Here is a 106865-nt window from a genome sequence, read left to right on the forward strand (position 1 = left end):
CGTGCGAGGTGATCGACGACAGGACGTGGCCCTTCAGGGCCGAGCCCTCGTCGAACACGTAGTCCAGGCGGCCCGTCGTGCCGAACACCTCCGAATTGCCGCCGCCGATGCGATCATCGGCGCGGATGAAGTGGTTGTTCTTGTCGATGGTGATCCCGCGCAGGGTGGTGGTCGCGGGGAAGCCAGGCTCGCCCTGATAGTAGAGGCCCGGCGTCAGCTCGGTGATGGCGCTGGCGCAGCAGCTGGAGACGTTGTGGTTGAACCGTGGCGCGAGACTCAGGGTCAGGTTCTCGGTCGGGGTCCACTCGATCTTGGCCGTGGCGGTCAGGCCCGAGCTGCCGTTGACGTTCTTGCCGGTGGTCAGGTTCTTCAGATTGCCGTCGTAGTCGCTCTTGGACACCGTCAAGCGCACGCGGACGTCGTCGTTGACCGGGCCCGTGACCGTGAAGCCCGCGCGCTTCTCGCCGTCGTCGGTGGTCAGCAGCATGGCCTTGCCCCCGAAGGTATCGGACGGGGCGGCGGTGGCGATGTTCAGCACGCCGGCGATGGCGCTCTTGCCGAACAGGGTCGACTGCGGGCCGCGCAGCACCTCCACCCGCTCCACGTCGATCAGGTCCTTGAAGGCGGCGGCCTGGAAGCCGATCGGCACGTCGTCGATGACCACCGCGACGTCGGACTCCACGGCGATGCCGTTGGAGAAGGTGCCGATGCCGCGCATCTTGATGCTGAAATTGCCCGGCTGGCTGCCGTAGTCGATCGAGATGGCCGGCGACAGCTTCACCACATCGCCCAGTTCGCGGACGTTGTTGCGGTCGATCACGTCCTGGGTCAGGGCGGTCACCGACACCGGCACGTCCTGCAGGCGCTCGGCCCGCTTGGTGGAGGTGACGATGATCTCTTCCAGCTGGACCGACGGATCGCCGCCGGCCGTCTGGGCCTGGGTCACGCCTGACAGGGCCGCGACGGCGATCATGGCCGTGGACGCCAGCAGGACACGCTGAATCGCTTGCATGCTTCTCTCCCCTTCGTTTCCTCGCGCGGCGCTGGCCGGTTATTTGGTCAATTATCAGCGCCAGTTTTGGTAAGGCCAAAATTGGCCATTGGTCACTTAAATTGTCAAGCCAGTTATGACAACGTTGCCATTACGTGATAAATAATTGAAAACACTGAACTCCATCGATGTCACAGCTCGGAACCCCTTCGCCGGCTTTGCCAAATCGAACGATCCATGGTCATTTAGCTTTGCGGATGCGCGGCAAATTGGTAATGCCAAATTGGTCACACAAATGGGGGAGCGCATGATCCGCGACGCACAGACCGGCAGGGCCTCGCCGCCCAGCGCGCAGCGGGCGCGATGACCGGGTCCGACGGCATGAACTTCCGGTCCACCACGGATCGCGACGGCCTGCGCCGGATGAGCGCGGCGGACGTGCGCGACACCTTTGTGATCGGCGACCTGTTCCGCCCGGGCCAGGTCTCGGCGACCTATGTCGAGGTCGATCGCGCCGTCGTCGGCTCGGCCGCGCCGCTGGACCAGCCCCTGCCCCTGCCCACCGACCGCCGCCTGGCCTCGGCCTATTTCTGCGAGCGCCGCGAGATAGGCGTGATCAACATCGGCGGTCCGGGCCGGATCGAGCTGGACGGCGACGGCCACGACCTCGACACCCTCGACAGCCTGTATGTCGGCCGCGGCGTGCGGTCGGTGATCTTCGCCAGCGCGTCGGCCGAAACCCCCGCCAAGTTCTACTTCGTCAGCTATCCGGCCCACGCCGCCCATCCCAGCCGCCTGGTGCGCAAGGCCGAGGCGCGCGTGATCCAGGCCGGCGACCAGAAGACCGCCAACCGCCGCGTCATCCGCCAGAGCATCCGGCCGGGCGTCGTCGAGACCTGCCAGCTGGTCATGGGCTTCACCGAGCTCGAGCCCGGCAACGTCTGGAACACCATGCCGCCCCACACCCACGGCCGGCGCAGCGAGATCTACATGTATTTCGACATCGCCCCGGCCGCCCGGGTGATGCACATCATGGGCGAACCCTCCGAGCCCCGGACGGTGTTCATGGACGCCGGCGAGGCGGTGTTCTCGCCCAGCTGGTCGATGCACAGCGGCGTGGGCACGGCCGACTACCGCTTCGTCTGGTCGATGGGCGGCGAGAACCTGGACTTCGACGACATGGACCACCTGACCCTGGCCGACCTGCGCTAGGCGCGGACGGTCCGACAACGACAAGAACGACCGCCAAGAAGTAGATTGGGGAGACGAGACGATGCCGCGACGCCTGACGGGAGCCCTCCTGGCCACCGCCGCCCTGCTGGGCGCCCTGCCCGCCTGCGCCGCGACGCCCGCCAAGCCGGCCGCCAGCGCCACACGCCCCGACGCCGCCGTCCTGGCCGCCGGCGCCCACGTGGCCGACTGGCAGCTGGCCCACATGGGAAGCTTCGACTACATCCCCGCCTCGTCGTTCCGCCGCGACACCGAGGCCCCGCGCGACTGGATCCAGGCGGCGTTCTATATCGGCCTCTCCGCCTATGCTGACGCCTCGGGCCAGGCCAAATACGCCGACGCTATCGTCGCCCACGGCCAGGCCGAGGGCTGGGGCTTCGACAAGCGCCCGCGCCACGCCGACGCGGACGCCACGAGCGCCGTCTGGATCTGGGCCGCCAATCGCACCCACGACCCAGCGAAGCTCGCCCCCACCCGCGCCCGCTTCGACGCCGTCCTGGCCGCGCCCTCCACCGTTGACCTGGGCTTCGACGCCAAGCCCCCCGAGGGCGGCGATCCCTACTGCCAGGCGCGCTGGTGCTGGAGCGACGCCATCTTCATGGCCCCGCCCGCCTGGGTCGCCCTGACTAAGTCGACCCAGGACCCGCGCTACCTGGCCCATGCCGACAGCGAGTTCTGGGCCACCACCGACCTGCTCTACGACAAGGACGAGCACCTCTATTTCCGCGACAGCCGCTTCATCGCGCGGCGCAGCGACGCCGGCGCCAAGATCTTCTGGGGTCGGGGCAATGGCTGGGCGTTCGCGGGCCTCGCCCGCATCCTGCAGGACCTGCCCAAGGACCATCCCAGCCGGCCACGCTACGAGGCGATCTTCAAGCAGATGGCCGCCAGGATCGTCACCCTGCAGGGCGAGCAGGGCTACTGGCCGGTCTCGCTGCTGGAGCCGCAGAAGACGCCGGAGACCAGCGGCACGGGCTTCTTCGTCTACGGCCTGGCCTGGGGCGTAAACCACGGCCTGCTGCCCGCCGCCGAGTATCGGCCGGCCATCGACAAGGGCTGGAAGGCCCTGACGGCGGCGGTCGAGCCCGACGGCAAGCTGGGCTGGGTGCAGCGCGTGGGCGTGGCCCCCGACCAGGTGGGGGCGGACGACACCCAGCTCTACGGCGTCGGCGCCTTCCTGCTGTCGGCCAGCGAGGTCTCGCGGCTCCCTCCGGCCAAGCGGTGAAGCATTGCTCCGCCCCTTCGCCCCGTTAGGATGATTGGCATGACCACCGGCGCGCCAGACACCCAGAAGCTCTACCAGCAGATCGCCCGCGCGATCGCCACGGCCATCAACGACGGCCGCTACGCGCCGGGCGACAGGCTGCCGTCCGAACGCGAGCTTGCCGACGACTTCGGCGTCAGTCGTCCCACCATCCGCGACGCCATGATCGCCCTGGAGTTCCAGGGCCTGGTCGAGGCGCGCCAGGGCTCGGGCGTCTATGTCAACGCCGTCGCCGCGCCGGGGACCGAGGATCCGTCCGAGATGGAGGTCGGCGCTCTGGAGCTGACCGAGGCGCGGCGATTGTTCGAGGGCGAGGCCTGCGCCCTGTCGGCGGCCACGGTCACCGACGAGCAACTGGCCCAGCTGGACCAGATCGTCGGCCAGATGGCCCGCGGCTTCGCGCCCGACGAGGTCGAGCGGCTGGAGCAGGAGTTCCACCTGGCCATCGCCCGCGCCACCGGCAACGCCGCCATCGAGGCGGGGGTCGAGGACCTGTGGGCCCTGCGCCAGCAGTCGCCGACCTGCGGGACCCTGCTGCGGCGGGCTCGGGCCCACGGCGGCGGCGACTTCGTCGAGGAGCACCGCGCGATCGTCGCGGCCCTGCGCGATCACGATCCCAAGGCCGCCCGCCAGGCGATCCACGCCCACCTGGCCCAGGTGATCGACGACCTGCTGGCCGTGGCCGAACTCGACGCCCTCCAGCAGACCCGCCAGAAGATGGCCGAGCAGCGCCGCGAGCTGGCTCGGCGCACCGAGATCTAGAGCGAGCGCCCATGTCCAAGCTGATCCTGTCCCTCGCGGCCGCCGCGTGCCTCTCCGCTCCTGTCCTGGCCAACGCCCAGGCAGCCCTGCCGCCCCTGGTCGAGCCGGTGCTAGCCAAGCCCGACGCCGAGGGCCAGAAGCCCCGCGCCATCGTCGCCTATGCGCCCTATCGCTACGACGACATCCTCTGGGAGAACGACCGCACCGCCCACCGCATCTACGGCCCGGCCCTGCAGGCCGCCGAGCCGCCCTCGACCTCGGGGATCGACGCCTGGGGCAAGCTGGTGCGCTGGCCGTTCATGGAGCGCCAGCTGAAGACCGGCAAGCAGCACGACTTCCACGGCGAGGGGATGGACTTCTACGACGTCAACACCTTCCGCGGCGCCGGCGGCCTGGGCGTCTGGCAGGACAACAAGCTGTGGACCTCGCGCAACTGGAAGTCCTACGAGATCCTCAAGACCGGCGGCGACGTCGCCCAGTTCAAGGTCACCTACGCCCCCTGGCCGGTCGACGTGGACCGCAAGGTCTGGGAGACGCGCACCTTCACCCTGCCCCTGGGCACGAACTTCACGCGGATGGTCTCGACCATCAGCTCCGACAAGCCCGGTCCGCTAGTGGTCGGTATCGGCATCAGCAAGCGCAAGGCCACCCATCAGGGCGCCGGCGGGGTGTTCACCAAGGCGGATCTGGGCGCGGGTCGGGTTTCGTACTGGGAGCCCACCGATCCGGTGAAGGGCACCATGGGCATAGCGTTGATGGTCGATCCCAAGGCCCTGGTCGAGGTGCGCCAGGACGCCGACAACTACATCGTCCTGGTCAAGGTCGAGCCGGGCAAGCCGTTCGTCTACTACATGGGCGCGGCCTGGGACAAAGGCCTGGACTTCCACGACCGGGCGGGCTGGGAGGCCTACGTGAAGGCCCAGGCGCCGGACTTCGACCCGACGCACTGAGGCGCGCGGAACTACCCCCAATATCGCAAGCACCCATCTGTGAACGGATTTGCGGACTCGGTGATCGCCAATTTGGAGATTTCCCTCTGTCGGATCGGCTCACTCCCCTTTGTCATAGCTACGCCTTGCGCGAGATCGATCGTCATGTGATCCAAAAACAAGTTTGGAGGGAGTGAACGATGGGCAAAGCGCCGAAAACGAGTGATACCGCGACCGCCCCCGCTGCACGAGACATGTCATGGCTGGAAGCGACGCAACGGGTGTTGGCGCAGGCAGATAGCGCGCTCTCGCCGTCAGAAATATCAGATCGTATCCTAAATGCTGGCCTTCGAAAGAATGGGGGCGCAACACCTGCTCAGACTGTAGCAGCAACGCTAAGCACTTCCCTTCGAGACGATGAAACCCCCTTCGTAAAGGTCTCTAGAGGCCTCTTTACAGTTAAAATAAAAGTTGAAAGCAAAACGCAATCGGAAGATTCCAAAAACTCCAACGCAGCTGAACAAACAGAAACCGGAGCCCTAAGAGCTTTTGGAATGTATTGGAAGCGTGATGACGTTGTTTGGAGCGGAACACCTCGCCTGATAGGCCGACAAGGCACGGGCGCATCCGACGTGAATTTTTCAGATCAAGTCGGCGTATATCTACTACATGATAGAGATCGTGTAATTTATGTTGGGCGCGCTACAGATAATCTCTACATTAGATTGAAAGCCCACACTTCCGATCGATTGTCCGGCAGATGGGATAGATTTTCCTGGTTTGGGCTTCGCGGGGTCAGCGACACCGGGATACTTATTGAAGAAAATGTCCCCTGGACTCACGATGTAGTAATAGAGACTATGGAGGCCCTACTAATTGAAAGCCTTGAACCTCCATTAAATCGAAAGCGAGGCGACAATTTTTCTGCCGTAGAATTCGTTCAGGTAACGGATCCTCAAATTGAAAAAAGAAAAAAGCAGGCGCTTCTCGAAGAAATTCGCAGAAATATGGGTTTGGACTGAAATGAACAGCACCCGGCCGAGGCAGTTCGCTTCCGTCGATGGAGGAAGGAGTTGGTGCGGGCGGTCGGGGTCGAACCGACACTCCTTTCGGAACCGGATTTTGAGTCCGGCGCGTCTACCAGTTTCACCACGCCCGCGCTTCGATCCGACCTGGGTCGGCGAAGGGAGGCTTGTCTAGCAAAGGCATGGCGGAAGTTCCAGTCGTCGCGATGTCTTTCCTTTGGTGCTTTTCTGTCGACGCCTTCCGGCCGATGCTCGCGCCGCGCGCAGGAGAGTCGCCTTGTCCCAGCCCCGCCCCGGCCCTCGCAACCTGATCACCGACGTGCCCGGCCTGACCGTGGGCCACGCGACGGACGAGGCTGTGCGCAGCGGCGTGACGGTGCTGCTCTGCCCCGAGGGCTGGGTCGCCGCTGTGGACGTGCGCGGCGGCGGTCCGGGAGTCCGCGAGAGCGACGTGCTGCGGCCCGAGAACAATTTCAGCCGCGCCCATGCCGTGACCCTGTCGGGCGGTTCGGTGTTCGGCCTGGGGGCGGCCGACGGGGTGGCGGCGGCGCTGTCGGCGGCGGGCCACGGCATCAAGCGCCTGCCCGACGTGCCGGCCATCCCCATCGTACCGGGCGCGGTGCTGCACGACCTGGGCAACGGCGGCGACAAGGCCTGGGGCCTGGAGCCGCCCTATCGGAGCCTGGGCCTGGCGGCGGTGACGGACGCCGGCCAGGACTTCCCGCTGGGCTCGGTCGGGGCCGGACGCGGCGCGGTGGCCGGGGTCCACAAGGGCGGGATCGGCTCGGCCTCGCTGGACCTGGGCGAAGGCCTGATCGTGGGCGCCCTGGCGGCGGTCAATCCGGTGGGCTCGGTCTACATGGCCGACGGCGGGACCTTCTGGGCCTGGCCCTTCGAGATCGACGGCGAGTTCGGTGGGCGCAGGCCCGGCGCCCTGGCGGCGGCGGTCGAGCCCGTGCCGGACGACACCAAGCTGGCGGCCCTCAACCGCTTCAACGCCGGCGCCAACACCACCCTGGCCGTGGTGGCGACCACCGCGGCTCTGACCACCGCCGAGGCGACGCGCGTGGCGATGATGGCCCAGGACGGCCTGGCGCGCGCCATCCGCCCGGTCCACACGCCCTTCGACGGCGACGTGGTGTTCGCCCTCTCTTCAGGCGCGGTCGAGATCGAGAACGACGCTAGGCGCGCCCTGACGATCGCCAGGCTGGGCTCGGCGGCCGCCGACGCCCTGGCCCGGGCCATCGCGCGCGGGGTGTTCGAGGCGCGCTAGCCGCCCGGCGCGGTATCGGCCCCATAAAGCGTGCCGGCGGCGATCTCCAGCCGGCCCAGCAGGCGCTTCAGCGTCGCCACCTCGCCCGGGGCCAGGCCGGCCAGCAGGGCGGCCTCGTAGGCTCGCGCCAGGGGCACGATCTCGGCGAACAGGCGACGGCCGGCGGCGGTGAGCTCCAGGCTGTGCGAGCGGCGGTCGACGCGGTTGCTGAGACGCACGGCCAGGCGGCGCTCGACCAGATCCTGGGCCGCGCGGCTGACGCGCACCTTGTCCATGGCCGTGCGCACGACGGCGGCCTGCTGGGTCAGCGGGCCTTCGGCCAGCACCGACATCAGCCGCCATTGCGGGATGCTGAGGCCGAAACGGTCTTCATAGGCGCGAGCGATCAGGCGGCTGACGGCGGTGGACGCCGTGGCCAACTGATAAGGCAGATAGTCGGCCAGCGAGACGTGCTCGGGCGCGCCTTCGGGGGGTGTCTGAGTCATCGGTGAGACCGTCGCGGCCATGCCCTGTTTCCTTCCGTCCTCCAGACGCCCGCGACTCTGGCGGTCGCTCGCGTCGACGAGGCCCGATCTGGCGCGGGGCGCGGGCGCGGCTCAATCATGGCCAAGCCCGGGGACAGGAAAGCCGGCGTTTCGCTTGGCGGTTGTGCATTCGACCGCCTGGACGCCCAGCGAAGGGGCGCCCCCTCGAAATGGATCAGTGACCGTGGTCGCCCTTGCCGCCGTGCCTGTCGAACGCATCGGTCTTGGTCAGGGCCTTCTGGCAGCGTTGAAGTTCGTTCAGGCAATCGCCACGGCTCCAGAAATCGGAAAATTCCACAACGGCCATACGGAGTTGGCGCTGATATTCCTTGCGGTCAAGCACCGGCGGGCATTCGCACTCTTCTTCCTTGTGGTCGCCGTGTCCGCCATGGCCCGGCTCCGGGGCCGGACGATGGCCGGTCAGCACCAGGGTCTGGCCGCCCAGGATGGTGACGTTGGCCGCCGCCAGCTCCAGCTCGGCCTCGGTCTTGTGGCCGTGGCCGTCATTGGGGGCGTCGTGGCCGTGGCCGCCGTGGCCACCTCCGTGCTTGTCGTCCTTCTTGCCGTGAGCGCCCTTGTCCTTGGCCTTGTCCTTCTCCTTGGACTTGTCCTCGGGCGGCTCGCCCTTGAAGGCCTCGGTGATTCCCTTCAGCGCCTTGGCGCAGGGACCGCCGAACGCCAGAATCGGACCCAGGCGCTTCTGCACCTCCTCGACCAGTTCCTCGGCCTTGCGCTCCAGTTCGGAGGACGGGGCGCTGGTGGCGGCCACGCACTTGGCCTTGATGGCGTCGTGGATGGTCTTGGGCACGTCGCGCCAACGGTCGTCGCGCCCTTTCCCGCCGACATATTTGCCGATGTAGAAGGTCAGGATGGCGACCGCCGCCACGACCAGGGCGATGCCGACCAGCAGGGTGGGATCGAAGATCGGAACCGGCGTATCGACGGGAAACTCAGACTGGTACACCGGACCCCCTCCAGCAGCAGGCATCAAGAGTCCTATGGTTAACGCAAGCCGGCGCAGCTTGCACGACCAAGGTTATGCGATCCGGGGGCTTTTCACCTGACAGGAGAATATCCGCCGCGAACGGAGGCGTCCGTCACCCCTGCCGGGCGATGACGCCCCTGGCGCGGGCGCCCTGGTCGTAGCGGCTGGGACCGCCGTAGACGGCCACTTCGCACAGAATGTCGCCGCCCGGCTGGTCGGCCCACAGATAGTTCCGCTCGACCTCGACATTGCGGCCGGCCGGCGAAATGCCCTCGAAGGTGTCGCCCCAGGGGATCACCTTGTTCAGGTCGCGCCAGCTCAGGGTCATGGCGCGCGACAGCTCGTCCTGGGCCATCGATTCGAGGTCGGGATCGCTCATGGCGCCTTTCCGTTGTCTGATCGTCGCCTCGACAAGGCGCGCGGCGCGGGCTAGGCCCGCCGACGACAGCCAAGGAGACGACGATGGGCGCCCCGAAAGGCAAACGCGACTTCCGCGACGAGGATCGCCTGGATCCCCGCGAACGCCATCAGCTCGAATACTGGATGAAACGCTGGGGCGTCACCAAGGATCAGCTGGTCGCCGCCCACCGCAAGGTCGGCAATTCGATCAAGGACATCGGCGCCGAGCTGGGGAAGAAGCGCTAGCGCCCTTCCCTATCGCTTGTCGCGCCGGAACTTCGCCGCCTCGGCCGCCAGGGACGAACCCGAGACGTCCTTTTCGTCCGGCTCGGGCTCGAAAGGCAGGTGACCGGCCACGCCGCGCAGGGCCAGCCACAGCGGGTGGCTGAAATGGCCCAGGATCCGTAAGGGCCGGCGCTTGTCGTCCATCACGTCCCAGCCCTCCAGCTCGAACTGGTCGGCCTGGTCGCGCATCGACTTGACGTCGATGCCGTCCCAGCCCGGCGGATCGGGGATCGCGGCGGCCTCGTCGGCGGTGAGGCCGAAGGTGTCGCGCGCCAGCTGGTCGATCTCTGGAAACTGGGCCCGCGCCTCGGGCTCGGCGAACGACGGCTTCATCAGCGCCCGGGTCTCCAGGTCGGCGAAGCCGGGCAGGTCGATCAGGCGGCGCGGGGCCATGGCCTTACGCCTCTTCGGCGTTGTCGTTGCGCCAGTACGGCTCGACCTTGCCCTGCAGCTTGATGGTCATCGGGTTGCCCTTGCGGTCGACGGCCTTGCCGGCGGTGACGCGGATCCAGCCCTCGCTGACGCAGTATTCGTCGACATTGGTCTTCTCGGCGCCGTTGAAGACGATGCCCACGCCGCGTTCCAGCACGTCGGCGTCGTAATAGGGGCTCGAGGGATTGGAGGCCAGGCGGTCGGGAAGCGTGTCGCTCATGGGATGGTCTTTCGAAGAATTCTGGGCGGCTAACGCCGTCGAACGGGCGTGATAGCCACGTGAGGCCGCAATTCCAATAGGATTGCGCCAGATCGCGCGAACCGTCGCGACAAGATCACGCCCCGCTGCTAGCTACGGCGCATTCTCTATTCGGAGCTCGCATGCTGCGTCGCCTCTACGACTGGGTCATGAGCCTGGCCGCCTCCCGTCACGCCCCCGCCAGCCTGTTCGCGATCTCGTTCGCGGAAAGCTCGATCTTCCCCGTGCCGCCCGACGTGATGCTGGCGCCGATGGTGCTGGCCAAGCCGGAGAAGGCCTGGCGCTACGCGGCGCTGTGCACCCTGGCCTCGGTGCTGGGCGGCATCGTGGGCTATGGCATCGGCTTCTTCTTCCACGACGCGGCCCAGAAGCTGCTGGCGGTGCTGGGCAAGCCCAACGCCCTGGCCGACGCCGAATGCTGGTACCGCCAGTGGGGCTCGTGGGTGATCATCGCCAAGGGCTTCACCCCCATTCCGTTCAAGCTGGTGACCATCACCTCGGGCCTGCTGCAGTTCAGCTTCCCGATCTTCATCGCCGCCTGCGTGGCGACGCGGGGGGCGCGCTTCTTCCTGGTGGCCTGGGTGGTCAAGAAATTCGGCCCGGCCATGATGCCGGTGATCGAAAAGCGCCTGGCCCTGTTCGCCGGCATCCTCATCGCCCTGCTTGTCATCGGCCTCACGGCGAGCCACTTCTTGGGTGGAAGCAGTGGCGGAGCGTGCGGGTGACGATCGAGAACGTCGGGGAAGTCGAGCCAGTCGGAGACGTCGAGCCCCGGATCACCGAGGTCCGCGCCACGGGTCCGGCCCATGTCGCACCGGCCCTCGCCTCGACTCGCGGCGCGCTCGATCTGGCCGCCGAGCATTGGCCCGCCCTGGCCCTGGCCGCCTGCGCCTTCATGCTGGGCACGGCCCACGCCTTCGAGACCTTCGGCAAGCTGGCCCCGTGCCTGCTGTGCCTCAAGCAGCGCGAAGTCTATTGGGTGACCGGGACCGTGGCCCTGATCGGCGTTGTGCTGTCGCGCACGCCGTTGGCCGACCGCGTGCGCAAGCCGCTGATCCTGCTGCTGGGCGTCGGCTTCCTGTACGGCGCGGGCCTGGCGGCCTATCACGCCGGCGCGGAGTGGAAGTGGTGGCCCGGTCCCGCCGCCTGCGCGGGCGGCGGCGCGGCCAAGGCCAGCGACCTGGTGGCCATGCTGAAGGGCGCCACGATCAAGGCCCCCTCGTGCGACAAGGCCGTCTGGGTGTTTCTGGGCCTGTCGATGGCCGGCTGGAACGCCGTGATCTCGCTAGGCCTGGCTGTCGCCTCGGCCTATGCAGGCCTGCGCAAGAAGGCCGCGTGAGCATGAGCCAGCCCGTCCCTCCCCGCCCCGGATTCGGCGCCCAGAAGGCGCGGCTGGCCGAGATCCTGCGGGTCGACCAGGCCGGCGAACTGGCCGCCGTCCACATCTATCGCGGCCAGCAGGCGGTGATGCGCCAGGCGCCCGGCCGCGAGCGGATCGCCGACCAGCTGCAAGAGATGGAGGGCCACGAGCAGGTCCACCTGAGCCGCTTCAACGAACTGCTGGGCGAGCGCGGCGTGCGCCCCACCCTGATGTCGCCGGTCTGGCGCGCGGCCGCCTTCGCCCTGGGCGCCGGCACCGCCCTCTTGGGCGAGAAAGCCGCTCACGCCTGCACCGAGGCCGTCGAGACGGTGATCGAACAGCACTATGCCGGCCAGATCGCCGAGCTGGAGGCCCGCGACCCGGCCCTGGCCGCCGAGCTCAGCCAGTTCCGCGACGACGAGCTGCACCACAAAGAGATCGCCATCGAGGAAGGCGCGCTGGAGGCCCCGGCCTATCCGCTGCTGTCGGCGGTGATCAAGGCCGGCTGTCGCGCGGCCATCAAGATCAGCGAGAAGATCTGACCGGCGTTCGCCGAAAGCCGGGCACGCTATCCCTGAAACTTCCCGCTTGGCGACATGCGCGGCCGAGCTTACCCATGTGGCCGAAAAATGCGTCGCGAGGGGAGTTTCGCTTTGCCTGTTCCGTTTCATCGCCAGTTCCGACGGGCCGCCGCCCTCTGCGCCGTTTCGCTTCTGGCCCTGACGGGCGTCGCGCACGCCCAGGCGGCCGACGCGTCCAAGCCCGCCAAGGCGACCACCGCCCTGACCCTGGGCACCGGCGGCCAGATCCCCGCTGAAGAAGCGGCGCTGACCATCGAGCACGTCGATCTGAAGCTGAAGATCATCCCCGACCGCAAGGCCATCGAGGGCGACGCCACCCTGACGCTGAAGACCAAGAGCGCCCTGCCGCGCATCGTTCTGGACTTCGACCGCGACTTCGCGATCAGCGCCCTGATCGTCGACGGCAAGACCCTGCCCGCCTCGGCCTGGACCAATCCCGAGGGCCGTCTGACCATCACCCCGCCCAAGCCGATCAAGGCCGGGGCCAAGACGGTCGTTCAGATCCGCTACGCCGGAACCCCGCACGAAGCCGAGAAGGCCCCGTGGGACGGCGGCTTCGTCTGGAAGACCACCCCCACCGGCGAGCCGTGGGTGGCCAGCGCCGTCCAGGGCGACGGCTGCGACCTGTTCTGGCCCTGCATCGACTTCCCGACCGGCGAGCCCCTGCTGGTCGACTTCTACGTCACCGTGCCCGCCCCGCTGTCGGCCCCGGCCGGCGGCGTGCTGATCGACGTGAAGGAAAAGGACGGCTGGCGGACGTTCCACTGGCGCCAGAAGCAGCCCGACACCTACGCCATCGCGGTCAATGTCGGCCCCTACGACAAGCTCTCGGACACCTACAAGAGCCGGTTCGGCGACAGCTTCCCGATCGAATACTGGTACCTGAAGAGCGATGATCCGGCCAAGGCCAAGGCTCTGTTCGCCGAGTTCCCCGTCACGCTCGACTTCTTCGAGCAGATGATCGGCCCCTACCCATTCCGTTCCGAGAAGCTGGGCGTCGTGGAGACCCCGCACCTGGGCATGGAACACCAGACCATGAACGCCTACGGCAACGAGTACCGCAAGGACGTCTTCGGCTACGACTGGCTATTCCAGCACGAGCTGTCGCACGAGTGGTTCGGCAACCAGGTGACTAATGTCGACTGGGACGACATGTGGATTCACGAAGGCCTGGGCAGCTACATGCAGCCGCTGTTCTCGCAATGGCTGCACGGCGACATGGAATACATGACCCGCCTGAACGCCCAGCGCGTCCAGACGGTCAACAAGTTCCCGATCGTCGCCGACCGCGTGATGACCGAGGACGAGGTCTACAAGCCCGTGGGCGGCCCGGCGAACGACATCTACGCCAAGGGCTCCAACATCATGCACACCCTGCGGGCGACCATCGGCGACGAGGCGTTCTTCAAGTCGGTGCGCACCCTGGTCTACGGCCGCCCCGATCCCAAGCCCGGCAACTTCGCGCCGCGCTACGCCACGACCAAGGACTTCATCAAGATCGTCAACGACACCACCGGCAAGGACTACCAGTGGTTCTTCGACGCCTATTTCTACCAGGCCAAGCTGCCGGAACTTGTGCAGACCCGCGAGGGCGACGCGCTGGTGCTGAGCTGGAAGACTCCGTCGGGCAAGGCCTTCCCGATGCCGGTCGAGGTCCAGGTGGGCGACAAGGTCGTCACCGCGCCGATGGCCGACGGAACGGGCCGGATCACGGTGGGCGACACCGTGCCGGTGATCGTCGACCCCGCCTCCAAGGTCCTGCGCCGCCAGCCCTATCTGGAGGACTACCAGGCCTGGAAGAAGGAGACGGACGAAGCGGCCAAGAAGGCCGCCGACGCCAAGGCCGCGGCCGCCAAGCCGTAGCGATCCGCACCGTCGCCGTCGTCCCTGGGCCTGGCTCCAGGGACGACGGCGTTCGGCCGGTCATCTTCCGTTGACCCTGTTCCTTCACGGCTTATGAGCCAAGGCGCTGTAAGGCTTTGGGCTCATCCGGAGCCGAGAAGCCGATGCTGACGCCTAACCATGTCGTGACCGCCGCCCGCGTCGTTCTGGTGGGCGGAGCCCTGACCGCCGCGACGTTGATGCTGGGTCCGTGGCCGGGCCTGGAGCAGGTGTTCGGCCTCAGCGACAAGGCCGCCCACGCCATCGCCTTCGGCGGCCTGCTGGCCGTTTCGTTCCTGGCCTTCCCCCGCATGCGCCGCAACGACCTGGCCATCGCCGCCGTCATGCTGGGCGCCAGCGTCGAGGTGGCCCAACTGTTCACCAGCGACCGCAGCGCTTCGTTCGGCGACCTCTTCGCCGACTCGGTGGGCGTGGGTGTGATCTATCTGGCCAGCCATATCGAGGCCGTCCGCTCGCAGGCCCGCGAGCGCGGAGCCATGACCTTCGGCGAGATCGCCGCCCAGAACCGCCGCCGCCGGGCCCGCCGTTCGGCGCCGGTCATGCCGGTCGCCGATCCGGCCGTCGCCGGCGAGCGACCGACCCGCTTCGCCGAGCGGGCCGCCCGCCGTTATCCGCGCGGCGCCTAGAACCTTTTAGCCTCACATGGAAACATGTGAGGCGTCTAAAAAGGCTCTAAATCAAACATTTAGAGCGTGGCAGGCGCCGAAACCGCTCACACTTTCGGCTGCCACGCTCTAGGTAATACGCTTGACGCTGACCGGGTCGCTGCCCGGGAAGCTCTCTTCCAGGCCTTCGTCCAGCAGGGCTTCCTGACGGCTCTCCGAGCATTCGACCTTCTCGGCCAGCTGATCGTGCTTTTCGCCCTCCTCCAGAGGCTTCTCGGCCTCGCGGGAATGGGGCGCGTCGAAGTGCTTGTCCTCGTGCCGGACCTTGCCTTCCGACGCCATGTCGGCGGTCGAGGCGCTGGTGCCGTGGGTGAAGTGGCGGCCTTGCTCTTCTTTTTTCTGGCCAAACATCATGGGGGTCTCTCCCGATCTGTCGCCGCTGGGGCGTCGGAAGATAAAACCCTCGAGCCGGGTCCGAGGTTGCGCCGCTAGAGCAGCACCACCGACCAAACGGCCAAGTTCGCCAGCGTCAGGGCGGCCAGCAGCCATCGCAAGCGGCGCCGGACGCTCAGTTGCCGGCCATGTTCGTGAAGCGTCGGCCCCACATGCATCGAACCCTCCCATGGAAAGCCCCCGTGCCCTTGGGGTCGATCCACCGGCGAGTCGATGCAAGCGGAGCCGGAAGGTATTGTTTCCTCGACATTTTCGCGACTCGGCTCATCGGAGCCGCGTCGCGGTCTAGGCCTCCAGCTCGATGTCCCAGTAGAGGTAGTCCAGCCAGCTGGCGTGCAGATGGCCCGGCGGGAACCGGCGGCCGCGATCCTGCAGCTCGTGCATGCTGGGCCGGCGCGCGGTGTGGAACGGCTGCATCCCCGCCTCGCGCGGCGTGCGGCCGCCCTTGCTGAGATTGCAGGGCGCGCAGGCGGTGACGATGTTCTCCCACGTCGTGCGTCCGCCGCGGGAACGCGGGATCACGTGGTCGAAGGTCAGCTCGTCGGGCGAACCGCAATACTGGCAGGAGAACCCGTCGCGCAGGAAGAGGTTGAAGCGGGTGAAGGCCGGCGGGCGATCCTGCGGCACGTACTGCTTCAGCGACACCACGCTGGGCAGCTTCATCTCGAACGAGGGCGAATGCACCACGTGGTCGTAGGTCGACACCACGTCCACACGATCGAGGAACACCGCCTTGATCACCTCCTGCCAGGGCCAGAGGGACAGCGGATAGTAGCTGAGGGGCCGATAGTCGGCGTTGAGGACGAGCGCCGGCATGCCGGACGGTGGACGGGACAGCACCTGCATCAGGCCCTCCCTCTCGGGTCGAACAGACCCCTATGAAGCGGATACGCGATCGGACTGAAGACGGGCCTCCTTCCTGCGCGTTCTCGGGAATCGCCATTCATTCCCGAACGCACAGAAAGGATGAGCCAAGTCCGCGACAGAACCAAGACATGGTTGCGCTGGCCGCGTGACGAATTCAGGCCTGGCTGATCTCGACGATCTCGACCTCTCCGCCGGCCACCATGGCGGTGTCGCCGACACCCTTGCCCAACAGGGCGCGGGCCACCGGCGAGACGTAGGAGACCGAGCCCTGGGCGGGATCGGCCTCGTCCTCGCCGACGATGCGGAACGTCTGGCGACGCCCGTCGTCGCGGTCGAAGGTGACGGTTCCGCCGAACTGCAGCACGTCCAGGCTCGGATCGACCTCGCGCAGCTGGGCGCTGGCGCGGCGGGCCGACCAGTAGCGCAGATCGCGGGTGGCGCGGGCCATGGCGGTACGGTCCTGGGCCACGTCGCCCTCGGCCTGGGCGGCGCTGTAGGCCGCGCGGGCGGCGGCCAGCTCGGCCTCGATCCGGGCCAGGCCAGACGGCGTCACCAGGTTCGGGTGCGACGAGATCGGGCGGTCCAGCAGGTCGGCGGCGAAGGCCTCGCTGTCGCCTTCCTTGGTGAAGGCCACGCTCATCGGAGGTGTTCTGGACGGAAAGGGGTCATGTCTGGGAAATCCGGTCCGTGACGGGACGTTCCGCGCCAGGAGCATCGGACGTAGTCGCCTCGCGAAGCCGGATCAAGACATGCAAAAGCCGCCGGCGGGCAAGCGCGGGCGGCTTCGGACGACTGGGTGCTGATCGTGTCGGCGGGATCGCGTGGGGATCCGCGATGTCCCGTCGGCCACGAACGCTGTCTGGAGACTAGATCGCAACGCCGATCAGGGCGGCGGCCACACCGACGGCGGCGGCGAGGAAGAAGCCCACGGCCATGCGGTCGAGAGCGGTTTCGAAGGCGAAGAAGGTATTGGTCATCACACACATCCTTTGAGTTGGTTTGCCGGGGCGTGGTGATCGAGAGCCCGCCCCGGATCCGGATCGAGCCCGATCTGGACATTGCTTAGATAGCGCATATCTAAACGCCGTCAAGATAATCTTGACGGCGTTAGGATGGATTTTTGAACAGGAACGGTTACAGTGTCGGAGATGACACAGCCTGCTGCCTCCGAAGCCCGTCCGTATCACCATGGCGACCTCAGCCGCGCCTTGGTCGAGGCCGCCCGCCGCATCCTCGAAACCGACGGTCCGGCCGCCCTTTCGCTGCGCGCCGTGGCCCGCGAGGCCGGGGTCAGCCCGGCGGCGCCGTATCACCACTTCAAGGACAAGGGCGAGCTGCTGGAGGCCGTGGCCCACGAGGGGTGGGTGGCCCTGGACGCCGCCCTCAGCGAGGCCCGCGCCAAGGCCGCCGACAGCAAGGAGCGGATGACCGGTCTGGGCGTGGCCTATGTCTGCTTCGCCCGCGACAACCCCGCCCTCTATCGCGTGATGTACGACTGCTCGCGCGACAAGGACGCCCTGCCCGACCAGATGAAGGAAGAAGGCGCCTACTGCCAGGTGCGCAACACCATCGACGAGCGCAGCGGCGGCACGGTCGCGCCGCTGGACCTGGAGCTGGCCACCATCGCCGCCTGGTGCGCCGGCCACGGCCTGGCCGAGATGGCCGGCTTCAAGCAGTTCGATCACCTGAAGGAAGCCCTGGGCGGCGAGGAGGCGTTCCTGCGCGCCGTGTTCGACCACCTGGGCATGTTCGCCAAGCTCGACCAGGCGTGATCTCCTCACCCGTGAAACGGGGGAGGTGGCGCGATGCGGATACGCATCGTGACGGAGGGGGCGTCGCCCACCGCTGGACGCCCCCTCCGTCTCGCCGCTGCGCGTCGAGCCACCTCCCCCGTTTCACGGGTGAGGAGAAGTCCTGATGTTCGCCACCCGCTTCGCCCCTTCGCCCACCGGCTATCTGCATCGCGGCCACGCCTTCTCGGCCCTGACCGCCTTCAAGGCCGCGCGCAATGAGGGCGGGCGGTTCGTGCTGCGGATCGAGGACATCGACGCCACCCGCTGCCGTCCTGAATACGACGCGGCGATCCTTGAGGACCTGGCCTGGCTGGGCCTTGAGTGGGAGCAGCCGGTCCGCCGCCAGTCCGAACACCTGGCCGAGTATCACCGCGCCATCGAGGCCTTGCGCGACCGGGGCCTGGTCTATCGCTGCTTCCGCACCCGCAAGGAGCTGGACATCGGCCGCGCCCCGCACGAACCGGCCGTTCCCTTCATCGGCGCGCCCCTGCCCCCGGACGAGGAAGCCGCGCGGCTGGAGCGGGGCGAGGCCTTCGCCTGGCGGCTGTCGCTGGACGCGGCCCGCCGCGCCCTGGGCGGGTTCGAGGGCCTGGCCTTCGTCGAGGAAGGCGCGGGTCCCGACGGCGAGACCGGCCTGATCGCGGCGCGGCCCGAGCTGGCCGGCGACATCGTCCTGGCCCGCAAGGACGTCGGGGTGGCCTATCATCTGGCCGTGGTGATGGACGACGCCCTGCAGGGGATCACCCACGTGATCCGGGGCCAGGACCTGTTCGAGGCCGCCCACATCCAGCGCCTGCTGCAAGCCCTGCTGGACCTGCCCGTTCCGACCTATCGCCACCACCGCCTGCTGACCGGCCCGGATGGCCGGCGCTACGCCAAGCGCGACAAGGCCCAGACCCTGCGCGAACTGCGGGCGGCGGGCGTGACCCCGGAGCAGCTGCGCGCCGAGATGGGCCTCTAGCCGCCGCCGGCCTGCTCGACCAGCTGGCCCATGGCCTTCAGATAAGCCCCGAAGGCCACGCGGCCAGTCTCGGTCAGGCGAACCCGGGTCAGGGGCTTGCGCCCCACGAAGCTCTTGTCGATGGCCACGTAGCCGGCGTCCTCCAGCTTGCGCAGATGGACCGACAGATTGCCCTGGGTCACCTCCAGCAGGTCCTTCAGCTCGGTGAAGTCGGCCACCTCGGCGCTGGCCAGATAGGCGACGATCCCCAGCCGCACCCGGCCGTGGATGACGTCGTCCAATCCGCTGATGTCGAACTTGCCGCTCACGACGATCTCAGGCCGCCGCCTGGCGCAGGGCCTGGCGCATCATCCCGAAGCCGGTGACGCCCATCAGCAGGAACAGGCTGAGGGTCGCGATCAGCAGATAGAGGTCGGCGCGCCAGATCAGCATGCCCAGCGCCACCCCAGAGATCACCCATCCGGCCGCGACGACCGCCATCCACCAGCGCCTGCGCAGCATGAAGATCACGTACCAGACCGCGCCCTGCAGCACGAAGACCACGGCCGGATGGAACAGCCAGAAGTGGAAGTCACGGGTGCGGGCCGCGGCGCTGGCGAAGACGATCACCAGGGCCAGGTTGGCGATGCCCGCCCCGGCGAAGGCCGAATTGACCGCCCGGCTAGTCACGCCCACCGCCGGCTTCTTGCGATCCATGACGATCACGATGGTCATCAGCACCAGGAAGATCGCCGTCGGCGCCCACGCCATGGTCAGGCTGCCCAGGGGCGCCATGCGGAACACCCCGATCTCCTGGAGATAGTAGCTCAGGGTCTGGATCCCGTAGAGCACCCCGGCCGAGCCGTAGAGCGCGCTGCCGGCCACGCCCATCCCGCCGTTCCCGCCGCGCTCGGCGATGGTGCGCAGGAAGGCCAGGTCGTCCTGGGCCGACTTCATCTTGTCGTTCATGCGCGGAGTTCCCTTCAGCGTCGCATCATGCCGGTTCACAGGATTCGGCCCAACAGCGGCAGACGGCGCAGCGCCATGGTCAGGAGCCAGCTCAGGATCACCGCCCCGCCGAACGCCACCGCGCCCTTGGCCAGACCGCCCCAGGCCTGGGGCAGCAGCAACCAGCCCAGCCAGGCGGTGAAGACGTAGTGGGTCAGGTACATGCCGTAGGCGTTGGCCTGAAGACTGCGTCCCAACGCCCCGGTCCTGCGCACGAAGCGCAGAAAGATCGACAGCGCCGCGAACGACAGGGTCGCGCAGGCCAGGACGAAGGCGAGGCCCCCGACCACGTCCAGCAACGGCTTGGGCGGCGGGTTGGGCGAGAAGGCGACGATGAACACCGCCACCGCCGCGATCACCGCCGGAGCCGGCGCGATCTGCCAGGCCCACCAGCGCCGGGCCAGCGCCCCTTGCGGATCGGTCAGCCCCTGCCCTACCCCGGCCGCGCCGAACGCCAGGCCCGCCAGGAAGTAGACGAGATAGTGGCCCGCCCGTCCGGTCTGGATCAGGAACGGCCCCTCCATCGTCCAGTGGCCGAAGGGCAGCGCCATGTTCAGCGGCACATAGGCCAGGGCGCTGAGGGCGACCAGCGCCAGGAACGCCCGGCCGGGCCGGCGCGCCGCCCCTTGCGTCCAGCGGCCCAGGGCCGGGATCAGCCGGGGGAACACCGCGTCCAGGGTCGCGGCGATCGCGGCGAAGGCCAGCAGCACCCACAGGAACCAGGCCGGCCCGCTGGGCCAGAACTTCAGGCTGGTCCAGGCCTGGGCATAGGCCGACAGCGAGGGCTCGCCGCCCGACTGCAGCCAGGCCGGATAATAGGCCAGCGGGGCCAGCAGCCCCGCCCCGATCACGAACGGCACGCCCAGACGCAACGCCCGCCCCTTGAGGAACCCGCCCGGCCCCTTGGCCTGCAGGCTGGCGGCCACGAACAGGCCCGAGACCAGGAACATCAGCGACATGAAGAACATGTCGTTGACCAGGGTCAGCAGGCCGAACGGCGCGAACCTCTGCGGATCCACCACCGGGAAGGCCGTCCACAGGATCGGCTCGGCCGTGAACGCCTTCGGGGGTGGCGCGTACGGGTGATAGGTCAGCACCGCATGGTGGGCGATGACCAGCAGGGTCAGGAAGGCGCGCAAAGCGCCCACCGGCGCATTGCGGACAGACGGGTCCGCGACGGCGGAGGTTTCGAGGGATTTGAGAGGCGCGTGCATGGCCCGGCTCCGGTTTCGATGATCGCACCATGGATCAACTAGTTTGTTTTGTAAACTTGTTGACACGAGATGGCGCCGGCGATGCCACCCCCCGCGACCCTGCGGTCGTTGCTGGAGGTCGGGCGATCGCCTAGGTTTCGACGGGAAACCTGCGCGGGGGACGGTTTGGGAGAGATACTCAGGGAGCCGGACACCCCTTGGGTCGCCTTCCTCAAGGGCGCGGCCTGGATGGCCGTCGGGATCGGCTCCCCCGTCGTCGTCGGCATCCTGTTCCTGCACAAGGACGGGGACTACGAACTGTGGAACCGACTTGGCTTGGCCGGCGCGCTGGTCGGGCTCGCCAGCCTCGCGGCCGGCGTGTTTCGCGCGATCTGGGCGCTGGTCCAGCGCTGGGCCTACGACCGCGTGACCGGCGATCCGTTCCACTAGGGCGCCCCGCGGCGCTCTTGCCCCCTCCCCGTCGTCGTGCTCACTGCGGGGCTTCAGCACCGTGGGATTCACATGCGCAAGAAGATCTGGGGCGCGGCCCTTTCCGGCGTTTTCGGCGCCCTGGCCCTGGCGAGCAGCGCCCATGCCGCCGAGCCGAAGTTCACGCCCGGTCCCTGCGCCGGCGACTATTCGGGCGTGGCCGGCAAGATCGAATGCGGGACCCTGAGCGTCGACGAGACGCGGGGCGGACCGAGCACGCGCCGCGTCGCCCTGCCGGTGACCACCGTCAAGGCCAGCGCGCCCAAGCCGGGCGCGGTCCCGGTGGTCTATCTGCACGGCGGCCCCGGCGGCGGCGTGGTCCAGAACGTGGCCCGACTGCTGCGCGGCCCGACGGGCCAGCTGGTGGGCGTGGACCAGGACTGGATCTTCTTCGACCAGCGCGGCGGCGGGGTGGCCTCGCCGATGCTCGACTGCGGCGAGGTGGCCCTGAACGACGCCGGCCCGCTGAACGACACCGCCGCCCAACAGGCCATCGCCTGCGCCCAGCGGCTGAAGGCCTCGGGCGTGGACCTGTCGCGCTACAACGCAGAAGAGGTGGTCAAGGACATCCAGGACCTGCGCAAGACCCTGGGCCTCAAGCAGGTCGACCTGATGGGCGTCTCCTACGGCACCCGCATCGCCCTGGCCGTGGTCAAGCACGACCCCGCCGGCGTGCGCGCCGTGGTGCTCGACTCGCCCTGGACGCCGGAGGCCAAGTGGGCCGAGGGCGGACCCGAGATGGTGTCGGACGCCGTGGCCGAAATCTTCAAGCGCTGCGCGGCCGACGCCGCCTGCAACACCAAATATCCGCATCCGGCCGCCGACCTGAACGCCTTCGCCCAGAAGCTGCTGGCCGGACCGCAGACGATCGGCGGCACGACCTACGCCGCCGACGACCTGGGCGGCTTCCTGATGGACGCGGCCTACAGCGGTCCCGACGCCCGCGCCCTGCCCGCCACCGTCGCCCGCTTCGCGGCCGGCGACCTCTCGCGCCTGGACGAGCAGATGGCCGGTCGCAGCGGCTACAGCGAGGCCCAGCACCTGACCCACCTCTGCAAGGAGGAGTTCCCGTTCGAGAGCGAGGCGGCCATGCGCAAGGGCGCCCAGCGCGACCCGGTCACGCGCCTGCTGGAAAATTCGTTCGGCCGCTACTTCGCCGTCTGCAAGGCCTATGACGTGGGCAAGCCCGACCCGGTCGAGGCCCAGCCGGTCTCCAGCGCCCTGCCCACCCTGTTCCTGTCGGCCGAGATCGATCCCGGCTGCCCGCCCGCCGTGGCCAAGGCCGCCGTCGGCCGGTTCTCCAAGGGCCAGTCGGTGATCATCCCCAACACCACCCACGGCGTCTATCGAGGCAGCGCCTGCGCCCGCAAGATGATCCGCGCCTTCCTGGCCGACCCGACGGCCAAGGTGGACGACAGCTGCCTGCACCCGGAGCACGACAAGTTCGTCTTTGATCTCGACTGACAGGACGGTCTCCTTCGGCGAACACTTGCCCCCTTCGGGCCTTCAGCCCTCCTTCCCCCGGAGGGGGAAGAGGACGCGGTTGTGATGGCGGAGCGCGCGTCCTCCGCCCCCTACGGGGGCGGACAGACCGCGAAGCCGCCAGGTGTGGGCAAGTGGGTGTGATCTCACGCCAGCGGCTGTGAGTTGGAGGAAAGGGACGCGGAGCGCCGGACAACGTCCGGAGTGTGTGTTTGTGTGTACCGTTTCGACGAAGCCAGACCGCTCCGCGCAACCGTTATCCGCCAGCTTCCGGTAGGCAGCCCTGTTGAGGCTTAGCCGGACCCGGTTCCGCCGTTTCCGACGGTCCCGGACGCCGGGGGCGCGGGCCTATGGGCAAAACACGCGCTTTATCCCCGTTCGACGCCGACGGCGGGCGGGCTTCCCAACGATGGAAGTCCCCGGACACGCCGGAGTAACCCCCTCCAGCCCAGTCCCGCTCGATCACTCCCCGCCGCCGCATCGGTCGCTGGCCATGCGCCCTTTCCATGCGGCGAGGTGAGCACAGGATACGGCGGGTCTGAGTCGGTGCGGGGAATAAAGATTTAGCGCAGTGATTTCAGAGGCCTGCCGCGCCATGAGCCGGGGACATGCACTTGTGCGTGTCCCCACCTTCGCCCACGGCGTCTGATCTGAATGCCCAGCGGATGAGGTTGGGGACACGAACAAGTGCATGTCCCCGGCCGTGGAACGGCTCAGCGCCTGCATCTCCCCAGTTCCGTCCGGCCGCGAAGTCGGGCATCAAGCCTTGCCACCCAGGAGACGCCCGCCCATGACTCTCGCCCGACGCACCCTGATCGGCGCCGCCGGCCTGCTGGCGGCCGCGCCCGTGTCGGCCTTCGCCGCCGGGGGCAAGCCTCGGGTGATCATCCAGACCGACCACGGCGCCATCGTCGTGGAGTTGGAAGACAAGAAGGCCCCCGTCACCAGCGCCAACTTCCTGCGCTATGTGGACGCCCACAAGTACGACGGCGGGACCTTCTATCGCGCCTCCAAGACCAAGGGCGTCAAGGGCGCGGGCTCGATCCAGGGTGGGCCGCTCGCCCGGGTCCGCCGCTTCGCCCCCATCGCCCACGAGAGCACGCGGCAGACCGGGATCAAGCACCGGGCCGGCACGATCTCGATGGCGCGCAACGGCCCGGGCTCGGCCACCTGCGACTTCTTCATCTGCGCCAGCCCGATGCCCTATCTAGACGCCCATCCGGGCGCCCCCGGCGACAATCTCGGCTTCGCGGCCTTCGGCCAGGTGGTGCAGGGGCTGGACGTGGTGAAGAAGATCCTGGCCCTGCCGGCCAACGGTCCCGCCCCCTATCCGGTAATGAAGGGCCAGATGCTGGACCCGCAGGTGAAGATCGCCAGCATGAAGCGCGCGGTCTGAGGCCGCCGGGCATGGCGGAGCCATCCTCCCCCAAGCCCGATCTCGCCGCGCGCGACGCGGCGACGCTGGACTTCTATGCCGCTGAGGCGCCGACCTACACGGCCAGCGGCTCGGGCGGCGCCAGCCGTCACCTGGAGGCCTTTCTCCAGCGCCTGCCGCCCGGCGTCCGCATTCTGGAACTGGGCTGCGGCGGCGGACGCGACAGCGAAACGATGCTGGCCCGGGGCTTCGACCTCGACCCCACCGACGGCGTCGCCGAGATCGCCCGCCAGGCGCAGGCGCGGATCGGCCGGCCGGTGCGGGTGATGCGCTTCGACGAGCTGGACGCCGTCGAGGCCTACGACGCCGTCTGGGCCCAGGCCTGCCTGCTGCACGTGCCCCGGTCCGCCCTGCCGGACGTGCTGGCCCTGATCCTGCGCGCCCTGAAGCCGGGCGGCCTGCACTTCGCCAGCTTCAAGGGCGGCGGCCGGGAGGGACGCGACGTGCTGGGGCGCTATTTCAACTACCTGACGGCCGACGAGGTCCGCGCCGCCTACGCCGGCTGGGACATCCTGTCCGTCGTCGAATACCAGGGCGGCGGCTACGAAGGCGGCCAGGGTCCGTGGGTGGCGATCACGGCGCGCAAGCCGGCCGGCTACTCCGCCGCCCAGTAGCGATAGCCGTAGGCCGGGGTGAACCCCAGGCCGCTGTAAAGCGCGATGGCCGGGGCGTTGTCGGCCTCGACCTGCAGATAGGCCCGGCGCGCGCCCAGGGCGTGGGCCTGCGCCAGCAAGGCGGCCAGGATCCGGCGCGCCAGACCCTTGCGGCGATGGCTGGGCAGGGTTCGCATGCCGAAGATCCCCACCCAGTCGTCGTCGACCGCACAAGCGCCCAGGGCCGCGACCTCTCCATTCAGGTCCAGCCGGGCGAAGCGGGCCGGCGCGGGGATGCGGGCCAGGGCGTCCAGGCGCTCGCGGGCGTCGGCGGCGTTGCCGGCGGCGCTGGCGGTCAGCACCGCCTCGAAGGCCGGGTCCGGCGCGTCGGACAGGACCACCGACCGGTCGCTCGGACCGTCGCCGACCTCGCCCACCATCACCAGCGTGCCGTGGGCGGGCCGGTAGCCCCTCGCCCGCAGATGCTCGGACAGGGTGGTCGGGACCACCGCCCCGTCGGCCAGCTTGAAACAGGGCGGCAGGCCGCGCGCGGCGTAGAAGGCCTCGGTCGCGGCGATGGCCTCGTCGATGGGCAGGCCGGGCTCGCCCAGCGGCCAGCAGGCGTTGATGCGGCGCGACCAGCCGTCCGACGCATTCAGCCGCCAGCCGCCCACCGCCCCGCTCTCCCGCGCGGGCCAGGCGCGGTCGGCGACGGTTTCCAGGAGACGAGGATCGAGGGTCATCGAATCCTCAATAGCAGACAGGCGCCGGTTCGTCGGAACCGGCGCCTGTCGAAAACTCGCGTTTCGGAGGATTTCGCCCGAAACCTAGAGCGCCTTGAGGTTGGTCGCCGCGACCTTGCCGCGCTCCTCGGCCGTATCGAACTCGACCTTCTGGCCTTCGTCGAGGCCGCGCAGGTTCGCGCGCTGGACGGCGCTGATGTGCACGAACACATCCTTGCCGCCGTCATCGGGCTGGATGAAGCCGAAGCCCTTGGTGCCGTTGAACCATTTCACCACGCCGGTCGCCATCTCGCGTCTCTCCTGGCCCGAGGCCGTTCCAATGCCCGGACAGTCGGGCGGGTAACAATCTCGGTCGTCCGGTCAGGCCCAAATCCAGGATTGCACGACCTAGTGGACACGCCCCCGTTGAGAGGGTCAATTCAAAAAACGGCGTTATGCTTAAGCGCGAACCCGGCGTCAGGGCTCGCGGAGCAGCGCCTCGACCAGGCCCCGGGCCTCCTTGCTGGACCAGTCGGCGTCGCCGGCCAGGCGGGCCCGCTCGCGACCCTGCTTGTCGTAGATCACCGTGGTGGGATAGCCGGCGGCGCGCGGCTCCAGCTCGAACGACATCTTGTAGCCGGGGTCGCGATACGATTGCAGCGGCGGGTTGGCGGCCATCTCGGCCTGGATCAGGTTCACGTCGCTGTCGCGGTCGACGCTGATCGGCAGCACCTTGACCGGCTGGGTGGCGTAAGCGGCGGCCAGCTTGGCCAGGGTCGGCATCTCGCGCTTGCACGGCGCGCACCAGGTGGCCCACAGGTTCATGACCACCACCTGGCCCTTGAAGTCGGCCAGGGTGTGGGGCTTGCCGTCCATGTCGGTAAAGACGGTAGCCGGCGCCGCGCGCGGTTCGGGCGGGACTTCCAGCTTCTCTAGGGACGCTTTCTTGAATTCCTTGAGGTCGAGCACACCTGCGGGTTTGAACGAAGCCTGAGCGATGACGTATAGAACCGCCGCGACGCCGACGATCAAAGCGGCGGCGATCAACCACTTCAGCGGGCCGAGCTTGCGCGCGGCTTCTTCCCTCTCCGACTGGAACTCGCTCATATGTCCGACAACGCCTCCGATAAGCCCCAGACCGCGACGGGCGGACAGGGCCAAGCCATGTGGGGCGGCAGGTTCTCGGCCAAGCCGGCGGAGCTGATGCAGGCGATCAATGTCAGCATCGGCTTCGACAAGCGCCTGTGGGCGCAGGACCTGGCGGGCTCCCGCGCCCATGCGCGGATGTTGATCAGCCAAGGCGTGATTGCAAGCGAAGACGGCGAGGAAATCCTCAAGGGCCTGGACGCCATCGAGGGCGAGATCACGGCCGGGGCCTTCCCGTTCCGAGACGAGTACGAAGACATCCACATGAACATCGAGGCGCGGCTGCGCGAGCTGATCGGCCCTACGGCCGGCCGGCTGCACACCGCCCGCTCGCGCAACGACCAGGTGGCCGTCGACTTCCGCCTGTGGGTGCGTGAGGCCTGCGAGCGTTCGGCGGGTCAGCTGGAGGCGCTGCAACGCGCCCTGATCGCCCAGGCCGAAGCCTATGCCGACGCCCTGATGCCGGGCTTCACCCACCTGCAGCCGGCCCAGCCGGTGACCTTCGGCCACCACCTGATGGCCTATGTCGAGATGTTCGGCCGCGACGCCAGCCGCTTCAAGGACGCCCGCGCCCGGATGAACGAGTGCCCGCTGGGCGCCGCGGCCCTGGCCGGCTCGCCCTTCCCCATCGACCGCCACGCCACGGCCGCGACCCTGGGCTTCGACCGCCCCACCGCCAATTCGCTGGACAGCGTCTCGGCCCGCGACTTCGCGCTGGAAGCCCTGTCGGCCGCCTCGATCACCGCCACGCACCTGTCGCGCCTGGCCGAGGAGATCGTGCTGTGGACGACGCCGATGTTCGGCTTCATCAAGCTGACCGACGCCTTCACGACCGGCAGCTCGATCATGCCGCAGAAGAAGAACCCCGACGCGGCCGAGCTGATCCGCGCCAAGGTCGGCCGCATCCTGGGCTCGCTGACCACCCTGACCGTGGTGATGAAGGGCCTGCCGCTGGCCTATTCCAAGGACATGCAGGAGGACAAGGTCCCCACCTTCGAGGCCTTCGACGCCCTGGAGCTCAGCCTACTGGCCATGGCCGGCATGGTCTCGGACCTGACGCCCAACACCGAGAAGATGGCCGCCGCCGCCGGCGCGGGCTTCTCCACCGCCACCGACTTGGCCGATTGGCTGGTCCGCGAACTGAACATGCCTTTCCGCGACGCCCACCACGTGACAGGCTCCGCCGTGAAGGCGGCCGAGACGCGGGGCCTCGATCTGGCGGACCTCTCGCTGGCCGATTTCCAGGCCATCGAGCCCCGGATCACCGACGCGGTCTACGCCGTGCTCACCCCGGCCGCCTCGGCGGCCAGCCGCATCAGCTACGGCGGGACCGCTCCCGCCCAGGTCCGCGCCCAGATCGCGCGTTGGAAGGAACTGCTCGGATGATCCGTCCCGTAACTGTCCTCACCGTCGCCGCCCTGGCCCTGACGGCCGCCGCCTGTGGCAAGCAGGCGGCGCTGGAGCGCCCCGCCCCGCTGTGGAACGCCCAGAAGAAGGCCGCCTACGAGGCCGAGCGCCGCGCCGCCTCCAGCCAGGTCAACAAGCCGGCCCGCGCCAACGGCGCTCAGGAGAACATCGACCCGGCCTCCAGCAACCGCACCACCCGCGCCGCGCCGCTGGGCGGCACCCCGTCCGACCCCTTCGGCGGCCCCTCGGGCGCCGGCTTCCCCAGCGCCCAGCCCAACTAGGCTTCTCGTGAATCATTTCGAATACGGCCCCGAGGGGCTGGCCTGTGAAGGCGTCCCGCTGGCCCGCATCGCGGCCGAGGTCGGGACGCCGGTCTATGTCTATTCCCGCGCCACACTGGAGCGGCACTTCACGGTGTTCCGCGACGCCCTGGCCGCCGCCGGCGTGGTCGATCCGCTGATCGCCTATGCGGTGAAGGCCAATTCCAACGTCGCGGTGCTGAAGGTGCTGGGCAATTTGGGCGCCGGGGCCGACACGGTCTCCGAGGGCGAGGTGCGCCGCGCCCTGGCCGCCGGCATCCCGGGCGAGCGCATCGTGTTCTCGGGCGTGGGCAAGAAGCGCGGCGAGATCGCCTTCGCGCTCCAGGCGGGCGTGGCCGAGATCAATGTCGAGTCCGAGCCCGAACTGAACCTGATCGCCCAGGTCGCCGCCGAGCTGGGTGTGAAGGCCAAGGTCGCCTTCCGGGTCAATCCGGACGTCGCGGCCGGCGGCCACGCCAAGATCGCCACCGGCAAGTCGGAGAACAAGTTCGGGGTCTCGTTCGCCGAGGCCGCCCGCCTCTACGCCAACGCCAGCAACAACCGAAACCTGGAGCCCATCGGCGTGGCCTGCCACATCGGCAGCCAGATCACCGACCTGGCCCCCATGCGCGCGGCCTTCACCAAGATGCGGGGCCTGGTCGAGCAGCTTCTGGGCGAGGGCCTGCACGTCGAGCGCCTGGACCTGGGTGGCGGCCTGGGCGTGCCCTATTTCGACATGCCCGAACCGCCCTCGCCGGCCGAGTTCGCGGCGATGGTGGGCGAGGTCACCAAGGGCCTGCCGGTCAAGCTGGCCTTCGAACCGGGCCGGGTGATCGCCGCCAACGCCGGGGTGCTGGTCAGCGAGGTGATCCACGTCCACGAGCGGCCCGAGGGCAAGCGCTTCCTGGTCATCGACGCGGCCATGAACGACCTGATCCGCCCGGCCATGTACGACGCCTTCCACGACATCCGCCCGCTGGTGAAGCGCGCCGGGGAGACCACCTATGATGTGGTGGGGCCGATCTGCGAGACCGGCGACACGTTTACCCGCGACCGCGCTTTGCCGCCGCTGGCGACAGGCGACCTGGTGGCCTTCATGTCGGCCGGCGCCTACGGCGCGGCCATGGCCAGCGAGTACAACACCCGCCCGCTAGTGCCCGAGGTGCTGGTGGACGGCGACCGGTTCGCTGTGATCCGCGCGCGGCCGTCGTACGAGGAGATACTGGCGCGGGATGTGCCGCCGGAGTGGGTCTGAGCCTCCCCGCTCCCCTTGTGGGAGAGGGTGGCCCCACGAAGTGGGGTCGGGTGAGGGGTTGAAGAACAGAAAAGCCGCGACAAGCCGAAAGGCCGGTCGCGGCTTTTGCTTTTGAGAGACCCCTCATCCGTCGGCTACGCCGACACCTTCTCCCGCAAGGGGAGAAGGAAAGAGGATCAGTCCAGCGCGCCGATATACGGCAGGCCACGGCTCTTGCCCTCGTCGTCCAGGCCGTAACCCACCAGGTACCGCGCCGGGGCTTCCCAGGCCACGAAGTCGGGTTCGATGCGGGGCTTGTCCCAGGGCTTGCGGGCGAAGACGGCGGTCAGGACTTCGCTGGCGCCGGCGTCCTTGACCAGGCGGGCGGCCTCGCCCAGCGACAGGCCGGTGTCGAGCACGTCGTCCACCACCAGGGCGCGGCGGCCGATCAGCGGGCGCTGCAGGTCGGCGCGGACCTCGCAGCGACCCGAGCTCTTGCGCTCGTCGTGATACGAGGCCAGCCACAGGGCGTCGAAGCGCACGTCGCGGCCGGCGCGCCACAGGGCCCGGGTCAGGTCGGCGGCGAACCACAGGCCGCCGGTCAGCAGGCACACAGCGACCGTGTCGTCGTCGATGCGCGGCGCGATGGCTTTTGCCAGGGCCTCGACCCGCTCTGCGATTTCTTCCTGGGAAATCAGGACTTCGGGGGCGGAGCGGTCGGTCATTTCAGGATTTCTTGGTCAGTGATGGTCGGCCGGGGCCGGGTCGACCGCTCCGGTCTCATGACCGGGGGGTTCGTGTCCAGCCCCTTGCGTCTCGTCGAGCGCCGGTTCGCCGCCTTCTCCGTGATCGGACGGCTGGTCCTGGGCGCCGCGCAGGTCGGGCGCGCCGTGGTCGGAAACCTTCTGCAGATGAGCAGCCGGGCCGGCGGCCTTGGCCGCGCCGGGCTCCAGGGCGAAGCCGATCTCCAGGGTGTTGGCGCTGCGCGGCGGGTCCAGCAGGGTCACGGAGAAGTGCCGGGTCTGGCTGGACGGGATCAGCGGCTCGGCGGCGGCGGCCAGCTTGCCCGACACTCGCTTGCCGTGCTCGTTCAGCAGGGCCACGCGCAGCGGCGGGGCCTCGACCGGACGGTCGGTGATGTTGCGCAGCACGCCGGTGATGACGATGGCCGCATGGCCGTCCTGCATGGTCGGCTCGGCCTTCAGGTCCTCGACCACCAGGCCGACATTGTTCACCGGCATGCGGGCGAAGGCGTAGGCCCCGGCCGTGCTGGGCCACAGGTGGGCGACATTCATGCGGAAGACGCCGGCGGCGACCAGCATAACCACCATCACCGCGACCATGCCGCCCCAGATGATGCCGGTGGTCTTGGCTTCCTTCAGGCGGCGCTCGGCGTCGGCGCGGGCCCGGAACACCTTGGGCAGTTCCTCGCCCGGAAGTTCGTTGACAGGGGTGGCGGGATCGTCGGCGGGGTTGGTCGCGCCGTCCAGCGAGGTCAGCGCCGCCTCGCCGGCCAGCTCGGCGGCGGACGGCTCGTCGAACAGGTCCAGGGCGTCATCGTTGCGGGCCGTCCAGCTGTTGCCGCACGCCGCGCAACGCACGACTCGACCCGCCGCGCCAACCTTGGAGTCATCGACGAAATAGCGGCTGGCGCACTCTGGACAGGTCAGTATCATGGCCGCGAATCGGACGCTCCCCGCTCCTACACACGAGGTCGCCGATTTTGCCAGCCATGTCCACACGACCCAGCGACACACCCTTGCGCATCGACTTGGATCAGGACGATGACACCGTCCCCGTCGTCCGCTTCGAGGGCGTCTCGATGCGGTACGGACGAGGGCCGGAAACCCTGAGCGACCTCAGATTCAGTCTATATCCAGGGTCTTTCCATTTCCTCACCGGCCCGTCGGGGGCCGGCAAGAGCTCGCTGCTGAAGCTGATCTACCTGGCCCACCGTGCGTCACGAGGCCGCGTGGAGTTGTTCGGCCGCGACATCAGCCTGACCCGTCCCGAGGACCTGCCGTTCGTGCGTCGGCGCATCGGGGTGGTGTTCCAGGACTTCCGCCTGCTGGACCACCTGTCGGTGTTCGACAACGCCGCCCTGCCGCTGCGCATCGCCGGCCGCAAGCCCGCCACCTATCGCGACGACGTGGCCGAACTGCTGCAATGGGTGGGGCTGGGCGACCGCATGCACGCCCTGCCGGCCACCCTGTCGGGCGGCGAGAAGCAGCGCCTGGCCATCGCCCGCGCCGTGGTCGACCGGCCCGACGTGCTGCTGGCCGACGAGCCGACGGGCAATGTCGATCCGGCCATGTCGCTGCGCCTGCTGCGGCTGTTCGTCGAGCTGAACCGGCTGGGCACCACCGTGCTGATCGCCACCCACGACGAGGACCTGGTCGCCCGCGCCAACCGCCCCACCCTGCACCTGGAGAACGGCCGCCTGGTCGATCTGGGTCGCGACGACGATGACGACGACTACGAGGAGGACGCGTGAGCGAGACCTTCTCCATCGACCGCTGGAAGCCCGGCAAGCTCTTGCCGCCGCGCGACGCCCGCGACGGCTCGCTGCTATTCGTGGTGGCGGTGCTCTGTTTCCTGGCCTGCCTGACCGCCCTGGCGGCCATCGCCTCGACCCGGGCGGCCACCGGCTGGACCGCCCAACTGACCGGCTCGGCCACCGTGGTGGTGCGTCCGCGCGGCGGCGAGAGCCCCGACAGCGCCGCGGCCCGCGCCGCCGAGACCCTGTCGGGCGTGCGCGGCGTCGCCGAGGCCCGCGCCCTGCCAAAGGACAAGGCCGAGGCCCTGCTCGAACCCTGGATCGGCCGCGAGGCCCTGATCGCCGACCTGCCGGTGCCGCGCCTGGTGACGCTGGATCTGGATCCCAAGGCCCCCGCCACCGCCGACGCCCTGACCAAGGCGCTCAAGGAGGCCAATGTCGACGCCGTGGTCGACGACCACAGCCGCTGGATCGCCGATATCGAGCGCGCCGCGCGCCTGGCCGGCTGGGCGGCCATCGGGGTGTTCGGCCTGATCGCCACGGCGACCGGGGCGGTGATCATCTTCGCCACCCGCGCGGCCCTGACCGCCCGCCACGACGTAGTCGAGGTTCTGCACCTGTCCGGCGCCGAGGACGGCTTCATCGCCAACCTGTTCCAGAACCGTTTCGCGGGCATGGCCTTCTGGGCCGGCTTGCTGGGCGGCGCGGGTGCGGCCATGATCGGGGCGGCGGCGCGGCTCGTGGGGGGCGGCCAGGGACTGACGCCGGTCCTGCCGCTGGCCTGGATCGATCTTCTGGCGCCCCTGCCCTGCCCGTTGGTGGCGGCGCTGGTGGCCGGGATCGCGGCCCGCGCCGCCTCCCTGCGCCTGTTGAGAGGCATGCCGTGAAGAGCATCGCAGCCCTGCTGATCGTGGTGATGGTCTGGTTCGTGGGCCTTTTGGCCTTCACCAGCCGCGTGGACCAGTCGACGCCCGCCGCCGAACCGCCCGTGTCGGACGGGGTAGTGGTGCTGACCGGCGCCTCCAACATCCGTCTGGAGGCGGCCACCAAGCTCCTGGAGGCCGGCAAGGGCAAGCGCCTGCTGATCTCGGGCGTCAATCGCGAGGCCTCCCGCGAAGATGTCCTAGGCGTGACCAAGGCCGTGCGGCCGATCTACGAATGCTGCGTCGACCTGGGCTACACGGCCGCCGACACCATCGGCAACGCCAGCGAGACGGCCGAATGGGCCAAGGCCAAGGACTATCACAGCCTGATCGTGGTCACCGCCGACTACCACATGCCGCGCTCGATGCTGGAGCTTCACGCGGCCATGCCCGACGTGACCCTGCATCCCTATCCGGTGATCACCGAGAGCCTGAACGCCCACCGGTGGTGGAAGGGCGGCATGAGCGCGCGGCGCATGACCGTGGAATACTGCAAATACCTGGCGATCCTGGGCCGCGAGGCGTTCCTGAAGCTGGGTCCCAAGGAAAAAGCCGCGCAACAGCCGGCGAAGGAAGCCTCTTGATCTATTTGCGTTCGTTCCTGTTCCAGCTGTTCTTCTGGCTGTGGTCGGTGGTCTGGGCCATCGGCATGGTCGTGACCTTTCCCTTGCCGCGCCGCTTCAACACCTGGTCGCTGACGACCTGGGCCAAGGGCCTGATCCTGGCCCTGCGCTGGCTGGCCGGCGTCAAGGTCGAGGTGCGCGGCGAGCAGTACCGGCCGACCGGGCCGGCCCTGGTGGCCGCCAAGCACCAGTCGATGTTCGACGTCTTCAGTCAGTTCGCCCTGCTGCCCGACGCCTGCTTCGTGATGAAGAAGGAGCTCTTGATGGTGCCGCTGTTCGGCTGGCACGGGCAGAAGGCCGGCATGATCGTCGTCGACCGCGAAGGCCATTCCACCGCCCTGAAGAAGCTGGTGCGCGACGCGGTCGAGCGCATGAAGGAAACCCGCCAGGTGGTGATCTTCCCGGAAGGCACGCGCGGCGAGGTCGGCGTCGCCGGCGACTACAAGCCCGGCATCGCGGCCCTCTATCGCGAACTGGACATGCCGGTCACGCCCCTGGCCCTGAACTGCGGCGTCCACTGGCCCAAGGGCTTCCTGCGCCCACCGGGCACCATCGTCTTCGAATACCTGCCGCCCATCCCCGCCGGCCTCAAGCGCGGCGAGTTCATGCGCGAACTGCAGACGCGGATCGACACCGCGACCAAGGCTCTGGAGGACGAGGGGCTCTAAGCCTCGGCTCGCGCGGCCTCGAAGAACCCCATCAGCCAGTCGTTGGCGATCAGGTCGAGCACCAGGTGCACGCGGTCGGTCGGCCCGCGATTGGCCACCGCGTGCGGGTCGCCCAGGCGCAGGTACCAGGCCTGGCCCTCGCCCATCTCGACCCGGCGGCGATTGAGCAGGAACTCCACGTCCGGGTGGGTGGTCACCGGGATGTGGATGCGCGCCGTGCCGCTCTCCACGCCCAGATCCAGATCGGTGTGCTCCTTGATGACCGAGCCCGGGGTCAGTCGCATCAGCCGCACGCTGCGCACCTCGCAGGCGAAGGCGGCGATCACCGACTGGAAATAGGCGCAGGACCTCAGGAACGGCGTGTCGATATAGTCCGTGGCCGTCGGGTCCGAATAGATCATCCGGACCGGATGGGTCTCGCCCGCCACGCAACGCAGGGGAATCACGCTCCAATCGCCCTCGTAGTTCTGCCGCACGAAGTGGGCGGTCCAGGGCGTGGCCGACAGGATCTCCAGGTCGCGGCGCAACAGGACCGGATCGAAGCTCAGCGGCAGTTGCAATCTATCGGGGTAGACCATCCCGTGACGCTATGGGGCGGCGAGCTTCGCCGCAAGCCGGAGACGCGATGAGCACGGGCTTGGAAGCGCTGCGCGACCTGATCGTCGACGATCCCGCCGTGGCCGAAGCCCTCGATGTCGACGACGTCGAGACCTTCGCCGCGCGGGCGGTCGAGCGGTTGCCCGGCCTCGACCCCGATCAGGTCCGCGCCGTCTCGGTCCCGCCCGCCGAGCGCGCCGAGGCCCCGCCCGGGTGGCTGCCGGTCGAGGTCCTGGACGGATCGACGGTCCGTTGGCGCTGGTTCGGTCGGCGGCGGCTGGTCGAGCCGTTCTATGCCGACGCCGCGACGACGGTTGGCTATCGGCCGCTCAATCGTTTCACGGCCCTGCAAACGCCCCTGCCCGACCGGCCGGGCCCCGCGCCCGACGGCCTGATCTTCCACATGTCGCGCTGCGGCTCGACCCTGGCGGCCCAGATGTTGGCGGCCTCTCCCGCCAATATCGTGATCTCCGAGGCTCCGCCGCTGGAGGCGATCCTGCGCCTGCCGCTGGACGACGCGGCCAAGGCCGACGCCCTGCGCGCCATGGCCGCCGCCCTGGGCCGGCCCCGCGACGGCGAGACCCGGCTGTTCCTCAAGCTCGACTGCTGGCACGTGCGCGATCTGCCGCTGTTCCGGCGGGCCTTTCCGGACACGCCCTGGGTCTTCCTCTATCGCGAGCCGACCGAGGTGCTGGTCTCGCACCTGCGCCGGCGGGGCGTGCAGATGATTCCGGAACTCGTGCCCTCCGCCCGCCTGGGGCTGACCGATCCCGGCGTTCCCGACGCCGACTACTGCGCCCGCGTCCTGGCCGCGATCTGCCAGGCCGCCGCCGACCATCACGACGCGGCGGGCCTACTGGTGAACTATCGCGACCTGCCGGGCGCCCTGACGGACCAGATACTGCCCCACTTCGGCGTGACACCCTCGCCGGACGAACTGGCCCTGATCCGCGCCGCCGCCGTCCGCGACGCCAAGGCGCCGGATCGCGTCTTCACCCCCGATGGCGAGGCCAAGCGACAGGAGGCCGACGAGGACCTGCGGGCGATCTGCGAGCGCCGAGTGGGCGAGGCCTACCGACGGCTGGAGGCGATGCGCTCCTAGGCCGCGGCCTCGCGCGCCTCGACCATCTTCAGCAGGGTCTCCATGGCGTGGTCGCGCACCCCGTCCTCGCGCAGGTGCATGACCAGGTCGCGCAGGTAGTCGATGTTGCGGCCCGACAGACCCGTGGCGCCGGCGATCAGCTCGGCCTGCTGGTCCAGGGTCAGGGCCCCGGCCCACTGGCTGTGCTTCATGTCCGACAGGAAGACCAGAGACGAGACCTTCCCATTCCCGTCGATCTTCAGGTCGGACCAGGCCTCGAAATAGGTCTCGGTTGGCTGCTCGCGTTCGCGCAGGTAGGCGTAGACCTCGGGCCAGGCCTCGCCCGCCACGCGGTAGGCCACGCCGCGCACGGCCCCGCCCGGCGCCAGGCCCAGCACCAGGCCCGGCCGCTCGTAGGTGCCGCGATGATGGACCGAATAGATGCAGAAGGCGCGCCGCCGGCCATGGAGCACGGCCGTTCTTCGCTCTATGAACGGGAACCCGGGCCGCCACATCAGCGATCCATATCCGAACACCCAGCGGTCTTCGCTGCCCACAACGCTCATCACTGTTCCCGACCGGAGCCGCCCTTTCCATGACCCATAGCGCCACCGTCCCGTCCCGCAAGCCCCGGCGTCGCGGTCTGTGGGGACCTTTCGTGCTTGTGGCCATCGTCGCCGTCGGATGGAGCATCGGCTGGCTGTGGTTGCGCGGCCAGACCGAGCAGCGGATGGACGCCACGGCCCTGTCGCTGAAGGCGCGCGGCTACGACATGTCGTGGGAGAGCCGCACGTTCAGCGGCTATCCGTTCCGCATGGACGTCAAGCTGGTCAACGCCCGGGTCGCCGAGCCCTCGGGCTGGGCCCTGCGGGCGCCGGAGCTGAGGGGCGAGGCCAACGCCTACGACATCGGCCATTGGGTGATCGTCGCGCCCAAGGGCGTGATCATGACCCGGCCGATCAACGGCGACGTGTCGATCACCGGCCAGGCCCTGCGCGCCAGCTTCGCGGGCTTCGACAAGTATCCGCCGCGCATCTCGGTCGAGGGCGCGAACCTGGTGTTCACCCCGATCGGCGGCGCGGCGCCGTTCCCGCTGCTGTCGACGCAAGCCCTGCAGCTGCACGTGGTGCCCGGTCCCGACGACCAGGGCGCGATCTTCTTCAAGGCCACCGGCTCCAAGGCCCGCTTCACCGGCCTGCTCGGCCGCATCGCCGAGGACCGCACGGCCGACCTGATGTGGGATTCGCGGATCAGCAAGGTCAGCGCCCTGCACGGCTCCAACTGGGCCGACGCGGTGCGCGACTGGTCGGCGGCGGGCGGCGCCCTCACCGTCCAGCAGGGCAAGCTCAACGCCGGCGAGGCGATGATCGAGGCCAAGTCCGGCGCCCTGACCGTGGGCGACAACGGCCGCCTGCAAGGCGCGCTGGACGTCACCGTCCGCGAGAAGCCCGTGCCCGGCCAAGCGTTCAGCAGCCCCGAAGCCGCCGCCGCGACCGTCGCCCAGGCCTTGGGCAAGGACCCCACCCTGTCGGCCACCCTGACCTTCCAGAACGGCCGCACTCGGCTAGGGTTGTTCGACACGGGGCCTTCGCCGCGGGTTTATTGAACGCGGTAGGACGCCCCCTCCGTCACGCCGCTTCGCGACGCGCCACCTCCCCCGTTGCACGGGTGAGGAGAAGACGGTCGCGATCCTCCTCCCCTGCGAAGCGGGGGAGGTGTCGCGATGCGAATACGCATCGCGACGGAGGGGGCGTCTCGCAAACGCACAATCCCGTTACGCAACTTTATTCCCGCGACCACGCCCTATTGCACCCCTCGTCGCAAAGTCTATGTTCCGGCCTCCAATTTCGGGGATAAATCATGGGTAGCGACGCAGGCGACGCGACGCCTTCGCTGGACGAGGTTCGATGGCGTATCGACGCCATCGATAGCGAACTCCTGGCCCTGCTGGACGAGCGCGCCGGCCTGGCGCGCGCCGTGGCGGCGGCCAAGCAAGCGGCGGGCGACACCGGTTTTGGCCTGCGTCCCGGCCGCGAGGCCCTGATCGTCCGCAAGCTGCTGGGCGCCCCCCGCACCGCCGCCTCCGACGCCCTGGTCGTGCGCATCTGGCGCGAGCTGATGTCCGACAGCCTCCGCAATCAGGGCCCCTATCACCTGACCGTCTGGGGCGGCCCCAGCCCCGCCCGCGCCGTCGAGCTGACCCGCCTGCGGTTCGGCGTCGCCCCGCCGCTGAAGGTGGTCGCCACCGACAAGGACGCCCTGGCCGCCGCCAAAACCCCCTGGGGCGTCTCGGTCCTGGCCCTGGCGCCCGACAGCGCCTGGTGGGGCCGGCTGCTGGCCGAGCCCCGCCTGAAGATCTTCGCCGCCCTGCCCTGCCTGCAAGGCTGGGGGTCGCAGACAGCCTTCGCGGTCGCCGAGGTCGAGGTCGAGCCCACCGGCGGCGACCAGACCTTCTGGGTCACCGACAGCCCCAAGAGCGCCGCCGCCGTGATCGAGGCCCTGGCCGTCGACGGCGTGGCCGCCGAGCTGGTGGCCGAGGCCGGGGGCCTGAAGCTGTTCTCGCTGCTGGGCTTCTACCAGGCCGGCGACGAGCGCCTGGCCCGCGCGCCGGGGCATCTGACGGGCGTCATCGGGGCTGCGCCCACCCCCTTCGACGTGTAAGAAGACCCGCTCCTCGCTACCGAGTTCCCCGATGACCGTTCCCACCACCGACCGCTTCGCCGCGCCGCGTCCCACGCCCAAGCCGGGCATTCTCGACATCGCCGCCTATGTGGGCGGCAAGTCGAAGATCGAGGGCGTCGCCCATCCGGTGAAGCTGTCGAGCAACGAGAACATCCTGGGCAGCAGCGACCACGCCAAGGCCGCCTATCGCGACGCCGTCGACCGGATGCACATCTATCCGGACGGCAAGGGCAGCGCCCTGCGCGCCGCCATCGCCGAGCGTTATAGGCTGGAAGCCGAGCGCATCACCCTGGGCGACGGTTCGGACGAGATCTTCGCCCTGCTGAACCAGGTGTATCTCGAGCCCGGCGACAACATCGTCCAGGGCGAGCACGGCTTCGCCGCCTACGCCATCGGGGCGCGCGCCTGCCAGGGCGAGGTCCGCTTCGCCAAGGAGCCGGGCCAGCGCATCGACGTGGACGAGGTGATCAAGTGCGTCGACGAGCGCACGCGCCTGGTGTTCATCGCCAACCCCGCCAATCCGACCGGCACCTGGCTGACCGGCGAGGAAATCCGCACCCTGCACGCGGCCCTGCCGCCGTCGGTGGTGTTGGTGCTGGACGGCGCCTATGCCGAGTTCTGCACCGACCCGCGCTTCGAGGACGGTCTGGACCTGGCGCGCACGGCCGAGAACGTCATCGTCACCCGCACCTTCTCCAAAATCCACGGCCTGGCGGCCCTGCGCGTGGGCTGGGGCTATGCCGCGCCCGGGATCATCGATCCGCTGGAGCGCATCCGCCCGCCGTTCAACACCTCGATCCCGGCCCAGGACGCGGCCATCGCCGCCCTGGCCGACGAAGAGTTCCAGCAGCGCTCGGTCGCCCTGGTCGAGCAGTGGCGCCCGTGGCTGGCCCAGCAGATCGGCGGGCTTGGCCTGGAGGTGACGCCCTCGGCCGCCAACTTCGTGCTGGTCAACTTCCCGCCGACGCCCGGCAAGACCGCCCTGGAGGCCGAGGCCTTTCTGGCGTCGAAGGGCTATCTGGTCCGCGCCGTGGCGAACTACGGCTTGCCCAACGCCATCCGCGTTACGGTCGGCCTGGAAGAGCACAACCGCGCCGTGGTCGAACTGCTGCGGGAATTTGTGACCCGATGAGCCATCCGGGCGTCCTCTATCCCAAGATGACCGTGATCGGCTGCGGCCTGATCGGCGGTTCGATCATCCGCGCCGCGCGCGAGCAAGGCGTGGTCGGCGAGATCACCGTGGCCGACGCCAGCGCCGCCCACCGCGCCCGCGTGGTCGAGCTGGGCGTCGCCGAGCACGTGACCGACGACATCGCCCAGGCCGTCAAGGACGCCGACCTGGTGGTGATCGCCACCCCGGTGCTGTCGATCCCCGAGCTGGCCGCCGTGGTCATCCCGGCCATGAAGCCGGGCGCCACCCTGACCGACGTCGGCTCGACCAAGGCCAATGTGGCCGAGGCCTTCCGCGCCCAGGACACCTCGAAGATCTTCGCCATCCCCGGCCATCCGATCGCCGGCACCGAGCAGTCGGGCCCCGACTCCGGCTTCGCCGAGCTGTTCGAGAACCGCTGGACGATCCTGACCCCCTTCGAGAGCGACGACGAGCACTACGCCGCCGCCGTGGCCAAGCTGTCGGCCTTCTGGCGGTCGTTCGGCGCCCAGGTCGAGCTGATGGAGGAGAAGCACCACGACCTGGTGCTGGCCGTGGTCAGCCACCTGCCCCACCTGATCGCCTACACCATCGTGGGCAGCGCGGCCGACCTGGAGAACGTCACCGAGAACGAGGTGATCAAGTACTCGGCCTCGGGCTTCCGCGACTTCACTCGCATCGCCGCCAGCGACCCGACCATGTGGCGCGACATCTTCGTGGCCAACAAGGATGCGGTGCTGGAGATGCTGGGCCGCTTCACCGAAGACCTGCAGGCCATGAGTCGCGCCATCCGCTGGGGCGACGCCGACACCCTGCACGCCCACTTCACCCGCACCCGCGCCATCCGCCGGGGCATCGTGGCGGCGGGCCAGGAAAGCGCCGAGCCGAACTTCGGCCGGGATCGCGGCAAGCACTAGGGCATGGACCTCCAGCGCGCGCTCGGCCTGGCGCTGTGCGCGGTCGCCTTGGCGCTGGTTGTCTGGGGCCTGTTCGTGGCCAAGATCGTGCGGGTCGATTTCCCACCGGCCGAGCCCGCTCGAAACGCGCCGCGCTAGCCGAGCCATTCGCCGCAATCGCGCCGAACAGCGAAATACGGTCGCAACATAGCGCGCAGATGGTCCGCCCCCAGGGGACGTCCCGGAAGGAAACCACATGAATCGCAAGATCGCCGCCCTGGCTCTCACGGCGCTGACCACCCTCGGCGCCGGCTCGGCCATGGCCCAGATGCCGTCGCCCGAGACCATCTTCAAAGCCTGGGACAAGAACGCCGACGGCGTCGTCACCAAGGACGAATGGGTCGCGGCCGGCCGCAAGGAAGAGCGCTTCGCCATGGTCGACGCCGACAGCGACGGCAAGGTCACGCCCGATGAGCTGAAGGCCGCCATGGCCAAGATGAAGGCCCGTCGCCAGCAGCAAGGCGGCGCGCCGGACCAGCCGCCGCCCGCCGACCACTAGGCTCACCGCCTCGCGAAGCGTGGCTTTGCGGCCACGCTTCGCACAACCTTGCATTTCACCTCTTCCCAGGCTTGGGCGAACGCTGTAATCGCCCGCCTCCCGTAAGGAAGAGACCCGTGGCGCACAAAGCCCTGACCTATCTGCCCGCACTCAATCAGTTTGGCCGCCTGGTCGAACGGATGGGCGCGTGCGCGTCGGTAGGGGTTCCGGTCTAGGGTTCGTCTGAACTCGGGATGTACGTAGGAGCCCCTCCTGGCCTGGCCGGAGGGGTTCTTCGTTTTGTGCGGGAAGTTCTCCGACCAAGTCGCCAGGAGGGGCGGTTTGGAAAAGGAGAAGCCCATGAGCGGCTTCACACACATCGAAAGCGACGGCGCGCCGATCAAGGCGTGGACGCAGGGCGTGCCCATCGAGGACTCCGCCCTCAAGCAGCTGCGCAACGTCGCCGCCCTGCCCTTCATCCACAAGCACGTGGCGGTCATGCCCGACGTGCACTGGGGGATGGGCGCGACGGTCGGCTCGGTGATCCCCACCAAGGGGGCGATCATCCCGGCCGCCGTGGGGGTCGACATCGGCTGCGGCATGATGGCGGTGCGCACCTCGGTCCGCGCCGAGCACCTGCCCGACAACCTGTTTCGCATCCGCTCCGACATCGAGGCGGCCGTTCCGCACGGCCGGACCGACAACGGCGGGCGCAACGACAAGGGCGCCTGGCAGTCCGAGCCCCCGGCGATCGCGGCGGCGAAGTGGGAAGGCCTGAAGGCCGGCTATGACGACGTCGTGGCCCGGCACCCGAAGGCGGCCCACCCGCGCGGCTTCGGCCACCTGGGCACGCTGGGCACCGGCAACCACTTCGTCGAGCTGTGCCTCGACGAGGCCGGCGACGTCTGGGTGATGCTGCACTCGGGGTCGCGGGGCGTCGGAAACCGGTTCGGGACCTACTTCATCGAGCGGGCCAAGTACGAGATGCGGCGCTGGTACATCAACCTGCCCGACGAGGACCTGGCCTACTTCGCCGAAGGCAGCGAAGGGTTCATCGACTACGTTCGGGCCGTGTCCTGGGCGCAGAAGTACGCCCTGGCCAACCGGGAGGTGATGATGGAGCAGGTCCTGGACGTGCTCCGTAAGACCTTCCCGGATCTCGTGACCACGCAGCATGCGGTGAATTGCCACCACAACTACGTGTCGCGGGAAAAGCACTTCGGCAAGGACGTGTACCTGACCCGTAAGGGCGCGGTGTCGGCCAAGGACGGAGAGCTGGGGATCATCCCCGGCTCGATGGGCGCCAAGTCGTTCATCGTGCGCGGCCGGGGCAACCCGGACTCGTTCTGCACCTGCTCGCACGGCGCCGGACGGGCGATGAGCCGGAACGAAGCCAAGCGCCGGTTCACCATCGCCGACCACGTGGCGGCCACCGCCGGCGTCGAATGCCGGAAGGACGCCGACGTGATCGACGAAACGCCGATGGCCTACAAGGACATCGACGCGGTGATGGCCGCCCAGAGCGATCTGGTCGACATCGTCCACACGCTGCGCCAAGTGGTGTGCGTGAAGGGCTAGCGGGACGCCGTCCGGTCGCAAGACCGGGCGGCGTTTCGCGTTGGGGTTACTGGAACAGTTGGTAGATCACCGAGCTGATGACGCCGGTGGCGACCGCGGCCAAGACGACGTCGTTGTTGACCCGCACATATTGATAGCCGCGCGGCGGGGCCTTCAGGCCGTAGTGGCGGTAGTCGACCTGATAGGGCTTGCCGCGATAGCTGGTGGGCAGCTTCTCGCCGCGACGCCACTGGTGGCTGGCCTGATAGCCGCGCGGAGGCTGGTAGCGGCTGGGGGCCTTGTAGCGCTTGGTGGCGTGGCGCTCGTAGTCGTTGTCGCCGCCCTTGCCGGGGCCTTGCGGACCATGATTGTCGTGGCCCTGCTGTTGGTGCTGGTCGGGACGCTGCTGGCCGGGCTGGGCGCCGGCGACGCCGGCCGAGGCCACGATGGACAGCGCGATCGCGGCGGTCAGGATCTTCTTCATGGCTCTCGTCTCCTTGCCGGTGGGCCGCCGTGTTCGGCGACCTCGTCCTGGCATGTCTGTTATGGGCGACGGCGCTTGAGCCCTCACTGAACGCCGGCCATGGCCAAGGTTCATCGGAGCGACACCGCGTGACCGCAATCCAGTGTCGCGGTGACGAAAGCGGGGCGGGTTCGTTGCGGCTTCGATCGGAACGTTGCGGGCGGGAAACAAGCGGCCGGCCGCAGTGGCTCCCGCCCCATGGCGAAGCTTCCGAAAATCATATAAAGATATCCTTATATGATTTTCGGAAAACCCACCCATGCCCCTCGATCTCGCCAACGCCGCGCTGTTCACCGTGGCCGCGACCGTGCTGCTCGGATCGCCGGGACCCGGCATCGCCGCCCTGATCTCGGTGGGCAAGACCAAGGGCCTGGCCGGCGGCCTGAGGTTCTATGGCGGCCTGCAACTGGGCCTGGCCGCGGCGGCGGCGATCTCGGCGGCGGGGCTGTTCTCGGCGATCCAGGCCCTGCCCTTCGCCGCGCGTGGCCTGACCATCGTCGCCACCGTCTATCTGCTGTACCTGGCGTGGAAGATCGCCACCGCGCCCGTGGGCGACACGGCCGAAGCCAAGACGTCGGGCTTCGCCGACACGGCCCTGGGCGGCGCCCTGCTGGGGATCACCAACCCCAAGGCCTATATCGCCTTCGCCTCGCTGATGGCCGCATACCCCGTCGTCCGGCGCGAAACTGTCGATCTTGGCCTGAAATGGACGATCTGCGTGATCGTGATGGTGGTGGTCGACCTGGCCTGGCTGTGGCTGGGCGTGGTGGTGGGCAAGGCCCGGATGTCGCCACGCGCCGAGCGGGCCATGAACCTGGTCATGGGCGGCCTGATCCTGGCGACCGCCCTGCTGGCGCTGCTCTAGCGGGCCTTCAGCTCGGTCAGCTCCCAGGCCTGCCCGACCTTGTGGAACTTGAACGCCACGCGCGAGCCTGGCGCCAGCGGCGCCTCGGCCAGGGTGTCGGCATAGGCCTGAAACGGAGTGCGGCCGGCGGCGAGCTGAGCCGCGCTCGCGCCCTCGTGATCGAGCGTTATCATCTGGCCGTCCAGAGCCGCCACGACGCCAATCGAGTCGAATTCCGGGCCCGTCGGAAGCGTCGCCATGGGCGTATTTTTCGCCTCGGATGCGGTTTTCGCCGTTTTGCCCGGCCCGCAGGCAGCGAGCATGGAGACGAGCAGGATTGCGGAAATAGTCTTTATTTTCATTGCACTATTGAAAATACACGGCCACCGGAACGATCCGAACACGTCCTTCATACAAGGTTTTTTACCGCAAGTGCGAAAAGGCTCACGAAACTGGTAGCGATTTTGTGATCGAAGTTTTACTCTAGAGGGGCCGGCGGCTCTCCGACGCCGGTCTCGTGAAACGCCAGACCCCGCCTTCGAGCGCGCCCGACAGGACGCGTCCGAAGGTCTCTCGCGTCGCTCGACACCCCTGCCGGAGAGGCCCGCGCTTCGGACGATCCGAGGTTCGGACAGCCCGAGACGATGGACCTGATGAGCGAACGCGGCGCTTTCTTCGACCTGACCTCCTCGCGGAGCGTCGCCTACGACATCGCGGTCTCGACCAGCGATCGGGTCGAAATCCCCGTCGACGCGCCCCTGGCCATGCCGGTCCAGCCCCTGGCCTTCTGGCAGGGCGAGGCCAAGCCCGCTCACACGGCCAAGGAAAACCTGGTCCTGCGGCGCTGGGGCGTGTTCGTGGCGACCGCGATCATGGCCTTCGCCGGCTGGAAGGCCACCTTCGACACCGTCGCCCTGGGCGGGGTGACGCGCCTGGAAGCCGTGGTCCTGACCCTGCTGGTTCCGCTGTTCCTGGCCCTGGCCCTGTGGTTCTGCACCGCCGTGGTCGGCTTCGTGGTGCTGCTGGGCAAGCCAAAGGACCCGCTGGGCATCGACGATTCCGAGGGCTCGGCCATGCCCAAGCCCAAGGCGCGCACGGCCATCCTGATGCCGGTGCACAACGAGGACGCCGCCGAGGTGTTCGCCCGCCTGCGCGCCATGGACGCCTCGCTGCACGAGACCGGCGCCAGCCGCGCCTTCGACATCTTCATTCTCAGCGACACCCGCGACGCCCAGGTGGCCCTGGCCGAGCAGGCCTGCTTCGCCCGCTTCCGCCGCGAGGCCAACAGCCACGTCTTCTATCGCAAGCGCACCCAGAACACGGGCCGCAAGGCCGGCAACATCGCCGACTGGGTGGCCCGCTGGGGCGGCGACTACGAGCACATGCTGGTGCTGGACGCCGACAGCCTGATGACCGGCGAGGCCATGGTCCGCCTGGCCGACGCCATGGAGCGTCACCCGCGCGTGGGCCTGATCCAGACCATGCCGATGATCATCAACGGCCAGACGATCTTCGCCCGCACCCTGCAGTTCGCCACGCGCCTGTACGGCCGCGTCGCCTGGACCGGCCTGGCCTGGTGGTCGGGCTCGGAAAGCAGCTTCTGGGGCCACAACGCCATCATCCGCACCCGCGCCTTCGCCGAGACCTGCGGCCTGCCCAGCCTGAACGGCCCCAAGCCGTTCGGCGGCGAGGTGATGAGCCACGACGCCCTGGAAAGCGCCCTGCTGCGCCGCGGCGGCTGGGGCGTGCACCTGGCCCCCTATCTGGGCGGCTCGTACGAAGAGAGCCCCTCCAACCTGCTGGACTTCGCCACCCGCGACCGCCGCTGGTGCCGGGGCAACGTGCAGCACATCCCGCTGGTGGGCCTGCCCGGCCTGCACTGGATGAGCCGCCTGCACTTGGTGATCGGCGTGCTCAGCTACGTGCTCTCGCCGCTGTGGTTCGTGGCCCTGTCGTCGGGCATCGTCTCGCGCATGCTGATGCCCGAGCTGAAGAAGGCCGCCTTCACCATGGCCGACCTGCAGGCCGCGGCCCACGCCCTGATCGACTGGCGCGAGATCCAGGCCACCGCCTGGGCCATGATCATCACCTTCGTCCTGCTGTTCGGCCCCAAGATCCTGGGCACCATCCTGGTCCTGTCGCGCAAGAGCGAGATCAAGGGCTTCGGTGGTCGCCGCCGCATCGCCGCCGGCCTGTCGGTCGAGATGCTGCTGTCGGCCCTCGTGGCCCCGATGCTGATGTTCACCCAGACCCGCGCCCTGGTCGAGATCCTGGCCGGCAAGGTCGGCGGCTGGGCCACCCAGCGCCGCGACGCCGACAAGGTCACCGGCAAGGAAGCCTTCGCGGCCATGGGCTGGATCAGCGTCACCGGCGCGGCCCTGGCCGTGGCCTTCTGGTTCACGCCCGACCTGCTGACCGCCACCGCCCCGATCCTGGCCGGCCTGATCCTGGCCGTGCCGCTGACCATGCTGGGCGCCCACAAGGTGGCGGGCCTGGGCCTGAAGGCCAACGGCCTGTTCATGACCCCCGAAGAGCGCCGCCCGCCGGCCATCGTCCGCGCGGCCCTGGGCTCGGCCTGCGAGCCCCCGGCCCGCTGGTTCACCCGCCAGCGCCCGGCCGCGATCGTCGAGCAACCGGCGGAACAGAACGCCGCCTGAAATCCTTATCGGCCGGGCGCTGTTTAGCGTCTGGCCGCTTCCGCCCGACCGGAGTAGAAGCGCGCTTCGTTCAATCCAAACGGAGCGTCCGCCGTGTCGCGCCTCTTCAGCGCCTATGTGATCGTCGACTGGAGCGCGGCGGCCAAGCCGACCACGGGGGCGGACTCCGTGTGGATCGGCGTGATGAAGCGCGACGTGCGTTTCCGCCTGACCTTCGAGACCTTCAACCCGGCCACGCGCCAGGAGGCCGAGGCCAAGCTGACGGCGATCCTCGACGACCTGAAGAAGCGGGGCGAGCGGGCCCTGGTCGGCTTCGACTTCCCGCTGGGCTTCCCGCGCGGCTTCTCCCAGGCCCTCAGCCTGCCGGGCGAAAAGCCCTGGCGCGCGGTCTGGGACCAGCTGAACAAGATGGTCAAGGACAAGGCCGACAACACCAACAATCGCTTCGGCGTCGGCTCGGAGCTGAACCGCCGCCTGACCGGCGGTCCGTTCCCGTTCTGGGGCTGCCCGCCCAAGGACGCCCTGACCACCCTGCAGCCCAAGCGCACCCGCGAGCACGGCCCCGACGATCTGCCGGAGTTCCGCCACGCCGATACGGCCGCCAAGGGCGCGCACTCGATCTGGAAGCTCTACTACAACGGCTCTGTCGGCGGTCAGGCGATCATGGGCATTCCAGCCGCGCGCCGCCTGAAGGACGCCCGTGGCGACGCCGCGCGCGTGTGGCCGTTCGAGACGGGCTTCAAGCCCCTGACCGAGGCCGACCTCGAAGGCGTGCAGGTGGTGATCGCCGAGGTCTATCCCTCGCTGATCAAGGCCGTCCCCGGGCCGGGCGAGATCAAGGACGCGGCCCAGGTGCGCGCCTTGGCCGAACACTTCGCCAAGCTGGACGAGGCCGGCAAGCTGGCCGCCCTGTTCGGGCCGGGCAAGGACGCGCCGGAGGATGTGGTGGTCGATGCGGAAACGCAGGAGGGCTGGATCCTCGGGGCCGCCATCTGATCCTTCTCCCCTTGCGGGAGAAGGTGTCGCGAAGCGACGGATGAGGGGTCGCGCCGCCCTGTCCGCTGCCTGCGGCTGATCTGTCCATCAACCCCTCATCCGACCTCGCTCCGCGAGGCCACCTTCTCCCGCAAGGGGAGAAGGACGACGTCACCGCCCCTTCACGTCCAACATCCGATACCGCCCGAGCAGGAACGCCGCCGCCACGAAGCTGGTCACGATCACCGACCAGACGATGCCGTTGACGCCCAGCTTCATCGGGATCGCCAGCCACCAGGCCAGGGGCCCCATGATCAGGGCGTAGCTGATCATGTGGGTGATCGCCGGGATCCACACCTCGCCTCGCGCCCGCAGAGCCTGGGCGCAGACCACCTGCACGGCGTCGGGCACCAGGAACAGGCTGGTCAGGACCAGGGCCGGAGCGATCAGGGCCAGGGCGGCCGGATCGCTGGTATAGGCGCCGGCCACCAGATGGCGCAGCGGAACCAGCAGCAAGGCCACCACCAGGGCGAAGACCGCCGTGACGCCGAAGGCGATCCAGCCCGCCCGGCTCATGCCCAGGCTGTCGCGCGCGCCATAGGCCCGGCCCACCTGCACGGCCGTGGCGGTCGACAGGCCCAGCGGGACCATGAAGATCACCGCCGCCACGTTCAGCACCACCGCCCAGGCGGCCACGTTCAGCCCGCCCAGCCAGCCGGCGATCAGGCTCATGCCCGCGAAGGCCGAGACCTCGAACAGGTTGGACGTCCCCGCCCCGTAGCCGACCCGGCGCTGCGCCTTGGCAGCAGTCGGGTCATGCGGCGCCTTGTCGAACACGCCCATGGCCCGGGCGTCCTTCAGGCGCACGATCACCACCGCCAGCATCAGCGAGAAGACGGTGCGGGCCACGAAGGTGGCCCAGGCCGCGCCCACCGCCCCCATCGCCGGCAGGCCGAAGGTCCCGGGCACCAGCAGCAGGTTGACGGCCAGGTTCACCACATTGGCGATCCACATGTTGACCGTGACCAGCCCCGGTCGCCCCAGCCCCTCCAGCCAGAAGCTCAGGGCCACGCTGACCGCATAGGGGGTCATCGACAGCGAGAAGACGATCAGCGGCGCGGTCGCCCCCTGCGCCAGGGCCTTGTCGATCCCGGCGTGATGCAGCAGCGGCGGTCCGGCCAGGACCAGCAGCACCGAGCCCGCCAGGCCCAGCCACAGGGCGTAGACCACGCCCCGGCGCAGCACCGCCCCCACCTCGTGTGGCTTGCCCGCCCCCATGGCGCGCGAGCCCATCACCTGGGTTCCGACCAGCAGGCCCACAGTCACCGTCACGAAGATCGAGGTCGGCGCCCAGGCCATGGCGTGGAAGCCCAGCTGGGTCGCCGAGAAGTGGCCCACCACGATGGCGTCGGTCAGGCCCATCACCATGATGCCCAGGCGCGACAGCACCACCGGCCCGGCCAGGCGCAGCAGTTCGATCAGGTCGGAGACAAGGACGCCGTGCGGCTGCCCATGGCGGGGAGCCGGCGCGGCCGCGGGACGCGACATTTTCAGGGCCTTTCAAAGAGGCCGGGAAAGTGACCGATGCCCACGCTTTGGGCAACCCCGGCCAGACGCCTTAACCTTCACCGCTAACGTTCCGCTAAGCGCAGCCGCCTAGGTTGTCTCCAGGCGCAAAACGCGCCTTCGGCCCCACCTAGCCTCAGGAATGGGCCGAACCTGGAACCGATCGATGTCGCTGAACAGCATCAACACCAATGTGGGCGCGATGATCGCCCTGCAGTCGTTGAACGCGATCAACCGCGACCTGTCCGACACCCTGCGCCACATCGCCACCGGCCTGGCCATTTCCAGCCCCAAGGACAATCCCGCCGTCTGGGCCATCGCCCAGAACCAGCGGGCGGAGTCCAAGTCGCTGGACGCCGTGCGCGCCTCGCTGCAGCGCGGCCAGTCGATCACCGACGTGGCCCTGGCCGCCGGCGAGACGGTGACCGATCTCCTCACCCAGATGAAGGAGAAGATGCTGGCGGCCTCGGACACCAGCCTCAACACCATGAGCCGCAAGGCCCTGAACGACGACTACCTGAACCTCAAGCGCCAGATCGACCGTGCGGTGGGCGCCGCCGACTTCAACGGGGTGAACCTGATCTCGTCCGGCTCGACCGGTCAGGTCCGCGCCCTGGCCAATGCGAACGCCACCGACACCGTCGACGTCGACCACGTGGACCTGTCGACCACCGGCTCGGCCCTCTCAGGCATGCGGGCCGACCTCTTGGGCGCGCCGGTCAGCGCCGCCGACCTGAAGGCCATGAGCGGCGCCATCGAAAACGTCACCTCGGCGCTCTCGACCCTGGGCACGCGGTCCTACGCCCTGCAGACCCACATGACCTTCATCGACAAACTGCAGGACACCCTGGACGCCTCGGTCGGCCGCCTGGTCGACGCCGACATGGCCAAGGAAGCCACCAAGCTCCAGGCGCTGCAGATCAAGCAGCAGTTGGCGATCAAGTCGCTCAGCATCGCCAATTCGGGGCCGAGCTACCTGCTGAAGCTGTTCGGCGGCTAGTGCGGCCAGGTCTCAGCCAGCACCTTGGCCTGACCGTCCTTCCAGCTCACTTCCAGCGCCGGCTCCTTGGGACGTCCCTCGGCGAACAGCTCGTAGATCACCGTGCCGTCGTTCTGGGTGCTCTCGATCACCCGCACCGGCGAGACCTTGGGCGCGGCCTTGACGGCGGCGTCGCGCACCGGCTGGGGCGTGGCGGTCCAGGCGATGTCGCGCTGGGTCTCGACGATCTTCCAGGCCCCGGCCGTTTCCAGCAGGTCGAACTCGATCTCGGCGCCGTCCGGCAGCACGCCCTCGACGTCGAAATAGCGCCGGTCCTCGCGCTCCTTCAGCTCAGCCTCGACGATCCGCAGGCCGGGCGCGGCCTTCTCGACGACGGCCTTCACGGCCGGCGGCAGGTCGGCGGCGGGGACCTTGGTGATCTTGGTCTCGGGCGCGGCGGCCAGGACGGCGGAGGACAGGGCGGCCGACGCCGTCAGGGCCAGGGCCGAAGCCAGGATCGTCACGCGCATCTTGCTCAGGGACATGGGTCTCTCCGGCGGCCAGAACGAAGAAGACACCGGTATCATACCGTTCACACGACCGATACCGCGACGGGCCTGGGCCGCCGGATCGCTTGCCGCTAGGGTCGGCCCAGCTTCAGTGAGTCCCCCATGGCCCAGCACCTCGCCCTCCTGTCCCTGCTCGTCCGCGACTATGACGAGGCCCTGGGCTTCTATGTCGGCAAGCTGGGTTTCGAACTGCTCGAGGACAGCGACCTGGGCGGCGGCAAGCGGTGGGTGGTGGTCTCGCCCAGCCCCGGCGGCTCGCGCTTCCTGCTCGCCCAGGCTTCGGACGAGCAGCAGAAGGCCCTGATCGGCGGCCAGGGCGGCGGCCGGGTCTGGCTGTTCCTGCACACCGACGCCTTCGAGGCCGACCACGCCCGGATGGTCGCGGCCGGCGTGAAGTTCCTCGAGGAACCCCGCCACGAGGTCTATGGCAGCGTGGCCGTCTTCGAGGACCTCTACGGCAACCGCTGGGACCTGCTGCAGCCCAAGACCAAGGCCTGACCGATGCGCCGCCTGCTCACCGTCCTGCTGGTGGCCTTCGCGGCCCTGACCGCCCTGCCCGCCCTGCCCGCCCAGGCCAAGCCCGCGCCGCTGCGGGTGCTGTATCTGGACCAGTCGGTCGGCTGGCGGCACGTTCCGGTCGCGCGGCCCAAGGACGGCGGCCTCGCCCCGTCCGAGACGGCCATGATCGCCATCGGCCAGGAGAGCGGCGTCTTCGTCGCCGAGGTCACCCAGGACGCCCGGGAGATCACGCCCCAGAAGCTTTCGAGCGTCGACGTGCTGGTGTTCTACACCACCGGCGCCCTGCCGATCTCGGCCGGGGCCTGGGCGGCCGTGCAGCAGCGGGTGGCGGCGGGCAAGCTGGGCTTCGTGGGGTTGCACAGCGCCACCGACACCGCCTGGTCCTATGACGGCCCCGGCGAGACCTACACCGCCTTCATCGACGGCAAGTTCGCCGGCCATCCCTGGACCGAGGGCACGCCGATCCGGATCGAGACCCTGGATCCCGACTCGCCGCTGGTCAGCATGTGGCCGCTGGGCTTCGACTATGCCGAGGAGATCTACCAGCACAGCGACTTCGATCCGGCCAAGGTACGGGTGCTGCAGACCCTGGACTTCAGCGAGATGGCGTTGCGCCGCCCCTACGCCGTGCCGGTGGCCTGGGCCCGCGAGATCGGCAAGGGCCGCCTCTTCTTCACCAATCTGGGCCACACCCCCTCGACCTGGACCGACCCGCGCTTCCGCCACCAGATCGTCGAGGCCGTCCAGTGGACCGGCCGGCGCACGCCGGGCCGGGCGACGCCCGACACGCTGCGGCAGTTCCTGTGGCAGGTGAAGGCGCTGCTGGCCTACGAGCCGGTCACCGGCCGCGACGACGCCGCCATCCTGGGCCGTCTGGCCAAGATGGACCCGGCCTGGCAGGCCGCGACCGCCAAGCGCATCGCCGACCTGCGGGCGGTCTATCCCGCCAAGCCCGACAGCGACCGCGCCCCGTTCGACACGGCCTACAGAGCGGTGCTGGCCGAGGTGCTGACGCGGGGCGGCGCCCACTAGGCCTCCACCTCGAACGCCTCCGCCGCCAGGCCGCGCAGCTGCTCGGCGATGTCGGCCGGCCAGGCCGCGATCCGCTCGGTGAAGCCCTCGGCGTCTCCCGCGAACAGGGCCCGGATCATGGCCTCGAAACCCGGACGGTCACCGGCCATGACCGAGGCGAAGCGATAGGCGGCGTCGCGGGCGGCGCGGCGGCGGTCCGGCCCCTCGCTCTCGCGGCGGGCGGCCTCGACCAGCTTGCGCAGAGCCACCGACGCCCCGCCGGGCTGGGCGGCCAGCCAGTCCCAGTGGCGCGGCAGCAGAGTGACCTCGCGAGCCGTGACGCCCAGCTTGGGCCGGCCCCGGCCACGGGGAGCAGCCTCGACCTCGCCCAGCCGAGCGGCGAGGTCGGCCGGTCCGCCGCGCAAGTCGAAATCAACCTGCCGCCCTTCGGGATCGAAGATCAGCAGCGACGCCTCGGGGCGCGCCTGGGCGGCAAGCGCGACCTCCAGCTTCGAGCCGGCGGCCAGGCGCCGTTCGCCCTCGAATACGACATAGCCGCTCATCGCAGCAGGCCCTCGGCGTTGAGAGCCGCCAGCCAGTGCGCCCGCCGCTCGGCCAGCAGCGAGGCCTTGCCCAGGCGCTCGAGGTTCTTGTCGTCGAGCACCTCCAGCACCTCGAAGGCAAAGGCGTCTTCGCCATGCGCCGTCCAGGCCGCCTGGAGGCTGGCGCAGGTATGGCCACCCATGCGCAGGGTGAACCACAGGCCGTTGCGGCGCGTCGCGACGTTCGGAACCCCGCCCACCCAGACCTGGCCGGTCGGCGCGCAGCGGACGGCGTAGATTCCGGCGCGGACCTCGCGCTCCTTGTAGTCGCGCACCAGAGCGCGGCGATCGTTTCGAGTTTCCATGGCGCTTTTTTACCCGGGTGTTTTATGGAGTCAATATTACCCGGGTATATTATCGCCACCCCCAAAGAACCCTAAGAAGGATCGACCAGGCGCAAGGCCGGCGCCCTGACGTTTCGGATCGGCTCCTCCCCGGCGGAAGAACCCTCCAGCCCCAACCGCTCGGTCACCGCCTGGTTCGAGGCGCCGCGCGGCACGATCACCCAGTCGCCAGGATTGGACGCCTTGACCGCCACCACCGCGTTCTTGGGGCAGACGTCGAAGCAGCCCACCTCGATCACCCCGACGGTGGCCTTGCGCCCCTTGCCGGACTTCAGAGACTTGCGCAGCGCCTTGGAAAGCTTCTGGTCGCCGTCCTCGCCGAAGCCGCCATCCAGCTTCTTGGAGCACTTGCGGCAGACCAGGACCACTTCGGTCCAGTCGGAACGCGCGCGCTTGAAGGGCTTGTCGTGGCTCACGGGGTCCTGCCTTGGTTCTCCACCGCAGATGGGACGAAAGCCGCCGATGGCAAGGCCTCGCCAAAGGCGCTAGAGACCCCGTTCGCAAGCAGGAGGTCCAGGATGGTCCGCAATCTGAAGGGCAAGCTGGTCACGCCTGCCGCTGACCCCGTCGCCCAGGCCGACATCGCCTGGTTCGAGGCCCACGAGGGGCGGACCTTCCGGCTGCGCGATCCGGCCCCGCTGGAGTTCAAGGACCCGCTGGGCGATCCCGGCGACGGCTTTTCCTGGCGGGTGCTGGTGGCCAAGCTGAACGACGGCGGCCGGCTGAAGCTGCCCGTCTCCCTGGCCTGGGACCTGCACAACGACCACGCCAAGGACCAGCACCTGCGGATGATCTTCGACCAGGTGGCGCCGGACAAGGCCAAGGCGCTGCTGGCCAAGTAGCCTAGCCGCCCCGCCGCAGCCAGGCCGCCACGGCCCAGGCGTGGGCGTCGTGGCGCAGGGCCACCACGGCGTCGCGGGGATCCAGCCACACCAGGGTGTGGTCGTCCTCGACCTTCAGTTCCGGCCGCTCGCCGGTGACCCGCACCACATAGATTCCGCCGTTGTTGCACACCGGCTGGCCGTCGGACTTCAGGAACGGCTGGCTGACCTGGATCACCCGGGCGCCGACCTCGACCACCAGTCCGGTCTCCTCGCCGAACTCGCGGATGATGGCCGCCTCCTCGTCCTCGCCGCCGTCGACCGCCCCGCCGGGCAGGTCGAAATAGGGCTCGCGGTCCGGCTTGCGGACCTGGACCAGGGCGATGGTCCCCCCGGCCCCCTCGGCGATGCCGAAGGCGGCCCAGCGGTGCTTGTATTCCAGCTCGCCGTCGGGAGCGTCGAACACCAGCAAGGGATCAGTCCTTGCCGTACAGGTCGTTCCACGGATCGGCCTTGCCGCTGACGATGTCGTCGACCGTGATCTCGGGACGGTAGCCGATCTTGCCCTGGGCGCTGGCGTTCCAGGCCTGGACCACCATGTCGCGCAGCTCGGTGGCGCCGGCCGCCAGGCGCTCGTCGACGAAGGCCTTGGCGCGCGGATCGCTGGCCACCATGCCGCCGTCCTTCTCCAACTGGTACAGCGGCTCGACATAGCTGACCGTCTTGGTCAGATAGGCCACCGTGCGGGTCTCGATGCTGCAGGCGCAGTCCTTGTAGGCCGGCACCAGCTTCTGGACGTCGGCCTCGAGCGCCACGGCCTTGACCAGCGGCCCCTCGAAGGCGCTGTGGGTGCCCTTGCTCTGGGTGTAGCCGTTCGGATTGGGATAGTCGCCCCAGCCGTTGTAGTGCACCGACATGTGCAGCGGCTGGCTGGCGTCGCCCACATAGTGCGCCCAGACGCCCAGGTCGCGCAGCAGAAGATCCTCGCGGCGCTTCAGGTCCGCCACGTAATAGGCCTTCTTGGTCTTGTCCTTCTCGCTGACCGACACGGCCTTGAGGATGCGCCAGTAGGTGAAGTCCTTCACCAGCTGCTGGTAGCCGTCGATGATCGAATACGGCAGGTAGCCGGCGTTCCAGCTGTCGTGGCCGACGGCCTGCAGGGCCTTTTCGTAGTCGGCGCGGGTGGGCGGCAGGGTCTCGACCGTGAACTTCGGCCCGCCGTACATCTTGCCCTCGTCGTCGACGTCCAGGAAGTGGGCGGCGTCGCGGTCGGTGTCGTGGATCTTGCCCGAGCCCTTCCAGCGGTCCGGCTCGCGGGCGTATTCGCCGATGGCGGCCACGCCCTGCGGGGTGCGCAGGAAGGCCGGCACGTCGCTGGGCAGGCTCTTGGCGGCCACCACCCCGACCATGCGGTGCCCCGAGGCGCCCCAGGCCAAGGCCGAACCGGCCGGCGCGGCCATGGCCACCACCAGGGCGGCGCTGGTGAGAAGACGACCGAGGAAAACGGGGGCCGAGGGTTTCATGCGGGCTCCGACGAACTGAAAATTCCGACATCGGGTTCGCGACTCGCCGGGCCTTCGAATCTGCCCAAAGCGCGTGCACAGCCCGCTATCTGCTCTGTGCCCAAGGTTTATGTCACCCGCGCGGCGACCGCCAGAGCGTGGCGTGACGATGGGGAAGCGTCGCCGTGAAACCCCTGGACTCTCAAGGACTTGCGCCTGCCGCGGAACCAAATCGCGCCTCATGCGATGGCGCCCGGCTCTACCGTGGAGGACGCAACGCGACACCAGGTCACCCCAGAGTGGGTTGTCACGGCTCCGTGATCTTAGTAATCAGGCCGCCGACCGAGACCTATACGCCGATAAGAGGAACCCCTCGATGCGACGCACGTTTGCGGGATTTCTGGCCGTCGCGGCCATGTCCATCGCCCTCCCCGCCCTGGCCGCCGACGCCGCGCCCACGCGCAGCGACCCGCTGGGCGACCTGATCGCCGGCGCCCTCACCGGCACGATTCCGGGTTCGGTCGAGTACAAGATGAAGGCCACCCTGTACCACGCCGGCGCCAAGGGCATCCGCGCCCTGGACAGCCTGGGCTGCAAGGTGGTGGCGATGCGCACCCTGGCCGTGGACACCAAGGTGATCCCGCGCCGCACCGTGGTGTTCATCAAGGAAACCGTCGGCCTGCCCATGCCCAACGGCGAGAAGCACGACGGCTACTGGTACGCCTCCGACATCGGCGGCGCCATCAAGGGCAACAAGCTGGACCTGTTCAGCGGCCAGGGCGCTTCCTCGATGAAGCCCCTGCAGGCCCTGAACCTGGCGACCCTCTCGGTCACCAAGGTCGGCGAATTCAAGGGCTGCCCGCCGGACTAGGCTGCGTCGCAGCACTTAGACCGCGCCTCGTTCGCGGCCAGCATCTCCTCTAACCGATCAAGCCGCCGGCGAATTTCCCGACGCACATAGGCGACCGCCTCGGGCGTGCGGCCACTGTCGTCGACGCCGTCGCGTTCCCACTCGGCGCGGCGAATGGCGCGAAGTCGCGCACGGGTCCTGGATCGGGGCATGACGTCTCTCCTCACATTGGACATGATCTGGCCGCCTCACGCGGCGGGCCGCTGCGAAGTTCGGGGAGGGCTGCGGAGCGCCGGGCCAGGCCCGGAAGCTGTTTGAAGAAATACCGTTTCGACTTGGACCGACGCTCCGCGCGATCGTTATCCGGGAGCGCCCCGCGTCCGGTCCTGTTGGAACCGCGCCGGTCTTAGCCCCCGACGGGCGGGCCGGGCTTGCGTCGCCCGGTCCCGGAACGCTTGCGTCGCCGCAAGCCTGTCGCCCTCATCAGCCCTTCGTCCAACGCCGTTTATTTTCGAGGCCCGGCCGGCACCAGATGGACAAGGTTACGGCCCCTCGCGAGACCGCCGCCGACGAGCGCGCCCGCTCGACCGCTCCCCAAGGCCGCGAAGGTCGCAGGCCTTAGCGCCCTCCCCATCGCCTTGAAGTCCGGTCATTGTACGGGAGCCTGGGAGGTGGGGGATAAACGACTTCGGCGCGTTGATTTCGTTGAAGAACCATGCCGGGAGCGAGGGGGATAACTTTTTCTGATGTTGCCGCCGCCCCCTCAAATGGGCAGGTGGACGCAAACTTTGAACTTGGAATGGTATTGAAAGGGGAAGCGCTCACACTCGACCGCGAGCGTTTAAGGTTCTGCGCATACGCAACCTGCCAGATGCGTGACATTGCCTTGCACAAGGATCGGCTTATCGGCATCTTGGAAAAACGATGTTTGGCAAGCGACCTAAACCAGCACCGGTCCTTCCCATAGAAGCGCCCGCGGCCAACGAAGAGCAGGCTGGCGCTGCCTTAGAGCATTTTCAACGTACACAGCCACTTTGTTTTGCGACTTCAAGAAACAGCAATCTCGGCTTTGGCCTATCACTATGTTTCAATGTCTGCACCTATGAGGCACCCAAAGGCGCTGGCGCTCTAAAAATTTGCCTTCGCACCGCGACCTTAATGTTTGAACTCCCTGCAGAGTGCAAGGATTGGGGATGGAGCGAACAGGTCAAAAACCTCATCGCAGACAATATCGTTCAAATAAATCTAAAGGAAATAAACAGCAACAAATCACAAGAAACACATAAAAAATCGAACGAAACGAAGGCGAAATTACGTTTCAAAATCGGAATCGGAGGTATAGGGACCGGGGGAGAAAGCGAATTTTCAAATCGATCTGACGCAGAAATATTACGCGACGCAACCACGAGCGCCGAAGAATCTCATTCAGAGAGGCAATATCGCATTGAAATTCCTAATAGGACGGCCCTTAGGCGAGTCCTTGAATTTCGTTCATTTGGCAAGGATGATCTAGCATCGCTTAATCCCGAAATGGACAGATTCAACATATTTGAGCCAGAAAAAGAACCTTTAAGCATAGAGGACAAGCATGTTAAAGTGAAGCTATTGATGACAATGGACAATAACAACGAAAACGCCTTTCGCATACGCCGCGCAACTGGCATTTGGGCTCCTCTTTCAGAGGACAGAAACAAATCTGCGATTGGCGAAATACTCCTCAATAAATTTCTGAAGCCACTACATGGTGAAGTTCAGCTCTGGCCTGAATCGCCATGACCGTTATCGAACCAAAAGGCAGTCTGGACAACGCACTTCAGGCTGTGGCCGATTGCGACACGTCCGATTTCGCAACACTTGTAAAGCGGGCAAATTTAGACCCAGCGCAAGACTTTCGCGGCACAGACCTGAGCGGGACCGATCTACGCGGCCAACGCTTAACAGCCTTCGATTTCACAAGAACGATTTTCACCGGAGCGTTCGTTTCAGGAACCGTTTTCGGCCCCTCCGTAACACATGCCCAACTCGCCGAGACCATCTGCACGCCAGGAGAACCATGGCGGATCGAAAGCCCCCTGACGACAGGTGACGAGGCAGCGCCAGAAGAAACACCTGGCGAGACACAAGAAATCGACGTCACCTCAAATTCAGAAGCGCTCCAGGCCGAATTTATAGAGATAAATCGACAATTCAGGAGAAAAATCTCCTTTGAATCTAAGCAAATTTATATACGCAGAATATCTGAAATGGACATACCTTCAGCACAAAAAATTTCCTTTTCTTCAGAATTTGTTACCAGCCAAAGCTCCCCAGAAGTCAGAAACGATCTCATGAGAATGGCTTTTAAGCAAAAAGGGATTGATAAGTTATCATTTATTATTAAATTTAGCTGTAGCTCCTATTGGGACATCAGAGAGCAGAGCTTTAATCAACTAAAAAAGTCCAGAGAAACAACCGTAAGAAAGGCCAGGGAAGTCTTCGAATCTTTTGATGTACCTCTTGATGATCCATTTCGATTCGAACGCATTATGCGAGAACACCCATCTCTGCTAGAAAGGGTTATAAACAATATTCCATTTAATAGCGCTGGGATTGAAAGCGAAGAAGCAATAAAAATTAAATACAGAGATCATCCAGATCTTCTAGCCAAGGCCTTGCCGCCTGCCGCCCCGCCACCACTCCGCCGCTACTTCGAGCCAACTCCACCAAGAGTTTGGCCTGTATTTTCCCCGAGAGACCCTCAAGTACTCGCCATAAACACCGCCCCAGGTGAAAATCTTCACAAAAAAATTTCGATGTTTCTCCGCGCCCGTCCAGCGCAAAACACGACCTTTGAACGCCGCGAGCTCGCCGGCGCTTTGCTCTTAACCGCTATTTCCGATCAGGCCCCCCGTAATATCGTACACAAGTTGCTTCATCGCGCGATCGCCTGCGACGCAATCTTTGAGCCGGTGACCTATCCGGGCGTCTCGATCGAAGCTCTACAGGATTACGGCATTCTCAATAGATTGATCAGCTGGTACTGGTGGTCTGCTAACCAAGAGGCAGTTTCTTACATCACAGGGACAATCCTTGGGCACCGCACGGCAGCTGACGCATTCGCGCACGCGCTGGTCACAGAAGTAAGAACAGTTTCCAGCGGATCATCCAAAGGGCCAATCGATTTCGAAGCACCTCTATCATACCTGTCCACCGCGCAGCTGGAAGATGGCGCGCGTGTGGTGGCTCAGTTACGTCGCTTAATCAGTTAGAGATGCTATGGCGGCCCCCACAAGACGCGGTAGCGGGAGCTAAAGCTACGCCGCCCATTGCAAGCAATGCGATCATCGCGCCGAACCCAGCCTAACTCATATTGCGATCTTGCCTTTAAGCCTAAATCCCCTCGCCCACGTTCGGAGCCCCACCCGGGGCGCGGGCGACGTGGATGCCGCACTCGGTCTTGTCCTGGCCCGCCCAGCGGCCGGCGCGGACGTCGGCGTTGGGATCGTCCACCGGCTTGGTGCACGGCCAGCAGCCGACCGAGGGGAAGCCCTGGGCCACCAGCGGGTGGGCCGGCAGGTCGTGCTCGGCGGCGTAGGCCTCCAGCTCGGTCTTGCCCCAGTTGGCCAGGGGGTTGAACTTGATCTGGCCCTCGGCCTCCTCGACCACGCGCAGGCGCAGGCGGTCGCCGCCGTGGAAGCGCTTGCGGCCCGTGGTCCAGGCCTTGAACTCGCCGAGAGCGCGGTCCAGCGGCAGCACCTTGCGGATGTGGCAGCAGCCGTCGGTGCTGGAGCGCCACAGGTCCGACTTCGGATCGTGGACGGCCAGGTCGGTGAAGGCCGGGCGCAGGTCGCGCACGTCGGTCAGGCCCAGCTTCGCGGCCAGGGACTTGCGATAGTCCAGGGTCTGGCCGAACAGCATGCCGGTGTCGAGGAACAGCACGGGGATCGACGGCGCGACCCGGCTGGCCATGTGCAGCAGCACCGCCGACTCCGCGCCAAACGAGCTGACCAGGGCCAGCTTGTCGCCGAAGGTCTCGTAGGCGCGGCGCAGGATGGTCAGCGGATGGGCGTCGCGCAGTTCGGCGTCCAGCCGCTCAGCCAGGCTCGGCTGCGCCGCGGCGCACGGCTTCACCTCGGTGACGGACTGGTCGTAGGCCATCAGACGGCCCTTTCCTCGAACGCGACCTTTCGGTCGTCGGCCGCGCGCTGGTAGACATGGCGGAAGCGGTGGGCGGCCTTGGTCCAGGCCTCGGGCGTGGCGCCGTCGGCCGGCTCGAAGGCGTCGAAGCCGCAGCGGACCATGAAGCCGGCCTGCTCCTGCAGCACGTCGCCCACGGCGCGCACCTCGCCCGTGAAACCCAGCCGCTCGCGCAGCAGGCGGGCGGAGGTGTAGGCCCGGCCGTCGCGGTATTTCGGGAAGGCCAGGGCCACGACAGACAGGCGCGGCAGGTCATAGGCCAGGGCCTCGACCTCCTGGTCGGGCTCGATGCGCACGCCCACGCGGCGGCTGTTGGACAGCAGGATCTCGCCCTCGGCCTGGAAGCGGGCCAGGGACAGGATCACGTCGCCGTCCGGGATGGCGTCCTCGTCGGCGACGTGGACGAAGGCGTCTTCGGCCCACTGGGCCTCGGCGCCCACCAGCTTAATCAGCTTGGGCATAGACAGCCTCCTTGAAGGGCTCGAGACCGACGCGGCGATAGGTGTCGAGGAAGCGTTCCTCGCCGGCGCGGATGTCCAGGTAACGGTCGACCAGGGCGTCGATGGCGGGGGCGACCTTGTCGGCCGACAGGCCCGGGCCCAGGATCTTGCCGATGGAGGCGTCTTCCGCCCCCGATCCGCCCAGCGACAGCTGGTAGAATTCCTCGCCCTTCTTGTCGACGCCCAGGATGCCGATGTGGGCCACGTGGTGGTGGCCGCAGGCGTTGATGCAGCCGCTGATCTTGATCTTCAGCTCGCCCACCTTTTCCGCCCGGTCCGGGTCGGCGAACTTGCGGGCGATGTCCTGGGCGATCGGAATGGCGCGGGCGTTGGCCAGGGCGCAGTAGTCCAGGCCCGGGCAGGCGATGATGTCGCTGGCGAGATCGATATTGGCGGTGGCCAGGTTCGCAGCCTCCAGCGCCGCGTGCACGGCCGGCAGGTCGTCCAGCTTGATGTGCGGCAGGACCAGGTTCTGGGCGTGAGTCACGCGCAGGTCGTCCAGGCCGTAGCGTTCGGCCAGATCGGCCACGACGTCCAGCTGGTCGGCGGTGGCGTCGCCCGGCGTCTGGCCGATAGCCTTCAGCGACACCTCGACGATGGCGTAGCCCGGCTGCTTGTGCGGCTTGACGTTGTTGCGCACGAAGCGTTGCAGGGCCGGGCTGGCGGCGCGGGCGGCCTCGAAGGCGTCCGACACGGCCGGCAGGGTCTCGAAGTTCGTCTGGGCGAAGGCGGCGCGGATGCGGGTCAGCTCGGCGGCCGGCAGGTCGGCGCGCTCGGCGTCGATCTTGCCCCACTCCTCTTCCACCTGGCGCGCGAACTCCTCGGCGCCCAGGGCGGCGACCAGAATCTTGATGCGGGCCTTGTAGATGTTGTCGCGGCGACCGTGGCGGTTGTAGACGCGCAGGACGGCTTCCAGATAGCTCAGCAGGCGGCTGGTCGGCAGGTACGGCTTGATGGTCGGGCCGACATAGGGCGTGCGCCCCTGGCCCCCGCCGACGATCACCTCGAAGCCGATCTCGCCGTCACGACCCTTGCGCAGGATCAGGCCGATGTCGTGCACCTTCACGGCCGCGCGGTCGGTCAGGGCGCCGGTGATGGCGATCTTGAACTTGCGCGGCAGGAAGCTGAATTCCGGGTGCAGGGTCGACCATTGGCGGATGACTTCCGACCACACGCGCGGGTCGTCGATCTCCTCGGCCGTGGCGCCGGCATAGGGGTCGGCCGTGGTGTTGCGGATGCAGTTGCCGCTGGTCTGGATGGCGTGCAGGTCCACCTCGGCCAGGGCGTCCAGGATGTCGGGCGCGTCCTTCAGCTTGATCCAGTTGAACTGGACGTTCTGACGGGTGGTCATGTGCCCGTAGCCCTTGTCGTAGGTGCGGGCCACCCAGGCGAGGCGCCGGGCCTGGCGGCTGTTCAGCGAACCATACGGAATGGCCACGCGCAGCATGTAGGCGTGGAGCTGCAGATAGAGGCCGTTCATCAGCCGCAGCGGCTTGAACTGGTCCTCGGTCAGCTCGCCGGCCAGGCGGCGGGCCACCTGATGGCGGAACTCGTTGGAGCGGTCCGTCAGGAATTCGCGGTCGATGACGTCGTACTGATACATCTCTACTTCCTGCGGATCAGGTCGACGCGACCGGTCGAGCGGGCCGCGCCATGGGCGTGGCGCAGCGCTTCGATCACCTCGCCGCCGACGGCCTGCTTGCCGTGGGCGGGTTCGTTGCTGGGGCCCAGGGCCCGGATGCGTTCGCGGTAGCTGACCGGGGCCAGGCCCTCGCCTTCCACGGTGGCCAGGTCGATGGGATAGGGATCGACGATCACGGTCGGCTGGGCCTTGCCCTTGGCGACGGCGTCCTCGACCTCGGCGTCCTGGCCTTCGCCGAACAGCTGGGCGTCGCCGAAGCTGTCGACCCAGGCGCCGGCCTTCCAGAACACGACCTCGCCGTCGATCAGGCGATTGGCGGTGACAGCTTTCATGAACGCAGGCTCGCGGACTGGAGAACAACGGAGTCGATGAGGTCGGGCGCGCCGATCTCGGCCATGGCCATGGCCTCGCCGACCATCAGCAGCGCCGGACCCTTCAGGCCCTCGGCGGCGAGCGACAGCCCGGCCAGGGTGGTGAGGATGCGGCGCTCGTCGCCGCGGCTGGCGTTCTCGACGACCAGGGCCGGGGTCGAACCGGCGCGGCCGGCGGCGGTCAGGCGTTCGGCGATCAGGCCGGCGGTCGAGACGCCCATGTAGACGACGACGGTCTGGTTCGGACGCGCCAGAGCGGTCCAGTCCAGGTCGGGTTCGCCGTGAGCGGCATGGCCGGTGACGAAGGTGACGGCCTGGGCCGATCCGCGATGGGTCAGGGGCGCGCCGGCGCCGGCCGAGGCGGCCAGGGCAGCGGTGACGCCGGGCACCACGACGCAGTCCACGCCGGCCGCGCGGCAGGCGGCCAGCTCTTCGCCGCCGCGGCCGAACAGGAACGGATCGCCGCCCTTCAGCCGCACCACGCTCAACCCTTCCAGGGCCAGGGCCACCAGCAGTTGGTTGATGTCGTCCTGCGGCAGGGTGTGGCGCGACTTGCGCTTGGCCACGTCGATCCGCCGCGCCGTCGCGGGCGCCAGGTCGAGAATCTCGCCCGAGACCAGGCCGTCGTGAACCACCACGTCGGCGGCCTGCAGGGCCTTCAGGGCCTTGATCGTCAGCAGGTCGGGATCGCCGGGACCGGCCCCGACCAGGGTCACGATCCCAGGCAGGCGCGCGCTCGCCCCGCCGCCGAGGGCGACGAGACCGGCCTTGGGCCGGGAAGCGGATCGGACCGTCGGCCGAGCCATGCGATTCAGGTCCTCTATAAGCCAGTCACCATTGCCGAAGCGCCGGACCGGCGACTTCGCCAAACCGGTTCCCCGCAAAGCATTACGGGGCGAACCCTAGGGTCCGCCCCGCTCGCGTTCACCGACGAAAAGGGCCATTCCCGTCAGCGAACGCTTGCAAATTGGTCGTCGGCGGGCCAATTCGCAAACAAGGTCTTCTGCCGGGGCGTTCAGTAAAACTCATGGAAAGACAGTCGGAACGGCGGCGGCTCCCGCCCTTGAACGCTCTGCGTGCGTTCGAGGCGGCCGCGCGTCACCTGAACTTCAGCCGCGCCGCCGACGAGCTGTCGGTGACGCCCGGCGCCGTGAGCCAGCAGATCCAGAACCTGGAGGACTATGTCGGCGCGGCCCTGTTCAAGCGCACGCCCAAGGGCCTGCTGCTGACCGACGCCGCCCAGACCGCCCTGCCCGCCCTGCGCGAGGCGTTCGACCGCCTGGCCGAGGCCGCCAGCCTGCTGACCGCCGCCGTCGACGGCCGCCGCCTGACCCTGACCGCCGCCCCCTCGTTCGCCGCCAAGTGGCTGGTGCCGCGCCTGGGGAAGTTCGAGCAGGCCCAGCCCCAGGTCGACGTCTGGCTGTCGGCCGGCATGGAGGTAGTCGACTTCGCCGCCGGCGAGGTGGACCTGGCCATTCGCTACGGCTCGGGCCGCTATCCCGGGCTGGAGGTGATCCGCCTGCTCAGCGAGACGGTCATTCCTGTCGCGAGCCCTGAACTTCTGGCCTCCAACCCCTTGGAATCGCCGGAAGATCTCGCCCACCACATCCTGCTGCACGACGGCTCGCCCGACGCCGACGACAGCTGCCCGGACTGGGCCATGTGGCTGGCCGCGCGGGGCATCCGCAGCGTCGACGGGGCGCGGGGTCCGCGCTTCAACCAGTCCAGCCTGGTGATCGAGGCGGCCGCCAACGGACGCGGCATCGCCCTGGCCAAACAGACCCTGGCCCAGGCCGATCTGGACGCCGGGCGACTGGTCATCCCGTTCGAGATTCCCACGGCCGTCGACTTCGCCTATTACGTCGTCCATCCCAAGGCCAAGGGGCGTCTGCCGCAAGTGAAGGCGTTCGTTTCCTGGCTGCAGGCCGAGGCGGCCGCCCACGAGGCGGCGCTCCTCACCATGGACAACGGCGCGGGCATCTAAAGCTATATGGTCAAGACGATTATCGAGGTCGGCGAACGACTGGTTCCCGGCGACTGCCAGTCCATGGCCGATGTCCGCCAGGGCGTGGACGCCCTGGACCGGGCGCTGGTTCAACTGCTGACCGAGCGCCAGGGCTACATGGACGCCGCCGCCCGCATCAAGGCCGACCGCTCCAAGGTGTTCGACCGCGCGCGGATCGAGGACGTGGTCGAGAAGGTCAAGGCCGCCGCGCGCGAGTCGGGCCTGTCGGAAGCCATCGCCGAACCCGTGTGGCGCACGCTGATCGACCGCTGCATCGCGTATGAATACGACAGCTGGGATCGGACGAAGGGGTAATCGTCGGAGACGCCCCCTCCGTCGGGCTTCGCCCGCCACCTCCCCCGTTTCACGGGGGAGGAGAAGACCAGCACCGCCTCCCTCCTCACCCGTGCAACGGGAGAGGTGGCGCGTTGCGGATACGCATCTTGACGGAGGGGGCGTCCCTCCGCCTCAGCGATTCCCCCCGATCAGATCCCCGATCTCCCCGAGGATAGACCCCTCGCCGCGGTTCCCGCCCGTCCCGCCGGCCGCCGCCATCATCCGGCCGGCCAGGCGCGAGAACGGCAGGGACTGGATCCACACCTTCCCCGGCCCGCGCAGCCGCGCGAAGAACAGGCCCTCGCCGCCGAACAGCACGCTGCGCACGCCGCCGGCCATGACCAGATCGAAGTCCACGCCCGGCGTGTAGGCGGCCAGACAGCCCGTATCGACGTGCAGCTCCTCGCCGGCCTTCAGCTCGCGCTCCACCAGCGTGCCGCCCATCTGGACGAACACCCAGCCGTCGCCGTCCAGGCGCTGCATGATGAAGCCCTCGCCGCCGAACAGGCCCGTCATCATCCGCTTCTGGAAGTGGATGCCGATGGAGACGCCCCGCGCGGCGGCCAGGAAGCTGTCCTTCTGGCAGATCAGCGACCCGCCGAGTTGGCCGAGATTCAGCGGCAGGATCGAACCCGGCGTCGGCGAGGCGAAGGCCACCCGCGCCTTGCCCTGGCCGGTGTGGGTGAAGACCGTGGTGAACAGGCTCTCGCCGGTGACCAGGCGCTTGCCCGCGCCCAGCAGCTTGCCCATGAAGCCGCCGCCCTGGTCGCCCGAGCCGTCGCCGAACACCGTGGTCATCTGCACCGCCGCGTCCTTCCAGACGAACGAACCGGCCTCGGCCACGGCGCTCTCGCCCGGGTCCAGCTCGATCTCCAGGAACTGCAGCTCCTGGCCCTTGATCTCGAAGTCGATGTCGTCGGCGACGGCGGCGCTGCGGTGATGGGACCAGGGACCGTTGGTCATGGCGTTTCGGAACTCCGTTGGATTCGGCGTCACCTTAGGCAAGCGAACGCCGGTGCGCCAATTACGCATCCTTAAATTGACCGCATTGCCAAGCTCGGTTCCGACTTCGGAAACAGGAGTTCCCGCATGCGTCACGCCGCCGTTCCGTTCGTCGCCCTTCTGCTGGCCGCCACGACAGCGAGGGCCGACGACGTCGAGACCCGGATCAAGGCCGTCACCGAGGGCCTGCGCCCGGCCGTGGCGGTGACCGGACAGCCGGTCCAGCGCTCGACCCTGGCCCATGACATGGACGAGCTGCACGTGCCGGGCGTGGCCATCGCGGTGATCAAGGGCGGCAAGGTGGACTGGGCGCGCGGCTTCGGCGTCACCCGGCAGGGCGGCGAGGCGGTGAGCGACCGCACGCTGTTCCAAGCCGGATCGGTCAGCAAGCCCATCGCCGCCATGGCCATTCTGAAGCTGGTCCAGGACGGCCGCCTGCCGCTGGACGCCGACGTCAACACGGTGCTGAAGAGCTGGAAGCTGCCGGCCGGCCCCTACACGGCCCAGACGCCCGTCACCCTTCGCGCCCTGCTCTCGCACACGGCCGGGACCACGGTGCACGGCTTCCCCGGCTACGCGGCGGGCGAAGCGGTTCCCACCGTGCCCCAGGTGCTGGACGGCGCGCCGCCCGCCAACACCAAGCCGGTGGTCGTCGACACCGCCGTGGGCCAGGCCTACCGCTATTCCGGCGGCGGCTACACGGCGGCCCAGCTGATGGCGACCGACGCTACCGGCGAGACCTTCCCCGCCATCGTCGCCCGCACGGTGTTCAAGCCCATCGGCATGACGGCCAGCACCGAGGACCAGCCGCTGGACGCCGCCCGACTGGCCCACGTCGCCCAGCCGCACGACGCCAAGGGCGCGCCCATCGAGGGCGGCCCGCACGTCTATCCCGAGATGGCGGCGGCGGGCCTGTGGACCAATGTCGACGACCTGGCCCGCTTCGTCCTCGACCTGCGCGGCGCCGTGCGCGGCGAGACCGGCCATGCCCTGTCGCCCGCCACCGCCAAACTCATGTTGACCCCGGTGAAGTCGGAATACGGTCTGGGCGTGGGCGTCCATGCCGAGGGCGACGACATCACCTTCGGCCACGACGGCTCGAACGTCGGCTACAAGGCCGTCATGCTGGGCTTCGTCAAATCGGGCGACGGGGTGGTGGTGCTGACCAACGGCGACAAGGGCTACGAGCTGGGCAACCGCATCGTCCGCGCCGTGGCCGCCGCCTATGGCTGGCCCGACCAGCGCCAGGTGGTCCGCACCGCCGCGCCCCTGACCGCCGACCAGCGCGCGCCCTATGCCGGCACGTTCATGATCCCCAGCGTCGGCGACTTTACGATCCACTCGGGGCCGGACGGCCTGGTCGCCGAGATCTGGAAGGGCTCGACCGAACCCCTGCTGGCCGAGGCGCCGGGCCGGTTCTTCCTGGTGTCGTCCAACCTGACCCTGACCTTCAGCGACCCCGACCACGGGGTGATCGCCCTGGACGGGTTCAGAGGCGAGTTCACGCGGGAGAAGCCCTAAGGCGACGCCCCCTCCGACCGCTTCGCGGCCACCTCCCCCGTTTCACGGGGGAGGAGAAGGTCGTCTCCGCATCCTCCTCACCCGCGAAGCGGGGGAGGTGGCGCGATGCGCAGCATCGTGACGGAGGGGGCGTCCCGCCCTACCCCTTCAGCGACCGCAGCGCCCGCTCGTGCGCATAGGCCGCGATGTCCAGCAACGCCCGGTCCAGCGCCGTGCGTACGTCGCCCAGGCTGTTGTTACCCAGCTCCGCCCCCTCGCAGATGTCGCCCAGCTGGAAGGCCCCCACGCCGCGCGCCGCGCCCTTGACCGTGTGGACCGCGTCCATCCAGCCGGGCGAGCTCTTATCGAGCATCGGAGTCCATAGCGCGGCCTGTTCGCGGAACAGGGCCAGCACCTCGTCGATCACCGTGGAATCGTCCATCGCGAACCGTTCCAGATAGGCGAAATCCACGGCTCCGCTGATATCTCGTTTGGCCAAAAAAAGTCCCTTGCGTTCCAAGATTCTTTGCGTATGTTCCGCGCCTCGCCGCCGAGGCAAACCACCGCTTCGGGCCGCGCGGGCGCATAGCTCAGTTGGTAGAGCAGCTGACTCTTAATCAGCGGGTCGTAGGTTCGAATCCTACTGCGCCCACCATTTCCTCCAAAGACTTCAAAGACTTTCCCCTCCGGGGACGCCGCCGAGCGCGTCGTCGCCGCGCGTCCGCGCACTCGCCTTCTACGCTGCTCGCGCGGCGGACGTAAGGGCACGATGGCCTGACGTTGTGATCCGTTGGATGCTGCCCGCAACGAAGGCGGGAGGCGGACGGAATGATCACCCTCTATCACTGCGTCGGGGCGCGCTCGTTCCGGGCCCTCTGGGCGCTGGAGGAGCTGGGCCTGGCCTACACCCTGAAGCTGACGCCCTTCCCGCCCCGCTTCCGCGAGCCTGGATACCTCGACGTCAATCCGCTGGGCACCACCCCGACCCTGATCGACGGCGACGTCCTGATGAGCGAGTCCGCCGCCATCGGCGAATACCTGGCCCGCCGCCATGGCCCCTCCGACCTGACCGTCGCGCCCGACGAGCCGGGCTTCGGGGCCTATCTCAACTTCCTGCACATGGGCGAGGCCACCCTCACCTTCCCGCAGACGATCCACCTGCGCTACGCGGTGTTCGAGCCCGAGGAGCGCCGCCTGCCCCAGGCCGCGGCCGATTATGTGCAGTGGTTCCTGTCGCGGCTGAAGGCGGCGGCCCGGCTGCTGGACGACAGCGGCCATGTCGCCGCGCGCCGCTTCACCATGGCCGACATCTCGGTGGCCTACGCCCTGAAGCTGGGCGAGCAGCTGGGGTTCGCCGAGAGCTTCCCGGAGCCCTTCAAGGCGCATCTGGCGCTCATGAAGGCCCGCCCCGGCTACCAGCGCGCCCTGGCCGCCGAAAGCGCCGGAGAACCCGTCCTGTGAGCCCTGATCGCATTCCCGTCATCGTCGGTGTCGGCGAGGCCCTGGACCGCCCCAGCGACCTCTCCCAGGCCCTGGAGCCCCTGGCCCTGATGGAGGCCGCCCTGCGCGCCGCCGACGAGGACTCCAGCGGCGGTTTCCTGAAGCGGATCGGCTCGCTCGACGTCGTCAACCAGCTCAGCTGGCGCTACGCCGATGCGGCCGCCGAGCTGTGCGCCTGGCTGGACATCGCCCCGGCCCGCGCGGTCTACGGCCCCGTGGGCGGCGAGAGCCCGGTGCGCTATCTGCACGAGGCGGCGATCCGCATCGCGAGGGGCGAGGCCCAGGTCTGCGCCGTGGTCGGGGCCGAGGCCCAGTGGAGCGCCAACAAGGCCCGCGCGGCGGGCCTCGACCTGCCCTGGACGCCCAAGCCGCCGGCCGACGGCCACGGCCCGCGCATCGAGGTCCATCCCCTGGCCTTCAAGCTGGGCGTCTTCCTGCCCGTCAGCGTCTATCCGTTCTACGAGAACGCCGCCGCCCATCACTGGGGCCAGACGCCGCGCGAGGCCCTGGCCGAGTCCGGCGCCCTGTGGTCGGCCTATGCGGCGGTGGCGGCGCGGCAGCCGAACGCGTGGCTGAAGACCGCCTTCACGCCCGAGCAGATCACCGTCCCGCGCCCCGACAACCGCCCCATCGCCTGGCCCTACACCAAGCTGATGGTGGCCAACATGCAGGTGAACCAGGGGGCGGCGGTGATCGTCACCAGCCTGGCCGCCGCCCGGGCCGCCGGGATCGCCGACGAGCGGCTGGTCTTCATCCACGGCGGGGCGGCGGCCAAGGAGCCGACCGACTATCTCCAGCGCGACCACTATCACGGCTCGGCCGCCCAGGAGGCGGTGCTGGCGGCCGTGGCGACCATGGCGCCGGGCGACTTCGACGCCCTGGAGCTCTACAGCTGCTTCCCCTGCGTGCCGAAGATGGCGCGGCGGAACCTGGGCCTGGCCGAAGACGTGACGCCCACCGTGACCGGCGGCCTGACCTTCTTCGGCGCCCCGATGAACAGCTACATGACTCACGCCGCCGTCGCCATGACCCGGCGGCTGCGGGAGGGCGGCGAGACGGGCCTGCTTTACGGCCAGGGCGAGTTCGTCACCAAGCACCACGGTCTGGTGCTGGGCCGCGCGCCAGCGACCTCCGGGCGGCCGCTGGAGGCGGTCAGCGTCCAGGACGTCGCCGACGCCCGGCGGGGACCCGTCCCGGCCTTCGTGGAGGCGGCGACCGGCCCGGCGACGCTGGAGACCCACACCGTGCTCTACGACCGCGACGGCGCGCCCACCCATGGTGTGGCCATCGTGCGTCTTCCGGACGGCGCCAGGAGCCTGGCGCGGGTGCCGGCGAGCGACACCGACACCCTGGCGGCCCTTACAGATCCCGAGGCCTTCGCCATCGGCCGGACGGGGTCGTTGCGCGATGGCGAAGGCGGGGTATCCGACTGGCGGCTCTGAACCTACGGAAGGCGGACGGCGTTCCCTCTGGCGAAGGAACCCGCCCATGCCTCGCCGCAGCCTGCTCCCGACCGTCCTGACCCTCGCCCTCGGCGGTATGGCGCTGGCCGGCTGCGCCTACGACCGCTCGACCGCGCCGGGCTATGCCTGGAACTACATGACCAGCGAGGGCGAAGGGGCCAAGCTCGCCTATGGCCGGCCCGACAGCGACGACGTGGTGCTGATGATGGCCTGCGCGCCGCGCGCCTCGGCCGTGACCCTGACGGCGACGGGCCTGACCGGCGGCGAGATCGCCCTGGCCTCGGGCCACACGGTCACCCGCCTGAAGGCCGCCCCCTCGCCCTCGGCGATGGGCGACGGCGTGCTGGAGGCCCGCACCTCGGTCGACGCCTCGGCGCTCAGCGCCTTCCGCCGCACCGGCGACCTGGACCTGCTGGTCGCCGACGAACGCCACAGCCTGGACGCCGCGCCGGTGGATCGCAGGGACGTGAAGGCGTTCTTCAAGGCGTGTTCGGTTTAACGGCCGGGGACATGCGCATGCGCGTGTCCCCGGCCGGGTCTAAGCCCTACGCCCCGCCGCGCTGATGTTGTCGACGCCCAGCGCCGCGAGGCAGCCGCGCAGGATGCCCTCGGCGTCCAGGCCGGCCTGGGCGTACATGAGGTCGGGCTTGTCCTGGTCCTGGAACACATCCGGCAGGACCAGGGTGCGGATCTTCAGGCCGCGATCCAGGGCGCCGTGCTCGGCCAGGGCTTGCAGCACGAAGGCGCCGAAGCCGCCCATGGCGCCTTCTTCCACCGTGATGATCGCCTCGTGCTCGCGGGCCAGGCGCAGCAGCATGTCGACGTCCAGCGGCTTGGCGAAGCGGGCGTCGGCGACCGTCGCGGAGAGCCCCCGCGCGGCCAGGAGGTCGGCGGCCTTGAGGCATTCGCCCAGGCGCGTGCCCAGCGAGACGATGGCGACGCTGGTCCCCTCGCGGACGATGCGGCCCTTGCCGATCTCCAGAGGAGCGGCGAGGTCCGGGATGGTCAGGCCCAGGCCCTCGCCGCGCGGATAGCGGAAGGCGCTGGGGCGGTCGTCGATGGCCACGGCGGTCGAGACCATGTGGGCCAGTTCCACCTCGTCGGCGGCGGCCATCAGCACCATGCCGGGCAGAGCGCCCATGAAGCCGATGTCGAAGGTGCCCGCGTGGGTGGGGCCGTCGGCGCCGACCAGACCGGCGCGGTCCATGGCGAAGCGCACGGGCAGGCGCTGGATGGCCACGTCGTGGACCACCTGGTCGTAGCCGCGCTGCAGGAAGGTGGAATAGATCGCCGCGAACGGCTTCATGCCGTCGGCGGCCAAGCCCGCGGCGAAGGTCACCGCGTGCTGCTCGGCGATGCCGACGTCGAAGGTGCGGTCCGGATAGGCCTTGCCGAACAGGTCCAGCCCCGTGCCCGAGGGCATGGCGGCGGTGATGGCCACGATCTTGTCGTCGACGGCCGCGTGCTTGATCAGCTCCTGGGCGAAGACCTTGGTGTAGCTGGGCGGGCCGGCGGCGGCCTTGTGCTGCTGGCCGGTGACGACGTCGAACTTGACCACCGCGTGCAGCTTGTCGGCCGCGCCCTCGGCCGGGGCGTAGCCCTTGCCCTTCTGGGTGACGACGTGGACCAGAACCGGCTTCTCGTCGAAGTTCTTGGCGTTGTTCAGCACGCTGACCAGGGCGTCCATGTCGTGGCCGTCGATGGGGCCCACATAGTGGAAGCCCAGTTCCTCGAAGAAGGTGCCGCCGGTGACCATGCCGCGGGCGTATTCCTCGGCCTTGCGGGCCGCGTCGCGGATCGGGGTGGGCAGCTTCTCGACCACGGTCTTGCCCAGCTTGCGGACCTTCCGGTACGCGCCGCCCGAGACGAGGTTGGCCAGGTAGGCGCTCATGCCGCCCACCGGCGGGGCGATCGACATGTCGTTGTCGTTGAGGATGACGATCAGGCGCTTGGTGGTGTCGACCGCCGCGTTCATCGCCTCGTAGGCCATGCCCGCGCTCATCGAGCCGTCGCCGATCACGGCGATGACGCTGTTGTCCTCGCCCTTGGCGTCACGCGCGGCGCAGAAGCCCAGCGCCGCCGAGATCGAGGTGGCCGCGTGGGCCGCGCCGAACGGGTCGTATTCGCTCTCGGCGCGCTTGGTGAAGCCCGACAGCCCCCCGCCCTGGCGCAGGGTCTTGATGCGGTCGCGGCGGCCGGTGAGGATCTTGTGCGGATAGGCCTGGTGGCCGACGTCCCAGATGACGATGTCCTTGGGTGTCTCGAACACGTGGTGCAGGGCCACGGTCAGCTCGACCACGCCCAGGCCCGCGCCCAGGTGCCCGCCGGTGACGGAGACGGCGTCGATGGTCTCGGCCCGTACCTCGCTGGCCAGCTGCTTCAGTTCGGCCACGGAAAGACCCCGCGTATCGGCCGGCGAGGAGATGGTGTCGAGGAGAGGGGTCAAGGCAGGCATGTCCGAAGAAAGCGCGGTCAGTTGCGGCGGTCCAGCACGAAATCCACGCTAAGGCGAAGATGTTCGGCCCGTTCGCCGAAAATATCGAGATGTGATCGAGTCTGGGCGGCCAGAAGGTTCACGCGCTCCTTCGCCGCATCCAGGCCCAGGAGGGTGACGTAGTTGGTCTTGCCCTTGGCCGCGTCCTTGCCGCCGGCGGCCTTGCCCAGCACGGCTTCGTCGCCCTCGGCGTCCAGGATGTCGTCGACGATCTGGTAGGCCAGGCCCAGGTCCTGGGCGAAACCCATCAGGGCCGCGCGCTCGGAATCCTTGGCGCGGGCGATGATCAGCGGGATCTCGAAGGCGAAGGCGATCAGAGCCCCGGTCTTCAGCCGCTGCATGCGGGCCACCGCGCCCAGGTCGTCGCGCACGCCCAGCAGGTCGATCATCTGGCCGCCGGCCATGCCCTTGGCGCCCGAGGCGATGGCCAGCTTGCGCACCAGTTCCGAGCGGACGTGGCCGTCGTCGTGGGTATCGGGGTGGGCCATGATCTCGAAGGCGGCGGTCTGCAGGGCGTCGCCGGCCAGGATCGCGGTGGCCTCGTCGTACTGGATATGGACGGTCGGACGGCCGCGCCGCACGTCGTCGTCGTCCATGGCCGGCAGGTCGTCGTGCACCAGGCTGTAGGCGTGGATGCACTCCAGCGCGCAGGCGGCCCGCAGGACCGGCCGCTCGGGCAGGTCGAACATCTTGCCCGTCTCAAGCGCGAAGAACGGCCGCAGGCGCTTGCCCGGCCCCAGGGCCGCATAGCGCATGGCCTCGGTCAGGCGGCTTTCGGGACCGTCGGCGCGCGGCAGCAGCTCGTCGAGCGCGACGGTGACGATGTCGGCGGCCTGGACGATGCGCTTTTCGAGATCGATCAAAACAGCTTCCCCCCGTTGGGGACGTCGCGGTCGACGTCGATCAGCACCACCCCGCCCTCGGCGTCGGGGAAACCCAGGCACAGCACTTCGGACTTCATCGGACCGATCTGGCGCGGGGGAAAATTGACGACCGCCGCCACGCGACGGCCCAGCAGCTCGTCGGGCGTATAGTGCTTGGTGACCTGGGCGGACGATTTCTTGACCCCGATCTGCGGGCCGAAATCGACGGTCAGCTTATAGGCGGGCTTGCGGGCCTCCGGAAACGGCTCGGCCTTCACGATCGTGCCGATACGGATATCGACGCGTTCGAAGTCCTCGTAGCCGATCTGCGGGGAGGCCTGGCCCATCAGTTGAACTCGGCCGCTTCCGCCGCGACGGCGCCACCTTGGCCCAGCACGATCTTCTCGACCTTCAGGCGGGCCGCTTCCAGCTTCTTTTCGCAGTGGGCCTTCAGCGCCGCGCCGTCCTCGTAGATCTCGATCGAGCGCTCGAGTTCGGCCTTGCCGGACTCCAGTTCGCCGACGATCTGCTCGAGGCGGGCCAGGGCCTGCTCGAAGCTCATGCCTTCAAGATCCTGCGGGCTGATCATTTCTACTCCGGAGCGAATGGGCGCACCCTAGTGGCGGGCGTCGGCGCGGGCAACGTCGTTGGCCAGCGTTTTGGTGAACGGGGTTACGGGGCCGGGCCCCGGTGTCGCTTGCGAAGGCGCCTAGACGCGTTCGAAGCGCTTGACGCACCAGTACTGGAAACCCTGGTCGACCGTCTTCTTCAGACCGCGCTTCTGCAGGGACAGGCCGATCATGGTGTTGAAGAAGCCGTGGGCCACCAGCAGCACGTCCTGGCCGTTGCGCGACAGGTCGATCAGCAGGTCGGCGGCCTGGTCGGCGCGGACCTCGGCCTGGGCCCGGCTCTCCTGGCCGGCGTGATGGTCGAAGAACCACCACCAGAAACGCGAGAAGAAGCCCCAGTGCTTGGGCGACATCTTGATCCAGCGCGGCCAGGGCGGCGGCGGCAGCGGGGCCTCGATGAACAGCGGGTCGGTGGCGAAGGCCCGGCCGCCGGCCACGGCCGTGGCGGTCTCGATCGAGCGGCGACGGGTGGAGGCGACGATGGCGCCCGCGTCGCGCGCCGTGGCCACCAGCGAGGCCGGCGGCGTCTGGCCGGCCAGCAGGCCGCCCTCCTCGTAGCGCGCCCACCACTCGCCATAGGCCGGGGCGTTGAAGCGGACCTTGCGCGACAGGGCCGGCTCGCCGTGACGCGCCAAGGTGATGGCGCCGGGCCGGACGCCGGTTCCCGAGACTGGAGTGGTGGACAGGTGGTCGGCGGATTCGTCGGCCATAGATATTGCAGGTCCGGTTTCGCGCCGCGCGCGATCTGTCGGACCTCTCACCCCTCTTGCAACGCTTGGACATGCGCGGCCGCCGAACGGCCGAGCGCCTGTAGGTCGTAGCCGCCCTCGAGCGAGGAAACAATACGCCCCCCGCATCGGCGGTTGGCGACGGAGGCGATCGCCCGGGTCGCCCAGGCGAAATCCTCGGCCTCCAGGCTCTGCGACGCCAGCGGATCGCGCACATGGGCGTCGAAGCCGGCCGAGACCAGGATCAGTTCGGGCGCGAATCCGTCGACCTGGTCCATCAGCCCCTCGAAGCCCCGGCGCCAGGTCTCGCGCGGCGCATGGGGCGCGACGGTGGCGTTGGCGACATTGCCCACGCCCCGCTCGGACGGGTCGCCCGTGCCGGGATACAGCGGCGACTGGTGGATCGAGGCGAAGAACACCGACGGATCGTGCTCGAACGCCGCCTGAGTGCCGTTGCCGTGGTGGACGTCGAAGTCGACGATGGCCACCCGCTTCAGCCCCGAGGCCTGGGCCACGCGGGCGGCCACGGCGATGTTGGAGAACACGCAGAAGCCCATGGCCGTGTCGGGCTCGGCATGGTGGCCCGGCGGCCGCACGGCGCAGAAGGCCCGGCTGCCCTGCCCGCCCGCCACGGCCCGAACGGCCGAGACCACGGCCCCGGCGGCCCGGAAGGCGGCGGTCAGGCTGCCGGTCGACAGCACGGTGTCGGGATCCAGCGCGTGGCGCCCGTGGCTGGGCGCGGCGGCCAGTATGGCGTCGATGAAGCCCTGGGGATGCACCCTGGCCAGGTCGGCGACCTCGACCAGCGGGGCCTCGAACCGCTCCAGGTCCAGCGTGGCGTCGTCGTCCAGCGCGTCGATCACCGCCCGCAGGCGCTCCGGTCGCTCGGCGTGGTTGTCGCCGGGCCGGTGGTCCAGCATGTCCAGATGGGTGTAGAGCGCCACGCCCATGGATCAGGCCGCCTGTCGCTGGGCCGCCAGCCGGGCGATGCGCCCCTCGCCCCAGGCGGCCAGGGCGTCGATCACCGGCCCCAGGCTGCGCCCTTCCTCGGACAGGCTGTATTCCACCTTGGGCGGCACCTGGGCGTAGACGCGGCGATCGACCAGGCCGACCTCCTCCAGTTCGCGAAGCTGCTTGGTCAGCATGCGCTGGGTGATGCCGGTCAGGCGCCGGCCCAGTTCGTTGAACCGCAGCGTGCCGTCGCGCTTCAGGTGGAACAGGATCACCCCTTTCCACTTGCCGTCCATCAGGTCGAGCGTCGCCTCGACCGGGCAGCCCTCGGCGCACTGGTAGTCGCGGAACTTGGCCATCACAGTATCCTTTTGGGTACTACCGACAGAATTTTACCGTACTTGCGCGTTTCGCAGGTTAGTCCGATCTGGGGTCCAGGCCAACCGATACAAGGCCGCCACACAAGGATCCCGCCATGAAAGCCGTCGGCTTCAAAGCCCCCTCGCCCGTCGCCGCCCCGGACTCGCTAATCGATCTGGACCTGCCCAAACCCGTGCCCACCGGCCGCGACCTGCTGGTGGCCGTCCGCGCCGTCTCGGTGAACCCGGTCGACACCAAGATCCGCGCCGGCCGCAAACCGGCCGAGGGCCAGGTCGAGGTGATCGGCTGGGACGCCGCCGGCGTGGTCGAGGCCGTGGGGCCCGATGTCACCCTGTTCAAGATCGGCGACCCGGTCTGGTACGCCGGCGCCATCGACCGGCCCGGTTCGAACGCGGAGTTCCAACTGGTCGACGAGCGGATTGTCGGCAGGAAGCCCGCCAGCCTGTCGTTCGCCCACGCCGCCGCCCTGCCCCTGACGGCGATCACCGCCTGGGAGCTGCTGTTCGACCGCCTGGGCGCGACCGCCGACAGCGACGGGACCCTGCTGGTGGTGGGCGGCGCGGGCGGGGTCGGCTCGATCCTGATCCAGCTGGCCCGCCAGTTGACCAAGCTGACCGTCGTCGCCACCGCCTCCCGGCCCGAGACCCGCGCCTGGTGCCTGGAGCTGGGCGCCCACCACGTGGTGGACCATTCCGCCGACCTCGCCGCCCAGGTCGCCGCCACCGGCGTCGGCCCCGTCGCCCTGATCGCCGGCCTGACCAACACGACCGACCACTTCCCCGCCCTGGTCGAGATCGTCGCGCCCCAGGGCCGCATCGCGGTGATCGACGATCCCAAGTCGCTCGACGTCGTGCCCCTGAAGCTGAAGGCCGTGTCGCTGCATTGGGAGCTGATGTTCACCCGCTCGCTGTTCCAGACGCCTGACATGATCGCCCAGCACGAACTCCTGAACGCCGTGGCCGATCTGGTCGACGCCGGTCGCCTGAAGACCACGGTGACCGAGGTGCTCAGCCCCATCGGCGCCGCCAACCTGGTCAAGGCCCACGCCGCCATCGAGAGCGGCCGCACGCGCGGCAAGATCGTGCTGGAGGGCTTCTGAACCGATTGCCGGACCGGGGTCGTGGCGGCTATCCAGGCGTCATGACCCCGACCATCCGCCGCGCCACGATCGACGACGCCGACACCGTTTCCAGCCTCGGCGCCCGCACCTTCAGCGACACCTTCGCCCATCTGTACCCGACCGAGGACCTGGAGACCTTCCTGGCCTACGCCTACGGCCTGGAGCGCACGAAGCGCGACCTGGCCGATCCGGCCATGGCCACCTGGCTGATGGAGCTGGACGGCGAGGCCATCGGCTACGCCACGGCCGGTCCGGCGGGTCTGCCCCATCCGGACGTGCGGCCCGAGCACGGCGAGCTGAACCGCATCTATGTGCTCAAGGACTTCCAGGGCGGCGGGCGCGGCTCGCTGCTGCTGAAGACCGTGCTGGACTGGCTGGAGCGCGACGGCCCCCGCCCGCTATGGATCGGGGTGTGGTCGCAGAACCTGGGGGCGCAGAAGCTTTACGAGAGCAAGGGCTTCGAGAAGGTTGGGGAGTACTTCTTCCCCGTCGGCGAGACCCGAGACCTGGAGTTCATCCTGCGGCGGGGGTGACAGACACCGGGGACACACACTCGCTCCTCGGCCCGAGATCGCCCTGCCGAAATCGTGGGGCGAGTGTGTGTCCCCACCTTCGGCGCCGTTGCGCCTAGCCCCATAACCCGCCATCCTTCGAACAACCGTTCGAAAGCAGACCCATGTTCCTCCGCTTCTTCTCCGAGCTCCGCGCCGCCAAGATTCCGGTCAGCTTGCGCGAATACCTCCTGCTAATGGAGGCGCTGGACAACGACGTCATCGACCGGCGGATCGAGGACTTCTACTTCCTGTCGCGCGCCAGCCTGGTGAAGGACGAGAAGAATCTCGACAAGTTCGACCGGGTGTTCGGCCACGTCTTCAAGGGGCTGGAGACCGTCGAGGACGGCATCACCGCCGACATTCCGGAAGAGTGGCTGAAGGCCCTGACCGAGAAGTTCCTCACCGACGAGGAAAAGGCGCAGATCGAGGCCCTGGGCGGCTTCGAGAAGCTGATGGAGACCCTGCGCGAGCGTCTCGAAGAACAGAAGAAGCGCCACGAGGGCGGCAACAAGTGGATCGGCTCGGGCGGCACCTCGCCCTTCGGCAACAACGGCTACAACCCCGAAGGCGTGCGCATCGGCCAGGACAAGAGCCGCCACGGCAAGGCCGTGAAGGTCTGGGACAAGCGCGAGTACAAGAACCTCGACGACACGGTCGAGCTGGGCACCCGCAACATCAAGGTGGCGCTGCGCCGCCTGCGCAAGTTCGCCCGCCAGGGGGCGCAGGACGAGCTGGATCTCAACGGCACCATCCGGGGCACCGCCGAGAAGGGTTATCTGGACATCCAGATGCGTCCCGAGCGGCGCAACACGATCAAGGTGCTGTTGTTCTTCGACATCGGCGGCTCGATGGACAGCCACATCAAGCTCTGCGAGGAGCTGTTCAGCGCCGCCCGCACCGAGTTCAAGCACCTGGAATTCTTCTACTTCCACAACTGCCTGTACGAGGCGGTGTGGAAGGACAATCGCCGCCGCCTCGCCGAAAAGACCCCGACCTGGGACGTGCTCCACAAGTTCCCCAGCGACTACAAGGTGATCTTCGTCGGCGACGCGACCATGAGCCCCTACGAGATCACCTATCCGGGCGGCAGCGTCGAGCACTGGAACGAGGAGCCGGGCGCGGCCTGGGTCAGCCGGGTCACCGACATCTACCAGAGCGCCGTGTGGCTGAACCCCACGCCAGAGCGGCACTGGGACTACACCCAGTCGATCGGCGTGATGAAGCAGCTGATGAACGACCGGATGTATCCGCTGACCATCGAGGGTCTGGACAAGGCCATGCGCGAGCTGGTGCGGGGGTAAAGCTCAAGCCCCCCCCGCAGGTCGAAGACCCTTGGTTAGTCGGGTCCGTTGCCTGTGCAGACCTCGTCCACCCAGACCTCATAGAACGCGGTCCTCACGCCGCCGGTGACGATCGAACCCTCGCAATTGCTGATCCAGACGCCGACCTCATTGGTGTGCGCGGCATCGTCGAAATAGTGGATTTCACGTTTGCGGTACGGCACCGCCCCACTGACGGCCGGGATGACCAGTCCCACGACGGCCGCAACGATCGTTAGCCTCTTGGCCAGTTTTCCGTATTGCATATCGTCCTCTTTTCACAACCCAAGGAAGAATGCAGGAATTCAAGACTCGCGCAATCATTGGCAGCAACCTTTTCGGCCCGCGCTGATAAATTGCACTCCAGGAGCCCATGCGCTTTCTTCAGCGGCGTCAGGGTCGAGCGGACGGACCATGGATGATCCCCACCACCTGCTGCGTTTCCTGGACGCCCAGCACGGCGTGTACGAGGCCGCGCTGGACGAGCTGAAGCGCGGTCGCAAGACCAGTCACTGGATGTGGTTCGTCTTTCCGCAGATCGCGGGCCTGGGGCTCAGCCAGATGTCGCGGCGCTACGCCATCGGCTCGCTGGACGAGGCGCGGGCCTATCTGGCCCATCCGGTGCTGGGTCCGCGGCTGATCGCCGGGGTCGAGGCGGTCAACGCGGTCGAGAACCGGTCGGCGCATGAGATCTTCGGCTCGCCCGACGACCAGAAGTTCCAGTCGTGCCTGACCCTGTTCGAACAGGCGGCCACCGAGCCTCGGGTCTTCGCTACGGCCTTGGACAAATATTACGGCGGCCGGCGCGACGGGCGCACCTTGGCGGCCCTTGATCGGGGCGATCCCGCCTAGGCCCGCCGCGCGCATGTAAAACGGTCAATCCGCATCGCCCCGGCGGCGCTTGCCGATTTCCTCCGTCGGCGTTCCATCTTGACGCTTGCGCCAAATTCGAACGGCCGTAAGACTTCCCTAAAGGTAAAGGGGATCCGTAAGTGAGTCCGAAGAGCGACGGCGTTGCCGTCACCACCGCGCCCGAGATCGACGTCGAAGGCGTCGACAACGAGGCCGTCACCAAGAACCTGGTGTTCGTCGCCGCCGAGCGCCTGTTCGCGCTGCACGGCTTCCAGAACGTGTCGGTGCGCGACATCACCGCCGCGGCCGGCGTCAACCTGGCCTCGGTGAACTATCACTTCGGCTCCAAGGACGCCCTGCTCTACGAAATCTTCCGCCGCCGCACGGTGGAGCTGAACCGCGAGCGGGCCAAGAAACTGCACGAGGCCATCGACCGCCATGCGGGCGCCCCGCCCGTGCGCGAGATCCTGGCCGCCCTCTTGACCCCGCCTCTGAAGTGGCTGGCCCCCGACCACGAGCGCCGCATCTCGCTGCAGTTCCTGATCCGGGCCCGCAGCGAGGGCACCGACGAGATCCGCAAGGTGCTGCAGACCGACGTCACCCACCTGCGCCGTTTCTCCGACGCCCTGCTGAAGGCGCGGCCGGACCTGCCGTCGGAGGAAATCTACTGGCGGCTGCACTTCACCCTGGGCATGCTGCACAACAACCGCTTCGCCGAGTTCGACCGGCTGAACGTGCTGTCGGAAGGCACGACCAGCGAAGCCGACGTCGAGGCCCTGCTGACGCGGATGCTGAACTTCGCCGAGGCGGGTTTCTCGGCGTAGCACTTTTCGCTGTCATCCCGGCCTTCGGGTCGCGTGAGCGATCCGCCTGACGGCGGATTGGCGCGCAGCGCGAAGGTCCGGGACCGACGCGTGAACTCAGCGCTCCAGGTCGGTCCCGGATCGGCGGCCCTTCGGGCCTTGTCCGGGATGACAGGCCGTATCGGCTCCCACGCAACACCTCCCGGTTTTATCCTGCAAACACACCCTAAAGCCGCCCTGGCGGTTTGACAGGCCGCGCCGATTTAACTTACTGCGCTTGCGACTTATTCTCATCCGCAAGCGAGACCGCCTCATGACCCTCTCTCCGCGCGCCCTGCTGCTGGCCGGCGCCGCCCTGGCGACCCTCTCCCTGGGCGCGGTCGCCCATGCCGCCGAGATCGCCGACGTGACCGCCGACGAGGCCGTGGCCACTGCCACCCCGGAGAACCAGGTCGAGGGCGTGACCGTCACCGGGGCCCGCGCCCGCACCTCGGCCGTCAGCGGCCTGGACATGAGCCTGCGAGAGACGCCCCAGTCGGTGACCGTCATCGGCCGCGAGCAGATCGAGATCTTCGGCCTCAACGACGTCAACAGCCTGCTGGCCAACGTGGTGGGGGTGAACGTCGAGCGGGTCGAGACCGACCGCACCTATTATAACTCGCGCGGCTTCGACATCACCAACTTCCAGGTCGACGGCATGGGCCTGCCGATGATCTGGGGCATCCAGTTCGGCGACCTGGACACCGCCATCTTCGACCGGGTCGAGGTGGTGCGCGGGGCCAACGGCATGCTGAGCGGCACCGGCAACCCGTCGGCCACGGTCAACTATGTGCGCAAGCGCCCGACCCAGGAGTTCCAGGCCAAGGCCTCGGCCGCCTACGGCTCGTGGAACGACATGCGGCTGGAGGCCGACGTCTCCGGCCCGCTCAACGCCACGGGCACGGTCACCGGCCGGCTGGTCTACGCCAACCAGGACAAGGACAGCTATCTCGACTACAACAAGGTCAACCGCAACGTTTACTACGGCATGCTGTCGTGGGACGTGACGCCCAGGCTGAACGCCACCGCCGGCTATTCGCGCCAGGACAACCTGGCCAGCGGCGTGCTCTGGGGCGCCCTGCCGCTGGAATATTCCGACGGCACGCTGATCGACTATCCCCGTTCGGCCTCCACCTCGGCGGACTGGACCTACTGGGACACCCACGACAAGAGCGCCTTCGCCGAGCTGACCTACGACCTCGGCGGCGACTGGAGCGCCAAGGGCACCTACACCCACAAGACCTTCGAGGAGAACGCCAAACTCCTCTACGCCTCGGGCAACCCCGATCCGACCACGGGCCTGGGCGTCGAGGGCCAGACGGGCCGCTATCCGTCGACCTACAAGCAGGACCTGTGGGAGATCCAGGTCACCGGCCCGGTCGAGCTGTTCGGCCGCAAGCACGACCTGGTGTTCGGCGCCAGCACCGCCAAACAGAACGGCAAGGAATGGGAAGACTTCGCCGGCGGCGGCCTGCCCTATCCGGCGATCGGAGACTGGGGCGATCAGCAGATCGCCGAGCCGGCCTATCCCGGCGCCTATCTGGCCGCCGACACCCGTGATCGCCTGAACCGCTACTACGGCGCCGCGCACCTGAACTTCACCGACCGCCTGAAGGGCGTGGTCGGCTTCAATGCCATCGACCTGAAGTCGTCGGGCGACTCCTACGGCACGGACCAGGCGCGCAAGGCCTCGAAGGTCAGCCCCTATGCGGGCCTGGTGTTCGACCTGACCAAGAACGTCTCGCTGTACGGCAGCTACACCGACATTTTCAATCCGCAGTCGGAAGTCAGCATCGACAACGTCAAGCTCGATCCGGCCCAGGGCACCAGCTACGAAGGCGGCCTGAAGAGCGAGTGGTTCGGCGGCAAGCTCTACGCCTCGGCTGCGGTGTTCAAGTCCAAGCAGGAAGGCCTGGCCAGCTTCGCGGGCGAGTTCTGCGACGGTGTCGACGACGCCGACGAGGGCCCCGGCAAGTGCGGCGGCTACTACTATGTGGGCGTCGACACCACGTCGAAGGGCTACGAACTGGAGATCAGCGGCGCGATCACCGACCAGTGGCGCGTCAGCGGCGGCTGGACCCAGCTGTCGATCAAGGACGAGTCGGGCGCGGCGGCGCGCACCTACCTGCCCCGCAAGACCCTGAAGGTGGCCACCACCTACACCGTGCCGACCTTCCGCAACCTGACCCTGGGCGCCCAGCTGCGCTGGCAGGACGACATCTCGATGTTCGACTACGTGGCCGCCAGCGACGCCACGGTGGAGATCGTCCAGAAGTCCTACGCCGTCGTCGACCTGAACGCCGGGATCGATGTGACCGACAAGGTCCGCGCCTCGGTCAACGTCAACAACGTGTTCGACAAGAAGTACCTGGCCAGCCTGCTGTGGAACCAGGCGTTCTACGCCGCCCCGCGCGCGGCCTACGTGCGCCTGGCCTACACGTTCTAGGAGCCGACATGGACGCGCGGACCCAGGACTCGATCTCGACCGCTCCAGAGCCCAAGCGGGGTCTGGCCCGGTTCACGCCGCCCAGCCTGCGGCCGGCCCTGACCTTCATCCACCGGTGGGTGGGGCTGTTCATGGCCGCCTTCCTGTTCGTCTCGGGGGTCACCGGCGCGGTGATCTCCTGGGACCACGAACTGGACGACGTGCTCAATCCGCACCTGATGTTCGCCCAATCGGCCAAGGACCAGTCGAGCAAGGATGGGGCGAAGGCCCCGGGGGCGGCCCTGCCCGTTCTCGAGCTGGTTCGCCGGATCGAGGCCAGCGACCCGCGCGTCCAGGTCACCTATGTGCCCCTGGCGCCCGAGCCGGGCGGAACCCTGGCCTTCGGCGTCTCGCCCAAGCAGAACCCGGCCACGGGCAAGCTGCACGAGCCGCGCTACAACCAGGTGTTCGTCGACCCGGTCACCGGCGTCGAACAGGGTCGGCGCGAGTGGGGCGCGGTCTGGCCGATCACCAGCGAGACCTTCGTCTCGTTCCTCTACGTGCTGCACTACAGCCTGCACATTCCGGAGATGTGGGGCATCGACCACTGGGGCATCTGGCTGCTGGGCGGGGTGGCGATCCTATGGACGCTGGACTGCTTCGTCGGCTTCTACCTGACCCTGCCGCCGCGCCAGAAGAAGACCGCCGGAAAGCCCAAGCCCGGCAAGGGCTTCTGGGCGCGCTGGAAGCCGGCCTGGGTGATCAAGACCTCGGCCAGCGCCTACCGGATCAATTTCGACATCCACCGCGCCTTCGGCCTGTGGCTGTGGGGCGTGCTGTTCACCGTGGCCTTCACGGCCTTCTCGCTGAACCTCTACACCGAGGTGTTCTATCCGGTGATGTCCAAGGTTTCGAAGGTGACGCCCGGTCCGTTCGACGTGCGCACCCCAGCCGACCATCATTCGCCCATCGTCGCCACCAAGACCTACGCCCAGGTGCTGGACAGCGCCCGCGCGGAAGCGGCCAAGCGCGGCTGGACGGCGCCGGCCGGCGGCGCGTTCTACTCGCCCGAATACGGCCTCTACGGCGTGGCCTTCCACGAGCCGGGCGGCGACCACGGCGCGGCCGGCGTGGGTCCGCCCTATCTCTATTTCGACGGCAAGACCGGCGCCCTGGCCGGCGTCTCCCAGCCCTGGGTCGGCACCGCCGCCGACATCTTCGTCCAGGCCCAGTTCCCGCTGCACTCGGGCCGCATCCTGGGCCTGCCGGGCCGCATCCTGATCTCGTTCATGGGCGTGGTCGTGGCCGCGCTCAGCGTGACCGGCGTGGTGATCTGGCTGAAGAAGCGCAAGGCGCGAGTGAGCCGGCGGGTGAGAGCGGCTTAGCGCCCCGCGAAATGGCGGGCCAGGTTCTCCAGCACCAGGTCCGCCATTTGCGCCCGCCCCTGCACCGTCGCGCTGCCCAGATGCGGCTGCAACACCACGTCTTCACGCGCCAGCAAGGCGGGCGGCACACGCGGCTCGTCGGCGAAGACGTCCAGGCCCGCGCCGATGATCACGCCCCGCTCCAGCGCCGAGATCAGGGCCGCCTCGTCCACCACCGAGCCGCGCGCCACGTTGATCAGCAGCCCCTCCGGCCCAAGGGCCTCCAGCACGGCGGCGTCGACCAGGCCCCGCGTCGAGGCCCCGCCGGCCACGGCCACGAACAGCACCTCGCAGGCCTCGGCCAAGGCCAGCGGGCTGTCGGCATAGGCGTAGGACGCGCCGTCAACGGGCTTGCGACTGTGATAGGTGATCGAGGCCGCGAACGGCGCGGCGCGGGCGGCGATGGCCTGGCCGATCTGGCCCAGACCCAGGATCCCGACCCGGCGGCCGCTGACCCGCGTCGACAGGGCGATCGGTTTCTTCTCCGGCCACGCGCCGGCCCGCACATAGCGGTCTGCCACCATCATCCGCCGCGATAGCGACAGCCACAGACCGATGGCCAGGTCGGCGACGTCCTCGGTCAGGACGTCGGGCGTGGTGGTCACGCTCACGCCGGCTGCCTCGGCGCGGTTCAGGTCGATGGCGTCCAGGCCCACGCCGTGCACGGCGATGATCTCCAGCGCGGGAAGCTTGTCCCACAGCGCCGCCGGCAAGCCGGTCTGGCCGCCGGTGACGACGGCCCGAACCTTGGCGCCGATCTGGGCCAGCAGGGCTTCGGCGTCGGCCTGGCCGTGCAGCCGGTGAACGGCGTAGGCCGCGTCCAAAGCCGCCTCGAGCGTCGCCGACATCGGTTGGGTGAGCAGCAGGTCGGGCTTCATCGGCGGGTCTCGTGGCGACGGGGCGGAGGTCCGTTTCGGCCGTGTTTCCGTCCAGAACAAGGCGGGGCGTGGCTCTCGTCCCCTACCCCGCCATCTCCCACGCCAGCCGCAGGTCCTCCACCAGCTCCGCATACGCCCGGTCCTTGGCGTCCTCGTCCGGAATGCGCAGCATGAACGACGGGTGCCAGCTGACCAGGCCCTGGCCGCCGCCGTCCAGCGGCGCCGGCTGGCCGCGCGTCTTGCCGATCGGCACGGCCTTGCCGAACACCGCCAGGCTCGCCGTCGCGCCCAGGGCCAGGATCACCTTGGGCTTCACCAGCCGCCGCTCGGCGTCCAGCCACCAGCGGCAGGCCTGGACCTCGCCTCGGTCGGGCGTCTTGTGGAGGCGCCGCTTGCCGCGCGGCTCGTGCTTGAAGTGCTTGACCGCGTTGGTGACGAACACGCGCTCGCGCGCGACGCCGGCCTCGGCCATGGCGCGGTCCAGGAGCTGGCCGGCCGGACCGACGAAGGGCAGGCCCTGCAGGTCCTCCTGGTCGCCCGGCTGCTCGCCGACGATCATCAGCGCCGCCTTCTCCGGCCCCAGGCCCGGCACCCCCTGGGTGGCGTCGCGCCACAGGTCGCAGCGGCGGCAGACCTGCACGCCGGCCGCCACCTCCTCCAGATTGACCAGGTTGCCCTCGCCGTACGAGCCGTCGCGGGCGTGCTTCAGCGCGGCTTTCAGCACCCTTTCGGAGGGCTTGGTGGGCTGGGCGGCGACCATGGTCCGGGTCCGATCCTGCGCATTGGCGATCAGGTCCGGAATGAGCGCCGCCTCGGGCAGGTTCCGCCAATAGCGCTTGGGCATCTCCTGCTTCATCATCGCCGGGTTCAGCCGGGCCGGGTTGAAGATCGAGGCGTAGTAGGTGCGCCACATCTCCTCCTGGGCGTCCTGCGAGGGCGCGTCGGCCGGATCGGCGCCGGGCGAGGTCGTCAGGGTGCTCCCATCCCAGTGGACGCAGGCGTCGGGCGTCAGGATCGACCAGTTCATGTTGGCGAAACGCCGAGCGAAGAACGGCGCGGCCGCCTCGGTGACCCGGTGGGCCGGCTCGAACCAGGCCACGAACGTCTCGGGCGTCACGTCCTCCACCAGCCGGAAGCGCACGAAGGCGTGCATCTTGTGGATCGCCCGCCCGACGTTCTTGGCCATGTCGCGCGCCTTGCAGACATCGGCGTCGGCGGGGTTGTCCAGCAGGCGCGGCTGGGCCTCCAGGCGGTGGAGGATGCGGTACAGCAACGCCAGCCGTTCGGGCGAGCGGTGCAGGATGACGGTCTTGGCCAGGTCGATGAAGGCGGGCGGAACGGTGAAGGCAGGCTTGCCGGAGGCTTCGCAATTTCCGTTGTCATCCCGGACAAGCGCGAAGCGCGCAGATCCGGGACCGCCGGAAGCGCCGAGCTCTGGGTCGGTCCCGGATCTGCGCTGCGCTTCGTCCGGGATGACAGCCGTTGTTTGTGGCGCTTCAAACAGATCTCGCTCCACCGTCCACACCACCGCCTCCGGCTTCACCCCCTCGGCCCGCAGCGCCCGCGCCGCATCCCGCCAGCCGTCGAAGTCGATCTCGGACTCCAGCCGCGCCACCCGCATCAGAACAGGCTCAGTTGCTGAGGCTGGACCAGGGTGGCCCGCAGCCCCTCCCCGTCCGTGGCCGCGCCGGGCGTCCAGTCGGCGGTGACGATGAACGGCTTGGCGCGCTTGACCGAGCCGCAGACGCGCTTGACGTCGTCCAGGGTCAGCCGCGTCTGGGTCCGGGCCAGCAGGATGCGGTCGACGCCCCGCGCGCCCAGGCCCGGCGTGCGCAGCAGGGTCTCGCGGTCGGCGGTGTTGACGTCCACCGGGAAGTCGCCGCGATTGCGCAGCGCCCAGGCGGTCTTGGGATCCACCGACAGGTCCAGGTCCTCGCCCGGGGCGACGATCTCGCCCTGGCCGAAACCGTAGAACCGCATCAGCCAGTCGGCCTGGTACAGGCGATGCTCACGCACCAGCGGCGGCCGGATCACCGGCAGGCGGGCGCTGCCGTCGGGGATCGGGCTGAAGGCGGAATAATAGACGCGCTTGAGCTGGTAGGAACCGTACAGCGCCGCGCTGCGGGCCAGGATATCGCCGTCCTTGGCCGCGTCCGCGCCGACGATCAGCTGGGTCGACTGGCCGGTGGCGAACTTGCGACGCCCCGCCTTCCGCGCCGGTTCCGCGTGGTCCTCGATCCGCAGGCGCATGCGGCCCATGGCCCGCTTGATGCCCACCGCGTCCTTCTCGGGCGCCAGCACCGCCAGGCTCTCGTCGCCCGGCAGCTCCACATTGATCGACACCCGGTCGGCATAGAGCCCCGCCTCCGCCGCCAGCTCCGGCGAGGCCTCGGGGATCAGTTTCAGGTGGATGTAGCCGCGGAAGTCGTGGTCCAGCCGCAGCGACTTCGCCACCCGGACCATCTCCTCCATCGTGTAGTCCCCGGTGCGGATCACCCCCGACGACAGGAACAGCCCCTCGATATAGTTGCGCTTGTAGAAGTTGAGGGTGAGGTCGACGACCTCCTTCACGCTGAACCGCGCCCGCGTGACGTTCGACGACACGCGGTTGATGCAATAGGCGCAGTCGTAGATGCAGAAGTTGGTCAGCAGGATCTTGAGCAGGCTGATGCACCGCCCGTCCGGCGCATAGGCGTGGCAGATGCCCATGCCCTCCGTCGAGCCCACGCCCTTGCCGCCGACGGAATTGCGCCTCTCCGCCCCCGAGGAGGCGCAGGAGGCGTCGTACTTGGCCGCGTCGGAGAGGATGGCGAGCTTGCGTTTGAGATCGAGGACGGCCATGCGCTCATCCTATTGTTCTCATTTTGTTCTGTCGATGGCGATCACCCGCCTGTGACGGAACGAAGCAGGCCCAGCGGGGTTATGGACGCCGATGGCGCGTCTCGGGATCCTGCACGAAACACGATACCAGTACGCCCGGCCGGTCGGCTTCGGGGCGCATCGGCTGCTGATCCGGCCGCGCGACAGCCACGCCATCCGCATCGTCGAGGCCTCGCTGCAGACCTCCCTGCCCGGCCAGACCCGCTGGACCTACGACGCCGTCGGCAACTGCGTGTGCTGGTTCACCCCCGAGGGCGAGGCAGACGAGCTGGTCATCGTCAGCCGCCTGGTCATCGACCGCTTCCCGGCCCCCCTGACCGCCCTGCACATCGACGACCCGCACACCATCTCGCCCATCGTCTACTCGCGCGAGGACCGGGCGGTGCTGAACCCGTTCATCACCCCGGCCACCGACGACGACGACCGGGTGCTGCTGCGCTGGCTGCGCCAGCAGATGGAGCGGCCCGACGAGCCGGCCATCGAGTTCCTGCTGCGGATGAACGCCACCATCCACGACAGCTTCACCTACAAGGCCCGACCTGAAGCCGGCACCCAGACCCCTGCCGAGACCATCGCGTCAGGAGAAGGCACCTGCCGCGACTTCGCCTGGCTGATGGTCGAGGCCCTGCGGCGGCTGGGCTACGCGGCGGTGTTCGCCACCGGCTATCTGTACAGCGGCCCCACCTCGGGCCTGCGCGGCGCCGGCGCCACCCACGCCTGGTGCGAGGTGTTCCTGCCGGGCCTGGGCTGGACCGAGTTCGACCCCACCAACGGCCTGGCGGAGTCGCCCGACCTGATCCTGGTGGCCCACACCCGCACGCCCAACGAGGCCAAGCCGATCTCGGGCACGATCCTGGACGACCCGGGCGAAGCGCGCCTGGACGTCAGCGTCGAGGTGCGATTGCTCGACGCGCTGGGCGTCGCGGCGTGATATAAGAACAACTCTCGGGAGGACGCTCCATGATCAAGAACTTCCAGCACCAGACCCCGCTGAACACCGGCCATATCCCCCACCCCGAGCCCAAGCCGCAACACGGCCAGAAGCCGGACGCCGAGTGCCTGAAGGTCCAGGAAAAGCGCTCCTTCGAGCCCCGGCCGGCGCACTAGCTCACTTCACCCGCCGCCCGCCCTTCGAATGGCCCGTCGTCATCGGATCGGGCTTCTTCGGCGGGACCCAGCCCTTGGGCGGCACGTAGGATGACTGGTTGGTGCCCAGCCCCATCTTCCCAGGCTCCTGGCGGCGCAGGTACGAGGCCTGGGGCGCGTCGGCGCCGGGCTGTTCCATCACCCGCAGGTCGCGGCGGATCAGGTCGATCTGGTCGCGCAGGGCGGCGGCGGTCTCGAAGTCCTCGGAGGCCACGGCCTGGGCCATCTCCTCCTCCAGTTCCGACAGGTGGGTCTGGGACGGCATGCGGGCTCCCCCTCGGCTGATCTCCTCACCATAACGCGCCAAGCTTGAGATCGCCCACGCTTGAGAACAGCAGCGGCGAGGCGTAAGCCCCTCCCCGTGTCCTCAGTCCAGCCAGAGTCCTCCGCCGTCGGAACCCGCCTGATCGCCCTGGCGGTGGCCAGCGCGCTCCTGATGGAGTTCATCGACTCCACGGCCCTGTCGACCGCCCTGCCCACGCTTGCGCGTGCGTTCAGCGTCGACCCGATCCACCTGAAGCTGGCCCTGACCTCCTACATCCTGGCCCTGGCGGTGTTCACGCCGGCCAGCGGGTGGGCGGCGGAAAGGTTCGGCGCGCGGCGAGTGTTCATGACCGCCATGATCGTGTTCCTGGCCGGCTCGGCCCTGTGCGGCGTCTCCCGCAACCTCGAAGCCCTGGTGGCCTCGCGCATCGTCCAGGGCATAGGCGGGGCCATGATGACCCCGGTGGCCCGGCTGATCGTGGTGGGCTCCACGCCCAAGGACAAGCTGATCCGGGCCATGGGCTGGTTCACCATGCCCGCCCTGATCGGCCCGCTGATCGGCCCGCCCCTGGCCGGCCTGGTGCTCAGCGTCGCCGACTGGCCGTGGATCTTCTACCTGAACGTCCCCATCGGGGTGCTGGGCATGGTGGCGGTCATGCGCTTCGTGCCCAAGAGCCAGCCTGCCGAGATGGGCCGGTTCGACACCCTGGGCTTCGTGCTGTCGGCGGTGGCGATCAGCGGCCTGGTGGTGGTGGCCGAGACGGCGGGGCTGTCGTTGCTGCCGTGGTGGGGTCAGGCGGGCGTCCTGGCCGTGGCCCTGGCCTGCGGCTGGCTTTATCTGGTCAAGGCCAAGGTGACGCCCCGGCCGATCCTGGACCTGGACCTGCTGAAGTACCCCACCTTCCGCGCCAGCCTGCTGGGCGGGACCTTCGTGCGGCTGGGCATCGGGGCCAGCCCGTTCCTGCTGCCGCTGCTGCTGCAGGTGGCCCTGGGCTGGAGCCCGCTGAAGGCCAGCGTGGTCACCCTGGGCACCGGCCTCGGCGTGCTGATCGCCCGCCCGTTCGCCGCCGCCAGCCTCAAGCGCTTCGGCTTCCGCACCCAGCTGGCGTTCTTCGTGACGATGACGGCGATCCTGACCGCCGCGCCCGGCTTCTTCACCCTGGCCACGCCCATGGCCCTGATGGCCGGTGCGCTGTTCCTGGGCGGCTTCGCGCGCTCCAACCAGTTCATCGCCGCCAACACCATCGCCTATGCCGACGTGCCCCAGCCCAGGGTGGCCGCCGCCTCGACCCTGTCGGCCGTGGCCCAGCAGGTGGGCCTGGCCCTGGGGGTCAGCCTGGGCGGGCTGATGCTGCACCTGGCGCGCGGCCACGATGCCCACCTGACGCCCGACCGTTTCACCTGGCCCTTCGTCGCCATCGGCGCGGTGACCTTGCTGGCGTTGCCGGTGTACCTGCGGCTGGACCGGGACGCGGGGGCGGAGATTTCGGGGCGGGTGCGAGCATCGGAAACCCTCTCCCAGAGGGAGAGGGAGGGGCCCGCCGCATAGCGGTGGGAGGGTGAGGGGTTACACCCTCACCGATTTCTCGCAGACGCCGTGCCGGCGCGCCGGCGGGCGCCGTAACCCCTCACCCTGCCCTCTCCCTATGGGAGAGGGTTCTAGCTCCGCGCCGCCGCGATGCGGGCGCGGGCGATCTCGTCGGCGACCAGGTTGGCGGGGCGCTTGTCGACCAGGGAGTGGTCCAGCACCTCGCCCAGGGTCTGGGCCAGGCGGTCGAGCTTGGTCGCCACCCAGGCCGGGTCGAAGGCCGTACCGGCCTCCAGGGCGCGGATCTCGCCGGCCACATTGATGATGCCGCCGCCGTTGATCACGTAGTCGGGGGCATAGAGAATGCCGCGATCATAGACCGCCTGGCCCACGGTCTTGTCGGCCAGCTGGTTGTTGGCGCCGCCGGCGATCACCTTGACCTTCAGGCGCGGCAGGGTCGTGGCCGAGATGGCGCCGCCCAGGGCGCAGGGGGCGAAGACGTCGGCCTCGACGTCGAAGATGGCGTCGGTCGAGACGATCTTGGCGCCGGTCTTGGCGGCGACCTCGTCGAGCGCCGCCTGGTTGACGTCGGCGATGATCAGCTTCGCCCCGGCGGCATGCAGCTTTTCAGCAAGATAAGCGCCGACGTGGCCCACGCCCTGGATGGCGACGGTGACGCCGTTCAGGTCGCGGTTCAGAGCCCGCTGGACGCACAGGCGCACGCCGCGGAACACGCCCTCGGCGGTGACCGGCGAGGGATCGCCCGAGGCGGCCGCGTGGCCTTCCAGGCCGGCGACATAGCGGGTGGTCTTGCGGGTGTTGACCAGGTCGGCGGGCGAGACGCCGACGTCCTCGGCGGTCCAGTACCGACCGCCCAGGCTGTCGACGGCGCGACCGAAGGCCTCGAACAGCGCCGGCGTCTTCTGGCTGCGGGCGTCGCCGATGATCACGGCCTTGCCGCCGCCGAAGTCCAGATCGGCCATGGCGTTCTTGTACGACATGCCCTTGGACAGGCGCAGGGCGTCGGTCACGGCGGCGTCGCTGCTGCTGTAATCCCACATCCGGCAACCGCCGGCGGCGGGGCCGCGCGCGGTGGAGTGGACGGCGATGATCGACTTGAGGCCGGTTTTTTCGTCGAAGAACGCGTGAACGCCTTCATGTCCCTCGAAATCCGGGGAATCGAACAAGGTCATGCCGTCAGTCCTGCCGTAGCCAGAAAGTTTGCGCGCGGGTGTACGCTTGTGGGCCTGCGGCTACAACCCCTCGCCTCGCCGCACCGTCTATCGCCCCGAAACCTCGGTCTTCACCACGTTCGGCGCGGTGGGGGCGCCCGGGATCGGCGGAGCGCCGGACGGCAGGTCGGCCAGGGGATCCTTGAGGAACGCGGCCGCGTCGCGCCACACCACTTCGGCCTGCTTGTCGACCAGCAGCAGGTGCCAGCCGTTGGCGTAATAGGCCGAGCGGTCGTCGGGCTTGAGCCGCCGGGCCGCCTCCATGGTCGGCTCCTTGGGGATGATGTGGTCGTTGGCCCCATAGAAATAGGCGATCGGGACCTGCACCTTGCCCAGCGACGCCCAGGCCTTCTCCATCAGCCCGACCAGGCCGTAGAGGGTGTCGGACCGCGCGCCCCAGATCATCAGGGGATCGCGGCCCATGCGGCGCAGCTCCTCGATGTTGTCGGTAGGCTGGACGTTTTTCACCAGCCATTCCGGCGGCTTGACCACCCAGCTGCGCGTGGTGTGGGCGGTGATCCACAGGCTGGTCTTGTAGGGCAGCGGCTGGTTGGACCAGCCCCAGACGGCGGGAGCGAACAGCAGGACGCGGTCGGCGGCGGGCGGGCGCTCGCCGGCCATGGCGGCGATGGCCAGGGCCCCGCCCATGCTCTCGCCGGCCAGGGCGACCTTGGCCTCGGGATGGGCCTCGCGGACCAGGGCGACGGCGGTGCGGATGTCCTCGGCCACCAAGTCGACCGGCGCCCACACCCCGCGATCGGGCGAGCGGCCGAAACCCCGCACGTCGATGGCGTAGGTGGCGATCCCTTGGCTCGCCCAGAATGGCCCGGCCAGGTGGAAGGCGTTGGAATAGTCGTTCATGCCATGCAGGGCGACGATCACGTGGGTGACCGGCTGGCCCTCGGGCGGCAGCCAGGTCATCAGGCCCAGCTTCTGCCCGTCGAAACTGACCAGCCCGTCCTTCTCCAGGCGCGGCCCGCGAAAGCCCAGCTGGCCCAGGCCCGGACGCTGGGTGACGGGAGCGCAGGCCGCGAGACCCGCCACGCAGGCGGCGCTGAGAAGAAGGGACCGACGGTTCATGACGCCAGAATGCCCGCCACCCGGCGGCGAAGATAGGGCGCGACCTCGGCCTCGAACCACGGATTGGCCTTGAGCCAGCCGGTGTTGCGCCACGAGGGGTGCGGCAGGGGCAGGACGCCCTCGTCGATATAGTCGCGCCAGGCGGCGACGGTGTCGGTCATGTTGCCCTTCATGCGCGACTCCAACGCCCAGGCTTGGGCATGGCTCCCGACCAACAGGGTCAGTTCCACTTTGGGCAAGGCCGCCAGCAATTGGGGCCGCCAAAGCACGGCGCAGCGGGCCGGCGGGGGATAGTCGCCGCCCTTCGGATTGGTGCCCGGAAAGCAGAAGGCCATGGCCGCCACCCCGATCTCCGGCCGACCATAGAAGGTCTCGCGGTCGATCCCCATCCAGTCGCGCAGGCGGTTGCCCGAGGCGTCGTTGAACGGCAGGCCGGTCTCGTGGACGATCCGCCCCGGCGCCTGGCCGCAGATCAGCAGGCGCGTGCCCTCCTCCACCCTCACCACCGGCCGGGGCGCATGCGGCAGATAGGGCGCGCAGGCCCGGCAGGCGCGGATGTCGGCGAGGATGGCGTCCAGCGGCATGGCCGAGCCATGAGACGATCCCGAACCGAACGCAAGCTCGGCCCGGGCCATCGTCCTGAGATCGTTCTACATTTTCCCGCCCGACGCGAGATCAGAAACGCGAGCCCTTCGCCACCCCGCGCCCAAACATAAACCTCTGCATTAAAGCAAAGACTTATGTCGCATACCCGACAGAATGAGTCTAACTCAGCGCATTCGGAAACAAATTCCACCTCAAGTATTATCCGCAGCATCATTGAGGATGCTTCTTATGGCGCGATTGAGAATTCTATTCGTGGAGGACAATCCAACCTTAAGCTTGCTGAACTGCACCGTTCTGCGGGAAGTCGGCTACGAGGTCGCCGAAGCCTCGAGCGCCCGCGAGGCCGCCAGGATCATCGGCGATCCCGAACCCATCGCCGCCCTGGTGACCGACATCAACCTGGGCCCCGGCGAGGACGGTTTCCAAGTCGCTCGCCGCGCCCGCGCGACCTATCCCGACCTGCCGGTGGTCTTCATCTCGGCGGCGGCCGGGGCGCGCTTTCCGGACGAAGGCGTGCAGGGCTCGCAATTCGTCGCCAAGCCCTTTCCGCCGCGACTGATCCTGGAAGCCCTCGACCGCGCCCTGCGGACCGCCACGGCCTGAGCCGCTCCGCCCTACCCGCCCAGGAACCGCGTCTCACGTTCCAGCCAGGAGGAGAACGACGGCCGCGCCAGCATGGCCTCGGCATAGGCCTTGGTCTTGGGCCAGCGGGTCAGGTCGAAACCCAGGTGGCGCAGGTTGGCGAACGGGCTGGCCACGGCGATGTCGGCCAGGGTCAGGCGATCCTCCAGCAGGAAGCCGCTCTCCGGGATCGTGCATTCCAGATAGTCGAGGACCGGCGGGATGGTCTCGGTCTCGGCCTTGGTCGCCACCGCCTCGTCGCCGGCCACGCCCATGAAGCGCGGACCGACGATGCGGTTGAAGAACAGCGGCCCGGCCGCCCCGACCATGATGGTGTCGGCATACTCCTCGAACCAGATGGCCCGCGCGCGGTTGCGCGGGTCGGTCGGGATCAGGTTCGGCTCGGGATGCAGGGCTTCCAGATAGGTGATGATCGCCGTGGAGTCCGAGATCTGGAAGTCGCCGTCCCTGAAACCCGGGATCTTCCTGAACGGGCTGCAGGCCAGGAACTCCGGGTCGGGCGCGCCCGGCGGCGTGACCTTGTTCTCCAGGGCCAGCCCCTTCTCGGCCCCGAAGGCCAGGGTCTTGCGGACGTAAGGCGACAGCGACGAGCCGTAGACGATCATGACGGACCCTCCCTTATGAGTTTCGCTCATAGGTCCACGGGTCGGGTTTCGATTCAAGACTTGGGCGGCGCGCCGCCGCGATCAGTCCTCGTCGCCCGCCTCGTCCGTCGCCGGCTCGAAGCTGGTCGGGTCGCCGTCCTGGCGCAGGCGCAGGCGGTAGACGCCGCGGAAGGTCTCCGGATCGGCCGGTTTGTTATGGCGCAGGATCACGATGGTCCCCTGGCGGGCCAGGTCGATGGCGTCGTTGCGGACGTGGCCCAGCAGGCGCTGCCAGCGCTCGGGCTGGATCGCCTTGGCCACCGACATCGGGTCGATGGACTTGCCCGGCGCCACGGCGGCCAGCTGCGAGAGGATGGTGTCTTGGATGGGCGTGGTGGTCATGGCGGACGGAATGACACGAATCCGTCAGCAGCGCGAGCGCGGCCGCTTGCCTCGATCCCGGCGGGGCCTTAGGTCCTCAAAGACAACTCAAGGGGCGCGATCATGGACGGCGGCAACGAGATCTGGGAAGGCCCCAAGCTGGTGACCGAGGGCGAGTGGGCCGGCTGGCGCACCTGGTCGGGCATGGACGCCTTCGAGGACCAGACCGGGCCGTTCTATTTCCGCGAGGACAACGGCGTCGTCCGCAGCGCCTTCCGCGCCGAGGCTCGCCACATGAACGGCGGCGGCTTCATGCATGGCGGCTGCATGATGACTTTCGCCGACTATTCGCTCTTCGCGATCTCGTGGGCGCACCTGAAGGACGTGCGGGCCGTGACCGTCAGCCTGAACGGCGAGTTCCTGGGCCCGGCCAGGGCCGGCGACCTGGTGGAGTCCTCCGGCGAGGTCACCAAGGCCGGCGGCTCGCTGCTGTTTGTGCGCGGGCTGGTGTCCACCGGCGGGTCGCCGATGCTGAACTTCTCGGGCGTGATCAAGAAGATCCGGCCGCGGTAGGCTAGACCCCCGCCTTCGCCGCCGGCCGAGCCATCATCCCCTCTAGCCAGCGCTTGACGTTGACCAGCTCGGCGTCCGGCCGGAAGCGCACCATGCGGGCGAAGTCGATGGCCGTGGCGGCCAGGATGTCGGCCATGATCACCCGCTCGCAGGCGATGAACGCGCTCTCGGCCAAGCGGCGATCCAGCACCTTCAGGCCCTTCTCGGCCATGGCGCGGTTGGCGGCGGCGACCTCGGGGACCTGGGTCTCGATGGCGGCCAGGGCCGGATGGCTGTGGCGCACCGTCATCATCAGCGGGGTGGCCACCATCATCTCGGTGCGCCGCGCCCACATCTCGATCACGGCCGCCTCGCAGGCGTCCTCGCCGAACAGGTTGGGGGTCGGATAGACGGTCTCCAGGTAACGGCAGATGGCGACCGACTCGGTGATCGTCTGGCCGTTGTCCATCTCCAGGGCCGGCACGTTGGGCAGGCCCGCCTTGGCCAGGTAGTCGGGGGTGCGATGCTGTCCGCCGAAGATGTCGACATCGACGATCTCGATGTCCTCGATCCCCTTCTCGGCCATGAACCACCGCACGCGGCGGGGATTGGGAGCGCGGCGACTGTCGTAGAGCTTCAAAAGAAATCCTCCCGGCTTTTGACCGGGAGGATGCTTTGGTTCCGCGAAGGAAGGGAAGGCTCTTTAGAGCCCGAACCACCCGCGCGGCATCAGGCCGATCAGCGAGCCCGTCAGGCAGGTGGCCAGGAAACCGGCCATCATCGCCTTCCAGACCAGGCCCAGCACTTCCTGCCGGCGCGCGGGCACCAGCACCGAGAAGCCGGCGACGTTCATGCCCACCGAGCCGATGTTGGCGAAGCCGCACAGGGCGTAGGTCATGATCATCCGGGTGCGCGGGTCCAGCAGCTCGGGGCCTTCCTTGGCCAGCTGGATGAAGGCGGTGAACTCGGTGAGGATCAGCTTGACGCCCAGCAGGCCGCCGGCCGTGCCCGCTTCCTTCCAGGGGATGCCCATGGCCCAGGCCAGGGGCGAGAACACCAGGCCCAACACGCGGGCGATGCTCAGGTGCTCGCCGCCCACCATCGGCAGGGCGAACAGGATCTTGTCGACCATGGTGGCCAGGGCGATGAAGACGATCAGGGTGGCGCCCACGTTCAGGGCGATCTGCAGACCGTCCGTCGTGCCCTTCATGACCGCGTCGATCGAGCTGCCGTAGGTCTTGTCTTCCTCCGCCAGGTCCAGGTCGTCGGACTTCTCGCTGGGGTCGCCGGGCACCATGATCCGGGCCAGCAGGACGCCGGCCGGGGCCGAGATCAGCGAGGCGGCCAGCACGTGGGCGGCGGCGTTGGGCAGCACGTCGTGCAGGATCGTGGCGTAGGCCACCATGGTCGAGCCGCTGACGCAGGCCATGCCGACCGCGATCAGCATGAACAGCTCCGACCGGGTCAGACGCTCCAGATAGGCGCGGATGAAGATCGGCCCCTCGATCTGGCCCATGAAGATGGTGGCGGCGGTGGCCAAGGCCGGCGGGCCGCGCAGGCCCAGGGTCTTCTGGAACAGAAAGCCCAGGCCCTTGGCCAGCCACTTCAGGATGCCCCAGTGCCACAGCAGGGCCGACAGAGCGCAGACCACCAGGATCACCGGCATGACGCGGAAGGCGAACAGGAAGCCGGCCCCCGGATTGGTCTCGGTATAGGGCGGGGTGGTGCCCGACAGATAGCCGAACACGAAGTTGGTGCCGGCTTGAGTCGACGAGGCCAAGCCCTCGACCGCCCCGTTCACGCCCTGCAGCGCGTCGCGGGTGGCGGGCAGCTTGAACAGGATGAACACCAGGGCCAGCTGGATGGCGATGGCGCAGACGGCCAGCACCAGCGGGAAGCGCTTGCGGTTCTCGGAGACGAGCCAGCAAAGGCCGAGGATCAGCGCCACGCCCGCCAGGGCCTGGACGTTCTCGGGAAGGAAGATCAAGACGGAAGGACCTTAAACTGATGAGGCGACGCCCCCGCGACGCCATCCAAGGGCCCAAATGACTATGAATGGGGGGCGGGGCGCAAGCGCAATGCGCACGAAACCACGAGGGCCGGGCCATCTGCCCAGCCCTCGCACGGAACCGCCTAGGCCGCGACGTCGACCGAGGTGGTGGAGGTCGAGTCCGACGTGGTCGAGCCGGTCAGGTTGCTGGTCAGCGAGGCCAGCAGCTTCTGCATCAGGTCGGCCGCGTCGCTGGAGACGTCCGAACCCAGCTGGTCGATCGACGAACTGAGGCTTTGGGCCAGTTCCGCCGCCGACACCACCCCGTCGCCGTTCAGGTCGGCCGAGTCGGTCGAGCCAGAGGTCGACGAGCCGCTCTCCTCCGAGCCGCCGCTGGGCGGAGGTCCGGGCGGGGGACCGCCGGGGCCGCCCGGGCCACCTTGCGGCTTCATGGCCGAGAACTCGTCCAGCGACAGCGCGCCGTCGCCGTCCGTGTCGCCGTTGCTCAGCATGTTCGAAGCCATGTCGGTGGCGCTGGGCGCGTCGGACGGCAGGTCCGAGGGCGCGTGGGCGGCCATGGCCGTGGCCAGCTCGTCGCTGGTGACGGAGCCGTCGCTGTCCGCGTCGGCGTCGGCGAACATCGAGGCGGCGCGGTCGGTCTGGCTGGTTTCCTGGGCGCCGAGCAGCGAGCTCAATGTATCGGCCCCGAAACCTTGGCCCGACGAGGACCAGCCCGACATCGGCGGCGGCCCGCCGTTCTTGCCGCCCATCGGCATGTTTTGCCCGACGCCGGCGAAGGCGCTGGCCGCGCTCGAGTCGGCGCTGGTGGACTGGGTGGAGGTCGCCGCCCTCGCCTGCAACAGTTGCTGCATCAGCGAAGAGGACCCCACACTGGAGATGGTCATCTGTCTCTCCTGGAGGAGGAGAACGCCGGCCCCTGCGCCGAACGCCCGCGCCGGGAGTCCGACGCACCAAGTTCGGTGCTAAAAACATGCCTTATTTCAAGTTGTTACGACTCTGATACAATGGATCGGCCCATCGATGCTCAAGGGCGGGGAACGTGCGCCCAGGTTCGGGTCGCCGGCGGGGTTTCGCGCCGCGTAAATACGCAGCACGGCGCCCGCGAGGCGCGCAGAACGCGCCTTACCCCGATTTAACTTGGCCGCCCGGGGTTCGCCGGGCATTGCTGCAACCCTTGATTGGGGAGCGTACCGCGCATGTCGCTGGCCTTGGCCACACTGCTATACGAGTGGCGTAGATATATGGCGGCGGTGATCGCCCTGGCGTTCGCGGGACTGCTGGTCCTGGCGCAGGTCGGGATGTTCACCGGCATCGGCAAGAGCTTCACGGCCACCATCGACCGCTCGCCGGCCGACATCATGGTGCTGGGCCCCAAGGCCGAGAGCCTGATGAACGGCGGCAGCGGCCTGCCCCGCCGCGTCATGGCCCAGATGTACATGCACCCCGAGATCGTCGAGGTCGCCGACCTGGACGGCGGCAACGGCCTTTGGACCAACGTCCCCGCCCCCGGCAAGAAGCAGGTGCGCGAGTGGATCCAGACCTCGTCGGTCGACCCGCGCTCGGACTCGGTGACCTGGCCCAAGGACTACAACGAAAACATCCGCATCGCCCTGCTCGAGCCCTACGCCGTCGCCATCGACCGGACCGGCATGGCCAAGCTGGGGATCAAGAAGCTGGGCGACACCGCCGCCATCAACGGCCAGACGGTGCATGTCCGCTACATCCTCGACGGCTACCCCAACATGATGCAGCCGACGATCGTCATCTCGCGCGACACCCTGCGCCTGCTGGGCCAGGCCTCGAACGGCAGCCGCGTGGGCCCGCTGATGATCCGCATCCGCCATCCGGAGATGGCCGAGCAAGTCCGCGACCAGCTCAACGCCGTCTCCGACAAGAAGTACCGCGCCTGGACCCGCCAGGAGCTGTCGGACGCCAACGACGGCGCCATGATGAAGGAGAGCTTCATCGGCATCATGCTGGTCTCGTCGCTGGTTCTGGGCCTGTTCATCGGGGTGGGCATCACCTCCCAGACCCTGCGCGGCGCGATCCTGGCCAACATCAAGGAATTCGCCGCCCTGCGCGCCTTGGGCGTGTCGATGGGCTCGCTGCGGATGATCGTCATCGAGCTGGGCTTCTGGACCGGCGTCGCGGGTCTGGCGGCCACGGCCGTGCTGGTGGCCGGCGCCGCGGCCCTGGCCGGCGCGAACGGCGTGCCGATGAGCTTCCCGATCCCGGTCGTGATCTTCGTGGCGATCTTCCTGATCCTGATCTCCGTCGCCTCGGGCCTGATGGCCCTGGGCATCCTGAAGAAAAGCCAGCCGGCGGACCTGCTGCGATGAGCGCCCCCTCCCCCGCCGCCGGCAAGACGGCCATCGTCGCCAAGGGCCTGCAGAAGCGCTTCAAGACCGGCCGCACCTATATCGAGGTGCTCAAGGACGTGGACTTCGACGCCCTGCACGGCGACGTGACCATGGTCATGGGCCCCTCGGGCTCGGGCAAGTCGACCCTGGTGGCCTGCCTTTCGGGGCTGCTGCGGCCCGATGCCGGCAAGGTCGAGGCGCTGAGCACCGACCTGTGGGGCGGCCCCGACGGCCGTCCGCGCGGCCTCACCTCCGGCAAGCTCGATCGCTTCCGCCTCGACAACTGCGGCTTCATCTTCCAGGGCTTCAACCTGTTCCCCGCGCTCAGCGCCCTGCAGCAGGTGACCACGGTCCTGAAGTACCAGGGCCACAGCCCCGACAAGGCCAAGGCCATGGCGATCACCGCCCTCGAAGAGGTGGGCCTGGGCAAGCGCATGAACCAGAAGCCGGCCGAGCTGTCGGGCGGCGAAAAGCAGCGCGTGGCCATCGCCCGCGCCCTGGCCAAGCAGCCCAAGCTCTTGTTCGCCGACGAGCCGACCTCGGCCCTGGACGGCGAGAACGGCCAGGTGGTGACCAAGCTGCTGCATCGCGCCGCCAAGGAGCACGGGGCCGCGGTGATCTGCGTCACCCACGACCCGCGCCTGGAAACCTTCGCCGACCGCGTCATCCACATCGAAGACGGTCGCATCCTCGACGACCGTCGCGTCACGCCCGCCTCGACCGCCGCGTCGAGCGACCGCCCCCTGATCGGAGCCTGAGTTCCATGCCCGCCCTGCTTCGCCGACCGTCTTTCTGGGTCGTCATCCTGATCGTCGTTTCCCTCGGCTCGATCATCTTCGTCATGCAAGGCCAGGCCAAGGCCAAGAAGGCCAAGATGGCCGCCATCGCCGCCGCCGCTCCCGCCACGCCCTACGGCGCCGTCGCTGACGGCAAGGCCGACGTCGAAGGCGGCGTGATCCAGGTGGCCGCGCGCCGCCAGGGCATCATCCGCGAAGTGCTGGTCCAGGAAGGCGACACCGTGACCAAGGGCCAGGTTCTGGCCAAGCAGGAGGACGACGACGCGCGCCTGGCCGCCGAGACCGCCCAGGCCGGCCTCAACTCGGCCCGTGCCCAGCTGGCCCTCTATCAGGTGCAGCTGCGCACCGGGCAGCGCGAGTACAAGCGCCTGCAGAACCTCTCGGCCTCCAACTTCGTGGCCGGCCAACGCCTCGACGCGGCCCAGGACCAGATCGCCTCGGCCAACGCCAATATCCAGGCCCAGCAGGCCGCCATCCAGGTGGCGACCGCCCAGCTGAACCAGGCCCGCTACAACCAGGAACTGACGGTGATCCGCGCCCCGGCCGACGGCCGCATCGCCCGCCGCTACGCCAATCCCGGCGCCGGCGCCTCGTCGCTGAACGTCACCCCGATGTTCGACCTGGAGCCCCAGACCGCCCGCATCGTCCGCGCCGAGATCAGCGAGTCGGCCATCCCCTTCGTCAGCCTGGGCCAGGCCGTCGAGATCATCCCGGAAGCCGACCAGTCCAAGGTCTATACCGGCAAGGTCCTGCGCCGCGCCGCCGTCTTCGGCGCCCGCAAGCTGCAGTCCGACGACCCGTCGGAACGCACCGACGCCCGCGTGGTGGAAGTGGTCATCAGCGCCGACGGCACCCCGTTCCTGATCGGCCAGCGCGTGCTGGTGAAGTTCATGAAGCCCGGCGCAACGGCGGGGGCCAAGCGCCCGGCGAATAGCCAGCCGGATCCGGTTAAGAGCTAGGGGCTTCCGTCCCCTTCGGGGGAGGAGCTTGACGCCCCGTCTCCCGCACCGCACAAACGCGCCAAACCAAACACGCGTTTGAGGGAGATACGAGCATGGCGGACGATATCCGGTTCGACGGTCAGGTGGCGATCGTCACGGGGGCCGGCGGCGGTCTGGGCCGGCAGCATGCGCTGGAACTGGCGCGGCGCGGGGCCAAGGTGGTGGTCAACGACCTGGGCGGCAGCGTCGACGGTTCGGGCGGCTCGTCCGAAGCCGCCAAGGCCGTGGTGGCCGAGATCAAAGCCTTCGGCGGCGAGGCCATCGCCCACGGCGCCTCGGTGACCGATGACGCTGGCGTCGCGGACCTGGTCAAGACCACCCTCGACAAGTGGGGCCGGATCGACATCCTGATCGCCAACGCCGGCATCCTGCGCGACAAGACCCTGAGCAAGATGGAGCTGGCCGACTTCGAGCTGGTCCTGCAGGTCCACGTGTTCGGCACCTTCAAGCCGATCAAGGCGGTCTGGGACATCATGAAGGCCCAGAACTACGGCCGCATCGTCGTGACCACCTCGTCCTCGGGCATGTACGGCAACTTTGGCCAGTCCAACTACGGCGCGGCCAAGATGGCGGTGCTGGGCCTGATGAACACGCTGAAGCTGGAAGGCGCCAAGAACAACGTCAAGATCAACGCCATCAGCCCGGTGGCCGCCACCCGCATGACCGAGGGCCTGATGCCGCCCGAAGTGCTGGAGAAGCTGAAGCCCGAATACGTCACTCCGGGCGTGGTCTATCTGGTCTCGGAAGACGCCCCCACCGGCGCGATCCTGACCGCCGGCGCGGGCGCCTTCGCCCTGTCGCGCATCTACGAGACCGAGGGCGTCTATCTGGGCGAGGGCGGGCTGTCGGCCGAGGAAGTCCGCGACAACTGGGACAAGATCGTCGCCGAGCCCGACCAGAAGGCCTATTTCAACGGCGGCGAACAGGGCGCGAAGTTCTTCCGCAAACTGGCCGGCGGCTAGTTTTCCCCTGTCGCGGGATCGGATTGCGGCGCGAATGTGGCCGGCGAATATTCTGTTCGCCGGCCTTTTTGCGTCTATTTCAGGCAACCGACAGCGCTTCTGACATAACGACGAAATATAGATGGCCGCACAGGCCAACGATTATTTGACACCATGTACAAAATTCATTGTTACGCGAATAAATAGCAACGTTTTTTGACTGAATGCGTTAGAGCGACGGCAACCGGCGCCATCAAGGGCGCCGGAACCTCCTCCCCCAGAAGGTCTCTCTCATGTCCATTTCGCGTAAAATCCTCGCCGGCGGCGTGGCCGTCGCCGCGCTCGTCGTGGCCAGCCAGGCCTCGGCCGCCGCGTTCTACCTGCAGGAACAATCGGTGCGCGGCGCCGGTCGCGCCTATTCGGGCGAAGTCGCCGACCGCGGCGCCGCCAGCCTGTGGTGGAACCCCGCCGCCATCGCCGGCATCGACACCAACGAAGTCTACGGCGGCGTCCACCTGGTCCAGGTCGACTCGCAGGTCGACAACGCCAACTCCACGCTGACCCGTCCGGTCATCCCGGGCGGCCTGACCAGCCCGGTGGGCGGCGAGCCCCGCGCCGGCGGCCCGATCAACAACGGCATCGTGCCCAACTTCGCCGGCGCCTTCCGGGTCAACGACAAGCTGGCCCTGGGCCTGACCGTCGCCGCGCCCTACAACTTCACTACCGACTACAACAGCCGTAGCTGGACCCGCTACGACGCCCTGAAGTCGAACCTGAAGACCATCGACGTCAACGGCAGCGTCGCCTACCGCATCAACGACATGTTCGACGTCGGCGTGGGCGTCTCGGCCCAATACACCGACGCCGAGCTGACCTCGGCCCTGCCGAACCTGTCGCCGGCCCTGGCCGACGGCTCGTCGTCGCTGAAGGGCGAAGGCAACTGGGACTACGGCTGGAACGCCGGCGCCCAGTTCCACCCGACCTCGAACCTGACGATCGGGGCCTCGTACCGTTCGGAGATCAAGCACGAGCTGGACGGCAAGGTCCTGATCAGCGGCCTGGTCGGTCCGCTGGCCGGCGCCAACGTCAACACCGACGGCGTGGCCAAGATCACCACCCCGTGGATGGCCAACCTGGGCGCCCGCTGGAAGGTCGACGACAAGGTCACCCTGAACGCCTCGGTCTCGCGTATCGGCTGGAGCGAGTTCGACAAGATCGTCGTCACCTACACGGGCGGCGGCAGCGTCAGCGAGCAGAACTACAAGGACACCACCACGGTGGCCGTCGGCATCGACTACGACGTCAATGACAAGCTGACCCTGCGCGGCGGCGTGCAAAAGGATCCGACCCCGACTCCGGACGTCGGCCGCACCGCCCGCGTGCCGGACGGCGACCGCACCCTGTACGCGGTGGGCGCCACCTGGGCGGCCACCAACGCCATCAAGCTGGATGCGGCCCTGTCCTACATCGCCTTCAAGGACACCCAGATCAACCGCACCGAGACGATCTACGGCGGCACCGCGGCGGCCACGACCCTGAACCTCCAGGGCGACGTCAGCGGTTCGGCCGTGGTCATCTCGACCGGCATGCGCTGGAGCTTCTAAGCCTCCACGTCGACCGACGAAACAAGGGCCGTCCGGGGCAACCCGGGCGGCCTTTTTCTTTGGGTGCGGCTAGTCCAGCGGCATCCCGTAGAGCTCAAGCCGGTGATCGATCAGGCGGTAACCCAGCTTGCGGGCGATGGCGTTCTGGAGGGCCTCGATCTCTTCGTCCACGAACTCGACGACCTTGCCGGTCTTCATGTCGATCAGGTGGTCGTGGTGGTGGTCGGGTGTCTCCTCGTAGCGCGAGCGGCCGTCGCGAAAGTCGTGACGCTCGATGATGCCGCTTTCCTCGAACAGGCGAACCGTCCGATAGACCGTGGCGATCGAGATGTGCGGATCGACGGCGTGGGCGCGACGGTGCAGTTCCTCGACATCGGGGTGATCGTCTGCGGCCGACAGCACGCGGGCCACCACCCGGCGCTGCTCGGTCATGCGCATGCCCTTGTCGACGCAGAGTTTC

General features: G+C 68.4%; 122 protein-coding genes, 2 tRNA genes and 1 pseudogene (2 of these 125 running past the window's edge). 67 read left to right on the plus strand and 58 right to left on the minus strand.

Translation table 11 applies throughout. The features are described from left to right. On the minus strand, positions 1 to 1012 hold the start of the coding sequence (locus tag AC07OA_RS10805) for a TonB-dependent receptor (RefSeq protein WP_494663811.1). 1391 nt of this gene lie to the left of the window's left edge; only the first 1012 of its 2403 coding nucleotides appear in the window; it begins with the start codon at positions 1010 to 1012; its stop codon lies off the left edge, out of view. Between the two features lie 342 nt (positions 1013 to 1354). Here AC07OA_RS10805 and kduI point away from each other — a divergent pair, with 342 nt between their 5' ends. From kduI to AC07OA_RS10830, 5 genes are all read left to right on the plus strand, one after another. Continuing rightward, a complete protein-coding gene (gene kduI, locus AC07OA_RS10810; RefSeq protein WP_494663812.1) occupies positions 1355 to 2203 on the plus strand; it encodes a 5-dehydro-4-deoxy-D-glucuronate isomerase in 849 nt (282 codons plus the stop codon). A 61-nt stretch (positions 2204 to 2264) separates the two neighbouring features. Continuing rightward, positions 2265 to 3446, plus strand: a complete 1182-nt coding sequence (locus AC07OA_RS10815; protein ID WP_494663813.1) for a glycoside hydrolase family 88/105 protein — start codon at positions 2265 to 2267, stop codon at positions 3444 to 3446. Between the two features lie 39 nt (positions 3447 to 3485). Then, the gene (locus AC07OA_RS10820; RefSeq protein WP_494663814.1) at positions 3486 to 4247 is read left to right on the plus strand and encodes a FadR/GntR family transcriptional regulator; all 762 of its coding nucleotides are present in this window, start codon (positions 3486 to 3488) and stop codon (positions 4245 to 4247) included. Positions 4248 to 4258: 11 nt separating this feature from the next. Beyond that, positions 4259 to 5197, plus strand: a complete 939-nt coding sequence (locus AC07OA_RS10825; RefSeq protein ID WP_494663815.1) for a DUF4861 family protein — start codon at positions 4259 to 4261, stop codon at positions 5195 to 5197. Positions 5198 to 5376: 179 nt separating this feature from the next. Continuing rightward, positions 5377 to 6198 carry an HTH domain-containing protein gene (locus AC07OA_RS10830; protein ID WP_494663816.1) on the plus strand — a complete coding sequence of 274 codons (822 nt, stop codon included), beginning with the start codon at positions 5377 to 5379 and terminating at the stop codon, positions 6196 to 6198. Between the two features lie 52 nt (positions 6199 to 6250). Here AC07OA_RS10830 and AC07OA_RS10835 read toward each other — a convergent pair. Beyond that, positions 6251 to 6335 (minus strand) — tRNA-Leu (locus AC07OA_RS10835). Positions 6336 to 6478: 143 nt separating this feature from the next. On the opposite strand from AC07OA_RS10835, the gene AC07OA_RS10840 reads away from it, so the two are divergent. Next, positions 6479 to 7474, plus strand: coding sequence for a P1 family peptidase (locus AC07OA_RS10840; RefSeq protein WP_494663817.1), 996 nt, complete (start codon positions 6479 to 6481; stop codon positions 7472 to 7474). Here AC07OA_RS10840 and AC07OA_RS10845 read toward each other — a convergent pair. From AC07OA_RS10845 to AC07OA_RS10855, 3 genes are all read right to left on the minus strand, one after another. After that, positions 7471 to 7980, minus strand: coding sequence for a MarR family winged helix-turn-helix transcriptional regulator (locus AC07OA_RS10845; RefSeq protein ID WP_494663818.1), 510 nt, complete (start codon positions 7978 to 7980; stop codon positions 7471 to 7473). The two genes, AC07OA_RS10840 and AC07OA_RS10845, sit on opposite strands and share 4 nt — an antisense overlap. Positions 7981 to 8173: 193 nt before the next feature. After that, positions 8174 to 8962: a hypothetical protein gene (locus AC07OA_RS10850; protein WP_494663819.1), complete on the minus strand. Its 789-nt coding sequence runs from the start codon at positions 8960 to 8962 to the stop codon at positions 8174 to 8176. Between the two features lie 133 nt (positions 8963 to 9095). Continuing rightward, complete coding sequence (locus AC07OA_RS10855) at positions 9096 to 9338, minus strand: hypothetical protein (protein WP_494664298.1); 243 nt, start codon at positions 9336 to 9338, stop codon at positions 9096 to 9098. 107 nt (positions 9339 to 9445) lie between these two features. On the opposite strand from AC07OA_RS10855, the gene AC07OA_RS10860 reads away from it, so the two are divergent. Next, positions 9446 to 9628 carry a DUF3606 domain-containing protein gene (locus AC07OA_RS10860; protein ID WP_494663820.1) on the plus strand — a complete coding sequence of 61 codons (183 nt, stop codon included), beginning with the start codon at positions 9446 to 9448 and terminating at the stop codon, positions 9626 to 9628. Positions 9629 to 9637: 9 nt separating this feature from the next. Here AC07OA_RS10860 and AC07OA_RS10865 read toward each other — a convergent pair whose 3' ends face one another. Together AC07OA_RS10865 and AC07OA_RS10870 are read right to left on the minus strand one after the other, a co-directional pair. Beyond that, positions 9638 to 10060 carry a hypothetical protein gene (locus AC07OA_RS10865; RefSeq protein WP_494663821.1) on the minus strand — a complete coding sequence of 141 codons (423 nt, stop codon included), beginning with the start codon at positions 10058 to 10060 and terminating at the stop codon, positions 9638 to 9640. A gap of 4 nt (positions 10061 to 10064) precedes the next feature. Beyond that, positions 10065 to 10319: a DUF3297 family protein gene (locus AC07OA_RS10870; RefSeq protein ID WP_494663822.1), complete on the minus strand. Its 255-nt coding sequence runs from the start codon at positions 10317 to 10319 to the stop codon at positions 10065 to 10067. A gap of 161 nt (positions 10320 to 10480) precedes the next feature. Between AC07OA_RS10870 and AC07OA_RS10875 the strand changes: the two genes are divergently transcribed. The 5 genes from AC07OA_RS10875 to AC07OA_RS10895 all read left to right on the plus strand — a co-directional run bounded on the left by AC07OA_RS10875 (position 10481) and on the right by AC07OA_RS10895 (position 14827). Further along, the gene (locus AC07OA_RS10875) at positions 10481 to 11083 is read left to right on the plus strand and encodes a YqaA family protein (protein WP_494663823.1); all 603 of its coding nucleotides are present in this window, start codon (positions 10481 to 10483) and stop codon (positions 11081 to 11083) included. Next, positions 11080 to 11697 carry a disulfide bond formation protein B gene (locus AC07OA_RS10880; RefSeq protein ID WP_494663824.1) on the plus strand — a complete coding sequence of 206 codons (618 nt, stop codon included), beginning with the start codon at positions 11080 to 11082 and terminating at the stop codon, positions 11695 to 11697. The genes AC07OA_RS10875 and AC07OA_RS10880 overlap by 4 nt, the downstream gene beginning before the upstream one ends. A gap of 2 nt (positions 11698 to 11699) precedes the next feature. Next, on the plus strand, positions 11700 to 12260 hold the full coding sequence (locus AC07OA_RS10885) for a demethoxyubiquinone hydroxylase family protein (RefSeq protein WP_494663825.1): 561 nt from the start codon (positions 11700 to 11702) through the stop codon (positions 12258 to 12260). An 87-nt stretch (positions 12261 to 12347) separates the two neighbouring features. Next, entirely contained in the window at positions 12348 to 14162 is a 1815-nt protein-coding gene (locus AC07OA_RS10890; protein ID WP_494663826.1) for a M1 family metallopeptidase, read from the plus strand. A 143-nt stretch (positions 14163 to 14305) separates the two neighbouring features. Then, entirely contained in the window at positions 14306 to 14827 is a 522-nt protein-coding gene (locus AC07OA_RS10895; RefSeq protein ID WP_494663827.1) for a VanZ family protein, read from the plus strand. Between the two features lie 108 nt (positions 14828 to 14935). On the opposite strand, the gene AC07OA_RS10900 is transcribed toward AC07OA_RS10895, so the two are convergent. The 3 genes from AC07OA_RS10900 to greA all read right to left on the minus strand — a co-directional run bounded on the left by AC07OA_RS10900 (position 14936) and on the right by greA (position 16766). Next, the gene (locus AC07OA_RS10900) at positions 14936 to 15220 is read right to left on the minus strand and encodes a hypothetical protein (RefSeq protein ID WP_494663828.1); all 285 of its coding nucleotides are present in this window, start codon (positions 15218 to 15220) and stop codon (positions 14936 to 14938) included. Positions 15221 to 15544: 324 nt separating this feature from the next. Next, positions 15545 to 16108, minus strand: coding sequence for an HNH endonuclease (locus tag AC07OA_RS10905; RefSeq protein ID WP_494664299.1), 564 nt, complete (start codon positions 16106 to 16108; stop codon positions 15545 to 15547). 172 nt (positions 16109 to 16280) lie between these two features. After that, complete coding sequence (gene greA, locus AC07OA_RS10910; RefSeq protein ID WP_494663829.1) at positions 16281 to 16766, minus strand: transcription elongation factor GreA; 486 nt, start codon at positions 16764 to 16766, stop codon at positions 16281 to 16283. 508 nt (positions 16767 to 17274) lie between these two features. Here greA and AC07OA_RS10915 point away from each other — a divergent pair. After that, positions 17275 to 17898, plus strand: coding sequence for a TetR/AcrR family transcriptional regulator (locus AC07OA_RS10915; protein ID WP_494663830.1), 624 nt, complete (start codon positions 17275 to 17277; stop codon positions 17896 to 17898). Here AC07OA_RS10915 and AC07OA_RS10920 read toward each other — a convergent pair. Continuing rightward, positions 17890 to 17964 (minus strand): annotated as a pseudogene (locus AC07OA_RS10920) (hypothetical protein); the annotation flags it as partial. The gene AC07OA_RS10915 and the pseudogene AC07OA_RS10920 overlap by 9 nt on opposite strands. 76 nt (positions 17965 to 18040) lie before the next feature. On the opposite strand from AC07OA_RS10920, the gene gluQRS reads away from it, so the two are divergent. Beyond that, the gene (gluQRS, locus tag AC07OA_RS10925; RefSeq protein WP_494664300.1) at positions 18041 to 18880 is read left to right on the plus strand and encodes a tRNA glutamyl-Q(34) synthetase GluQRS; all 840 of its coding nucleotides are present in this window, start codon (positions 18041 to 18043) and stop codon (positions 18878 to 18880) included. On the opposite strand, the gene AC07OA_RS10930 is transcribed toward gluQRS, so the two are convergent. From AC07OA_RS10930 to AC07OA_RS10940, 3 genes are read right to left on the minus strand one after another with little or no spacing between them, the layout of a single operon-like run. Further along, positions 18877 to 19188, minus strand: a complete 312-nt coding sequence (locus AC07OA_RS10930; protein ID WP_494663831.1) for a winged helix-turn-helix domain-containing protein — start codon at positions 19186 to 19188, stop codon at positions 18877 to 18879. The genes gluQRS and AC07OA_RS10930 overlap by 4 nt on opposite strands. Before the next feature lie 7 nt (positions 19189 to 19195). Then, complete coding sequence (locus AC07OA_RS10935; RefSeq protein WP_494663832.1) at positions 19196 to 19828, minus strand: hypothetical protein; 633 nt, start codon at positions 19826 to 19828, stop codon at positions 19196 to 19198. Between the two features lie 35 nt (positions 19829 to 19863). Beyond that, positions 19864 to 21081, minus strand: coding sequence for an acyltransferase family protein (locus tag AC07OA_RS10940; RefSeq protein WP_494663833.1), 1218 nt, complete (start codon positions 21079 to 21081; stop codon positions 19864 to 19866). A 228-nt stretch (positions 21082 to 21309) separates the two neighbouring features. On the opposite strand from AC07OA_RS10940, the gene AC07OA_RS10945 reads away from it, so the two are divergent. The 4 genes from AC07OA_RS10945 to AC07OA_RS10960 all read left to right on the plus strand — a co-directional run bounded on the left by AC07OA_RS10945 (position 21310) and on the right by AC07OA_RS10960 (position 25080). After that, positions 21310 to 21510 carry a hypothetical protein gene (locus AC07OA_RS10945; RefSeq protein ID WP_494663834.1) on the plus strand — a complete coding sequence of 67 codons (201 nt, stop codon included), beginning with the start codon at positions 21310 to 21312 and terminating at the stop codon, positions 21508 to 21510. A gap of 72 nt (positions 21511 to 21582) precedes the next feature. After that, complete coding sequence (locus AC07OA_RS10950) at positions 21583 to 23013, plus strand: alpha/beta hydrolase (RefSeq protein ID WP_494663835.1); 1431 nt, start codon at positions 21583 to 21585, stop codon at positions 23011 to 23013. A gap of 808 nt (positions 23014 to 23821) precedes the next feature. Next, complete coding sequence (locus tag AC07OA_RS10955) at positions 23822 to 24427, plus strand: peptidylprolyl isomerase (protein WP_494663836.1); 606 nt, start codon at positions 23822 to 23824, stop codon at positions 24425 to 24427. An 11-nt stretch (positions 24428 to 24438) separates the two neighbouring features. Then, positions 24439 to 25080, plus strand: a complete 642-nt coding sequence (locus AC07OA_RS10960) for a class I SAM-dependent methyltransferase (RefSeq protein WP_494663837.1) — start codon at positions 24439 to 24441, stop codon at positions 25078 to 25080. On the opposite strand, the gene AC07OA_RS10965 is transcribed toward AC07OA_RS10960, so the two are convergent. From AC07OA_RS10965 to AC07OA_RS10975, 3 genes are all read right to left on the minus strand, one after another. Next, the gene (locus tag AC07OA_RS10965; RefSeq protein WP_494663838.1) at positions 25062 to 25802 is read right to left on the minus strand and encodes a GNAT family N-acetyltransferase; all 741 of its coding nucleotides are present in this window, start codon (positions 25800 to 25802) and stop codon (positions 25062 to 25064) included. The genes AC07OA_RS10960 and AC07OA_RS10965 overlap by 19 nt on opposite strands. An 84-nt stretch (positions 25803 to 25886) precedes the next feature. Beyond that, entirely contained in the window at positions 25887 to 26090 is a 204-nt protein-coding gene (locus tag AC07OA_RS10970; protein ID WP_494663839.1) for a cold-shock protein, read from the minus strand. 168 nt (positions 26091 to 26258) lie between these two features. Beyond that, on the minus strand, positions 26259 to 26888 hold the full coding sequence (locus AC07OA_RS10975) for a TlpA family protein disulfide reductase (protein ID WP_494663840.1): 630 nt from the start codon (positions 26886 to 26888) through the stop codon (positions 26259 to 26261). Here AC07OA_RS10975 and argH point away from each other — a divergent pair, their 5' ends adjacent. From argH to lysA, 3 genes are read left to right on the plus strand one after another with little or no spacing between them, the layout of a single operon-like run. Next, positions 26889 to 28313, plus strand: coding sequence for an argininosuccinate lyase (argH, locus tag AC07OA_RS10980; RefSeq protein WP_494663841.1), 1425 nt, complete (start codon positions 26889 to 26891; stop codon positions 28311 to 28313). Continuing rightward, a complete protein-coding gene (locus tag AC07OA_RS10985) occupies positions 28310 to 28615 on the plus strand; it encodes a hypothetical protein (protein WP_494663842.1) in 306 nt (101 codons plus the stop codon). The genes argH and AC07OA_RS10985 overlap by 4 nt, the downstream gene beginning before the upstream one ends. Positions 28616 to 28622: 7 nt before the next feature. Continuing rightward, the gene (gene lysA, locus AC07OA_RS10990; protein ID WP_494663843.1) at positions 28623 to 29888 is read left to right on the plus strand and encodes a diaminopimelate decarboxylase; all 1266 of its coding nucleotides are present in this window, start codon (positions 28623 to 28625) and stop codon (positions 29886 to 29888) included. A gap of 176 nt (positions 29889 to 30064) precedes the next feature. Here the strand turns inward: lysA and AC07OA_RS10995 are convergent, their stop codons facing one another. Both AC07OA_RS10995 and AC07OA_RS11000 read right to left on the minus strand, forming a co-directional pair. Continuing rightward, complete coding sequence (locus AC07OA_RS10995; protein WP_494663844.1) at positions 30065 to 30592, minus strand: phosphoribosyltransferase; 528 nt, start codon at positions 30590 to 30592, stop codon at positions 30065 to 30067. A 15-nt stretch (positions 30593 to 30607) separates the two neighbouring features. Next, positions 30608 to 31543, minus strand: a complete 936-nt coding sequence (locus tag AC07OA_RS11000) for an MJ0042-type zinc finger domain-containing protein (RefSeq protein ID WP_494663845.1) — start codon at positions 31541 to 31543, stop codon at positions 30608 to 30610. Between the two features lie 83 nt (positions 31544 to 31626). Here AC07OA_RS11000 and ftsE point away from each other — a divergent pair, with 83 nt between their 5' ends. The 4 genes from ftsE to AC07OA_RS11020 are packed head-to-tail and all read left to right on the plus strand — an operon-like array spanning position 31627 to position 34578. Further along, positions 31627 to 32361 carry a cell division ATP-binding protein FtsE gene (gene ftsE / locus AC07OA_RS11005; RefSeq protein ID WP_494663846.1) on the plus strand — a complete coding sequence of 245 codons (735 nt, stop codon included), beginning with the start codon at positions 31627 to 31629 and terminating at the stop codon, positions 32359 to 32361. Beyond that, complete coding sequence (locus tag AC07OA_RS11010; RefSeq protein ID WP_494663847.1) at positions 32358 to 33251, plus strand: cell division protein FtsX; 894 nt, start codon at positions 32358 to 32360, stop codon at positions 33249 to 33251. The genes ftsE and AC07OA_RS11010 overlap by 4 nt, the downstream gene beginning before the upstream one ends. Beyond that, on the plus strand, positions 33248 to 33871 hold the full coding sequence (locus AC07OA_RS11015; protein ID WP_494663848.1) for a YdcF family protein: 624 nt from the start codon (positions 33248 to 33250) through the stop codon (positions 33869 to 33871). Before AC07OA_RS11010 ends, AC07OA_RS11015 begins: the two co-directional genes overlap by 4 nt. Further along, positions 33868 to 34578 (plus strand): lysophospholipid acyltransferase family protein, encoded by a 711-nt coding sequence (locus tag AC07OA_RS11020; RefSeq protein ID WP_494663849.1) that lies wholly within the window; start codon positions 33868 to 33870, stop codon positions 34576 to 34578. The genes AC07OA_RS11015 and AC07OA_RS11020 overlap by 4 nt, the downstream gene beginning before the upstream one ends. Here AC07OA_RS11020 and AC07OA_RS11025 read toward each other — a convergent pair. Then, the gene (locus AC07OA_RS11025) at positions 34575 to 35156 is read right to left on the minus strand and encodes an aspartyl/asparaginyl beta-hydroxylase domain-containing protein (protein WP_494663850.1); all 582 of its coding nucleotides are present in this window, start codon (positions 35154 to 35156) and stop codon (positions 34575 to 34577) included. The two genes, AC07OA_RS11020 and AC07OA_RS11025, sit on opposite strands and share 4 nt — an antisense overlap. Before the next feature lie 47 nt (positions 35157 to 35203). Here AC07OA_RS11025 and AC07OA_RS11030 point away from each other — a divergent pair, with 47 nt between their 5' ends. After that, entirely contained in the window at positions 35204 to 36277 is a 1074-nt protein-coding gene (locus tag AC07OA_RS11030) for a sulfotransferase family protein (protein ID WP_494663851.1), read from the plus strand. Here AC07OA_RS11030 and AC07OA_RS11035 read toward each other — a convergent pair. Beyond that, entirely contained in the window at positions 36274 to 36822 is a 549-nt protein-coding gene (locus AC07OA_RS11035) for a gamma-glutamylcyclotransferase (protein WP_494663852.1), read from the minus strand. The genes AC07OA_RS11030 and AC07OA_RS11035 overlap by 4 nt on opposite strands. A gap of 92 nt (positions 36823 to 36914) precedes the next feature. Between AC07OA_RS11035 and AC07OA_RS11040 the strand changes: the two genes are divergently transcribed. The 7 genes from AC07OA_RS11040 to AC07OA_RS11070 all read left to right on the plus strand — a co-directional run bounded on the left by AC07OA_RS11040 (position 36915) and on the right by AC07OA_RS11070 (position 43100). Then, a complete protein-coding gene (locus tag AC07OA_RS11040; protein ID WP_494663853.1) occupies positions 36915 to 37862 on the plus strand; it encodes a DUF2125 domain-containing protein in 948 nt (315 codons plus the stop codon). A gap of 254 nt (positions 37863 to 38116) precedes the next feature. Further along, on the plus strand, positions 38117 to 38917 hold the full coding sequence (locus tag AC07OA_RS11045) for a chorismate mutase (protein ID WP_494663854.1): 801 nt from the start codon (positions 38117 to 38119) through the stop codon (positions 38915 to 38917). Positions 38918 to 38948: 31 nt separating this feature from the next. Continuing rightward, positions 38949 to 40070: a histidinol-phosphate transaminase gene (gene hisC, locus AC07OA_RS11050; RefSeq protein ID WP_494663855.1), complete on the plus strand. Its 1122-nt coding sequence runs from the start codon at positions 38949 to 38951 to the stop codon at positions 40068 to 40070. Beyond that, complete coding sequence (locus AC07OA_RS11055; protein WP_494663856.1) at positions 40067 to 41005, plus strand: prephenate/arogenate dehydrogenase family protein; 939 nt, start codon at positions 40067 to 40069, stop codon at positions 41003 to 41005. Before hisC ends, AC07OA_RS11055 begins: the two co-directional genes overlap by 4 nt. Positions 41006 to 41008: 3 nt before the next feature. Beyond that, positions 41009 to 41143, plus strand: a complete 135-nt coding sequence (locus AC07OA_RS11060; protein ID WP_494663857.1) for a hypothetical protein — start codon at positions 41009 to 41011, stop codon at positions 41141 to 41143. 97 nt (positions 41144 to 41240) lie between these two features. After that, complete coding sequence (locus AC07OA_RS11065) at positions 41241 to 41543, plus strand: EF-hand domain-containing protein (protein ID WP_494663858.1); 303 nt, start codon at positions 41241 to 41243, stop codon at positions 41541 to 41543. 339 nt (positions 41544 to 41882) lie between these two features. After that, positions 41883 to 43100 carry an RtcB family protein gene (locus tag AC07OA_RS11070; RefSeq protein WP_494663859.1) on the plus strand — a complete coding sequence of 406 codons (1218 nt, stop codon included), beginning with the start codon at positions 41883 to 41885 and terminating at the stop codon, positions 43098 to 43100. 46 nt (positions 43101 to 43146) lie between these two features. On the opposite strand, the gene AC07OA_RS11075 is transcribed toward AC07OA_RS11070, so the two are convergent. After that, positions 43147 to 43563, minus strand: coding sequence for an RcnB family protein (locus tag AC07OA_RS11075; protein WP_494663860.1), 417 nt, complete (start codon positions 43561 to 43563; stop codon positions 43147 to 43149). A gap of 298 nt (positions 43564 to 43861) precedes the next feature. Between AC07OA_RS11075 and AC07OA_RS11080 the strand changes: the two genes are divergently transcribed. Beyond that, positions 43862 to 44467, plus strand: coding sequence for a LysE family translocator (locus AC07OA_RS11080; RefSeq protein ID WP_494663861.1), 606 nt, complete (start codon positions 43862 to 43864; stop codon positions 44465 to 44467). Here the strand turns inward: AC07OA_RS11080 and AC07OA_RS11085 are convergent. Continuing rightward, on the minus strand, positions 44464 to 44859 hold the full coding sequence (locus AC07OA_RS11085; RefSeq protein ID WP_494663862.1) for a copper-binding protein: 396 nt from the start codon (positions 44857 to 44859) through the stop codon (positions 44464 to 44466). The genes AC07OA_RS11080 and AC07OA_RS11085 overlap by 4 nt on opposite strands. A gap of 240 nt (positions 44860 to 45099) precedes the next feature. On the opposite strand from AC07OA_RS11085, the gene mdoH reads away from it, so the two are divergent. After that, on the plus strand, positions 45100 to 47103 hold the full coding sequence (mdoH, locus tag AC07OA_RS11090; protein ID WP_494663863.1) for a glucans biosynthesis glucosyltransferase MdoH: 2004 nt from the start codon (positions 45100 to 45102) through the stop codon (positions 47101 to 47103). A 93-nt stretch (positions 47104 to 47196) separates the two neighbouring features. Then, the gene (locus AC07OA_RS11095; RefSeq protein WP_494663864.1) at positions 47197 to 48099 is read left to right on the plus strand and encodes a cobalamin biosynthesis protein CbiG; all 903 of its coding nucleotides are present in this window, start codon (positions 47197 to 47199) and stop codon (positions 48097 to 48099) included. A 150-nt stretch (positions 48100 to 48249) separates the two neighbouring features. Here the strand turns inward: AC07OA_RS11095 and AC07OA_RS11100 are convergent, their stop codons facing one another. Beyond that, positions 48250 to 49626, minus strand: a complete 1377-nt coding sequence (locus tag AC07OA_RS11100) for an MATE family efflux transporter (protein WP_494663865.1) — start codon at positions 49624 to 49626, stop codon at positions 48250 to 48252. A gap of 184 nt (positions 49627 to 49810) precedes the next feature. Between AC07OA_RS11100 and AC07OA_RS11105 the strand changes: the two genes are divergently transcribed. Next, entirely contained in the window at positions 49811 to 50644 is an 834-nt protein-coding gene (locus AC07OA_RS11105; protein WP_494663866.1) for a flagellin, read from the plus strand. Here AC07OA_RS11105 and AC07OA_RS11110 read toward each other — a convergent pair. Next, positions 50641 to 51168 (minus strand): PepSY-like domain-containing protein, encoded by a 528-nt coding sequence (locus AC07OA_RS11110; protein ID WP_494663867.1) that lies wholly within the window; start codon positions 51166 to 51168, stop codon positions 50641 to 50643. The genes AC07OA_RS11105 and AC07OA_RS11110 overlap by 4 nt on opposite strands. 126 nt (positions 51169 to 51294) lie before the next feature. Here AC07OA_RS11110 and AC07OA_RS11115 point away from each other — a divergent pair, with 126 nt between their 5' ends. Both AC07OA_RS11115 and AC07OA_RS11120 read left to right on the plus strand, forming a co-directional pair. Then, on the plus strand, positions 51295 to 51690 hold the full coding sequence (locus tag AC07OA_RS11115; RefSeq protein WP_494663868.1) for a VOC family protein: 396 nt from the start codon (positions 51295 to 51297) through the stop codon (positions 51688 to 51690). A gap of 3 nt (positions 51691 to 51693) precedes the next feature. Further along, positions 51694 to 52743, plus strand: a complete 1050-nt coding sequence (locus tag AC07OA_RS11120) for a ThuA domain-containing protein (RefSeq protein ID WP_494663869.1) — start codon at positions 51694 to 51696, stop codon at positions 52741 to 52743. Here the strand turns inward: AC07OA_RS11120 and AC07OA_RS11125 are convergent. From AC07OA_RS11125 to AC07OA_RS11135, 3 genes are all read right to left on the minus strand, one after another. Beyond that, entirely contained in the window at positions 52740 to 53285 is a 546-nt protein-coding gene (locus tag AC07OA_RS11125; protein ID WP_494663870.1) for a DUF2239 family protein, read from the minus strand. The genes AC07OA_RS11120 and AC07OA_RS11125 overlap by 4 nt on opposite strands. Then, positions 53282 to 53629, minus strand: a complete 348-nt coding sequence (locus AC07OA_RS11130) for a GIY-YIG nuclease family protein (protein ID WP_494663871.1) — start codon at positions 53627 to 53629, stop codon at positions 53282 to 53284. The genes AC07OA_RS11125 and AC07OA_RS11130 overlap by 4 nt, the downstream gene beginning before the upstream one ends. A 71-nt stretch (positions 53630 to 53700) precedes the next feature. After that, entirely contained in the window at positions 53701 to 54084 is a 384-nt protein-coding gene (locus AC07OA_RS11135; RefSeq protein WP_494663872.1) for a (2Fe-2S) ferredoxin domain-containing protein, read from the minus strand. Between the two features lie 102 nt (positions 54085 to 54186). Between AC07OA_RS11135 and AC07OA_RS11140 the strand changes: the two genes are divergently transcribed. Further along, positions 54187 to 54510: a hypothetical protein gene (locus tag AC07OA_RS11140; RefSeq protein ID WP_494663873.1), complete on the plus strand. Its 324-nt coding sequence runs from the start codon at positions 54187 to 54189 to the stop codon at positions 54508 to 54510. Position 54511: 1 nt separating this feature from the next. Here AC07OA_RS11140 and AC07OA_RS11145 read toward each other — a convergent pair whose 3' ends face one another. Continuing rightward, the gene (locus AC07OA_RS11145) at positions 54512 to 54961 is read right to left on the minus strand and encodes an NUDIX domain-containing protein (protein WP_494663874.1); all 450 of its coding nucleotides are present in this window, start codon (positions 54959 to 54961) and stop codon (positions 54512 to 54514) included. 4 nt (positions 54962 to 54965) lie between these two features. Beyond that, entirely contained in the window at positions 54966 to 56012 is a 1047-nt protein-coding gene (locus AC07OA_RS11150) for a phospholipase C/P1 nuclease family protein (protein ID WP_494663875.1), read from the minus strand. Between the two features lie 355 nt (positions 56013 to 56367). Here AC07OA_RS11150 and AC07OA_RS11155 point away from each other — a divergent pair, with 355 nt between their 5' ends. The 3 genes from AC07OA_RS11155 (at position 56368) to AC07OA_RS11165 (ending at position 60089) form a co-directional block, all read left to right on the plus strand. Further along, positions 56368 to 56862, plus strand: coding sequence for a 3D domain-containing protein (locus AC07OA_RS11155; protein WP_494663876.1), 495 nt, complete (start codon positions 56368 to 56370; stop codon positions 56860 to 56862). 903 nt (positions 56863 to 57765) lie between these two features. After that, positions 57766 to 58617, plus strand: coding sequence for a hypothetical protein (locus AC07OA_RS11160; protein WP_494663877.1), 852 nt, complete (start codon positions 57766 to 57768; stop codon positions 58615 to 58617). After that, positions 58614 to 60089 (plus strand): pentapeptide repeat-containing protein, encoded by a 1476-nt coding sequence (locus tag AC07OA_RS11165; RefSeq protein ID WP_494663878.1) that lies wholly within the window; start codon positions 58614 to 58616, stop codon positions 60087 to 60089. The genes AC07OA_RS11160 and AC07OA_RS11165 overlap by 4 nt, the downstream gene beginning before the upstream one ends. A gap of 121 nt (positions 60090 to 60210) precedes the next feature. On the opposite strand, the gene AC07OA_RS11170 is transcribed toward AC07OA_RS11165, so the two are convergent. Genes AC07OA_RS11170 through cobA form a run of 5 tightly spaced genes read right to left on the minus strand, consistent with a single transcriptional unit; the run spans position 60211 to position 64336 of the window. Continuing rightward, entirely contained in the window at positions 60211 to 60978 is a 768-nt protein-coding gene (locus AC07OA_RS11170; protein ID WP_494663879.1) for a phosphoadenylyl-sulfate reductase, read from the minus strand. After that, entirely contained in the window at positions 60978 to 61478 is a 501-nt protein-coding gene (locus AC07OA_RS11175; protein ID WP_494663880.1) for a DUF934 domain-containing protein, read from the minus strand. The genes AC07OA_RS11170 and AC07OA_RS11175 overlap by 1 nt, the downstream gene beginning before the upstream one ends. Then, on the minus strand, positions 61462 to 63120 hold the full coding sequence (locus AC07OA_RS11180; RefSeq protein ID WP_494663881.1) for a nitrite/sulfite reductase: 1659 nt from the start codon (positions 63118 to 63120) through the stop codon (positions 61462 to 61464). Before AC07OA_RS11180 ends, AC07OA_RS11175 begins: the two co-directional genes overlap by 17 nt. Positions 63121 to 63122: 2 nt before the next feature. Next, positions 63123 to 63491, minus strand: a complete 369-nt coding sequence (locus tag AC07OA_RS11185) for a DUF2849 domain-containing protein (protein ID WP_494663882.1) — start codon at positions 63489 to 63491, stop codon at positions 63123 to 63125. After that, positions 63488 to 64336: a uroporphyrinogen-III C-methyltransferase gene (cobA, locus tag AC07OA_RS11190; RefSeq protein ID WP_494663883.1), complete on the minus strand. Its 849-nt coding sequence runs from the start codon at positions 64334 to 64336 to the stop codon at positions 63488 to 63490. The genes AC07OA_RS11185 and cobA overlap by 4 nt, the downstream gene beginning before the upstream one ends. Before the next feature lie 221 nt (positions 64337 to 64557). On the opposite strand from cobA, the gene gcvA reads away from it, so the two are divergent. Next, complete coding sequence (gene gcvA, locus AC07OA_RS11195; protein WP_494663884.1) at positions 64558 to 65514, plus strand: transcriptional regulator GcvA; 957 nt, start codon at positions 64558 to 64560, stop codon at positions 65512 to 65514. Positions 65515 to 65520: 6 nt separating this feature from the next. Continuing rightward, the gene (locus tag AC07OA_RS11200; protein ID WP_494663885.1) at positions 65521 to 65850 is read left to right on the plus strand and encodes a chorismate mutase; all 330 of its coding nucleotides are present in this window, start codon (positions 65521 to 65523) and stop codon (positions 65848 to 65850) included. 153 nt (positions 65851 to 66003) lie between these two features. Here AC07OA_RS11200 and AC07OA_RS11205 read toward each other — a convergent pair whose 3' ends face one another. Continuing rightward, the gene (locus tag AC07OA_RS11205; protein ID WP_494663886.1) at positions 66004 to 66834 is read right to left on the minus strand and encodes a TIGR00266 family protein; all 831 of its coding nucleotides are present in this window, start codon (positions 66832 to 66834) and stop codon (positions 66004 to 66006) included. Positions 66835 to 66960: 126 nt separating this feature from the next. Between AC07OA_RS11205 and AC07OA_RS11210 the strand changes: the two genes are divergently transcribed. Then, the gene (locus AC07OA_RS11210) at positions 66961 to 68394 is read left to right on the plus strand and encodes a serine hydrolase domain-containing protein (protein WP_494663887.1); all 1434 of its coding nucleotides are present in this window, start codon (positions 66961 to 66963) and stop codon (positions 68392 to 68394) included. 139 nt (positions 68395 to 68533) lie between these two features. On the opposite strand, the gene AC07OA_RS11215 is transcribed toward AC07OA_RS11210, so the two are convergent. Next, complete coding sequence (locus AC07OA_RS11215) at positions 68534 to 68872, minus strand: Hpt domain-containing protein (RefSeq protein ID WP_494663888.1); 339 nt, start codon at positions 68870 to 68872, stop codon at positions 68534 to 68536. A gap of 80 nt (positions 68873 to 68952) precedes the next feature. On the opposite strand from AC07OA_RS11215, the gene AC07OA_RS11220 reads away from it, so the two are divergent. The 4 genes from AC07OA_RS11220 to AC07OA_RS11235 all read left to right on the plus strand — a co-directional run bounded on the left by AC07OA_RS11220 (position 68953) and on the right by AC07OA_RS11235 (position 71835). After that, a tRNA-Lys gene (locus AC07OA_RS11220) sits at positions 68953 to 69028 on the plus strand. Positions 69029 to 69201: 173 nt separating this feature from the next. After that, positions 69202 to 69834, plus strand: coding sequence for a glutathione S-transferase family protein (locus tag AC07OA_RS11225; RefSeq protein ID WP_494663889.1), 633 nt, complete (start codon positions 69202 to 69204; stop codon positions 69832 to 69834). After that, entirely contained in the window at positions 69831 to 71315 is a 1485-nt protein-coding gene (locus tag AC07OA_RS11230) for an acetyl-CoA acetyltransferase (protein ID WP_494663890.1), read from the plus strand. The genes AC07OA_RS11225 and AC07OA_RS11230 overlap by 4 nt, the downstream gene beginning before the upstream one ends. Before the next feature lie 46 nt (positions 71316 to 71361). Further along, on the plus strand, positions 71362 to 71835 hold the full coding sequence (locus AC07OA_RS11235; RefSeq protein WP_494663891.1) for a hypothetical protein: 474 nt from the start codon (positions 71362 to 71364) through the stop codon (positions 71833 to 71835). Between the two features lie 39 nt (positions 71836 to 71874). On the opposite strand, the gene dxs is transcribed toward AC07OA_RS11235, so the two are convergent. The 7 genes from dxs to AC07OA_RS11270 all read right to left on the minus strand — a co-directional run bounded on the left by dxs (position 71875) and on the right by AC07OA_RS11270 (position 77360). Next, the gene (gene dxs / locus AC07OA_RS11240; protein ID WP_494663892.1) at positions 71875 to 73791 is read right to left on the minus strand and encodes a 1-deoxy-D-xylulose-5-phosphate synthase; all 1917 of its coding nucleotides are present in this window, start codon (positions 73789 to 73791) and stop codon (positions 71875 to 71877) included. A 17-nt stretch (positions 73792 to 73808) separates the two neighbouring features. Beyond that, the gene (locus tag AC07OA_RS11245) at positions 73809 to 74693 is read right to left on the minus strand and encodes a polyprenyl synthetase family protein (protein ID WP_494663893.1); all 885 of its coding nucleotides are present in this window, start codon (positions 74691 to 74693) and stop codon (positions 73809 to 73811) included. Next, positions 74690 to 75040 carry a tRNA-binding protein gene (locus tag AC07OA_RS11250; RefSeq protein WP_494663894.1) on the minus strand — a complete coding sequence of 117 codons (351 nt, stop codon included), beginning with the start codon at positions 75038 to 75040 and terminating at the stop codon, positions 74690 to 74692. The genes AC07OA_RS11245 and AC07OA_RS11250 overlap by 4 nt, the downstream gene beginning before the upstream one ends. Next, positions 75040 to 75282 carry an exodeoxyribonuclease VII small subunit gene (locus AC07OA_RS11255; RefSeq protein ID WP_132090877.1) on the minus strand — a complete coding sequence of 81 codons (243 nt, stop codon included), beginning with the start codon at positions 75280 to 75282 and terminating at the stop codon, positions 75040 to 75042. Before AC07OA_RS11255 ends, AC07OA_RS11250 begins: the two co-directional genes overlap by 1 nt. Before the next feature lie 120 nt (positions 75283 to 75402). Then, entirely contained in the window at positions 75403 to 76032 is a 630-nt protein-coding gene (locus AC07OA_RS11260; RefSeq protein WP_494663895.1) for a histidine phosphatase family protein, read from the minus strand. 47 nt (positions 76033 to 76079) lie between these two features. Beyond that, positions 76080 to 77000, minus strand: a complete 921-nt coding sequence (locus AC07OA_RS11265; RefSeq protein WP_494663896.1) for a histone deacetylase family protein — start codon at positions 76998 to 77000, stop codon at positions 76080 to 76082. Positions 77001 to 77003: 3 nt separating this feature from the next. Beyond that, positions 77004 to 77360 (minus strand): winged helix-turn-helix transcriptional regulator, encoded by a 357-nt coding sequence (locus AC07OA_RS11270; protein ID WP_494663897.1) that lies wholly within the window; start codon positions 77358 to 77360, stop codon positions 77004 to 77006. 116 nt (positions 77361 to 77476) lie between these two features. Here AC07OA_RS11270 and AC07OA_RS11275 point away from each other — a divergent pair, with 116 nt between their 5' ends. The 3 genes from AC07OA_RS11275 to AC07OA_RS11285 all read left to right on the plus strand — a co-directional run bounded on the left by AC07OA_RS11275 (position 77477) and on the right by AC07OA_RS11285 (position 80357). Continuing rightward, positions 77477 to 78481, plus strand: a complete 1005-nt coding sequence (locus AC07OA_RS11275) for a zinc-binding alcohol dehydrogenase family protein (RefSeq protein ID WP_494663898.1) — start codon at positions 77477 to 77479, stop codon at positions 78479 to 78481. Positions 78482 to 78522: 41 nt separating this feature from the next. Next, positions 78523 to 79035: a GNAT family N-acetyltransferase gene (locus AC07OA_RS11280; protein WP_494663899.1), complete on the plus strand. Its 513-nt coding sequence runs from the start codon at positions 78523 to 78525 to the stop codon at positions 79033 to 79035. A 143-nt stretch (positions 79036 to 79178) separates the two neighbouring features. Beyond that, positions 79179 to 80357 carry a vWA domain-containing protein gene (locus AC07OA_RS11285; protein WP_494663900.1) on the plus strand — a complete coding sequence of 393 codons (1179 nt, stop codon included), beginning with the start codon at positions 79179 to 79181 and terminating at the stop codon, positions 80355 to 80357. Positions 80358 to 80392: 35 nt separating this feature from the next. On the opposite strand, the gene AC07OA_RS11290 is transcribed toward AC07OA_RS11285, so the two are convergent. Then, on the minus strand, positions 80393 to 80641 hold the full coding sequence (locus AC07OA_RS11290) for a DUF6289 family protein (protein WP_494663901.1): 249 nt from the start codon (positions 80639 to 80641) through the stop codon (positions 80393 to 80395). A 148-nt stretch (positions 80642 to 80789) separates the two neighbouring features. On the opposite strand from AC07OA_RS11290, the gene AC07OA_RS11295 reads away from it, so the two are divergent. From AC07OA_RS11295 to AC07OA_RS11310, 4 genes are all read left to right on the plus strand, one after another. Further along, positions 80790 to 81227 carry a DUF1810 domain-containing protein gene (locus AC07OA_RS11295; RefSeq protein WP_494663902.1) on the plus strand — a complete coding sequence of 146 codons (438 nt, stop codon included), beginning with the start codon at positions 80790 to 80792 and terminating at the stop codon, positions 81225 to 81227. A gap of 185 nt (positions 81228 to 81412) precedes the next feature. After that, positions 81413 to 82051, plus strand: a complete 639-nt coding sequence (locus AC07OA_RS11300) for a TetR/AcrR family transcriptional regulator (protein ID WP_494664301.1) — start codon at positions 81413 to 81415, stop codon at positions 82049 to 82051. A 292-nt stretch (positions 82052 to 82343) separates the two neighbouring features. Further along, a complete protein-coding gene (locus AC07OA_RS11305; RefSeq protein WP_494663903.1) occupies positions 82344 to 84515 on the plus strand; it encodes a TonB-dependent siderophore receptor in 2172 nt (723 codons plus the stop codon). A gap of 8 nt (positions 84516 to 84523) precedes the next feature. Then, positions 84524 to 85879 (plus strand): PepSY-associated TM helix domain-containing protein, encoded by a 1356-nt coding sequence (locus AC07OA_RS11310; RefSeq protein WP_494663904.1) that lies wholly within the window; start codon positions 84524 to 84526, stop codon positions 85877 to 85879. Here AC07OA_RS11310 and AC07OA_RS11315 read toward each other — a convergent pair. The 3 genes from AC07OA_RS11315 to AC07OA_RS11325 all read right to left on the minus strand — a co-directional run bounded on the left by AC07OA_RS11315 (position 85876) and on the right by AC07OA_RS11325 (position 89637). Beyond that, the gene (locus AC07OA_RS11315; protein ID WP_494663905.1) at positions 85876 to 86796 is read right to left on the minus strand and encodes a 2-hydroxyacid dehydrogenase; all 921 of its coding nucleotides are present in this window, start codon (positions 86794 to 86796) and stop codon (positions 85876 to 85878) included. The genes AC07OA_RS11310 and AC07OA_RS11315 overlap by 4 nt on opposite strands. Positions 86797 to 86878: 82 nt before the next feature. After that, positions 86879 to 88417: a UdgX family uracil-DNA binding protein gene (locus tag AC07OA_RS11320; protein WP_494663906.1), complete on the minus strand. Its 1539-nt coding sequence runs from the start codon at positions 88415 to 88417 to the stop codon at positions 86879 to 86881. Next, positions 88417 to 89637 (minus strand): putative DNA modification/repair radical SAM protein, encoded by a 1221-nt coding sequence (locus tag AC07OA_RS11325; RefSeq protein ID WP_494663907.1) that lies wholly within the window; start codon positions 89635 to 89637, stop codon positions 88417 to 88419. The genes AC07OA_RS11320 and AC07OA_RS11325 overlap by 1 nt, the downstream gene beginning before the upstream one ends. Before the next feature lie 91 nt (positions 89638 to 89728). On the opposite strand from AC07OA_RS11325, the gene AC07OA_RS11330 reads away from it, so the two are divergent. Together AC07OA_RS11330 and AC07OA_RS11335 are read left to right on the plus strand one after the other, a co-directional pair. Then, positions 89729 to 90607, plus strand: a complete 879-nt coding sequence (locus AC07OA_RS11330) for a transglutaminase family protein (RefSeq protein WP_494663908.1) — start codon at positions 89729 to 89731, stop codon at positions 90605 to 90607. A gap of 29 nt (positions 90608 to 90636) precedes the next feature. Further along, positions 90637 to 90783: a hypothetical protein gene (locus AC07OA_RS11335; protein ID WP_494663909.1), complete on the plus strand. Its 147-nt coding sequence runs from the start codon at positions 90637 to 90639 to the stop codon at positions 90781 to 90783. A 1-nt stretch (position 90784) separates the two neighbouring features. Here the strand turns inward: AC07OA_RS11335 and AC07OA_RS11340 are convergent, their stop codons facing one another. Then, positions 90785 to 91087, minus strand: a complete 303-nt coding sequence (locus AC07OA_RS11340; RefSeq protein ID WP_494663910.1) for a UvrB/UvrC motif-containing protein — start codon at positions 91085 to 91087, stop codon at positions 90785 to 90787. A gap of 96 nt (positions 91088 to 91183) precedes the next feature. On the opposite strand from AC07OA_RS11340, the gene AC07OA_RS11345 reads away from it, so the two are divergent. Beyond that, the gene (locus AC07OA_RS11345) at positions 91184 to 92635 is read left to right on the plus strand and encodes a DHA2 family efflux MFS transporter permease subunit (protein ID WP_494663911.1); all 1452 of its coding nucleotides are present in this window, start codon (positions 91184 to 91186) and stop codon (positions 92633 to 92635) included. Between the two features lie 110 nt (positions 92636 to 92745). On the opposite strand, the gene AC07OA_RS11350 is transcribed toward AC07OA_RS11345, so the two are convergent. The 3 genes from AC07OA_RS11350 to AC07OA_RS11360 all read right to left on the minus strand — a co-directional run bounded on the left by AC07OA_RS11350 (position 92746) and on the right by AC07OA_RS11360 (position 95510). Further along, a complete protein-coding gene (locus AC07OA_RS11350; RefSeq protein WP_494663912.1) occupies positions 92746 to 93807 on the minus strand; it encodes a Leu/Phe/Val dehydrogenase in 1062 nt (353 codons plus the stop codon). Between the two features lie 87 nt (positions 93808 to 93894). After that, entirely contained in the window at positions 93895 to 94926 is a 1032-nt protein-coding gene (locus tag AC07OA_RS11355; protein ID WP_494663913.1) for an alpha/beta hydrolase, read from the minus strand. Then, positions 94923 to 95510, minus strand: a complete 588-nt coding sequence (locus AC07OA_RS11360) for a uracil-DNA glycosylase family protein (RefSeq protein ID WP_494664302.1) — start codon at positions 95508 to 95510, stop codon at positions 94923 to 94925. The genes AC07OA_RS11355 and AC07OA_RS11360 overlap by 4 nt, the downstream gene beginning before the upstream one ends. Positions 95511 to 95760: 250 nt before the next feature. Here AC07OA_RS11360 and AC07OA_RS11365 point away from each other — a divergent pair, with 250 nt between their 5' ends. Next, on the plus strand, positions 95761 to 96135 hold the full coding sequence (locus AC07OA_RS11365; RefSeq protein WP_494663914.1) for a response regulator: 375 nt from the start codon (positions 95761 to 95763) through the stop codon (positions 96133 to 96135). An 11-nt stretch (positions 96136 to 96146) separates the two neighbouring features. On the opposite strand, the gene AC07OA_RS11370 is transcribed toward AC07OA_RS11365, so the two are convergent. Both AC07OA_RS11370 and AC07OA_RS11375 read right to left on the minus strand, forming a co-directional pair. Next, positions 96147 to 96779, minus strand: a complete 633-nt coding sequence (locus AC07OA_RS11370) for a glutathione S-transferase family protein (RefSeq protein WP_494663915.1) — start codon at positions 96777 to 96779, stop codon at positions 96147 to 96149. 81 nt (positions 96780 to 96860) lie between these two features. Continuing rightward, a complete protein-coding gene (locus tag AC07OA_RS11375) occupies positions 96861 to 97160 on the minus strand; it encodes a DUF3253 domain-containing protein (RefSeq protein WP_494663916.1) in 300 nt (99 codons plus the stop codon). A 102-nt stretch (positions 97161 to 97262) separates the two neighbouring features. On the opposite strand from AC07OA_RS11375, the gene AC07OA_RS11380 reads away from it, so the two are divergent. Continuing rightward, positions 97263 to 97712, plus strand: a complete 450-nt coding sequence (locus tag AC07OA_RS11380; protein WP_494663917.1) for a PaaI family thioesterase — start codon at positions 97263 to 97265, stop codon at positions 97710 to 97712. A gap of 1 nt (position 97713) precedes the next feature. On the opposite strand, the gene AC07OA_RS11385 is transcribed toward AC07OA_RS11380, so the two are convergent. The 3 genes from AC07OA_RS11385 to AC07OA_RS11395 all read right to left on the minus strand — a co-directional run bounded on the left by AC07OA_RS11385 (position 97714) and on the right by AC07OA_RS11395 (position 100586). Further along, on the minus strand, positions 97714 to 98331 hold the full coding sequence (locus AC07OA_RS11385; RefSeq protein ID WP_494663918.1) for a glutathione S-transferase family protein: 618 nt from the start codon (positions 98329 to 98331) through the stop codon (positions 97714 to 97716). Between the two features lie 63 nt (positions 98332 to 98394). Beyond that, on the minus strand, positions 98395 to 99675 hold the full coding sequence (locus AC07OA_RS11390) for a NupC/NupG family nucleoside CNT transporter (RefSeq protein ID WP_494664303.1): 1281 nt from the start codon (positions 99673 to 99675) through the stop codon (positions 98395 to 98397). A gap of 149 nt (positions 99676 to 99824) precedes the next feature. After that, positions 99825 to 100586, minus strand: a complete 762-nt coding sequence (locus tag AC07OA_RS11395) for an EF-hand domain-containing protein (RefSeq protein WP_494663919.1) — start codon at positions 100584 to 100586, stop codon at positions 99825 to 99827. A 312-nt stretch (positions 100587 to 100898) separates the two neighbouring features. On the opposite strand from AC07OA_RS11395, the gene AC07OA_RS11400 reads away from it, so the two are divergent. From AC07OA_RS11400 to AC07OA_RS11420, 5 genes are all read left to right on the plus strand, one after another. Next, the gene (locus AC07OA_RS11400; RefSeq protein WP_494663920.1) at positions 100899 to 102041 is read left to right on the plus strand and encodes an ABC transporter permease; all 1143 of its coding nucleotides are present in this window, start codon (positions 100899 to 100901) and stop codon (positions 102039 to 102041) included. Further along, positions 102038 to 102820 carry an ABC transporter ATP-binding protein gene (locus AC07OA_RS11405; protein WP_494663921.1) on the plus strand — a complete coding sequence of 261 codons (783 nt, stop codon included), beginning with the start codon at positions 102038 to 102040 and terminating at the stop codon, positions 102818 to 102820. The genes AC07OA_RS11400 and AC07OA_RS11405 overlap by 4 nt, the downstream gene beginning before the upstream one ends. A gap of 5 nt (positions 102821 to 102825) precedes the next feature. Beyond that, entirely contained in the window at positions 102826 to 103818 is a 993-nt protein-coding gene (locus AC07OA_RS11410) for an HlyD family secretion protein (RefSeq protein ID WP_494663922.1), read from the plus strand. Positions 103819 to 103913: 95 nt separating this feature from the next. Next, the gene (locus AC07OA_RS11415) at positions 103914 to 104822 is read left to right on the plus strand and encodes an SDR family NAD(P)-dependent oxidoreductase (RefSeq protein ID WP_494663923.1); all 909 of its coding nucleotides are present in this window, start codon (positions 103914 to 103916) and stop codon (positions 104820 to 104822) included. 272 nt (positions 104823 to 105094) lie between these two features. Then, positions 105095 to 106405: an outer membrane protein transport protein gene (locus tag AC07OA_RS11420; protein WP_494663924.1), complete on the plus strand. Its 1311-nt coding sequence runs from the start codon at positions 105095 to 105097 to the stop codon at positions 106403 to 106405. 69 nt (positions 106406 to 106474) lie between these two features. Here AC07OA_RS11420 and AC07OA_RS11425 read toward each other — a convergent pair whose 3' ends face one another. Further along, a protein-coding gene (locus AC07OA_RS11425) for a Fur family transcriptional regulator (protein WP_494663925.1) crosses the window boundary here: on the minus strand, positions 106475 to 106865 show its 3' portion. Its footprint extends 14 nt past the window's final position; 391 of the gene's 405 nt are visible here — the last part of the coding sequence; its start codon lies beyond the right edge, outside the window; the stop codon is at positions 106475 to 106477.

The sequence above is a fragment of the Caulobacter sp. GW821-FHT09B08 genome (assembly GCF_059418225.1).

Bases quoted from the DNA above. Each gene is read 5' to 3' on its own strand.
- AC07OA_RS11175 (WP_494663880.1), bottom strand. From the start codon at position 61,478: ATGCCCAAGCTGATTAAGCTGGTGGGCGCCGAGGCCCAGTGGGCCGAA.
- AC07OA_RS10900 (WP_494663828.1), bottom strand. From the start codon at position 15,220: ATGATGTTTGGCCAGAAAAAAGAAGAGCAAGGCCGCCACTTCACCCAC.
- AC07OA_RS11080 (WP_494663861.1), top strand. From the start codon at position 43,862: ATGCCCCTCGATCTCGCCAACGCCGCGCTGTTCACCGTGGCCGCGACC.
- AC07OA_RS10890 (WP_494663826.1), top strand. From the start codon at position 12,348: ATGCGTCGCGAGGGGAGTTTCGCTTTGCCTGTTCCGTTTCATCGCCAG.
- AC07OA_RS11320 (WP_494663906.1), bottom strand. From the start codon at position 88,417: ATGCGGGTGGCGCGGCTGGAGTCCGAGATCGACTTCGACGGCTGGCGG.
- AC07OA_RS11165 (WP_494663878.1), top strand. From the start codon at position 58,614: ATGACCGTTATCGAACCAAAAGGCAGTCTGGACAACGCACTTCAGGCT.
- AC07OA_RS11255 (WP_132090877.1), bottom strand. From the start codon at position 75,282: ATGATCAGCCCGCAGGATCTTGAAGGCATGAGCTTCGAGCAGGCCCTG.
- argH (WP_494663841.1), top strand. From the start codon at position 26,889: ATGTCCGACAACGCCTCCGATAAGCCCCAGACCGCGACGGGCGGACAG.
- AC07OA_RS10875 (WP_494663823.1), top strand. From the start codon at position 10,481: ATGCTGCGTCGCCTCTACGACTGGGTCATGAGCCTGGCCGCCTCCCGT.
- AC07OA_RS11115 (WP_494663868.1), top strand. From the start codon at position 51,295: ATGGCCCAGCACCTCGCCCTCCTGTCCCTGCTCGTCCGCGACTATGAC.
- AC07OA_RS11360 (WP_494664302.1), bottom strand. From the start codon at position 95,510: ATGCCGCTGGACGCCATCCTCGCCGACATCCGCGCCTGCCGGGCCTGC.
- AC07OA_RS11225 (WP_494663889.1), top strand. From the start codon at position 69,202: ATGATCACCCTCTATCACTGCGTCGGGGCGCGCTCGTTCCGGGCCCTC.
- AC07OA_RS10985 (WP_494663842.1), top strand. From the start codon at position 28,310: ATGATCCGTCCCGTAACTGTCCTCACCGTCGCCGCCCTGGCCCTGACG.
- AC07OA_RS11265 (WP_494663896.1), bottom strand. From the start codon at position 77,000: ATGGGCGTGGCGCTCTACACCCATCTGGACATGCTGGACCACCGGCCC.
- AC07OA_RS10830 (WP_494663816.1), top strand. From the start codon at position 5,377: ATGGGCAAAGCGCCGAAAACGAGTGATACCGCGACCGCCCCCGCTGCA.
- AC07OA_RS11085 (WP_494663862.1), bottom strand. From the start codon at position 44,859: ATGAAGGACGTGTTCGGATCGTTCCGGTGGCCGTGTATTTTCAATAGT.
- AC07OA_RS11280 (WP_494663899.1), top strand. From the start codon at position 78,523: ATGACCCCGACCATCCGCCGCGCCACGATCGACGACGCCGACACCGTT.
- gcvA (WP_494663884.1), top strand. From the start codon at position 64,558: ATGGAAAGACAGTCGGAACGGCGGCGGCTCCCGCCCTTGAACGCTCTG.
- AC07OA_RS10820 (WP_494663814.1), top strand. From the start codon at position 3,486: ATGACCACCGGCGCGCCAGACACCCAGAAGCTCTACCAGCAGATCGCC.
- AC07OA_RS11100 (WP_494663865.1), bottom strand. From the start codon at position 49,626: ATGTCGCGTCCCGCGGCCGCGCCGGCTCCCCGCCATGGGCAGCCGCAC.
- AC07OA_RS10855 (WP_494664298.1), bottom strand. From the start codon at position 9,338: ATGGCCCAGGACGAGCTGTCGCGCGCCATGACCCTGAGCTGGCGCGAC.
- AC07OA_RS11110 (WP_494663867.1), bottom strand. From the start codon at position 51,168: ATGTCCCTGAGCAAGATGCGCGTGACGATCCTGGCTTCGGCCCTGGCC.
- AC07OA_RS11160 (WP_494663877.1), top strand. From the start codon at position 57,766: ATGTTTGGCAAGCGACCTAAACCAGCACCGGTCCTTCCCATAGAAGCG.
- AC07OA_RS11155 (WP_494663876.1), top strand. From the start codon at position 56,368: ATGCGACGCACGTTTGCGGGATTTCTGGCCGTCGCGGCCATGTCCATC.
- AC07OA_RS11200 (WP_494663885.1), top strand. From the start codon at position 65,521: ATGGTCAAGACGATTATCGAGGTCGGCGAACGACTGGTTCCCGGCGAC.
- AC07OA_RS11330 (WP_494663908.1), top strand. From the start codon at position 89,729: ATGGCGCGTCTCGGGATCCTGCACGAAACACGATACCAGTACGCCCGG.
- AC07OA_RS11250 (WP_494663894.1), bottom strand. From the start codon at position 75,040: ATGGGCCAGGCCTCCCCGCAGATCGGCTACGAGGACTTCGAACGCGTC.
- AC07OA_RS10885 (WP_494663825.1), top strand. From the start codon at position 11,700: ATGAGCCAGCCCGTCCCTCCCCGCCCCGGATTCGGCGCCCAGAAGGCG.
- AC07OA_RS10950 (WP_494663835.1), top strand. From the start codon at position 21,583: ATGCGCAAGAAGATCTGGGGCGCGGCCCTTTCCGGCGTTTTCGGCGCC.
- greA (WP_494663829.1), bottom strand. From the start codon at position 16,766: ATGAGCGTGGCCTTCACCAAGGAAGGCGACAGCGAGGCCTTCGCCGCC.
- AC07OA_RS11025 (WP_494663850.1), bottom strand. From the start codon at position 35,156: ATGGTCTACCCCGATAGATTGCAACTGCCGCTGAGCTTCGATCCGGTC.
- AC07OA_RS11380 (WP_494663917.1), top strand. From the start codon at position 97,263: ATGGACGGCGGCAACGAGATCTGGGAAGGCCCCAAGCTGGTGACCGAG.
- AC07OA_RS11125 (WP_494663870.1), bottom strand. From the start codon at position 53,285: ATGAGCGGCTATGTCGTATTCGAGGGCGAACGGCGCCTGGCCGCCGGC.
- AC07OA_RS11070 (WP_494663859.1), top strand. From the start codon at position 41,883: ATGAGCGGCTTCACACACATCGAAAGCGACGGCGCGCCGATCAAGGCG.
- cobA (WP_494663883.1), bottom strand. From the start codon at position 64,336: ATGGCTCGGCCGACGGTCCGATCCGCTTCCCGGCCCAAGGCCGGTCTC.
- AC07OA_RS11275 (WP_494663898.1), top strand. From the start codon at position 77,477: ATGAAAGCCGTCGGCTTCAAAGCCCCCTCGCCCGTCGCCGCCCCGGAC.
- AC07OA_RS11055 (WP_494663856.1), top strand. From the start codon at position 40,067: ATGAGCCATCCGGGCGTCCTCTATCCCAAGATGACCGTGATCGGCTGC.
- AC07OA_RS11350 (WP_494663912.1), bottom strand. From the start codon at position 93,807: ATGACCTTGTTCGATTCCCCGGATTTCGAGGGACATGAAGGCGTTCAC.
- AC07OA_RS11405 (WP_494663921.1), top strand. From the start codon at position 102,038: ATGAGCGCCCCCTCCCCCGCCGCCGGCAAGACGGCCATCGTCGCCAAG.
- AC07OA_RS10975 (WP_494663840.1), bottom strand. From the start codon at position 26,888: ATGAGCGAGTTCCAGTCGGAGAGGGAAGAAGCCGCGCGCAAGCTCGGC.
- AC07OA_RS11185 (WP_494663882.1), bottom strand. From the start codon at position 63,491: ATGAAAGCTGTCACCGCCAATCGCCTGATCGACGGCGAGGTCGTGTTC.
- AC07OA_RS11340 (WP_494663910.1), bottom strand. From the start codon at position 91,087: ATGCCGTCCCAGACCCACCTGTCGGAACTGGAGGAGGAGATGGCCCAG.
- AC07OA_RS11410 (WP_494663922.1), top strand. From the start codon at position 102,826: ATGCCCGCCCTGCTTCGCCGACCGTCTTTCTGGGTCGTCATCCTGATC.
- AC07OA_RS10945 (WP_494663834.1), top strand. From the start codon at position 21,310: ATGGCCGTCGGGATCGGCTCCCCCGTCGTCGTCGGCATCCTGTTCCTG.
- AC07OA_RS10815 (WP_494663813.1), top strand. From the start codon at position 2,265: ATGCCGCGACGCCTGACGGGAGCCCTCCTGGCCACCGCCGCCCTGCTG.
- mdoH (WP_494663863.1), top strand. From the start codon at position 45,100: ATGAGCGAACGCGGCGCTTTCTTCGACCTGACCTCCTCGCGGAGCGTC.
- AC07OA_RS11355 (WP_494663913.1), bottom strand. From the start codon at position 94,926: ATGAACCGTCGGTCCCTTCTTCTCAGCGCCGCCTGCGTGGCGGGTCTC.
- AC07OA_RS10935 (WP_494663832.1), bottom strand. From the start codon at position 19,828: ATGAACGACAAGATGAAGTCGGCCCAGGACGACCTGGCCTTCCTGCGC.
- AC07OA_RS11120 (WP_494663869.1), top strand. From the start codon at position 51,694: ATGCGCCGCCTGCTCACCGTCCTGCTGGTGGCCTTCGCGGCCCTGACC.
- hisC (WP_494663855.1), top strand. From the start codon at position 38,949: ATGACCGTTCCCACCACCGACCGCTTCGCCGCGCCGCGTCCCACGCCC.
- AC07OA_RS11060 (WP_494663857.1), top strand. From the start codon at position 41,009: ATGGACCTCCAGCGCGCGCTCGGCCTGGCGCTGTGCGCGGTCGCCTTG.
- AC07OA_RS11170 (WP_494663879.1), bottom strand. From the start codon at position 60,978: ATGGCCTACGACCAGTCCGTCACCGAGGTGAAGCCGTGCGCCGCGGCG.
- AC07OA_RS11315 (WP_494663905.1), bottom strand. From the start codon at position 86,796: ATGAAGCCCGACCTGCTGCTCACCCAACCGATGTCGGCGACGCTCGAG.
- AC07OA_RS10970 (WP_494663839.1), bottom strand. From the start codon at position 26,090: ATGGCGACCGGCGTGGTGAAATGGTTCAACGGCACCAAGGGCTTCGGC.
- AC07OA_RS10995 (WP_494663844.1), bottom strand. From the start codon at position 30,592: ATGACCGACCGCTCCGCCCCCGAAGTCCTGATTTCCCAGGAAGAAATC.
- AC07OA_RS11295 (WP_494663902.1), top strand. From the start codon at position 80,790: ATGGATGATCCCCACCACCTGCTGCGTTTCCTGGACGCCCAGCACGGC.
- AC07OA_RS11075 (WP_494663860.1), bottom strand. From the start codon at position 43,563: ATGAAGAAGATCCTGACCGCCGCGATCGCGCTGTCCATCGTGGCCTCG.
- AC07OA_RS11420 (WP_494663924.1), top strand. From the start codon at position 105,095: ATGTCCATTTCGCGTAAAATCCTCGCCGGCGGCGTGGCCGTCGCCGCG.
- AC07OA_RS10940 (WP_494663833.1), bottom strand. From the start codon at position 21,081: ATGCACGCGCCTCTCAAATCCCTCGAAACCTCCGCCGTCGCGGACCCG.
- AC07OA_RS11365 (WP_494663914.1), top strand. From the start codon at position 95,761: ATGGCGCGATTGAGAATTCTATTCGTGGAGGACAATCCAACCTTAAGC.
- AC07OA_RS11415 (WP_494663923.1), top strand. From the start codon at position 103,914: ATGGCGGACGATATCCGGTTCGACGGTCAGGTGGCGATCGTCACGGGG.
- AC07OA_RS11205 (WP_494663886.1), bottom strand. From the start codon at position 66,834: ATGACCAACGGTCCCTGGTCCCATCACCGCAGCGCCGCCGTCGCCGAC.
- AC07OA_RS11395 (WP_494663919.1), bottom strand. From the start codon at position 100,586: ATGACCATCTCCAGTGTGGGGTCCTCTTCGCTGATGCAGCAACTGTTG.
- AC07OA_RS11260 (WP_494663895.1), bottom strand. From the start codon at position 76,032: ATGGCCGACGAATCCGCCGACCACCTGTCCACCACTCCAGTCTCGGGA.
- AC07OA_RS11140 (WP_494663873.1), top strand. From the start codon at position 54,187: ATGGTCCGCAATCTGAAGGGCAAGCTGGTCACGCCTGCCGCTGACCCC.
- AC07OA_RS11065 (WP_494663858.1), top strand. From the start codon at position 41,241: ATGAATCGCAAGATCGCCGCCCTGGCTCTCACGGCGCTGACCACCCTC.
- dxs (WP_494663892.1), bottom strand. From the start codon at position 73,791: ATGCCTGCCTTGACCCCTCTCCTCGACACCATCTCCTCGCCGGCCGAT.
- AC07OA_RS11000 (WP_494663845.1), bottom strand. From the start codon at position 31,543: ATGATACTGACCTGTCCAGAGTGCGCCAGCCGCTATTTCGTCGATGAC.
- AC07OA_RS10825 (WP_494663815.1), top strand. From the start codon at position 4,259: ATGTCCAAGCTGATCCTGTCCCTCGCGGCCGCCGCGTGCCTCTCCGCT.
- AC07OA_RS11045 (WP_494663854.1), top strand. From the start codon at position 38,117: ATGGGTAGCGACGCAGGCGACGCGACGCCTTCGCTGGACGAGGTTCGA.
- AC07OA_RS10960 (WP_494663837.1), top strand. From the start codon at position 24,439: ATGGCGGAGCCATCCTCCCCCAAGCCCGATCTCGCCGCGCGCGACGCG.
- AC07OA_RS11400 (WP_494663920.1), top strand. From the start codon at position 100,899: ATGTCGCTGGCCTTGGCCACACTGCTATACGAGTGGCGTAGATATATG.
- AC07OA_RS11210 (WP_494663887.1), top strand. From the start codon at position 66,961: ATGCGTCACGCCGCCGTTCCGTTCGTCGCCCTTCTGCTGGCCGCCACG.
- AC07OA_RS11035 (WP_494663852.1), bottom strand. From the start codon at position 36,822: ATGAGCGTTGTGGGCAGCGAAGACCGCTGGGTGTTCGGATATGGATCG.
- AC07OA_RS11270 (WP_494663897.1), bottom strand. From the start codon at position 77,360: ATGGCCAAGTTCCGCGACTACCAGTGCGCCGAGGGCTGCCCGGTCGAG.
- AC07OA_RS11180 (WP_494663881.1), bottom strand. From the start codon at position 63,120: ATGTATCAGTACGACGTCATCGACCGCGAATTCCTGACGGACCGCTCC.
- AC07OA_RS11105 (WP_494663866.1), top strand. From the start codon at position 49,811: ATGTCGCTGAACAGCATCAACACCAATGTGGGCGCGATGATCGCCCTG.
- AC07OA_RS10865 (WP_494663821.1), bottom strand. From the start codon at position 10,060: ATGGCCCCGCGCCGCCTGATCGACCTGCCCGGCTTCGCCGACCTGGAG.
- AC07OA_RS11290 (WP_494663901.1), bottom strand. From the start codon at position 80,641: ATGCAATACGGAAAACTGGCCAAGAGGCTAACGATCGTTGCGGCCGTC.
- AC07OA_RS11325 (WP_494663907.1), bottom strand. From the start codon at position 89,637: ATGGCCGTCCTCGATCTCAAACGCAAGCTCGCCATCCTCTCCGACGCG.
- AC07OA_RS10845 (WP_494663818.1), bottom strand. From the start codon at position 7,980: ATGGCCGCGACGGTCTCACCGATGACTCAGACACCCCCCGAAGGCGCG.
- AC07OA_RS11235 (WP_494663891.1), top strand. From the start codon at position 71,362: ATGCCTCGCCGCAGCCTGCTCCCGACCGTCCTGACCCTCGCCCTCGGC.
- AC07OA_RS10870 (WP_494663822.1), bottom strand. From the start codon at position 10,319: ATGAGCGACACGCTTCCCGACCGCCTGGCCTCCAATCCCTCGAGCCCC.
- AC07OA_RS11310 (WP_494663904.1), top strand. From the start codon at position 84,524: ATGGACGCGCGGACCCAGGACTCGATCTCGACCGCTCCAGAGCCCAAG.
- AC07OA_RS11375 (WP_494663916.1), bottom strand. From the start codon at position 97,160: ATGACCACCACGCCCATCCAAGACACCATCCTCTCGCAGCTGGCCGCC.
- AC07OA_RS10955 (WP_494663836.1), top strand. From the start codon at position 23,822: ATGACTCTCGCCCGACGCACCCTGATCGGCGCCGCCGGCCTGCTGGCG.
- AC07OA_RS11335 (WP_494663909.1), top strand. From the start codon at position 90,637: ATGATCAAGAACTTCCAGCACCAGACCCCGCTGAACACCGGCCATATC.
- kduI (WP_494663812.1), top strand. From the start codon at position 1,355: ATGACCGGGTCCGACGGCATGAACTTCCGGTCCACCACGGATCGCGAC.
- AC07OA_RS10965 (WP_494663838.1), bottom strand. From the start codon at position 25,802: ATGACCCTCGATCCTCGTCTCCTGGAAACCGTCGCCGACCGCGCCTGG.
- AC07OA_RS11370 (WP_494663915.1), bottom strand. From the start codon at position 96,779: ATGATCGTCTACGGCTCGTCGCTGTCGCCTTACGTCCGCAAGACCCTG.
- AC07OA_RS10895 (WP_494663827.1), top strand. From the start codon at position 14,306: ATGCTGACGCCTAACCATGTCGTGACCGCCGCCCGCGTCGTTCTGGTG.
- AC07OA_RS11305 (WP_494663903.1), top strand. From the start codon at position 82,344: ATGACCCTCTCTCCGCGCGCCCTGCTGCTGGCCGGCGCCGCCCTGGCG.
- AC07OA_RS10915 (WP_494663830.1), top strand. From the start codon at position 17,275: ATGACACAGCCTGCTGCCTCCGAAGCCCGTCCGTATCACCATGGCGAC.
- AC07OA_RS11130 (WP_494663871.1), bottom strand. From the start codon at position 53,629: ATGGAAACTCGAAACGATCGCCGCGCTCTGGTGCGCGACTACAAGGAG.
- AC07OA_RS10860 (WP_494663820.1), top strand. From the start codon at position 9,446: ATGGGCGCCCCGAAAGGCAAACGCGACTTCCGCGACGAGGATCGCCTG.
- AC07OA_RS11150 (WP_494663875.1), bottom strand. From the start codon at position 56,012: ATGAAACCCTCGGCCCCCGTTTTCCTCGGTCGTCTTCTCACCAGCGCC.
- AC07OA_RS11030 (WP_494663851.1), top strand. From the start codon at position 35,204: ATGAGCACGGGCTTGGAAGCGCTGCGCGACCTGATCGTCGACGATCCC.
- AC07OA_RS11285 (WP_494663900.1), top strand. From the start codon at position 79,179: ATGTTCCTCCGCTTCTTCTCCGAGCTCCGCGCCGCCAAGATTCCGGTC.